At 45.5% G+C, this 115,343-nt stretch carries 90 protein-coding genes, 3 tRNA genes, 3 rRNA genes and 1 pseudogene (2 of these 97 only partly in view); 63 read left to right on the top strand and 34 right to left on the bottom strand.

Going from position 1 to position 115,343, the window contains the following annotated elements; genetic code table 11:
- The 5 genes from HUX74_RS04470 to miaA form a co-directional block, all read right to left on the bottom strand.
- Positions 1–193, bottom strand: partial view of a DUF5687 family protein gene (locus HUX74_RS04470; RefSeq protein WP_174646278.1) — the start only. The gene continues 1,295 nt to the left of window position 1, outside the view; the window shows 193 of its 1,488 coding nt (coding positions 1–193); the start codon lies at positions 191–193; the stop codon falls past the left edge of the window.
- An 80-nt stretch (positions 194–273) separates the two neighbouring features.
- Positions 274–3,102: a pitrilysin family protein gene (locus HUX74_RS04465; RefSeq protein WP_174646277.1), complete on the bottom strand. Its 2,829-nt coding sequence runs from the start codon at positions 3,100–3,102 to the stop codon at positions 274–276.
- A 103-nt stretch (positions 3,103–3,205) separates the two neighbouring features.
- Entirely contained in the window at positions 3,206–4,006 is an 801-nt protein-coding gene (kdsA, locus tag HUX74_RS04460) for a 3-deoxy-8-phosphooctulonate synthase (protein WP_016272640.1), read from the bottom strand.
- A 23-nt stretch (positions 4,007–4,029) separates the two neighbouring features.
- A complete protein-coding gene (locus tag HUX74_RS04455; protein ID WP_005828845.1) occupies positions 4,030–4,956 on the bottom strand; it encodes a diacylglycerol kinase family protein in 927 nt (308 codons plus the stop codon).
- A gap of 65 nt (positions 4,957–5,021) precedes the next feature.
- Positions 5,022–5,939: a tRNA (adenosine(37)-N6)-dimethylallyltransferase MiaA gene (gene miaA / locus HUX74_RS04450; protein WP_119961238.1), complete on the bottom strand. Its 918-nt coding sequence runs from the start codon at positions 5,937–5,939 to the stop codon at positions 5,022–5,024.
- Positions 5,940–6,566: 627 nt separating this feature from the next.
- On the opposite strand from miaA, the gene HUX74_RS04445 reads away from it, so the two are divergent.
- Together HUX74_RS04445 and HUX74_RS04440 are read left to right on the top strand one after the other, a co-directional pair.
- Positions 6,567–7,859 (top strand): MATE family efflux transporter, encoded by a 1,293-nt coding sequence (locus HUX74_RS04445; protein ID WP_138345115.1) that lies wholly within the window; start codon positions 6,567–6,569, stop codon positions 7,857–7,859.
- Between the two features lie 14 nt (positions 7,860–7,873).
- Positions 7,874–8,494, top strand: a complete 621-nt coding sequence (locus HUX74_RS04440; RefSeq protein ID WP_138345117.1) for a CatB-related O-acetyltransferase — start codon at positions 7,874–7,876, stop codon at positions 8,492–8,494.
- 10 nt (positions 8,495–8,504) lie between these two features.
- Here the strand turns inward: HUX74_RS04440 and HUX74_RS04435 are convergent, their stop codons facing one another.
- On the bottom strand, positions 8,505–10,565 hold the full coding sequence (locus tag HUX74_RS04435) for a 3'-5' exonuclease (RefSeq protein ID WP_174646276.1): 2,061 nt from the start codon (positions 10,563–10,565) through the stop codon (positions 8,505–8,507).
- A gap of 126 nt (positions 10,566–10,691) precedes the next feature.
- On the opposite strand from HUX74_RS04435, the gene HUX74_RS04430 reads away from it, so the two are divergent.
- Positions 10,692–11,276 carry a nucleotidyltransferase domain-containing protein gene (locus tag HUX74_RS04430; RefSeq protein ID WP_117601102.1) on the top strand — a complete coding sequence of 195 codons (585 nt, stop codon included), beginning with the start codon at positions 10,692–10,694 and terminating at the stop codon, positions 11,274–11,276.
- Positions 11,277–11,278: 2 nt separating this feature from the next.
- Here HUX74_RS04430 and HUX74_RS04425 read toward each other — a convergent pair whose 3' ends face one another.
- Positions 11,279–12,043, bottom strand: coding sequence for a LuxR C-terminal-related transcriptional regulator (locus HUX74_RS04425; protein ID WP_174646275.1), 765 nt, complete (start codon positions 12,041–12,043; stop codon positions 11,279–11,281).
- A gap of 167 nt (positions 12,044–12,210) precedes the next feature.
- Here HUX74_RS04425 and HUX74_RS04420 point away from each other — a divergent pair, with 167 nt between their 5' ends.
- Positions 12,211–12,675, top strand: coding sequence for a DUF2867 domain-containing protein (locus HUX74_RS04420; protein ID WP_138345122.1), 465 nt, complete (start codon positions 12,211–12,213; stop codon positions 12,673–12,675).
- A 229-nt stretch (positions 12,676–12,904) separates the two neighbouring features.
- Here the strand turns inward: HUX74_RS04420 and HUX74_RS04415 are convergent, their stop codons facing one another.
- The 3 genes from HUX74_RS04415 to HUX74_RS04405 all read right to left on the bottom strand — a co-directional run bounded on the left by HUX74_RS04415 (position 12,905) and on the right by HUX74_RS04405 (position 16,422).
- Positions 12,905–14,134, bottom strand: a complete 1,230-nt coding sequence (locus HUX74_RS04415) for a hypothetical protein (RefSeq protein WP_174646274.1) — start codon at positions 14,132–14,134, stop codon at positions 12,905–12,907.
- Between the two features lie 6 nt (positions 14,135–14,140).
- Positions 14,141–15,505, bottom strand: a complete 1,365-nt coding sequence (locus HUX74_RS04410) for a helix-turn-helix domain-containing protein (protein WP_028727071.1) — start codon at positions 15,503–15,505, stop codon at positions 14,141–14,143.
- Positions 15,506–15,582: 77 nt separating this feature from the next.
- Complete coding sequence (locus HUX74_RS04405; protein ID WP_028727072.1) at positions 15,583–16,422, bottom strand: AraC family transcriptional regulator; 840 nt, start codon at positions 16,420–16,422, stop codon at positions 15,583–15,585.
- A 110-nt stretch (positions 16,423–16,532) separates the two neighbouring features.
- On the opposite strand from HUX74_RS04405, the gene HUX74_RS04400 reads away from it, so the two are divergent.
- The 5 genes from HUX74_RS04400 to HUX74_RS04385 all read left to right on the top strand — a co-directional run bounded on the left by HUX74_RS04400 (position 16,533) and on the right by HUX74_RS04385 (position 18,886).
- The gene (locus HUX74_RS04400) at positions 16,533–17,129 is read left to right on the top strand and encodes a sugar O-acetyltransferase (RefSeq protein ID WP_028727073.1); all 597 of its coding nucleotides are present in this window, start codon (positions 16,533–16,535) and stop codon (positions 17,127–17,129) included.
- A gap of 4 nt (positions 17,130–17,133) precedes the next feature.
- On the top strand, positions 17,134–17,772 hold the full coding sequence (locus HUX74_RS04395) for an HAD family hydrolase (RefSeq protein ID WP_028727074.1): 639 nt from the start codon (positions 17,134–17,136) through the stop codon (positions 17,770–17,772).
- 44 nt (positions 17,773–17,816) lie between these two features.
- Positions 17,817–18,056, top strand: coding sequence for a hypothetical protein (locus HUX74_RS20660; RefSeq protein WP_081693282.1), 240 nt, complete (start codon positions 17,817–17,819; stop codon positions 18,054–18,056).
- A complete protein-coding gene (locus tag HUX74_RS04390; RefSeq protein ID WP_028727075.1) occupies positions 18,010–18,429 on the top strand; it encodes an RteC domain-containing protein in 420 nt (139 codons plus the stop codon). The genes HUX74_RS20660 and HUX74_RS04390 overlap by 47 nt, the downstream gene beginning before the upstream one ends.
- 130 nt (positions 18,430–18,559) lie before the next feature.
- On the top strand, positions 18,560–18,886 hold the full coding sequence (locus tag HUX74_RS04385) for a helix-turn-helix domain-containing protein (protein WP_028727076.1): 327 nt from the start codon (positions 18,560–18,562) through the stop codon (positions 18,884–18,886).
- A gap of 49 nt (positions 18,887–18,935) precedes the next feature.
- On the opposite strand, the gene HUX74_RS04380 is transcribed toward HUX74_RS04385, so the two are convergent.
- The 6 genes from HUX74_RS04380 to HUX74_RS04355 form a co-directional block, all read right to left on the bottom strand.
- Positions 18,936–19,661, bottom strand: coding sequence for a hypothetical protein (locus HUX74_RS04380; protein WP_174646273.1), 726 nt, complete (start codon positions 19,659–19,661; stop codon positions 18,936–18,938).
- Positions 19,662–19,665: 4 nt separating this feature from the next.
- Entirely contained in the window at positions 19,666–20,583 is a 918-nt protein-coding gene (locus HUX74_RS04375) for a relaxase/mobilization nuclease domain-containing protein (RefSeq protein WP_028727078.1), read from the bottom strand.
- Complete coding sequence (locus HUX74_RS04370; RefSeq protein ID WP_010993345.1) at positions 20,549–20,932, bottom strand: MobC family plasmid mobilization relaxosome protein; 384 nt, start codon at positions 20,930–20,932, stop codon at positions 20,549–20,551. Before HUX74_RS04370 ends, HUX74_RS04375 begins: the two co-directional genes overlap by 35 nt.
- Positions 20,933–21,089: 157 nt before the next feature.
- Entirely contained in the window at positions 21,090–22,124 is a 1,035-nt protein-coding gene (locus HUX74_RS04365; RefSeq protein WP_174646272.1) for a toprim domain-containing protein, read from the bottom strand.
- Between the two features lie 334 nt (positions 22,125–22,458).
- Positions 22,459–23,691 carry a VapE domain-containing protein gene (locus HUX74_RS04360; RefSeq protein WP_028727079.1) on the bottom strand — a complete coding sequence of 411 codons (1,233 nt, stop codon included), beginning with the start codon at positions 23,689–23,691 and terminating at the stop codon, positions 22,459–22,461.
- Positions 23,672–23,977 (bottom strand): helix-turn-helix domain-containing protein, encoded by a 306-nt coding sequence (locus tag HUX74_RS04355; protein ID WP_028727080.1) that lies wholly within the window; start codon positions 23,975–23,977, stop codon positions 23,672–23,674. Before HUX74_RS04355 ends, HUX74_RS04360 begins: the two co-directional genes overlap by 20 nt.
- 342 nt (positions 23,978–24,319) lie before the next feature.
- Here HUX74_RS04355 and HUX74_RS04350 point away from each other — a divergent pair, with 342 nt between their 5' ends.
- From HUX74_RS04350 to HUX74_RS04325, 6 genes are all read left to right on the top strand, one after another.
- Positions 24,320–24,607 (top strand): helix-turn-helix domain-containing protein, encoded by a 288-nt coding sequence (locus HUX74_RS04350; protein WP_010993342.1) that lies wholly within the window; start codon positions 24,320–24,322, stop codon positions 24,605–24,607.
- Between the two features lie 5 nt (positions 24,608–24,612).
- The gene (locus HUX74_RS04345) at positions 24,613–24,900 is read left to right on the top strand and encodes a helix-turn-helix domain-containing protein (RefSeq protein ID WP_010993341.1); all 288 of its coding nucleotides are present in this window, start codon (positions 24,613–24,615) and stop codon (positions 24,898–24,900) included.
- 100 nt (positions 24,901–25,000) lie between these two features.
- The gene (locus tag HUX74_RS04340; protein WP_157395710.1) at positions 25,001–26,026 is read left to right on the top strand and encodes a nucleoid-associated protein; all 1,026 of its coding nucleotides are present in this window, start codon (positions 25,001–25,003) and stop codon (positions 26,024–26,026) included.
- Complete coding sequence (locus HUX74_RS04335; protein ID WP_174646271.1) at positions 26,013–26,876, top strand: hypothetical protein; 864 nt, start codon at positions 26,013–26,015, stop codon at positions 26,874–26,876. Before HUX74_RS04340 ends, HUX74_RS04335 begins: the two co-directional genes overlap by 14 nt.
- Positions 26,877–26,942: 66 nt before the next feature.
- Entirely contained in the window at positions 26,943–28,004 is a 1,062-nt protein-coding gene (locus tag HUX74_RS04330) for an IS5-like element IS1169 family transposase (RefSeq protein ID WP_008657074.1), read from the top strand.
- Between the two features lie 392 nt (positions 28,005–28,396).
- Positions 28,397–28,921, top strand: coding sequence for a hypothetical protein (locus HUX74_RS04325; protein ID WP_174646270.1), 525 nt, complete (start codon positions 28,397–28,399; stop codon positions 28,919–28,921).
- 50 nt (positions 28,922–28,971) lie between these two features.
- Here HUX74_RS04325 and HUX74_RS04320 read toward each other — a convergent pair whose 3' ends face one another.
- Entirely contained in the window at positions 28,972–30,189 is a 1,218-nt protein-coding gene (locus HUX74_RS04320) for a site-specific integrase (RefSeq protein ID WP_174646269.1), read from the bottom strand.
- Between the two features lie 557 nt (positions 30,190–30,746).
- Here HUX74_RS04320 and HUX74_RS04315 point away from each other — a divergent pair.
- The 8 genes from HUX74_RS04315 (at position 30,747) to HUX74_RS04280 (ending at position 40,053) form a co-directional block, all read left to right on the top strand.
- Complete coding sequence (locus HUX74_RS04315; RefSeq protein WP_174646268.1) at positions 30,747–32,087, top strand: phage integrase SAM-like domain-containing protein; 1,341 nt, start codon at positions 30,747–30,749, stop codon at positions 32,085–32,087.
- Positions 32,088–32,125: 38 nt separating this feature from the next.
- Positions 32,126–33,133: a virulence protein RhuM/Fic/DOC family protein gene (gene rhuM, locus HUX74_RS04310; protein WP_174646267.1), complete on the top strand. Its 1,008-nt coding sequence runs from the start codon at positions 32,126–32,128 to the stop codon at positions 33,131–33,133.
- A gap of 98 nt (positions 33,134–33,231) precedes the next feature.
- Positions 33,232–34,071: a DUF6043 family protein gene (locus tag HUX74_RS04305; protein WP_174646266.1), complete on the top strand. Its 840-nt coding sequence runs from the start codon at positions 33,232–33,234 to the stop codon at positions 34,069–34,071.
- 182 nt (positions 34,072–34,253) lie between these two features.
- Entirely contained in the window at positions 34,254–34,568 is a 315-nt protein-coding gene (locus HUX74_RS04300; RefSeq protein WP_174646265.1) for a MerR family transcriptional regulator, read from the top strand.
- A 4-nt stretch (positions 34,569–34,572) separates the two neighbouring features.
- A complete protein-coding gene (locus HUX74_RS04295; RefSeq protein WP_174646264.1) occupies positions 34,573–35,883 on the top strand; it encodes a DUF3987 domain-containing protein in 1,311 nt (436 codons plus the stop codon).
- Positions 35,884–36,322: 439 nt separating this feature from the next.
- Complete coding sequence (locus HUX74_RS04290) at positions 36,323–36,547, top strand: hypothetical protein (RefSeq protein ID WP_174646263.1); 225 nt, start codon at positions 36,323–36,325, stop codon at positions 36,545–36,547.
- Positions 36,548–36,613: 66 nt separating this feature from the next.
- Positions 36,614–37,498 carry a GLPGLI family protein gene (locus HUX74_RS04285; RefSeq protein WP_174646262.1) on the top strand — a complete coding sequence of 295 codons (885 nt, stop codon included), beginning with the start codon at positions 36,614–36,616 and terminating at the stop codon, positions 37,496–37,498.
- Positions 37,492–40,053 carry a TonB-dependent receptor gene (locus HUX74_RS04280; protein WP_174646261.1) on the top strand — a complete coding sequence of 854 codons (2,562 nt, stop codon included), beginning with the start codon at positions 37,492–37,494 and terminating at the stop codon, positions 40,051–40,053. The genes HUX74_RS04285 and HUX74_RS04280 overlap by 7 nt, the downstream gene beginning before the upstream one ends.
- A gap of 107 nt (positions 40,054–40,160) precedes the next feature.
- Here the strand turns inward: HUX74_RS04280 and HUX74_RS04275 are convergent, their stop codons facing one another.
- From HUX74_RS04275 to sppA, 7 genes and pseudogenes are all read right to left on the bottom strand, one after another.
- Positions 40,161–42,587, bottom strand: a complete 2,427-nt coding sequence (locus tag HUX74_RS04275) for a hypothetical protein (RefSeq protein WP_174646260.1) — start codon at positions 42,585–42,587, stop codon at positions 40,161–40,163.
- A gap of 108 nt (positions 42,588–42,695) precedes the next feature.
- Positions 42,696–43,508: a GLPGLI family protein gene (locus tag HUX74_RS04270; protein WP_174646259.1), complete on the bottom strand. Its 813-nt coding sequence runs from the start codon at positions 43,506–43,508 to the stop codon at positions 42,696–42,698.
- A 1,865-nt stretch (positions 43,509–45,373) separates the two neighbouring features.
- Positions 45,374–45,446, bottom strand: a tRNA-Phe gene (locus HUX74_RS04265).
- 143 nt (positions 45,447–45,589) lie between these two features.
- Positions 45,590–46,639 (bottom strand): thiamine-phosphate kinase, encoded by a 1,050-nt coding sequence (gene thiL, locus HUX74_RS04260; RefSeq protein ID WP_174646258.1) that lies wholly within the window; start codon positions 46,637–46,639, stop codon positions 45,590–45,592.
- 6 nt (positions 46,640–46,645) lie between these two features.
- Positions 46,646–47,455, bottom strand: coding sequence for a purine-nucleoside phosphorylase (locus HUX74_RS04255; RefSeq protein WP_174646257.1), 810 nt, complete (start codon positions 47,453–47,455; stop codon positions 46,646–46,648).
- Positions 47,394–48,514 (bottom strand): annotated as a pseudogene (gene lpxK / locus HUX74_RS04250) (tetraacyldisaccharide 4'-kinase). The gene HUX74_RS04255 and the pseudogene lpxK overlap by 62 nt, the downstream one beginning before the upstream one ends.
- Entirely contained in the window at positions 48,515–50,284 is a 1,770-nt protein-coding gene (sppA, locus tag HUX74_RS04245; RefSeq protein ID WP_174646256.1) for a signal peptide peptidase SppA, read from the bottom strand.
- Between the two features lie 1,260 nt (positions 50,285–51,544).
- On the opposite strand from sppA, the gene HUX74_RS04240 reads away from it, so the two are divergent.
- From HUX74_RS04240 to HUX74_RS04175, 14 genes are all read left to right on the top strand, one after another.
- A 16S ribosomal RNA gene (locus HUX74_RS04240) occupies positions 51,545–53,071 on the top strand.
- A 135-nt stretch (positions 53,072–53,206) separates the two neighbouring features.
- A tRNA-Ile gene (locus HUX74_RS04235) sits at positions 53,207–53,280 on the top strand.
- Positions 53,281–53,336: 56 nt separating this feature from the next.
- A tRNA-Ala gene (locus tag HUX74_RS04230) sits at positions 53,337–53,410 on the top strand.
- 122 nt (positions 53,411–53,532) lie between these two features.
- Positions 53,533–56,410: ribosomal RNA gene (locus HUX74_RS04225) — 23S ribosomal RNA — on the top strand.
- Between the two features lie 73 nt (positions 56,411–56,483).
- A 5S ribosomal RNA gene (gene rrf, locus HUX74_RS04220) occupies positions 56,484–56,594 on the top strand.
- The 16S, 23S and 5S rRNA genes sit together here with 2 tRNA genes alongside, the layout of an rRNA operon.
- Before the next feature lie 123 nt (positions 56,595–56,717).
- Positions 56,718–56,984, top strand: a complete 267-nt coding sequence (locus HUX74_RS04215) for a hypothetical protein (protein ID WP_117966787.1) — start codon at positions 56,718–56,720, stop codon at positions 56,982–56,984.
- Between the two features lie 364 nt (positions 56,985–57,348).
- Positions 57,349–58,845, top strand: a complete 1,497-nt coding sequence (locus tag HUX74_RS04210) for a 2-isopropylmalate synthase (RefSeq protein WP_005835565.1) — start codon at positions 57,349–57,351, stop codon at positions 58,843–58,845.
- Between the two features lie 42 nt (positions 58,846–58,887).
- On the top strand, positions 58,888–60,282 hold the full coding sequence (gene leuC, locus HUX74_RS04205) for a 3-isopropylmalate dehydratase large subunit (protein WP_117966785.1): 1,395 nt from the start codon (positions 58,888–58,890) through the stop codon (positions 60,280–60,282).
- Positions 60,283–60,391: 109 nt separating this feature from the next.
- Positions 60,392–60,991, top strand: coding sequence for a 3-isopropylmalate dehydratase small subunit (leuD, locus tag HUX74_RS04200; RefSeq protein WP_117601589.1), 600 nt, complete (start codon positions 60,392–60,394; stop codon positions 60,989–60,991).
- Positions 60,981–62,522, top strand: a complete 1,542-nt coding sequence (locus tag HUX74_RS04195; RefSeq protein ID WP_005826194.1) for an alpha-isopropylmalate synthase regulatory domain-containing protein — start codon at positions 60,981–60,983, stop codon at positions 62,520–62,522. The genes leuD and HUX74_RS04195 overlap by 11 nt, the downstream gene beginning before the upstream one ends.
- 12 nt (positions 62,523–62,534) lie before the next feature.
- A complete protein-coding gene (locus HUX74_RS04190) occupies positions 62,535–62,777 on the top strand; it encodes a hypothetical protein (protein WP_025834589.1) in 243 nt (80 codons plus the stop codon).
- A gap of 4 nt (positions 62,778–62,781) precedes the next feature.
- Positions 62,782–63,843, top strand: a complete 1,062-nt coding sequence (leuB, locus tag HUX74_RS04185) for a 3-isopropylmalate dehydrogenase (protein WP_117966782.1) — start codon at positions 62,782–62,784, stop codon at positions 63,841–63,843.
- 298 nt (positions 63,844–64,141) lie between these two features.
- Positions 64,142–65,092, top strand: coding sequence for a cysteine synthase A (gene cysK, locus HUX74_RS04180; protein ID WP_131225911.1), 951 nt, complete (start codon positions 64,142–64,144; stop codon positions 65,090–65,092).
- A 15-nt stretch (positions 65,093–65,107) separates the two neighbouring features.
- Positions 65,108–65,959 carry a lipopolysaccharide assembly protein LapB gene (locus HUX74_RS04175; protein WP_174646255.1) on the top strand — a complete coding sequence of 284 codons (852 nt, stop codon included), beginning with the start codon at positions 65,108–65,110 and terminating at the stop codon, positions 65,957–65,959.
- A gap of 3 nt (positions 65,960–65,962) precedes the next feature.
- Here the strand turns inward: HUX74_RS04175 and recQ are convergent, their stop codons facing one another.
- Positions 65,963–67,774 carry a DNA helicase RecQ gene (recQ, locus tag HUX74_RS04170; RefSeq protein ID WP_174646254.1) on the bottom strand — a complete coding sequence of 604 codons (1,812 nt, stop codon included), beginning with the start codon at positions 67,772–67,774 and terminating at the stop codon, positions 65,963–65,965.
- Between the two features lie 281 nt (positions 67,775–68,055).
- Here recQ and HUX74_RS04165 point away from each other — a divergent pair, with 281 nt between their 5' ends.
- From HUX74_RS04165 to HUX74_RS04120, 10 genes are all read left to right on the top strand, one after another.
- Complete coding sequence (locus HUX74_RS04165; RefSeq protein WP_117601585.1) at positions 68,056–68,529, top strand: AraC family transcriptional regulator; 474 nt, start codon at positions 68,056–68,058, stop codon at positions 68,527–68,529.
- A gap of 101 nt (positions 68,530–68,630) precedes the next feature.
- On the top strand, positions 68,631–70,679 hold the full coding sequence (locus tag HUX74_RS04160; protein ID WP_117601584.1) for a dihydrofolate reductase: 2,049 nt from the start codon (positions 68,631–68,633) through the stop codon (positions 70,677–70,679).
- A gap of 6 nt (positions 70,680–70,685) precedes the next feature.
- Positions 70,686–71,360: a DNA alkylation repair protein gene (locus HUX74_RS04155; RefSeq protein WP_174646253.1), complete on the top strand. Its 675-nt coding sequence runs from the start codon at positions 70,686–70,688 to the stop codon at positions 71,358–71,360.
- A 127-nt stretch (positions 71,361–71,487) separates the two neighbouring features.
- Positions 71,488–71,976, top strand: coding sequence for a Fur family transcriptional regulator (locus tag HUX74_RS04150; RefSeq protein ID WP_005835580.1), 489 nt, complete (start codon positions 71,488–71,490; stop codon positions 71,974–71,976).
- Complete coding sequence (locus tag HUX74_RS04145; RefSeq protein ID WP_174646252.1) at positions 71,973–73,244, top strand: adenylosuccinate synthase; 1,272 nt, start codon at positions 71,973–71,975, stop codon at positions 73,242–73,244. The genes HUX74_RS04150 and HUX74_RS04145 overlap by 4 nt, the downstream gene beginning before the upstream one ends.
- 102 nt (positions 73,245–73,346) lie before the next feature.
- Positions 73,347–74,651, top strand: a complete 1,305-nt coding sequence (locus HUX74_RS04140) for an alpha-L-fucosidase (RefSeq protein WP_174646251.1) — start codon at positions 73,347–73,349, stop codon at positions 74,649–74,651.
- A 141-nt stretch (positions 74,652–74,792) separates the two neighbouring features.
- Positions 74,793–75,488 (top strand): zinc metallopeptidase, encoded by a 696-nt coding sequence (locus HUX74_RS04135; RefSeq protein ID WP_016273159.1) that lies wholly within the window; start codon positions 74,793–74,795, stop codon positions 75,486–75,488.
- A 256-nt stretch (positions 75,489–75,744) separates the two neighbouring features.
- Positions 75,745–77,106: a histidine--tRNA ligase gene (gene hisS, locus HUX74_RS04130; RefSeq protein ID WP_117601592.1), complete on the top strand. Its 1,362-nt coding sequence runs from the start codon at positions 75,745–75,747 to the stop codon at positions 77,104–77,106.
- A gap of 57 nt (positions 77,107–77,163) precedes the next feature.
- Positions 77,164–77,409, top strand: a complete 246-nt coding sequence (locus HUX74_RS04125; RefSeq protein ID WP_174645967.1) for a hypothetical protein — start codon at positions 77,164–77,166, stop codon at positions 77,407–77,409.
- 48 nt (positions 77,410–77,457) lie between these two features.
- Entirely contained in the window at positions 77,458–78,219 is a 762-nt protein-coding gene (locus HUX74_RS04120) for an EFR1 family ferrodoxin (protein WP_117601579.1), read from the top strand.
- Here HUX74_RS04120 and HUX74_RS04115 read toward each other — a convergent pair.
- Positions 78,189–79,043, bottom strand: coding sequence for a bile acid:sodium symporter family protein (locus HUX74_RS04115; protein WP_119961639.1), 855 nt, complete (start codon positions 79,041–79,043; stop codon positions 78,189–78,191). The genes HUX74_RS04120 and HUX74_RS04115 overlap by 31 nt on opposite strands.
- Before the next feature lie 182 nt (positions 79,044–79,225).
- Here HUX74_RS04115 and HUX74_RS04110 point away from each other — a divergent pair, with 182 nt between their 5' ends.
- From HUX74_RS04110 to HUX74_RS04095, 4 genes are all read left to right on the top strand, one after another.
- Positions 79,226–79,498 (top strand): co-chaperone GroES, encoded by a 273-nt coding sequence (locus HUX74_RS04110; RefSeq protein ID WP_004290132.1) that lies wholly within the window; start codon positions 79,226–79,228, stop codon positions 79,496–79,498.
- Between the two features lie 37 nt (positions 79,499–79,535).
- Positions 79,536–81,173 carry a chaperonin GroEL gene (gene groL, locus HUX74_RS04105; RefSeq protein WP_016273163.1) on the top strand — a complete coding sequence of 546 codons (1,638 nt, stop codon included), beginning with the start codon at positions 79,536–79,538 and terminating at the stop codon, positions 81,171–81,173.
- A gap of 253 nt (positions 81,174–81,426) precedes the next feature.
- On the top strand, positions 81,427–81,645 hold the full coding sequence (locus HUX74_RS04100; protein WP_117601577.1) for a winged helix-turn-helix domain-containing protein: 219 nt from the start codon (positions 81,427–81,429) through the stop codon (positions 81,643–81,645).
- A gap of 156 nt (positions 81,646–81,801) precedes the next feature.
- On the top strand, positions 81,802–82,821 hold the full coding sequence (locus HUX74_RS04095; protein WP_138344720.1) for a low specificity L-threonine aldolase: 1,020 nt from the start codon (positions 81,802–81,804) through the stop codon (positions 82,819–82,821).
- A gap of 171 nt (positions 82,822–82,992) precedes the next feature.
- On the opposite strand, the gene HUX74_RS04090 is transcribed toward HUX74_RS04095, so the two are convergent.
- Positions 82,993–85,503: a glycoside hydrolase family 9 protein gene (locus HUX74_RS04090; RefSeq protein ID WP_174646250.1), complete on the bottom strand. Its 2,511-nt coding sequence runs from the start codon at positions 85,501–85,503 to the stop codon at positions 82,993–82,995.
- A gap of 308 nt (positions 85,504–85,811) precedes the next feature.
- Here HUX74_RS04090 and HUX74_RS04085 point away from each other — a divergent pair, with 308 nt between their 5' ends.
- Complete coding sequence (locus tag HUX74_RS04085; protein WP_117601574.1) at positions 85,812–86,780, top strand: DnaJ C-terminal domain-containing protein; 969 nt, start codon at positions 85,812–85,814, stop codon at positions 86,778–86,780.
- 17 nt (positions 86,781–86,797) lie between these two features.
- Positions 86,798–87,091: a chaperone modulator CbpM gene (locus HUX74_RS04080; RefSeq protein ID WP_009036538.1), complete on the top strand. Its 294-nt coding sequence runs from the start codon at positions 86,798–86,800 to the stop codon at positions 87,089–87,091.
- 135 nt (positions 87,092–87,226) lie between these two features.
- Here the strand turns inward: HUX74_RS04080 and HUX74_RS04075 are convergent, their stop codons facing one another.
- From HUX74_RS04075 to HUX74_RS04060, 4 genes are read right to left on the bottom strand one after another with little or no spacing between them, the layout of a single operon-like run.
- Positions 87,227–88,933, bottom strand: coding sequence for an acyl-CoA dehydrogenase family protein (locus HUX74_RS04075; RefSeq protein ID WP_005826256.1), 1,707 nt, complete (start codon positions 88,931–88,933; stop codon positions 87,227–87,229).
- 10 nt (positions 88,934–88,943) lie between these two features.
- The gene (locus HUX74_RS04070) at positions 88,944–89,765 is read right to left on the bottom strand and encodes an energy transducer TonB (RefSeq protein ID WP_117601572.1); all 822 of its coding nucleotides are present in this window, start codon (positions 89,763–89,765) and stop codon (positions 88,944–88,946) included.
- A gap of 14 nt (positions 89,766–89,779) precedes the next feature.
- The gene (locus HUX74_RS04065; protein ID WP_117601571.1) at positions 89,780–90,799 is read right to left on the bottom strand and encodes an electron transfer flavoprotein subunit alpha/FixB family protein; all 1,020 of its coding nucleotides are present in this window, start codon (positions 90,797–90,799) and stop codon (positions 89,780–89,782) included.
- A gap of 4 nt (positions 90,800–90,803) precedes the next feature.
- Positions 90,804–91,697: an electron transfer flavoprotein subunit beta/FixA family protein gene (locus tag HUX74_RS04060; protein WP_117601570.1), complete on the bottom strand. Its 894-nt coding sequence runs from the start codon at positions 91,695–91,697 to the stop codon at positions 90,804–90,806.
- Positions 91,698–92,033: 336 nt separating this feature from the next.
- On the opposite strand from HUX74_RS04060, the gene HUX74_RS04055 reads away from it, so the two are divergent.
- Positions 92,034–93,794, top strand: coding sequence for a 1-deoxy-D-xylulose-5-phosphate synthase (locus tag HUX74_RS04055; protein ID WP_119993020.1), 1,761 nt, complete (start codon positions 92,034–92,036; stop codon positions 93,792–93,794).
- A 44-nt stretch (positions 93,795–93,838) separates the two neighbouring features.
- Here the strand turns inward: HUX74_RS04055 and HUX74_RS04050 are convergent, their stop codons facing one another.
- Positions 93,839–95,038 (bottom strand): aminopeptidase C, encoded by a 1,200-nt coding sequence (locus HUX74_RS04050; protein WP_061411214.1) that lies wholly within the window; start codon positions 95,036–95,038, stop codon positions 93,839–93,841.
- 95 nt (positions 95,039–95,133) lie between these two features.
- Between HUX74_RS04050 and HUX74_RS04045 the strand changes: the two genes are divergently transcribed.
- From HUX74_RS04045 to HUX74_RS04005, 9 genes are all read left to right on the top strand, one after another.
- A complete protein-coding gene (locus HUX74_RS04045) occupies positions 95,134–95,985 on the top strand; it encodes a patatin family protein (RefSeq protein ID WP_061411208.1) in 852 nt (283 codons plus the stop codon).
- Between the two features lie 258 nt (positions 95,986–96,243).
- Positions 96,244–99,315, top strand: a complete 3,072-nt coding sequence (locus HUX74_RS04040) for a TonB-dependent receptor (RefSeq protein ID WP_174646249.1) — start codon at positions 96,244–96,246, stop codon at positions 99,313–99,315.
- A 19-nt stretch (positions 99,316–99,334) separates the two neighbouring features.
- Positions 99,335–101,119: a RagB/SusD family nutrient uptake outer membrane protein gene (locus HUX74_RS04035; RefSeq protein WP_138344726.1), complete on the top strand. Its 1,785-nt coding sequence runs from the start codon at positions 99,335–99,337 to the stop codon at positions 101,117–101,119.
- Between the two features lie 73 nt (positions 101,120–101,192).
- Complete coding sequence (locus HUX74_RS04030) at positions 101,193–103,328, top strand: glycoside hydrolase family 32 protein (protein WP_174646248.1); 2,136 nt, start codon at positions 101,193–101,195, stop codon at positions 103,326–103,328.
- A complete protein-coding gene (locus HUX74_RS04025) occupies positions 103,328–104,812 on the top strand; it encodes a glycoside hydrolase family 32 protein (RefSeq protein ID WP_174646247.1) in 1,485 nt (494 codons plus the stop codon). Before HUX74_RS04030 ends, HUX74_RS04025 begins: the two co-directional genes overlap by 1 nt.
- A 136-nt stretch (positions 104,813–104,948) precedes the next feature.
- Complete coding sequence (locus tag HUX74_RS04020) at positions 104,949–106,763, top strand: GH32 C-terminal domain-containing protein (protein ID WP_174646246.1); 1,815 nt, start codon at positions 104,949–104,951, stop codon at positions 106,761–106,763.
- An 18-nt stretch (positions 106,764–106,781) separates the two neighbouring features.
- Positions 106,782–107,948: an MFS transporter gene (locus tag HUX74_RS04015; RefSeq protein ID WP_174646245.1), complete on the top strand. Its 1,167-nt coding sequence runs from the start codon at positions 106,782–106,784 to the stop codon at positions 107,946–107,948.
- A 234-nt stretch (positions 107,949–108,182) separates the two neighbouring features.
- Positions 108,183–109,070 (top strand): carbohydrate kinase, encoded by an 888-nt coding sequence (locus HUX74_RS04010; protein WP_174646244.1) that lies wholly within the window; start codon positions 108,183–108,185, stop codon positions 109,068–109,070.
- A gap of 71 nt (positions 109,071–109,141) precedes the next feature.
- Positions 109,142–111,901, top strand: a complete 2,760-nt coding sequence (locus HUX74_RS04005) for a substrate-binding domain-containing protein (RefSeq protein ID WP_174646243.1) — start codon at positions 109,142–109,144, stop codon at positions 111,899–111,901.
- A 62-nt stretch (positions 111,902–111,963) separates the two neighbouring features.
- On the opposite strand, the gene HUX74_RS04000 is transcribed toward HUX74_RS04005, so the two are convergent.
- Together HUX74_RS04000 and nifJ are read right to left on the bottom strand one after the other, a co-directional pair.
- On the bottom strand, positions 111,964–112,152 hold the full coding sequence (locus HUX74_RS04000) for a hypothetical protein (RefSeq protein ID WP_117601458.1): 189 nt from the start codon (positions 112,150–112,152) through the stop codon (positions 111,964–111,966).
- 92 nt (positions 112,153–112,244) lie between these two features.
- Positions 112,245–115,343, bottom strand: the 3' portion of a protein-coding gene (gene nifJ, locus HUX74_RS03995) for a pyruvate:ferredoxin (flavodoxin) oxidoreductase (protein WP_117601443.1). Its footprint extends 459 nt past the window's final position; 3,099 of the gene's 3,558 nt are visible here — the last part of the coding sequence; its start codon lies off the right edge, out of view — the gene reads right to left on this strand; its stop codon occupies positions 112,245–112,247.

Below are 115,343 nucleotides of genomic sequence, written 5' to 3'. Positions count from 1 at the left end.
TCATTACGTGATAGGCTTCTGTGGCACCACCGTCAAAGGCGAATGCAAAGGTCGTACCGAAGAATATCAGGTAACCGGCCCAGAAGACGAACATGAAGTACATCCAGAATTTTCCGAATTTACTTTTTTCGTACATCGGATTTCGTTTTTCCGCCAGTTTTCCGTGCTTGCGCAAATCTAAGAAAAGACTCATAGTATTTGTATATATAGAGTTTGTATAAAAAAGGCTGCGCTGCCTTTTAAACAACGCAGCCTTCTGTGTGTATGGCTCTCTTATTCTTTGTCAGGAGTTTCAGGACTGATCATTGATACCTCAATCTCATTCTTCTGCTTGAACAAGTCGTCGGTGAACTTCTGGATGTCCTTCACGGTAATGCTGTTGACTATCTGTTCGTAATCCTTTATCGGATTCATACCGGTGAACAGGTATTCGTCAATACTTCCCAGCCAGTAGCTGTTCTCCTTCAAGTCTTCGGCGTGTTTTTTCAGCATGAACTCTTTCACTTTATTCAGATCTCCTTCCGACGGACCTGCTTTGGCGATGTTGTCGAGTTCTGTAAAGATAATCTGCATCAACTTTTCTCTTTTTGCCGGAGCGGTTTCGAATATAATCTGCAGAAGGGCCTTTTCTTTCGGATATTTGCTTAACTGGCCGCCTACATATACACCGTAAGTGCCACCTTCGTCTTCACGTACCTTGGCTGTATAAACCAAGTCAAGAATCTGGCTGGTCATATCCAGCAGGATGTCATTTTTCAGGTCGTACTTGCAGTCACCGCTCAGCAGGACAAAATTCGACGCTTTAGCAGTTTCCTGCTTCCTTACGAACTCATTCTTGTAAATTCCTTGGCGCATGTCGACTTTATTGTCCTTGAATGTTTCCTTGCGGTTGATGGCAGGCAGTGCACCCAGGTACTCGGCGATGAGCGGTTTCATTTCCTCCACATTCACATTTCCTACAAAGATAAAGGTAAAATCGCTGGCATCTTTGTAGCGGTCTTGATACATAGACAGAATCTTGTTATAATCCATCTTGTCAATCATGTCCGCCTTTATTCTGGCTCTTCTGGGATGGTGCATGTAAATACCGGCCGAGACAGAGTCACTGAACGCCACCTGGGGATTCATTTCCATATTTTGCAAAGCAGCTTTGTTGCGGTTCTTGTAGGATGCAAAGGCATCGTCGTCACGGCGCGGGGCGGTGAACGTCAAGTAAGTGAGCTGCATCATTGTCTCGAAGTCTTTCGGTGAACAGCTGCCATTGACGGTTTCTGTCTTGTCACCGATACCATAGCTGACGGAAGCTTTCTTGCCAGCCAGAACTTTTTCCAGGTCTACGGCACTGAAATTACCCAGACCACCGATACTCACTGCATCCAGTCCGTTGATGTTGATGATTTCCGAGTCGGGGAACAAGGAACTGCCGCCCAGGCTGACTCCCTTCATGCGGATTTCGTCTGCCTTGAAGTCTGTCTTCTTGATAATGACCTTGACTCCGTTGGAGAGTGTCAGCGTTGTAGTGCTGAATATATCATCTGTCTGCTCGGATACAATCTTTCCGCCTTTCGGGGCTTCGGCCATCAAAGGTTCATCCGATACCTTGTCTACGTAGGCAGTCAGTTTTTCAGCTTTAATATCTTTCAGTATCTTCTTGATTGCATCTTCTGTCGGCATTTTCAATCCTTCCTTATCCGGACCGAGAATTGCGACTACCTGGTTACTGTCTGTCACGAGGGCTTGCATCATCTGGTTCAGTGCGGCAACCGGAATGGCGGGAGCTATCTGATTGATGATGGCGTATTCGTTTTCGATGCCTGGAATCGGTTCGTTATCGAGGAAATGACGGACATATTCATCCACGTACTCTTCATTCTTGCGTTTGTCACGCTCGTTATAAGCAGATTCCAGTTGGCGCAGATATTCGGCACGGGCACGGTTGTATTCCGTTTCCGTAAAGCCGAATTGGCGGGCGCGTTCTGTTTCGCGCAGGAGAGTGGCTATTCCATTTTCTATGGCATCTTCCTTGCAGACAACGACACCGGTGAAGGCATCTTTGGTTTTGGCAACAAAGAAATCATCGTCATAAGTGGCGGCATATATATAAGGAGGATTGGCGGTCTGTACCAATTCGTTCAGACGCGCATTCAGCATATTGTTGATGAGCGTGGTTGCATAATTCTGTACCAGATAGCCCATGTCGCCTTTCTGCTCGTCAGGAGTGGCTTCGTGCTTGTTGAAGATGAGGGCTTGTACATTGGACTGTTCCTTGTCCTGATAAACCAATACAATAGGCTCCTTGTTGTCGTTTACCGGATAGTACTCGCGTTTGGCAGCATTGGGCTGGGCGGGAATATCAGAAAATATTTTCTTGATTCGGGCTTCGATGGCGTCCACATCTATATCGCCAACTACCACAATACCCTGAAGGTCCGGACGGTACCACTTTTCATAGTAGTCTCTCAAAGTTTGCGGTTTGAAGTTCATAACGACCTCCATCGTTCCGATAGGGAAACAAGTGGCATACTTCGTTCCTTCGAACATGACTGGAAGCATCTTCTCCTGGAAGCGTTGTATGGCGCTCATACGGGTGCGCCATTCTTCGTTGATGACTCCGCGTTCCTTGTCTATTTCCTTCGGGTCCAGGGTCAAATCGTTACTCCAGTCGTGCAGAATCAGCAGGCAGGAGTCGATGGCTCCCGGAGTAGTGACCGGCACATTGGAAATGTTGTATACGGTTTCGTCTACGGAAGTATAGGCGTTCAAGTTCTCACCGAATTTCACCCCGATACGCTCCAGGTATTGCTTCAGTGCATCACCGGGGAAGTGGGTCGTTCCATTGAAACACATGTGTTCCAGGAAGTGGGCAAGGCCGCGCTGGTCGGCTTCTTCCTGAATGGAGCCTACCTTTTGGGCAATGTAAAAGTCGGCCCGGTTTGCAGGCTGGCTGTTCTTGCGGATATAATAGGTCAATCCGTTGTCCAACTTTCCGATACGGACATTTTTGTCGACCGGGATAGGCGGCATTTGCTGTGCAAATACCTGCTGAAAATTGCAGCAAAGAATTAACGCTACAATCCATAAACCACGTAATAGATGTTTCATATTATTATGAATTTAAATTGTTCTTGAACTATCTGTCGGACAGCCCTTAGATAAATCACAACTTCTGTTGTTTTTTTCGGATTCCATTCCGGATAAATGGAATTTATCTGACTGCTTTCCGGATGCGGACCAATTTGGTCAGCAGGTCTTCCAGCAGGTCGAGTTTCAGCATGTTGGCGCCGTCACTCTTGGCTACGGCGGGATTTTCGTGGGTTTCGATGAACAGTCCGTCTACACCTACGGCAACACCGGCTTTGGCTACGGTCTCGATAAGTTGCGGCATACCTCCCGTGACACCACTGGTCTGGTTGGGCTGTTGCAGGGAGTGGGTTACATCCAGGATGACAGGGAAACCGAAGGTCTGCATTTCGGGGATGCCGCGATAGTCGATGACTAAATCCTGATAACCGAAAGTAGTTCCGCGTTCCGTCAGCATGACGTTCCTATTGCCTGCTTCCACTACTTTATCAGCCGCAAAGCGCATGGCAAGCGGAGAGAGGAACTGCCCTTTCTTGATGTTGATGGTTTTTCCGGTTTTGGCGGCGGCTACAAGCAGGTCTGTCTGCCGGCAGAGGAAGGCGGGAATTTGCAGAATATCCACATATTCGGCAGCCATGGTGGCTTCTTCGGCGGCATGAATATCGGTTACGGTAGGTACTCCGAAAGTGGTGTGCACTTTTTGCAGTATCTTCAGCGCCTTTTCGTCACCGATACCCATAAAGGAATCCAGACGCGAACGGTTGGCTTTACGGTACGACCCTTTGAATACGTATGGGATTTGCAGTTTTTCTGTGATGGTCACGATACGTTCGGCAATGCGCATTGCCATTTCTTCTCCTTCAATGACACAAGGACCTGCCAGTAGGAAGAAGTTTCCGGTAGGATTATTCTTTAATTCAATCATAGGTTGTTACTGATTAAGTATTTTCAATTGGGTATAATCAATGTTATCGCTTCGTGCAGTACGCTGATGTCCAGTGGAAAATGACGGTCGAGAATACGTCCGTCCAAATCGACAGAGGCATTTTGCGCACGCAGCACTTTTACTTTTTGCGTACGGTAGGGCATCACTACCTTATGGTTCAGAATCCGTCCCTGGATAAGCATCCATAGCCCCGACCATAGTTGCAGCAATTCGGGACGGTAAATGACGGAAACATCCAGCCAGCCATTATAGGGCACTGCGCTCGGCGCCTGGCCGTATCCCCACGCACTGCCTATGCAGACAGTCATGATGCGTCCGCGTATATGCTCGCCGTTTATCTTGAGATGCATGCGGTACAACTTACGTTCGAAGATAATGGATAGCAGTGCCATGAAGTAGGAGAGGAATTTCACTCCCCAAAAACGCTTGCACTGGTCGGTGATTTTCACGATACGGGCTCCCAGACCTATGTTGATGGCATTGAGAAAGTAGCGTGTCAGATGCTTTTCACCGTCGTAATAATAGCAGGTACCCACGTCTATTTTCCGGCGGCGGTTGTTGATGATGCAATCCACCGCTTTCTTGTAGTCCGAACTCATTTCCCAATAGTCGGCAAAGTCATTTCCTATACCATTGGGGATGATGCCGATGGCTATATTCTCCTTGTCCGGTGCATTGGAAAGCATGATGCCGTTAATGACGTCATTCAGTGCGCCGTCACCGCCTACTACAACAATGGTGCGGTAGCCGTTGTTGGCAAGGATACCTGCCAGACGCTCTACCGAACCGAATCCTTCGGACTGCACATAGTCGTAAGGCACACCTTTGCTGTCCATGTATTCTTTGATTTCTTTCCACCGTTTCTGCACTTTCCGCGTTCCGGCCTTGGGGTTGTATATTACTCCCAACTTTTCGGGTTCTGCACTCATGATTCTATTTACAATTTGACTATTTACAGTTTACGATTTAAATCACCCGGTTCTTCATCATTTCATCATCCTTCCAACTTCTTCTTTACAAAAGCTATCTTTTCTTCCATCGGCCATCGGGCATTCATCCAATGGATGGTAAATCCACGCCGTTCCATACCGCGGAACCAGGTCATCTGGCGTTTGGCAAACTGGTGGATGGCTGTTTCCAGTTGCGTGAACATCTCTTCATAGGTCAGCTTGCCGATGACATAAAGTGTCAGATACTTGTATTCCAGTCCGTAATAGATGAGGTCATCCGGTTGGATGCCTTGCTCTATCAGACGACGCACTTCGTCTATCATTCCTTCTTCCAGACGCTGGTGCAGGCGGCGGGTGATTTTCTCCCGACGCAGTTCCCGGTTGATGTCCACACCAATGATGAGGCTGTTCAGCTGGGGGAAGGAGCGTTCGTCTACTGGGGTATGGGCATAATACTCTTCGATTTCGATGGCTCGTATGGCACGTTTGGCTGTGTCTACGTCCGTAGTATTGTGCAGGCTTTTGTAACCTTTCAGTATGTCGGTCAGTTCTTCCAGCGATTTGTCTGCCAGACGGGTGCGCAACTCGGGATTCTCGGGTACGGGCAGCAGACGGTAGCCTTTCAGCACTGATTCGAGATACATTCCGGTTCCTCCACATACAACGGGCAGGCAACCTTTTTGTTTAATAGTCTCGTAAGCATTCAAGAAATCACGCTGATACTCGAAAACATTGTACTTATAGCCCGGGTCGGCTATGTCGATGAGGTGATAGGGAATCTGTTTCCCGTCGACGGTATAGTCGGCAAGGTCTTTGCCGGTGCCCAGGTCCATCCCCCGATAGATTTGCCGTGAATCGGCACTGATGATTTCCGTATGGAGTTCGGCGGCCAAGGCGGCTGCAAATGGAGTCTTTCCTGAGGCGGTAGGTCCTAATATGGCGATTAAATCATAGTCTGGCATATATAAGTTCTTGTTAATCTCACTACAAAGATAGTGCAAACCGAATGCAGAATAAAATGAACTCGTTCATTTTTTATGCTGAGGTGCAGCTTATCTTCGTGTTAGTGCAAAGATAATGCAAACTGGGAGTATAATGGAAAGAACTTGCTCATTTTTTTACGTGATGCTATACCTTCTTTTCTACTTTGAAGCAGAAAAAGTGAAAAAGGACGTGAAAACGAGCATTAATCTTATTAAAATGTGTTATGAAACATGCTTTTTTTCTTGGAAAGTTTGTCAATGTCCCAAAAGTCCGTACATTTGCAATGTGTTTTTCATAGTATTAGATTTAAGGTTAACAAAGGTTGGAGTACAGCGGTACTCCTTTTTTTATGCCCTAAACTGAACTTTGGCACTTTTTTTCTATATTTTTGCACTATATATTGAATGAACAAACATATTCACCTCTTATGAAGCTCTGTATATAGCTACGCTCAACGAATAGCCCTGCTTGATAAAGCTATTCAGCTATCTGGCAAACGATGACCCGTTTGCCACAGAGATTGTGTATCCTTTTATTCATGAATTTGCAGGATGGCATGCTGTACTTGTACAGTGTGTTGTTTTGTGCTATTTTATTGTTGAGCAATGCATTATACATATAAACAGATATGGATTATCAACTTTCCGGTAATGATGAGCATTTTGATGGAGCAGCTGATAAATATAACCGATGCTGTTTTCTTAGGTCACGTTGGCGAGGTGGAATTGGGAGCATCTGCCATTGCAGGGATTTATTATTTGGCGGTCTACATGCTTGGGTTTGGGTTTAGTATCGGATTGCAGGTGATGATTGCTCGAAGGAATGGAGAATGTGGCTATGGTAAGGCTGGAAAGATATTCTTTCAAGGTTTCTTCTTTTTATCGGGATTGGCCATTTTGCTTTGTCTGCTGATGCAGGCAAGTTCTCCTTTCATATTGGGAAGGTTGATTTCCTCACCGGAGATTTATCGGGCTGTAATTCAGTATCTGGACTGGCGCAGTTTCGGTTTGCTGTTTTCGTTTCCGTTTTTGGTTATCCGTTCTTTTCTTGTGGGAATAACATGCACTCGGGCATTATCGTGGGCTGCTGCCGTTGCAGTAGTGATTAATATTCCTTTGAATTATATTCTGATATTCGTTGGAGGACTGGGAATATCGGGAGCTGCCATTGCTTCTTCTCTGGCAGAGATGGGTTCTTTGGTGATGCTTCTTTTCTATGTATGGCTGAAAATAGATAAAGGGAAATATGGATTGAAACCGGTATATGACGGAAAGCTGTTGGTGGATGTGCTGAGCTTGTCGGTATGGAGCATGCTTCATGCCTTTATCAGCGTGGCTCCGTGGTTCTTGTTCTTTGTGGCGGTGGAACATTTGGGTAAAACGGAATTAGCCATTTCCAATATTACGCGAAGTGTATCTGCTGTCTTTTTTGTAATAGTCAATTCTTTTGCGGTCACTACGGGTTCGCTGGTCAGTAATGCGATTGGGGCTGGAGAAAGGAGGGCTGTTTTCATTATCTGCCGTAAGATACTGAGGTTGGGCTATTCTGCTGGATTTCCACTGATAGGGGTAGCTGTATGTTATAATCGCTTGATAATAGGAATCTATACAGATAACGAACTGTTAACAGAGCAGGCTTTCATCCCTTTTGTTGTGACGTTGCTGAATTATACCTTTGCCTTGCCAGGCTATGTATATCTCAACGCAGTTGGAGGAACCGGTAAAACCCGGATTACTTTTCTTTTCCAAGTGACTACCACTGTCGTGTATCTGGGGTATCTTTATTGGTTAAGCGCTTGCACTCATGCATCCTTGGCTATTTACTTAACGGCAGAATACCTTTTTGTGATTTTGCTGGCACTGCAATCGGTTTTCTATTTAAGAAGTAAACAATATTAGAAACATATCGAATTATGATGACTAAAATATATCCGCGTACGGGAGATAAGCAAACCGTATATCTTAATGCTGTTGTAAAGGATCCTCGAATAGAGGTTGGTGACTATACTATTTATAATGATTTTGTAGCTGACCCTTTGTTGTTCGAGAAAAACAATGTGCTGTATCATTACCCCATCCATCAGGAGAGGCTGGTTATTGGTAAATTCTGTTCCATTGCTTGCGGTACGAAATTTCTGTTCAACTGTGCCAATCATACGTTGAAATCTCTGTCTACTTATACATTTCCTTTATTTTACGAAGAGTGGGGATTGAAGAAATCGGACATAACGGATGCATGGGATGACAAAGGAGATATTATAATAGGTAATGATGTTTGGATTGGTTATGAAGCGGTGATAATGGCTGGTGTTCATATAGGAGATGGGGCGATTATTGGTGCACGTGCTGTTGTGACTAAAGATGTTCCCCCTTATACAATTGTAGGGGGAACTCCTGCCAAAGAAATCAGGAAACGTTTTGATGAGGATGTGGTGAAGAAATTATTGCGGCTGCAATGGTGGGATTGGTCGATTGATGAGATACGCCGTTACTTGCCGCATCTTGTACAAGGCTGTTGGGATAGATTTCCTTAATAATCCATCATCAGTGAGTTGCCGGTCTTGCCTCGTGAAATGTCAAGGTTAGGCGGTGCATAGCTCTGGTTACAGCTACATAAAGCATACTCTTGTCAATTTCCGAACGGTAATTTCTCTCATCCGTCTGTGGAATAATGACTTCGTCAAACTCAAGCCCTTTTGCCATGTGGGCAGAGGTGATGACGATGCCTTGCACAAATGCGGAGCTTTGACTTGATAGGAAGCTGATATCATTGGCATATGATTTCAGCATGTCTGCCATCTCCTTGGCTTGCTGCTCCGTCTTGCATATGATGCCAAGAGATTTATATCCGGATTTCCGGTAAGTGGAGATTAGTCCCATAATGCCGGACAGTTCTTCTACGGCACTGCCGAACTGCAGGATTTGTGGCTTTTCTCCATGCCGGGCAACCGGTTCCAGCTCTGCGTTGGGATGAATCTTTTGCGCAAAATCCGTAATCTCGAAGGTGGAACGATAACTCTTACACAATTTCATGATTTCACTTGCAGTAAGTGACTTTTGGATAGTTTCTGCTGTGGATGAGCCATAAGGATTCACGGACTGTCCTGCATCGCCCAACACGGTTTTCCGGCATGGAAAGAGTTTCTGTATTACCTTGTACTGTATGGGCGAATAGTCCTGCATCTCATCTATCAACAGATGTTTGACTCTGCATGGCTGGTTCCCGTTTCCCTCCAATGCCAAGTGTAGGTATGCCAGCGGTGCCAAGTCTGAGTATTCGAGTGTATGTCCCTTTCGCATTTTGAACATTCCGGGATTATTTGTCCATTTAAAGAAATCTTTGTAGACTTGAATGTCGTTATTACCTGCAAACATTAGTCTGATTTCTTTCTTCAGAAGGTTTCTTCCGGCGGTGGTTACCGTAAAGGCGTATTGTATTTTCAACATATCCAGCATATAATCAGCCATAGCTTCAAATCGTCGGCGTATGGGGTAACGGTTGAAACGTAGGTACTGTTCTTCGATAAACGGGGCAGGTATGGTGATGTATTTGGTCAGCTTCACATCTGCTGCCTTGAAGTAGGTGTTCTCTATGTGGAGGATAAACTTGTCAAGCTCTGAAATGAAACCGAAAGAGGCTTTATAGGCTATTCTGTCGATGAGGCTTGAGGATGGCTTCTCTAACAGTTCATTCACTAACCCGAAGTATGTTTGGTACTTATATTTGTGTTCCAACACTCCGGAGAGTATTTGTTCCATACTGGTTTCGGGCACGGTTTCTTCCCCAAGTTCGGGGAGGACGTTGGAGATGTAATCGGAAAACACTTTGTTGGGGGAGACAATCAGAATATCTTTTGACGAGATGCTGTCTCTGAAGGTATAGAGCAGGTAGGCTATGCGGTGCAGGGCTATGGATGTTTTTCCAGAGCCGGCCACTCCTTGAATAATAAGCGTGCGGATATCTTTGTTGCGGATAATCTGGTTCTGTTCCCGTTGGATGGTGGCAACGATATTTTTCATCTTGTCATCTACATTGGAACTTAACTCTTTTTGCAGAATGTCGTCATGGACGGTCAGGGCACTTTCAATCATAAATTCCATTTTGCCGCCCCGAATTCTGTATTGGCGTTTTAGGGAAATTTCTCCTTTAATCTCTCCCGATGGAGACCGATAGCCTGCTTCTCCTAATTCATGGTCATAGAACATGCTCGAAACAGGTGCTCGCCAGTCATGGATAAGGGTAGCTCGACTTTCCGGGTCATAGAAGGTATGGATGCCTATATAGATAGGCATCACTTTGCTGTTTTCTTTCTTTTCCAAAAAATCAATTCGTCCGAAGTAAGGAATGGCAAGTATCTTGGTGAGCCGCTTACGCTTGTTGATTACACTTTCCCCCAAGGCAAAATGGTTTAGGATGCTTTCGCGCATGGAGCGTATCTCGTGCGGGTCGATGTCTTTGTTGGACCAGATATAGTCTTTGTATTCTGCCAAGGTGTCGACGTGGTCTTTCACTGATGCGTCGGTATTACCGATAACCTTTTTCAGAAAACTGATTATTTGCTTTAAATATTCTTTCTCTTGTTTCTCTGTTTGATTGAATGCCATAATTAGTTGTTGCTAAAAATAAGACAGTGTGCAAAATTAGTGTATTGTATCGGGAAGGGAAATGGCTATTTATAGCTATATATTGGGGAGTTTTATATCTTTGCACATTCAAAAAAGTGGAGGTAAATGGATATTCATGAGCTTGCAAGGCAGAATCAGCAATCTGCATGGAAAGTATTGGAAGATACCCGTATTATTGAAGCATGGGAGCGCATTGGAGCAACCGTTCATTTGGTGGGCTCACTCCGTACCGGGCTGTTGGCGAAAAGTAGGGATATAGATATCCATATTTATACCGATAGGTTGGATGTAGGAGAGAGTTTTTCGGTCCTCCGGGAACTTGCGGAACGGTTGCCTTTGCAGGAAATACAATATAGGAACCTTATCCATACGGAGGAAGAGTGCATGGAGTGGCATGCTTTATATAAGGATAGAGAACAGAATACTTGGAAGTTTGATATGATTCACATCCGGAAAGGTTCCAGGTATGATGGTGTTGTAGAAAAGGTGACTGCCGCTATTGCGGAGCGCCTTACTCCTGAAATTAGGAAAACGATATTGCAAATCAAATTCGATGTGCCGGATGGTGTAACGATTCCAGGTATAGAGATTTATCATGCTGTCTTTACGGGAGGTGTCCGCACTTATAAGGAGCTTGAAGAGTGGCGCAAAACAAATCAGTTGGCGGACAGTCTCGGTTGGCTTCCGTAATCTTAGAGGTAGATACTAAGATTTTCTACTATATGGATGGCTTCCATTATATTGTTGGCATCTAACTTGCTTAGGATGTTTTTCCGGTGATTGTTCACAGTATAGATGCTCACTCCCAGCTGGTAAGCGATTTCCTTGCTTAGAAAACCTTGTCGGATGAGTCGTAATATTTCTTTCTCCCGGTTGGATAATTGTTTGTCGGGAGAAACAGTGCATGTTGGAAGTATCTCTCCCGTTTTTCTGTTCACCACCGTCCGTTTGATTCTTTCGATAGGGGTCTGGTCGGGAAGTATGTCCATTACTCCCATGATTATCCAGGCTTTACCATTCCGGTCTGTTTCTATGATTTGTTGCCGGCTGCTTACATTGATATACTGTTGCCGTGCATTCAACATACGGAATTGAAATATTTGCCGGTAGTCATTTCTTTCTTCCGGTGGGAGTGAGTAGATGAACTGTCCATGCTCGATTTGGCATTCTGTGAGTTGAATTCTGTCATCAGGGTGTATTCTCTCTTCCAGTAAATCGCCTTGTTGCCTGATTGTCTTTATCCAAGTGGGATTGTATCCGAAAAGATGGGCAAAACTGTCGGATGCAAAATCGTATCTTTCTTTAAATACGTCAACTGTAAAAATACAGTTCTGACTCATTTGTGAGAACGCTTGCACGGATATTCTTTTCTTGTTCCACAAATCATAGTCTACATCGGGACCGCTAATCTGCTGTCTTGCCCATAATTCTTTGGGAGTTGTCTTGTTGGTAGTCATGGAACAAAGATAACTGATAATTTTCTTTTGAGCTTTATCTTTTACGGGATAATATTATTTCTAAGAATATGTTGTAGGGTTGGATTAAGTGGCTACCTTTGTAGGCCGTGTCATTGGGGACGTCGTGAATGAAAAGCAAACGAGTAATAAATTCAATATGTGATAAGATGAAAGATATACCGGCAGACAGCTTAATAAAGAATTATTTTCCTGTAAATTATATAGATTCTTTTTCTAAAGTGATGGTCACTGGGCAGGCATTGACACCGGAAGATTTTCGCAATCTTGCCTTCAGCCGATTTCCTAAATGGATTGGTTGGCTCATGAATTTCAGGAATGCGATTGTAAAGCCATTAGGACTGGATACAGCAACCAGATTTACAGATATGGTCTTGGATAAAAATCTGCATGAAGAAATTCTCGGAATGCTGGATAAGCATCTTGATTTCCATGTGTCCATGTGGTGCGGGGAATATCACGAAGGAAAACAAGAACTTCGGATTACTACTGTTGTGAAGTACAATAATTGGCTGGGAAGGGCATATTTCTTTATTATCAGACCTTTTCATGGGATAATAGTAAAGTCTATCTTAAAGCATGTTGCTGGGGATAGGGGGAGTGGGTGTAAATAAATACTCCCATTGAAATATTATCATTTCAATGGGAGTATTTATTTGAGTGGTGCCACCAGCAACCGAAAACGGGTTGATATGGCACTATCTTTCAGTAAGTTATATCTTTGCTACGATGTAAGTCCCTTGAATAAGGTTTTCACAGCTTTGCACTGTTCAACACAAGTTTGTATCTTGGGTACGATTTCTGAATGCAAAGATAGAGATTTATTCATAAAGTTAAAGGAAATCACATCTTTTGTTGATTGGTATTTGTATATTCATCTATTATCCTATTAAAATTATCATTTTCTTTTTGTAAATAGTCTGCACATTTCTCATTAATCAGATTGAATGCTGATAATTCTTCTGCAAGAAACAATTCATTATGAATTGCAATTACATTCTCGTTTTTAAATTTGAAACGGGAAATAAATCCTCCTTTGTATGGTTGGTTTATATCATGTTCTTTGAAATAATTATCATATATTCCTTCTCCATATGTAATAGATTTATCATCTCCTTTAAAAACAATATTGGATGTAAAGTTAAAAAGACCATTACCAAATATGATATTTGTTATATGTTCTGAGAATGTTATAAATAATACTGCAATTCTTTCTTTAATGTCTAATAGATGAATTTGCTTATAAATATCATCAAGGTTATTTCTATTTATACATTGATAATGAATAAGATAAAATACAGCTTCGTTCTGTTCCTCATACTGATTGAAATATTGGTAATATTCTTTATAGAGAGTTGATTGCTTATATAACTCAAATATATCATTTCCTATATATGTTTCGATAAATTCATCACTATATGGTTCTGTAATCATTTCACGTGTTTTTCGAAAAATAGTCTCATCGTTTAATAATGCAGGCATTGGGTTTATAACAATTCTCCATATAGCAACAGCACCAATACAAGCCTTTAAACAATAGGTGAAAAATTTTATCAATTGTTCTTCTTTATATATTTTACGCCCTTCAAAACTATATCTCATAGTATACATTGTAGAAAATCCCTGTTTATGGATATATTTATTCATTTTTTCCATAATAGAACGTAGTTTCTCAAAATATGGTTTGAGTAATCCTTCTCTTAGTTCCTTGTAATCTTCTAATTGTTCTTTTAAGGATTTAACCATAGTGTGTTGCTCAAACCCACTTTGTTTTTTATTCCATTTATCTATGATAGATTTATTTTCATTCAAATATAAAGAAGTTACTGATATTTCAAAAGACTGGCGTAAACTGTAAAAAGCACAATCAAAATATCCATCACAAAATAAGTTAATAGCGTTAATCAACATTCTTCCTGCTTCTTGAAAGAACATATTTGTTTGTCTTGCATCCAATAGTCCTGTATCTGCATAAAAAATATTGTCAACATCATATATGTATTTTTCTGCGAATGGTAACTTTATTGGATGAACTTTTCTGAAATCAAATTCATTAAATTCAATTTGAGCCATATTTTTTTATACTAAATAATATCCACCTGTTTTCTGTGCCCCCCTAAACTCTATTAATCCTAATTTTACCAAAGAATTTAAGTAGCGTTTAGCAGTCGGAACACTTTTGCCTATTAATCCTGCAATCTTAGACGAATTAAGTCCCGGATATTGCTTGATGATATTTAGTACTTCTTGTTCTTTTGAGTTTACAGTATCATTTACAGTATCATTTACAGTATCATTCTTGATACTGATACCTCTTTTGAATATAACCGTAAACATCCCGTCCGTATGAAATTCAGGCTCAGGAAGATTGGCTTCTTTCATGGCTTCCTGCATACGGGGAATACCGGATGCGACCCTTTCAACCAAATGCATGCGGGTAAATAATCCAAAGATTAACGGGTTACGTGTCATACTCTTGTGTCCGAAATCTTTAGCTACAATAGGCAAAAGCCCTCCGGGATTGGAAACCTCTACCCGGTCATCAAACATTTCTATTGTAATGGTTGCTCCCTGTTCGTAATAATCACGATGTGAGAGAGCGTTAATAATGGCTTCTTTAAACACAGTAAGAGGAATTTCCCAAATTTCTTCTCTTGGTCCTGCTCCCTCAATTTTATAAGCTACTTGCAGTTTACTTTCCAGCCATGCCATAGCCTGCAAATATTGTTGGTATAGTGGACCGCCAAAGGTTTTATCATCAATGATATATACTTTGGTTGTTCCTTTGAAAAGGATACATCTTGTTACTGCGTGTGGAAACTTTCGTTCAGGTTGTTTCCCAAAGAACATGGCTGCTCCATTCTTGGCTACTCCTTTATCCGTAAACAGTTCTAAATTCTCAAATATCTGTTTGTTGGCAGTCGATGGACTTAGCTTTGCTTCCGTGCGGAAGTCTTTTATCGCTTGTTCGTCTGAATCAGTGTAGATGTTGAACCATGAGCAGGGAATAGCATCAAAGAATATCTTGTTGCATTCCTGAAAGAAGCTGCGCATTTCTTCAACAGTACGAAGTTTCTGCGAGTTTGCACCCTCACGCACAAAGATAGAACCGGAAAATATATAAGGTTTATCTTTCCCTGACGGAACATCAATTACCCAAACTGTCTTATCTTCGATATTTACCGCATACATATCACAATGAAGAACCGGAGATATTTCACTGATAGAGCCTTGAATGGCTGAACGTTTGTCATTCTCTAAATCTGTGCCAATAATCTTCCCGTTATCATCTACACCGATGAGTAAATATCCTCCGTCGGCATTAGCAAAAGCGCAAATTTCCTCTGTTAGTTCACGAACCTTTGAAGGAACACGAACTTTGAACTCTACATTATAGCCTTCTCCGCTATCGATGAGTGATTGTATGGTTTCTGTATTTGTCATAGACATCTATAAATATAATGCAAAAATAGTCATTTCTATTGTTTCAATAACTCTAAGAACAAGGATATGTATATGATTTACTTCAATTTGTTCTTTCTGAAATTAGAGGGGCTGCATCCTCTATACTTTTTGAAAAACTTATTAAGATGGCTCTCATCGGTAAACCCCAATTCTTCAACGATTTCACAAATTCTCATTTGACTATGCAATAATCTATTTTCTACTAACTTTAGTTTGTAGTTTAAAATGTATTGCTGCATAGTTTCATTAGTATGTTTTTTGATATATCGTCCTAAATAATTCTCCGAAATGCCAAAATGTTGGCTTATATCTTTTGCTCTGATTTTACCTGTTTTATAGATGTTTGCTTGAATATACTGCAATATGTCAAGCGATTTGTCCTCAGAGCATTCATCCACCTGTTCAGGCAAGAACATTGCGATATTGCGTGCTACCACAATAATAATCGTATTAATTATTTGTGTTATAATCTCCTTGCTGTATAAATTTCGGTTAATATATTCCCTGATAATCGCTTCAATCATGGGTTTCACCAGTAACTTATCTACTTTATTTCTTAGTATACAACCGGGTTGATGATTAGCATGTTGAAGAATAAACTCCAGTCTTTGGATATTTTCAGCACCGAAAACAGAAGAATGTATATATATGTCGTTAAACTTGATGTCGACAAACTTAGTTGTTGTATGGATTTCGAAAGAATGCGTATCTCCGGGAGTAATCATGAACAAATGTCCGTCATGATAAGGAAACATATTGTTGTTAATCCATTGGATGCCTGTTCCTGAAAGAATATATACTAATTCAAAAAAGGTATGTTCATGCTCTTTTAGCAAGGATTCGTCAAGCTCGCTAAAACTAATTTCGAATGGTTGATGTAGGTTTTCTCTTTTCATGCCATAAATATAGCCCTAAAAAACGGATTAATACCAAAATAACGAAAAATAATACCTAAAATTAGCCGAAAAATCGGTATAACTTTGCAGTATATTTAAAATCATAGCTTATGAAAACTGAAATGGAAAAATGTTTGGCTGGTGAATGGTATGATTGCCACGACCCATTTTTTATGAATTTGAAGAGTAAAGCTCATCACTTGTTGATGAAATACAATTCTTTGCCGTATGAACAAAAGACTGAAAAACATGCCGTACTAAAGGAAATGTTTGGAAGCATAGGTGCAAATGTTTCTGTCGGTCATTCGTTTATATGTGATTATGGATGCAATATACACATCGGTGATAATGTCACCGTAAATACCGGTTGTACATTTGTCGATTGCAATAAGATTACCATAGGGAACAATGTGCTGGTAGCACCTAATGTACAAATCTATACGGCAACTCACCCGGTAGAGTTTAATGAACGGCTTGTATTGACAGAAACCCCGGATGGCTGTAAGTATGTCCGTCGAACTTTTGCCCTCCCTGTCATGATAGAGGATGGCTGCTGGATTGGTGGTGGAGTAATTATTTTACCGGGAGTGACAATAGGGCAAAAATGTGTGATTGGTGCAGGAAGTGTTGTAACCAAAGATATTCCGGCAAATAGCTTGGCGGTAGGAAATCCTTGCCGGGTGATACGGAAAATCAATCAAATGTAAGGTTATGATTAAATTAGTAGCCTTTGATTTAGATGGTACAATCGGAGATACAATTCCCATGTGCCTCAAAGCCTTAAAAAAGGCAGTAACTCCCTATGTTACTCTTAATGATATATCCGAAAATGATATTTTAGAAACTTTTGGGTTAAATGAAAAAGGGATGATAAAAAAACTTGTTGGTTATAATTGGGAAAATGCTTTGGATGACTTCTACGTGATATACGAACAAATGCATATAATGTGCCCTCGTCCTTTTGACGGTATAACAGAACTGATTGAGAAGTTAAAAAAGAAATCTATTCTTATTGCTTTGGTTACAGGAAAAGGAGAAAAGAGCTGTGCGATAACATTACGTCAATTTAATATGGACACGTGTTTTGATAAAGTAAAAACTGGAAATCCTTTCAAAAATAATAAAGCAGAGAATTTTAGGGAACTGCTCGCAGATTATAAATTACAACCGGATGAAATGATATATATAGGTGATACAGTTTCAGATATTGTGTCTTGTAGGGAAGTTAGAATACGATGTTTATCTGCTTCATGGGTAACTTCTTGCTTAGATGCACAAAAATTAGAAGCTCACAATGCTGGGAATGTTTTTTATTCAATAGCTTCACTTGAATGCTATTTAATGGGATGACAAATATATGTGCTTAATAAAAAAACATTTAGTATTTCTATTGTATGAACAAAATATCAGATTTGAGTTTCTTTCGATTATTATCGGAATGCTCACAACGTAAAGTTTCCGTATCAGAGTTTACAGAAGCTATTGAAGAATTGGCTATTCATTTGGCTGATTTCAGTATCAGCGAACAGGATAATAGCGTTTTATTACGCTATTTTTCATTCGGATTGCATAGACTTAAATCGTATCATGTACGGTTTGAGCAAGAAAAAAATGCCTTATTTGTATCTTGTTGATGAAGCGATAGGATTACTGAACAATGAAATACGCCTTGTTGAATGGCACATCAAGTACCCGGAACAATTCAAATCACACTTTAACAAACAACCTTTTTCCCCTCTTTATTTGGCAGACAAAACAAACCTGATTGATATAATGGAAATTATCAGCGGTTTATTCCTTTCCAAACGTATCGTCTATAAAAATGGCAAACCTGCTTTCTTGTCCGACTTGTCTAAAGCCTTTGAATGGGTATTTAACATTCAACTGAAAGACTATCACCAAAAGCATGAGGACGTAATAAAGCGCAAGCCGGGAAAAATAACCGGATTTCTTAATGGACTATCTGACCTTATCCGAAACGAACATGATAAAAAAGGATATAGATAATCAATGACTTAGCTTTAATTTATAGGGGATTCCATGTGCTACCCCGTAATTTCTTTGCACTGGTTTTCCGAACTTTGCTTCATCAATCGATTGACAATCATTAATGTATAATCTGAAAAATGAAGCAAATATGTATATAGAAAACTATGATTTCAAGGAATGGATGCAAAAGCTATTTGACAAATTGGATGAGCTTTGCAAGGATGTACGAATATTGCGCAATGCCGATAAAGTGCTGTCCGAAGATGATAACCTACTGGATAATCAAGATTTATGCCTATTGTTCAAAATTAGCATCAGAACTTTGCAACGGCTACGAAGCAAAAACGAGCTTCCCTATATGTTGATTAGCGGAAAAGTCTATTACCGGGCTTCGGATGTCCGGAAGTTCATCAAGGAACGGTTTAATGCGGTCATGCTCTGTAACTTTGAAAAGCAGTTCGGGGAAAAGAAGTAAGACAGATAAGCCGGAGTGGTGGGTATCACTTACTCCGGCTCTTTCTTTTCTATGGTTTTTCTAACTTATCCGCTTCCTTTTTTAACTGTTGGGCTTGCTCGTCCAACAGCCTTGCACGGTCCAACGCTTCCGCTTGCTTACGGCTACGATATTCAAAATCTATAACCGTATCTGTTACGCTTTGAATAAAAGCATTATCCCGTTTCCGGCTGAAATTCATTTCCAGCAAATCTAAACTGTTACCGTCTGTCTTTCCTTTCATCAGGAGATAACGGTATTTTATATCATTGTCCTGTAACTGCTGCATCCGTTCAGCAAAACGGATATTCAGGACTAACGATACAAGGCAAATGAGTATTCCTGCTGAAAAAAGAAAGTATTTAGGTTTTAAGTAGGGAGTAATTCGGTTTAGAAATTTGTCATATAAAGAACTGGGTTCTATCTTTTCCAATTGTTGTGTGTCAGCTGGAAACAATATCTTTACTTTCTCCTTGAAATATCTGTGTGAAGCTACGATAAGCCCCTTTATATCTTCAAGGTCTTGTTTTTGGTTCTCGGACTGTCCTTGCTTAATACTGGCGATTTGACTTAAAATCTCCTGCACTATGTTTTCAGGAATGGCAGGCTTTCCCTGTAATTCCAAAATACGCTGCTCGATAACATCCAGTCGGTTTATCGTTTCCTCCCGACTGGCTGGTGTCACCTGTTGTTCCTGCTTCTCTTTCAGTTCCGTAATTATAGAGAGAAGCCCCTCTAAAATCAAATTTTCTTCCATACGCTTATAACTTTAATTGTCGTTTCTTTTTCTTCTTCTTTCTCAAATCGGGATTGTCAGGCGTTTCATCAACCGGAGAGGACGAAACAGAAAACAGACCGCCTAAACCTGCCAGTAGCGAATTATCACTTTTGTTTATTGCTGGCTCCTGTGTTTGTATGGTAATTGTCTGTTTGTTGCTTCCGGCTGTTGTCAACCCTGCATCCCCGAAATATTTATCCAGTTTGGAAAAACTGAAACTGCGGTCAATCTCCGAGCCTTTGAACGTGTATTCACCTTTGGAAAAGGAAATACCCTGTATCTCATCCGTCTGACCTTTGTGTTTGAACTGAATGCTGATACCTTTTTCCGTTAACTGCTCCTGTAACTGCTGCCAGTTCCTTGATTTTTTGATTTCATTCTTTACAGCCGTGTAAATCTCATATTTCGTTTTGTCCGGCTCTTTTAGACGATGTTGTTTCACCTGTTCTTTCCCTTTGGCAAAATACAGTCCGTGTTTTTCTTTCAGCTTCTTGCAAACTTGCTCGTTCCGGTACATATCGTTACTGTCTGAAATGGTTTTACCGTTATTATCTATCCGGTTGAATACGATATGCACATGCGGATGCTCCCGGTCTTGATGCCGCACGATGATATACTGCGTATCGGTGATTTTCATTTCACGCATGTACTCCTGTGCCAACTGTATCATTTTCTCGTCTGTTAGTTTTGGGGCATCCACTACCGAATAACTTAGCGCAATATGTCCGACTGGCTTCTTCAAACCGGGATTCATTTCTGTTTGCATACAGAAACTACGGATAATGTCCTGCTTGCTTTCGGCTAACACTCCCTCCGCATGAAGCAAAGCTGCCTGTTCCTTGCCGAGTACATAGTTCACACAACCTTTAAATCCGCTTCCCTTTTTTATTTTTCCAATCATCCGATAACTGGTTTATGATTTCAATAATCCTGTTTTTCAGTTTCACAAGCTCCACTGCCACGAGCGCAAAACCTCCTGCATTGGCACGGTGCGCAAGCTGGTTGAGGTTGTTGGCTTCTCCGGCTAACTTGCGGATACTGTCTGCGTCCTGCTTGTTCAGTCGGGGTGTTACCTCTGTCGAAATAATCGCTTGCCGGACGTATTCGCTAATAGGCAGACCGGATTCTCCGGCTCGCTTCTTGATAGCGTAATACTGTAACTCTGTCAGCTTCGTACTGACTACCCGTTTTTGTTTGTCTATCCGGTTCTTTGCCGGTCGACCTCCTGATTTGTTTCTTATCTCTGTCATACGTTTTTGCTTTTTAGGTGGTATCTTAGAAATTGCGACCAACGGGAGAAATTTCCCTTTGCGATGAGCAAAGCAAGGTGTTTCGGTCTACCGAAACATAACCTTGCTCCCCTAAATCATACCGCTTGCCGTTGGTATGCTTTGCCTGTTCTACTAATTACAACCGCCTGCCCCTTTTTCTTTTTTCATCGGGAGTTTGTCTATTTTTATCTTCCTGCTGTTGTTGCTTGGCAGACTGTTTTTGTTTCTCCGACTGCGTTTGTTGGGTTGACTGTTGCATCCTATTCTCTGCTTGGTTGAACTTCTTCCCACACAGGTAATCGTTCAAGTCCTTGTATTCATTGTACAGATGTGATGAATCACGTACATGCCAACAATATTCTTTTTGTATGGCTTGGGTAGCTTTACGCCCTGCATCGTCATTATCCAAAAGGCAGTGGATATGTTCGTATTCGGCTAACGGGTATAAGGCTTTATCTACATTTGTGGTTGAGTTCAGGATAACATAATCCTGCCAGTCAAGACAAGGATAGGTAGGATTTGTTTTCTGCCGGATGGCGATAAAAGAAAGATAGTCCATAACTCCCTCGAAAACAAAACAGTTATCGTTCTTTTTGCCTGACTGCCGTATGTGTGTGATGTCTTTGGGTGATGTACTGCCCTTGAAACGTGGATTGCGAAGCTCGTAACCTCCGGCATCGTTCTTGAAAGCGAGTGCAAAATAAGGTTTGTCGCCGATACGGTAATACATTTCCTGCACATAGTGTACTGCCATTTGAGGTGGAATGTTCCTGCTTCTCAAATAATCTATGAGTGCTGGATTCTGCAACGGCTGGATTTTACGGATTTCTATCGGGCTGGTCGGTTGTTTCCTTTCATGCTGATTCTTTTCTGAAACCTCTTTTCCTTGAAAAGAAAAAGAATTTCCGGATGAATACTGTTCCAGCCGACAGATAGCATCGTAGGCGTTGTACCCGTGCTGCTTCATTACAAGGTCGATGAGCGAGCCACCCTCGCCTGTCCCGAAGTCACACCACAGGTTTACACCGTAATCCACCTTGAAACTGGGCGTATCATCCTGACGGAACGGACTATGGTACATGCCGTAATAATATTTATCCACTGCGGGCAGAATGCCCAATGATTTCAGATAGTCTTTGATACTGATATGATTAGCTTCCTGATAAGTCATAATCTTTATTTTTGAATGTTTGTAAATTGCAGTAATGAAGTAAGAAGCGAGTAAGAAGAAAAATAGTCAACTTTTTGCACCTATCTCTTTTTCTTTCAACGGATTATACTCTATGCAGTAAGATAAGTAAGTTATTCTATACAAAAGAGATAGAAATATTACCTATGTTGTGTTCTGACTTTTCTTTTTTTTAATTTCCTGAAAGTTCAGGGTTTTATCTTACTTCTTTACTGCGTATTGTATAAATGATTGGTATTCAATGAATAAAACACAGTAAGATGTTTTGCGGTAGTTACTACATGGGAGTAACTGTGCCAATTATAAAACGGCTGTGTTAACCGTAATCGTTATCGGTGTAGGGTATGGAAACAGGCTTTATTCTGTACCCATATACTGAATAGTTGCAGTTGCTGATACGCTTTTGTACCCGTTTAAATCCGGCTTTCCGCAATGCTTCCCCCAACCGTTTTTCAGATAACTGCATAGGGCAGACATCCCGTAAACAAGTGAGAATTTGCGCTGTTGTCATAAAGAAAAGGCTTTCTTCTTCCTCTGTGGGCTTCTCAAAATACTGCATCAGCATTTCAAACTCAACCGTTTGCACCTCAAATTCCGCATTTGTCAGGTGCAGTTCTTCAATCTCCGCATCATTAAACCAATAGCGTACACCTTGCCGATACAAGTACATGATTTCGGAGTAGACATTATCCATGTTGATACTTTCTGCTGTCGGTTTATCAATGTGCAGGACTTCAAAAGGCAGAAATCGTCTGTTCCCTGTCGGGTCTGTCAAGAACTCGTTACCGTTCACCGAAGCCATGAAGCTGGCTAAATGCGGATATTCCTCTATGTAAATATCATACGGTCTGCGGTATTTAACTGCCGGGGTGGTTATCAGGTTCTTTAATGCGTTTTCATTCTGCTTGTTGAGTTCCTTTAGCTGGTCGTCGATGTTGATAAACAGATATTCGGCTATCAGTGTCAGAATATCTTTGCTTTGTGGGTCTATCTTCCCGGTAAATAGATAATTTTTTAGCGATGACGGGCAAAGGTTATCCAGCCACCATGTTTTGAACTGTCCCTGATTGTCGCCAGTAAGGACTAAACAAGTATGGTTTTGACAGCCTGTATCATTCATGGCATTAGCTACCACACCGACAAGCCATTTCGTAAAATACTCCTCCCACTTGCCGGGATTGGCTACTTGCACCGTGTTCAACAGTTTTTTGATATATCCATGTCCGGCAGGATTCAACAAGGGTAGGGCAGTAAGGTATTCCCGTATGGGATGCACCTTATTTGCGAAATCGCTTTCCAATATCATACGGATGTTTTCGGCAGAGGTGGTAATACCTGCGGTAACATCCAGTTTGCGCCTGAAAGAGTTCAAAGCAAACTTTGTGACTGGCTGATACAAACCGGAAGTATTTGCAGCCCGGTATTCTGTCCTGCTTTTCACAATATTAAACCGGAAGTCGTACAAGGAATTAAGCTGCCTTTCGATGCGCTCGTTCTTGGATAACCTACCCTCGGTGTGTTCCGCTTCGTTATCCCTTTTCTCTTTCATCGGATAGTTTGCTGGAAGCTGGTACATATTGTTGCTGCATCCACCGCTGCAACTCGTCCACATCGAAACGTAAGGAGCGTCCACGTTTGACACATGGTATCGCTCCGCTGCTGGCTAAGTGGTAGAGGTAATTAACTGAATATCCGGTTATCCGGCTGGCTACGGATATTTTGACTAAAACGGATTGCTTGCTGTCCGGTTCTTTGGATGAAGAACTGACTATGGGGGAAATCATCTTTTCGATGTTTTCCAGCTGCTTGAAAATTTCTTCAAAAGGATTGTTCATGGTGCTTTGTTTTTTGAATTAGCACCACAAATAAAATAAGAAAAAATGGTAAAAAACAAAGCGTCAGGCATTTGGAATTGCTTTGCTCGGCTCTGCTTCAAAATACTATCAGACTGTGAAAGTTCGCTTGTGTTCTTTACCTTATTATAATAGGGAATGAAATGTGAACGAAGTTCTTTATATCGCTTACCTTTTTGGGTTTTTCTTATACTTTTCTCTATGCAAGTGGGACAAATGAGGACATATAAGGACATCTGCGGACAGTCTGAAACAAGCTATTATTCAAGGCTATATATTTGCATCAAACAAGAAAAAAGAAGTAATATCAAAACATAATGAAATATGGAAATAGTAACCATTGAAAAGAAAACATTCGAGCTTTGGCAGGAAAAATTTAACCACTTTATCAATCGTATGGATGCCCTGTGTATTCCTTTGCGGAGAAAACAGGATAAGTGGTTGGATAACTGCGAAACCTGCCGTTTGCTGAACGTGTCTGCCCGGACGATGCAAACCTATCGTGATACGGGTAAATTACCTTATTCGCAAATCAATAACAAGATTTATTATAAGGTTTCGGATGTGGAAACCTTTATGCAAAATCACGTGAAGAATAACTCTAAAAAATAGAACCTATGGATTTGATAACGAAAGATTCCAATATAACACAAGTCTTGTTTTCATCCCTTGACCGGATGTTGGAGAATGTGGAATACATGGTAACGAATTATCATCCGGTACTGGGTGGCGAACATTACCTGACAGGTGAGGAAGTCTGTCAAAAGCTGTGTATCAGCAAGCGAACTTTGCAGGATTACAGAGATACAGGACTGTTGGGATATGTACAGCTTCCAGGAAAGATAATTTATAAAGAATCAGAAATTTGTGTCCTTTTAGAAAATCATTATCGAAGAAGTTATTAACACATTTCTTTTATGATCGTATAAAATAGGCTAAAGAGTTTGATTATTATGTGCAGAAAAAGAGCTACATTTGTCTTATGTTACTTAAATATAAATGCTTATGAACATTAGAAAGGCTTTTCTGCACCATATTGAACAAAGTTTGAATACAATCGATGCTGTAGATCTAACAGAACATTATAGTGATATTGAGCCAATAGTGCAATCAATTCTAAATGAGATATTCTCAGGTAAGAATAAGAGAGCTTGTTTGATTCCTCCTGATAATAGACTCTTGAGTGCTATTGTTGAAGGAATTGAGAATGATATTGTAGAAATACAAAATTCATCTGTTACCATTAGTGCCGAAAGATTGCTTCGTAAAGAAAAAGATGCTCAAGAACTATATGGCTCTATTACACAAATACCTAAAGGTAGTTTATTTCATTTGTTGGTAGAGGACGATGGTAAGACTTATTTCATAATAACTAAAACTGACCATGATAAATTTCTCGATGAGAGAGAGCTGTTGACTAGAAGAGGCATTCCATTGAATAAGAAAACGTATAAATCATTCTTTTGTGAGATAGTTGATAATCAGTTAATCAATGCTTTTATCTATGATCCTTCAGGACGCTCGGCTAGATATTGGTGGGAAGGATATTTGGATGTACAGCTTTGTAATTCTGATGCAAAGAATACTGAGAAAGTATTGACGCATTTGATCGATAAGATTATCTTTTCGGTGAAAGTGAAAAGTCCAGATGATTATAGAGTACTACGGGACAATACAATTTATTATTTTAGAAGTCATGAGGAGTTTAATTTATCTGAATATCTGCAACATGTTTGGGAGCATTATACTCCAATTCTTGAAGGGCTCTCTCTTGACAGGTGTAAGGACAAGGTAAACAAAATGTCTGAAAATAAAAATTTCGATACATCTTTTTCTATTATACCTGCAAGTATAAATCGTAGAGTTAAAAGAAATATTCCATTAAGTCCAAAGTTGAAATTGCAAATAGATGATATGAGTTTTCAAGAAGAGAAAAGTCTTATTATTCCATTAAAGAATGAAGATGGAAAATGGATTCAGATAAAAACAGATTCTGGATATGATTATTTTAAACGCAATGAAACTGATTAATCTTATTTCGACAACATTTGGGATTGGTGTACAAGATCTCTTATTGAAAGAATCATTTAATGAAGTTGAGGTATGCTTTCGATTACCTCGTCCATTTTGTGTGATAGCTGATGATATAAACTTATTTTATGCGCAAATACTGGATGATTGTCAGTTTGATTTTTTGTATTGTGGCAATTCTGAAATAACCATTAATTCTTTGCATAGTATAACTGATGTAGAAAACTTTGTAAGTCATATTAGTGATAAACTTGCAAGTTTAGATTTAAATGATCCTGATGATATAGAAGTTGTAAACTCTTTCTCTATTCTAGTAAAAATTAGAAAAGAAATTAGAGAAAGGGTATTGAATATTTATGATTTTATAGCTTTATGTAATTATTGGAATGACTTGACATGGGAAAACCGATTATTTGTTTTATCAAAAGAAGAGTTGAAGAGGGGGATAGTCTTTTATCTTTTGGAGGATGATATATGTTCTTTTAAAACAGAGGGGTTCTATTTCTCCCACAACAGGGAAGAAAAGCCTCATATAGTAAATTGTTTAGAGGATATTAGAGAAAATGTGTATTGGGGAAATCTTGATGTATACAAATTGACCCCTCTATATTTTCATATAACTCAAAGAAGTAATGTGGAAAATATATTTCAAGAAACATTTGATGTTCTATCGGCTGTTTTTTCATTGTGCTCTATTTTAGATATAGTATCATTGAATGCAAAGGATGGAAAACTGGTTTACAAACTTTGTGGTTATAAGAATATTAATGGAGAGTTGAATATTGATAATTCATTTTCATTACTAAAAAATACCGAAAACGAGTATTTTAAGAGGAGTTCTATAAATTAAAATATTGTAGTACAGTTGTTTATATGGTTCCAAGAGCGTAAATTTGCAGAAAATAAGAATTTTATAATGAACAAGTTATCCCGATACCGTAAGCTTCGTTATAATCAACTATTTGAGTCAGAGAATCGTGAATTGCGTTTGAATGAAATGGGCAATCCTCTTGAAGTGTTGTCTCAGTATGTTGATTTTGAGATCTTTCGTCCTACTCTTGAATCAGCCCTTTTTACCGGAGAGCGCAAAAGTAATGCCGGTCGTCCGCCGATAGACTGTGTGCTGATGTTCAAGGTCTTGTTTCTTCAGCGTTATTATGGTTTGAGTGACCATCAGATAGAGTATCAGATAGTTGACCGTACGAGTTTCCGCAAGTTTCTTGGTATTGAATGTGTTGACGATGTTCCTGACGAGAAGACGGTGTGGAAGTATCGCGAACTCCTGACAAATACAGGCGTTTATGACAAGCTTTTTTCGGAATTTCATAGTTTCATGGAAAGTAAGGGTCTGCAATTCAATGAGGGTCGCATCATTGATGCCAGTTTTGTTATTGCCCCTCGCCAACGTAACACCCGTGATGAAAATGAGCAGATAAAACAGGGAGCGGGTAATAAGTTGTGGAATGACAATCCCCACAAGAAGTGCCACAAGGATGTAGATGCCCGCTGGACAAAGAAGCGTGATGAGACTTTTTACGGCTACAAGCAGCATACTAAAGTTGAGAAACGCAATAAGATCATACTTTCTTATGATACCACGTCGGCAGAAGTGCATGATTCCAAAGGCTTTGAAGGACTGCTGGATGAAAAAGACGAAGGCAAGGACTTGTATTTGGACGCCGGTTATGTCGGACAAGAGGAGATTGTAAAACAGCATAAGATGAATCCGATAATTTGCGAAAAGGGCTACCGTAACCGTCCGCTTACCAAGGAGCAGAAATCAGACAATAGGAAAAAATCCAAGACACGTTGCCTTGTCGAGCATGTATTCGGGTTTGAGGAACAAACCATGCGTGGACTTGTGGTGCGTACAGTAGGGCTTATTCGTGCTAAAGCCAATGTAGCACTCACCAGTCTTGTGTATAACATCAGTCGTTACACGCAAATAATCAGGCTGAAACCTGAGTTGTTGGGGTGAATTATGCCTGCACATCCAATTTTTACAACAAACACAAGTTAATTATTGTAAAAATTGGGGGGGGTAGAAAATATTCGCTAAATTTGAAAGACTAAAGCTCACAAATTGGGCAGTTAAAGAGTTCTGCTGTCTGATACAAGAGGATAAATTGAATTGATAGAACTCACCTTAAAATATTTAGATGGATTTATATTGGAGAAGGTAATAAAACAGATAAGATCGGTATTGCAAGAAATGTATTAAGCCTTTTTATTGCAAATGATAATATTGCTATTGAAGATAATGTTTTTATTTCTATTCAGTCTTCATTTAAGACCTATTTAAAAGAAAATCTAGATAAATATGTTGCTATTAGAAATCAGATTTATCAAGAACTTGATGCTATAATCTCTTTGTCTTCTGCTGTTAAAAAAGATTTTTTAGAAGGGTTTAAACACAATCTTCTTGCCTGTATTACGTTCTTTTTTAGTACTATCGTTTTAGAAGTATTAGGTGGTAATTCTAAGTCTTATTTTTTATTTACAAAGGAAGTTTGCATATTGTGTTATGCCGTCTTTTTTATTTCATTTTTATATTTACTTTGGATGCGAGGTGATATTGAAGTAGAGAAGAAAAACATAAGCAATCGATATGTTGTTTTAAAAAAACGATATTCAGATTTACTGATCCCTAAAGAGATTGATATAATATTAAGAAATGGAGAAGAACTAAAAGAACAAATGGGATATATTGATTTGGTAAAGAAAAAATATACAGCTTTATGGATTTGTTCTTTGTTGACTTTATGTGTTATCGTAACAGTTCTGTCTCCTATTGGAAATATGTTTGCTGGAATGATATTTGCTTTTAAATCAATAATAGTAATATTCGGACTATTGATTTTTTTACTTGTGAGATTGGGTTCGTTTATTTTGTAATTATTGCTATACTGTAGGGAGAAGATGAACTTCATCTTCTCCCTAATATGTTACAGTAGTAATAGATTTTCAACATTTTGCATATCTTTCAAAATACTTAGGTCTAATACCTTTGCGTAATGCTGTGTCATTCTCGTAGAAGAATGTCCCAACATTTTAGACACATTTGGAAGTGATACATTGTTAGCCAGTGCAATGACGCTTGCGAAGCTGTGTCGGGCGGTGTGCGTGGTTAGATTTTTTCTAATTCCGCACAGGTCGGCAATTTCTTTCAAATAACTGTTCATCTTTTGATTACAGGGAACTGGCAACATAACGCCTTTGTCAAGGCAATACGGATTGTCCTTGTATTTGTCAAGTATCTGTTTCGGAATACTCAGAAGTGGAATATTACAAAGATTGTTTGTCTTTTCACGAGCTTTTACTATCCACAAGTTGCCGTTGCTATCCTCTGAAATATGTTCGGGACGTAAATTATATACGTCTATAAACGCCAGTCCCGTGTACACACAGAAGATAAATACATCCCGTACCAGTTCCAGCCGTTCTATTTTGAACTCTTTCTGCCATATCTTATTTATTTCGGCTTGGCTAAGGAACTGTTTGTTTACTTCTATCTCGTGAAACTTGATTCCGGCAAATGGATTTTTTGTTATCCATTCATTTGCAATGGCAAGGTTTATCACTTTCTTGAAACACTTCATATAACGGATAACAGTATTTTGTGCGCAATGCTTTTCCGTTTTCAGGTATAAATCAAAGTTACGCACCAATTCCCCGTTTACTTCACGTAGTAGAATATCATCTACCTTATAATCTCGTTTCACCAGTTCCATAAGATATTTAAGGCAATTATCGTAACGTCTTACGGTAATGTCGGCATAATCCGTTCCGATTAGCTTCCGGCAGTTGTCGTTATGCTCCTTGAATACATTATATAATGTCTTGAAAGTTTCGTCCTTTCCCTGATAGCGGTTTACTATGGCACGGGCAGAAATAATCTTTCCCTCCAGTTCTAAATCTTGATAGATTTGATAGAATTTCACACGTAAGGCATCAATGTAATGGTTTAGTTCTATGGAATTGCGGTCTTTGCCTATTGATTTCTCTTTGTCCTGCGACCAAAGTGGGACTTTTACGCTTCGTTTTAGTTGAAGTTCCACATACAAGCGGTCATAAGTAACACGCACACGCACGGGAGCTTCCCCGTTTTTTAACAGTTTGCTTCTCTTGATGAAGAACAAAACACTGAATCTTTTTCTTTCCATACAGCTCAATTTTTAATGATACAAAGTTAGGAAATCGAACCGAGGACTCTGTTGTGTAAAAAAGCGCAGCGTGCTGTAAAAGAATGAAGTAGCTATTGTGCAGTGGAACATTCAAGGCTTTCTAAAACTGTCCCCCGAATAAGGACGTATAGTCTGCTTCAATCCCACTTATTTTACCTATTCTTGGAAATGAGAAATCCCTGAACTTCTTTGAAATTCAGGGATTTACATCGTTTTTCTTTCTTAAAAAGTGGTGCCACCAGTAATATTAAAGTTAAATCACAATCCATCCGATTAAATCGCACTTTATTTAAAGGTGCTGATTATCAATCGTTCTGAATTGGATTAAATATAGATGATTGTAACCGAATTGTTATTTTATAGTGACTATTGTAGTGACTATTCAAATAAAATTGCTATCTTTGTATTGTCGGATTCATAAAGGAATTGACCCCACAATTATGGCAAAATCACTTTCAAGATTTTATATTCGTAAGCAGGATGAACGGAACGAAACGGCAACTTTGTTCTTTCGCGTTCAAAATAAAAAGCATAAGGTGGATACATTGTTCTCCTCGCAAATCCGTGTGAATGTAGCTGAATGGAAAAACGCTTTGTCCAGTGCAGAAAACTGGATGCGTCACCAGCGAAACAACTTTACCCTGCATGATATATTGAACAGAATAGAGTTTGTTGTAAAGTCAGAGGTGGAAGGGATGGTCTTTGACAAGGCGCATGTGGAAGCGGAAATTTTGGCTATTGCTAAACCGAAAAAGGCGGAGGCTTTACTGAAAGCACAGAAGGATGAGGAAATGCGTCTGCAGGAAGAACAACGCATCAAGGAGGAGCAACAACAACTGATACAGGAAGGGATAGATAGGGAGCGTGCCAATATCTGGAATTTCCTGAACAGGTTTTGTGATGAAATCAAGACTGGTGAACGGCTGAATGGCAATAACTGTTATGCTAAAGGCACGGTGAAGGCATGGGGAAGTTTCCGTAAGCTGTATGACCTCTTTGACAGAAAGCACCGCTATACCTGGAACGATGTTGACCGTAGTTTTGTAACGAAATTCCTTGCTTTTATGGAAAAGGGAGACTACATGGTTTCTGCTCAAAACAAGTATCTTGTCGACCTTCGTGCTCTTGTCAATTATGCCTATTTGGATGGCTTGCATCACAACGACCGTGCCATGCAGTATTTCTCCAAAAAGAAAGTCGAAGAAAAGGATAAGGCCGCAGAGATTTACCTGACGGAAGCGGAATTGAAAGCCTTGTACGAAATGCCCCTGACCGGGAAACAGGATGAGGTGCGTGATATTTTTCTCATAGGTTGTTATACTTGTCAGCGAGTGAGCGACTACAATCATATCAGTAAGGACTGCTTTACGACTACGGCTAAAGGAACTCCAGTAATCCGGTTGGTTCAGAAGAAGACCCGTAATGAAGTCAAAATACCCATTATGAACCCTAACCTGAAGGCCATCTGTGAAAAGTACAATTATAACCTACCTTCTGTGGTCGATGTCATTCTCAACCGTTATATCAAGGAAATCCTAAAGGAGTTGTCTGAAACGGTTCCCTCTTTGGCTGCAAAGGTTCACACCAAATTGACCATGAAGCAGAAGAAACAGGAAATGGAAGGGCAGATTGTGGTGGAACGTAACAGTGAAGGGGAAGTGATGATGCCCCGTTACAACTGTGTCACTACGCATACAGCCCGTCGTAGCGGTATCACCAATATGTACCTGACGCACAAATACACCATCTTGCAGATGATGCACGTAAGTGGACATAAGACGCAGAAGACTTTCATGGATTACATCAAGCTCTCTTCCGATGAGATTGCGGATGAGATTGATGCTATTGCCAATGGCGCGAAAGCTGATGTGTTTTAAATAAGATTATAAATACAATAAACTGAAAATCATATATTATGGATAATTTGAACCAAACAGATAGCATCGTTATATACCAAACGACAGATGGTGAGACCTGTATAGATGTTAAGTTTCAAGATGAAACCGTTTGGCTATCTCAAGCGCAAATGGCGGAGTTGTTTCAGAAGGACAGAACAGTCATCGGACGTCATATCAATAATATATTCAAGGAGGGAGAACTTGAAGAAAGCTTGGTATGTGCAAAATTTGCACATACCAAGGATTATGGTCGTAGAGAAGGGTTTACCCAGCGTACAGAAACCACCCTTTATAATTTGGATGTAATCATTTCTGTGGGTTATCGCGTCAAGTCAAAACGAGGTACCCAATTCCGCATTTGGGCAAACAAAATCCTGAAACAATACCTGCTTCAAGGTTATGCCATCAATGAGCGCATAGCCAGTCAGAAGTTCGATGAACTCAGCCAGTTGGTCAAGGTGCTGGGACGTACTATCCAGAATCAAGAGAGGTTGACCGAGGACAGCCGTTCGCTGCTCAATGTCGTGGTGGACTATACTTATGCGCTCGATACGCTCGACCGTTACGACTATCAGGAGTTGACGATAGAAAAGACCACACCCCGGGCAGCCTTTCATGCCACTTACGAAAATGCCATGGAGGTGATTCGCCAGCTTCATGAGAAGTTCGGAGGCAGTCCGCTTTTCGGCAATGAGAAAGACGACTCGTTCAAAAGCTCCATCGGGCAGATATACCAGACCTTTGGAGGCGAGGATCTTTATCCCTCGGTTGAAGAGAAGGCAGCCATGTTGCTTTACCTTGTCACCAAGAACCATTCCTTCAGCGATGGCAACAAACGTATCGCCGCCACGCTGTTTCTGTGGTTTCTCAATGGCAATGGCATCCTTTACAATGAAGACGGCACCAAGCGCATCGCAGACAATACCCTGGTGGCGCTCACCCTGATGATAGCGGAAAGCCGTACTGAGGAGAAGGACACCATGCTGAAAGTGATTGTCAACCTGATCAACCAGAACAACAGATAGGGAAAATGAAGTCTGTTGAGTAGATTTATGTTGTGCATTTCTTTTTTGACAGGCAAGGCACTTATCTTTGCCTTTTTCAACCCTAAAAAAGATTTGCCATGAAAAGAGAAGAAGAAGCTCCGGCCAAAGGAGCGGACACGGTAAAGGAGTGGATGGAAGCCCATCCGCAGGAATATGCCCAGTTTGCAGCCAAAATGAAAACGGAAGGAATAGGAGGCGTCCTGAAATTGGGTGAGGATGCTTTCCGGCTCTCTCCGGATTTCCAGCAGGAGGTGGAACGGATGGTCACCACCGGGCGGTTTGACGTTTCCTTCTTGTTGGAACACCTGACATTGTCGGACTTTGCTGAAAACTACCTGAGGGAAAAGAATGAGGACCACATGGCCATGGCAGCCTGGGTGAAGTACGGAGAGTCAGCCCCGGAACAGGTGGCCGACGAACTGGATAAGGCAGTCGTGGCACAGGACAAACGCACATACAGGGAGATGCTCTCCAGTCTGTTCAAGCTGTTTTGGGGAAAGTTCTTTCAGCGGGTCGAGCTGCACCGCAGATGCCGGGAAGCAGAAGGAAAGGAAGCATTTACGGCAGAAAGTTTCCAGCACATGCTTGTCTCGCAGGATGAGAACCGGGTAAAGCATATCGGAGCATGGCTGGGCTATGGCCGCAGCGGCATGGATATAGCCCATCTGTATTTCGCACTGGCAGAAACGGCGGAAATCAGCTCCAAGGTGGCCGTAACCGACTTTGTTGCAGCCTTGAAGGCAGCCTACCCCCAACATTCAATTGTAGGACACCGCCAGGTACAGAAAAGCGTCAATTACCTGAAGAACCCTTCCCCCAACCGGAAGCAATACGGCAAGGATGAACCCGAGCATCGCTTTGCCATCGACATCATCAAGACCGAAGTACTGCTCCTTGCCACTGAAACAGCCGACTGAAATCAATTCATTTCAATTCGTTCAGTTCGTTTTCGGGTCAGCGAACTGAACGAACTCTTATTTCTTTTAAATTCAGCTGATTTCCAGTTACTTTTGCGCCATCGTCCTATATCGGAACGGTGGCGCTTCTGTTTTCAATCCGTCCGCAGAAGCCGTCGGAACCCGGACGGAAACCAGTATGTATGGAAGATTTATTCAACATCCTCAGTGAGGGTAAAGCCCATGTGAGAGTGGAAATGGATGCCGCAGACCTCAAGGCATTTTCCGATGAACTAATCCGCCGTGCCAAGGATGAACTCGGCTCGATGGTGGAAGCCGCCCGTAAGGAGCGCATGCTATCCAAGACAGAAGTAAAGGAACTGTTCGGTGTATGTGATGCCACCCTGTGGCATTGGGACAAGAAAGGCATCCTCAAGCCCATCAAGACCGGCAACAAGGTGCTTTATCCCGAGTACGAAGTGCGCAAGGCGCTTGGACAACGCAACCAAATCCTATGAGCTTATGGAAAAAAACATTCTTTTCCCTCTGGGTATATTTCCAGCGCCCGTAAGGCATATCGTGGAATCCCTGCAGAAGTATGAGCATTATCAGGTCGACTTTACGGCTGTTTCTTTTTTCACTGCATTTGCAGCCGCTATGGGCAATACCTGGTCAGCCCGTTTCATGACCGGGTGGGTCAGCCGTCCCATTCTCTATGTGGTACTGGTTGGCCCGCCCAGCTGCGGCAAGACTCCTCCGTTGCGTCAGGCGGTAGCCCCGCTGCTCAAACTGGATGAAGCCTCAGACCGTATCTATGCACAGGAAATCAGACAGTATCGCAAATGGGAGAGGCTGACCGCCAAACAGCGCAAGCAGCAGTCATTGCCTGAAGAAATGGAATTGCCGCAGCGCAAGTGTCACGTGGTGGTCAACTCTACCATCGAGGCTCTTGTGTCTGCTTTGCGCGACAATCCCCGGGGCGTACTCATCTACAATGACGAAATAGACAGCCTGCTCTCCAACTTCAACCGCTACAACGGTTCGGACGAAAGCTACTTTCTCAGCCTGTTCAGTGGTACTCCCTTCAAATACACCCGCAAGTCGAACAACGAGTACATCTTTTTGCCCAATCCTTACTGCTCCATTATCGGCTCCACCCAACCCGGCATGCTCTCCTCGCTGTTTGGCGGGAAACGCTCGCAGAACGGCTTTTCCTCACGTTTCCTGAAAGTCTATCCGGATATAGCAGCCATGCCATCCTGGAACGAGGCTTCCATGCCGGAAGAAGTTCTGGATGAATGGGAACGCATCATCCGTCAGGTGGATGCCGTTCAGCCTCCGGCAGGACAGGAGGGGAAGACAAATTCCCTTGAACTTTTCTTTTCACCGGCAGCCAAACAGCATTTAATCAGGTGGAAAAATGGGGTGAACAGCCGTATCTATGTGGAGTCGGAAAGCGAGGCGGAGAAAGCCCTTTGCGGCAAACTGGAAACCTACCTCATCCGCTTCTGTCTTGTCATTCAAGTCATGCGCGGCATCTGCGGAGAAGCCGACATGAACGAGATTGACGAGGAAAGCGCCGACCGTGCCATCCGGCTGACGGAATACTTCCGTGCCATGGAGAGCCGTATAGCGCCGGAAATGGAAGTCGGGGTGCTGGACCAGCGGCACACCGAACTGCTATCCCTCCTGCCTTCCTCATTTACCACCTCCGAAGCGTTAGGTATCGGCAAGCGGATTGGCCTTTCGGAATCCACTGTCAAGCGTTTCCTGCGGGAGGGTGCCCGTGAATTCATCCAGAAAGAGGCGCACGGCCATTATTGCAAAATCTAAAAAGGTCAATGACACTTTGACCTTTTTGACACGATGACATTATTATAAGACTGCGATAATGATTTAGTAAGATCTTTTCGTTATATTTTTTATGAATCAATAATACTAATCAGATTTAAAAACCTAATTGAAAGGAAATCTTTGTATGATTACTTATGGCTTTCGATTATAAAAACCGTTTATAGTGGTTTAATTTTCTCTATTTATGTTCATAATCTCATATTTTTGTAATTTAAAATAGGAAACTATACGTGTTTCGAAAATAAAAATATAATTTTGTCGCAGTTGCTTGTAGGTATGTTTGATGGGTAGGACTCAACTACAAATCCGCTTACGGTGATTATGCAGTTTATACTTTATGGTACAAACTTCCCAACTGCATCAATAAACAAAATCACAACCTTTGAGAAGTCGGTTGTATTCCTAAATCTCCTTATCTATGAAAAAGGTTAGATTTCTCTCTCTTGCAGCAATTCTAGCACTTGGTAGTTTTGTTGCTCCGCAATCTGTATCTGCTTACACTTATCACGTTTCTCTGCCAGATGGAAGTCATGAAACATTTGAAGCTGAAAACAGCGCGGAAGCAGTTCACTATTTTCGTGAACATTATAAAGATGGCGTGTTAATGAAGCGCTCTAATGGTGGTTTGTTGGATTTCCAATAAACTTTGATAGCTGTGGTATCGGCTATACGGCCATTTTATGAATTTAATCAGGTAAGGAGGATTGGAATGAGACTATTGATGTTTATTGTAGCTGTATTGTATTTGCATTCAGTCGAAGCGCAAAGGCTTTATAGTGAAATTGGTGATATTTATGAAAAGTCAAAGAAGAATGTTGTTGACAACGCTAAACTTGGAGCTTTCTATGAATTAAAGTTTCGCAAAGATTCTACGAAATTGAACGATTATACCGAAGCGCAAACGGTGCTGATGATTTCAGATAATTACTTGCTGTTTGGTGATTACAATCGGTTGGCCTTTGATTCCATAAACGACTACCTGGCAGCAAGCAAACGGAATGCCCGCAATGGTCGGGCACGTGATGAATGGATGGAGGCTATCAAGAAGTGGACTTATTTTTTTGTTACCTTGACCGACCTGACCAAGCAGCAAACTACGGTACAGACCTATGACGTGCTCCGGAGCTACGAATATACCTATCCTACGCCCCACATGGATTGGCAGTTGATACCGGGCGATACGCTCATTCAGAACCGCCCCTGCAAGAAAGCTACCTGCACATTCGCCGGACGGAATTACGTAGCCTGGTACACCGAGTCTATTCCGCTTTCTTACGGACCTTATCTGTTTGGTGGATTGCCCGGTTTGATTATGGAGATTCATGACACCAAACGCAATTGGATATTTACCAACAACGGTTTTGGCAAAATTTCGAAATACTCCTCCATGTATCTCTACAAGAAGAAGTATATAAAAGATTTGATAGTAACTACGCGCGAGAAAGCCTTGACCGGGTATCGCAATGACATTGAAGACTACGACAACCTGAGCCTTGAAATATTTAAGGTAAAGGTAGAGCGAAACGGTAAGATGGTTACGCCCGAAGCCAATAAGCCGAAGCGTCCGAGTAATATGCTGGAACTACAATGGTAAAGATCATACACATATTATGCTTTCTGCTTCTGTTTCCTATGTCCGTATGGGCGCAGGAAACAGAAATTGTTTTTAAGGGTGCAGTAACGGATGTCAACGGCAAAGGCATAGCCAATGTGTTGTGTAAGGCATTGAATGCCAAGGATTCGTTGCTGGCATACAGCATCAGCCGGAGTGATGGACAATATACCTTAAAGTACAAGAAGCAGGCTACCAAGCTATCCTTTGCCAAAATGGGTTTTGCCACGCAGTGCATTCCAGTAGTAAAGGATAAGTTGCGCTATGACGTGCAACTCATCGAAAAGTCCTACGCCATAGACGAAGTGGTGGTCAAGGCCGACCCCATCACCCGCAAGAAAGATACGCTCAATTACCATGTGGAGTCGTTCCGCCAAAAGGAAGACTACAGCATCGAGGACGTGCTCAAGCACATGCCTGGCATCGAAGTGCTGCCCTCCGGACAGATTATGTATCAAGGCAACAGTATCAATAAGGTGAATATTGAGGGGTTGGACTTGATGGGCGACCAGTACAACCAAGCTACGCAGAATATGCCGGCCGAAGCCGTATCGACCATTCAGGTGATGGAGAACAACCAACCTATCCGCGCCTTGGAAGGAAAGGTGCATAGCAATCGTGCTACGCTGAACATCAAACTGAAAAAGAACTACAAGATGCGCCCCTTCGGCGATGCGGAAGTCGGTGTAGGCGGAACGCCCGTGGTGTGGGACGGCAGTTTAACCGGCATACAAGTGAGCAAGAAAAACCAGCTGCTCTTTACCGGTGCCTTGAACAACCGCGGTGCCTCGCTGCGCAGTTTGCAAAGCGGCATGTCGAACTTTACGGGCATCTACACCCAGGAACCCCTGCCAGTCCCGTTCCTCTATTCTGCCACCAACCGCCGTCCGCCCATATCCCCCTTGTACTACCTGGACAACCGCTCATACTTTGCCGGTGTGAATTACCTGCACGCCTTCACCCCTTATTCCACCCTGCGCTTCAACCTGCTCTACAACCACGAAGGCGAAAACCGCGAGGATAGCACCCGCAACGAGTATTACGCTGCCGACACCGTGAGCGTGTTCGACAACAACCGGCTGCAGGCCCGCGAAGACGTGGTGAAAGGACAGGTGCGCTACGAGCTGAACGGAAAGAAGGTGTATGTAGAGAATATCCTGTCGGGACAATGGCAGGACATGCGCTCCAACAACCGCAACGTAACCAACGTAGGTTCGGTGGTAGAAGATATAGACCGAAAGCCCTATTATCTCCAGAATGTGGCCAACGTCAACCTGACGACCCCGGCCCGCATTTACACCCTGGCCTCCATTGTGCGTACCTATCAGACCCGCGAACACCTTGCCGACGTTTGGACGGTCGATAACGCACACGAACGGCAGGACTACCGGCTGAACCATTGGTTCATGCGCCACCGCCTTTCCACAGCTTTCGACGTGGCAGGCTATCCCCTGACGCTGGGTTACATCGTGGAATACAAACACAACCGCCTGCACGATACGCAGCATACTGCTACATCGTCGTACTGGCTGCACACGCTCGAACCCTCGTATCAAATAGAGTGGAGCGGCGGAAACATCGAACTGCTCCTGCCGGTGGAATACATCCGCACCCGTTGCGGCTGGCGGACGAAGAACGACCGTAAAGTGCTGTTCTCGCCCTCGCTCGATGTCAGCCAACGCTTCGGCTACCTGCTGCGTCTGGATGCCTCGGTAGCTTACAATCAGAATGCCTCGAACACCGACCCGTGGTTCAACGGCACGATGATGAATAATTACCGCACCTTTACGGTCGGCAAAGACAGCCTTTCGGTGCAGCGCACCACGCTGGCCAACCTCCGCCTGTCGTATCTGAACACCGTAACGCTCTTTTCCTGGAATTTGTATGCAGGTTGGACGCGCAGCACCTCCGACCATTATTTTGAAAGCCTCTACCTGCCCGACTATACCTTGATAGCCCCCGTGTGGGACGACCGCACGAAAACCACCTGGAGTGTGGCCCTGTCGTGCCGCAAGAACTTCCGCGAGGCGCACCTCAGTCTGAACGGACAAACCGATTATTCCTACAACAAGGAATATGTGGCACAAAACGAACGGGCCGATTACCTGCGCTACCATGCCCTGCACGCTACGCTTTCCACCCAGTGGAGCGGACTCTCGTGGTTTCAGCCCAAACTCACGCTGGCCGGCAATCTCAGCTGGAAGAAGCCCGATGCCTTTTCGGCGACCGACAACCTGCTGAAGAATGCCTACTACTCCCTGACGATGGACTTTTACCCCATCAGCAAACTGCGCTTGTATGCCGACTTCTCGCAATCGGTCTTCGAGATAGCCCACAGTCATTACTCTGTAAACAGTTTTCTGAATGCCGGACTGCGCTACGACTTCCATCCGCGCTGGACGGTGAGTGCCGACCTCAGCAACTTGCTCAACCGCAAGGATTACGAAGTATCGCTTTATCAGGGAGCCAACTTCCAGTATTACCATGTGCCCCTGCGTGGCCGCGAGTTCCTCGTGTCGCTGCGGTTCAAATACTGAACATGCTACACTGAGTATAAAGATCTGACAAACGCAAACACCCTTCAACGATTGCCGTAACAAGTAGATGTTGAAGGGGGTGTTTGCATAAAGTGATATAGATGAAGCTACAAAGCAAAGGAATATTTGAGGATGAACTCACGCGGACGCAGGCGGTGCACGGTATGGGTAATGAACTCTGACCGGACGATGCGGCGCTCGTAGGTGTTGTTACCCATCAGGTTGTTCAGACTAAGGGATATTTCACTGTCCTTGAACTGATAAGACACAGATAAGTCTGAGAAGAAGTTGAATGAGGCCGAATGGTCGTTGCTGTGGTAAAACTCATTCTTCCATTGTACCACCCACTTCTTGGGAGTAATGAAGAAGTTCAGTTCGTGGTTAAAGGTATTCGTCCGTTGCACAGAAGCCGCATTCTCGCCGGTCTGTTTCCGTTTGTTTTCCGTGTGGAAGAGGAACGATTTTTCTTCCACCGAGAACCAGGGACAAGGTCTGTAAGACAGGGAAACCGAAGTATGGACGTTCCGGAAACGGTTAGGTACCGGAGTCTCTTTCCACAAGCTGTAGGAGTGGCTTTGACTGAAATAGGCATTCAGTCCGACAGAGAACCGGGAACCGAAGTCCTTGGTGAGTTTGCCGTTTACATGAAATGCCCGGCTGCTCCGTCGGTGTGCGGTGGCCTGCGACTGGTAGATGATGCCGTCTAACTGGTGGGCATATAGCGTGCCGTCCGGACGATAGGTATAACCGGTCTGCAACGAGGCAAACAAACCGTAACGGATGTTCTTATAAGCTGCATACAGACTGGCCAGGTGCATTTTCAGAGGATCGAATCGGCCATTCCCGATGCGCTGCATCAGATAGTCGGTGAACAACGGTGTCTGGCACAATTCCAGTCCGTCTTTGGGGTATTCCGAATAGGAATAGGCAGTAGTGAAGTTCCAGTGGGCATTGGGTTTATAGGTCACCGACAGTTGGGGTTCCAGTTGCACACTTTGATGCTTACGCCCGGCCAGGGACTGCGCCAGCAAGGCAATGGGCAGACGGATGTTCCAACTCAACCTTTCGTGCTGGTCGTAGAGTCCGACTGCAGCCCGCGTGGTGTGTTGCACATAGTTTAAAGCCCATTGTTGAGCGACTTCCTCCATGCGTTGAGTCAAGCCTTCGTTGCCCAGACTGTATTGCGCATTGATTTTGCCCAAAGGATGGTTGAAGGTGGTGGTGGCTCCCCAGAAGACAATCTGCTGGTTGAGTTCCTGCATCGCCCCTTGGGCGGTCTGCAATTTGCTCGGCAAATAATTGTAGGACACATAAGCCCGGGTATTCAAGTGCCTTCCGTTTTTCAACCGGTTAACCATCTCCAGTTCGTCTGAAACGATGCGGCGGTGCGGCTTGACATACTGGTTTTGCTGCTGTCCGTTGACGAGCACCGTACCCGTTCCCCGGTCAAATGACAGGTGGGTACTCAGGTTATTGGTCAGGTAAAGCCGGTCGCTGTTGATGCGGTAAAGCAGTTCGCCATTGGCAAAGTTGCTGTGACTCCGGGCTTGGGAATATTCTGCAATGCGGTTGTCAGTGGCTATATCGGTGTATTCCGTCACTACCTCTTCTTCCACTTGGGTTTCCTCAAAGACTCCGCTCAACTGGAAGCGCAGGTCGGCATCCTGGCCCGTCTTGAATAGCCAGTTGGAAGAGAGCAGGTGCGTCTGGTTCATCCGGGTGCGCGAAGGGGAAAGGTCGGGAACATTCAGCGTAATAGGGTTCACCGCATTTGAAGCCTCCGGCATTCCGTAGCCGAAGAATTTTCTCAGATTGATACCTTCTTTCAGTTCACCCCCGCAGTTATTGAACTTATACAGCGAAAAGGTCTGCATCTTCCGCGAAAAGAGCATGGAGTTGAAACGGCTGTCGCACAGTAAGTCGGCATCTTGCTGCAAACTGCTTCCTGCTCCCAAGTCGACCACTCCTTGCCAGATGTTCTGTGCATCGTCGCGAAGCACAATGTTCAGTGCTGCCTGCTCGGAGAAACTCAGACCACGCAGCATCTTGACCTGCTGATGGTTTTCATATACCTGCACGGATTTGACCTTGTCGGCCGAGAGATTCTCTGAAATCTGGGCATATTTGGCTCCCAGCATATCCAGCCCCTCAATGTAGAACTTGTTGATGCGCCGTCCCTGATACTCAATGCTGCCGTCATCGTTGACCAGCAGACCGGGCATCTTGGCAATGACATCGGCAATGCTTCGGTCTTGCTGCTGTTTGAACACACTTACCGGATAGGTCAGTGTATCGCCCCGTTGTGCAATGCGGGGCGCCTTAATCTGCACTTCTTTGATTTGGTAAGACTGTTCCTTCAGTACAACCATCTGTCCGGAACGGAAATGCTGTATATCGATGGAGTCCTTGGCATAGCCGAGGAGGGTAAATATCAGTGTGCCGGATCGTTTGGCCGGACATGACAAGGTAAATTGCCCGTCGGCATCTGTGCGGGTAAAGGCCAGCGGCTTTCGGGTCGCTTTCTCAAACAGCACGACCGACACCACTTCGAGGGGGCACGATTCGTATCGACCACCCGCCCGGTGAGCGACTGGGCCACTGCTGCGGTAGAGAGCAGCAGCAAAACGAGAAAGACAATGCTCTTATTCATACACATCCATTAAGCAGGCATTAAAACTCCGTTGCGCCTTGGGCGGTTCGCTATAGCCGCTGCCCTGCAGACGGTTAGTGGTGTTCCATTGGTCTTTCCAGTAGTCTTGCAGCAGTCGTTGAAACTGTTTTGCTGTCAACCGCTCGTAGCGTTTCGGCCGGAAAACAAGGGTCGTTGTTTGTCGCAGCTGCTCGATGCCGGTGGCCACAAACGAAAACTCCTGCTGGCTTTCAGAAGCCGCTAAAATCAGTCCGGGCAGGCCGCCCAACTTCCAGGGCCCGTTGTCAAAAGGCAAATCGAGCGTGTACCAGGCCGTCCAGGTGCGTCCGCGAAAATGACAGACGGCCTTATGGCAGGGATAGCCGATGATAAGGGTGTCGCCTTCGGCCAGTTCCCACGCAAAGGTAGGAATGGCTTCCTCATAACAAAAGAAAAAGTCGTTGTGTAGGGCATCGGTATAAGTAAGTGTACCTTTTTGCGGAATGTGTTTGTACACTTCATATTCGCGCCCCTTCTTGGAACCGTACATGCCTGCCAAGAATTGCAGTTTGTTCATCGGATCTTGGGTGGTACATTCTACCGAATCACGCAACTGCAGAAACTGCTCGAACCTCTGGCTGTAAAACCGCGAGGCGTGTTTGCCTATATCCAGCAGGTTCGTGTCATCAAAAGTTTCTTTTTGTTCCTGCGTATGTTTGTATGTGGCACGATACTGTACGCGCACTTGTACGGTGTCTATAATCTCTTGCGCTTGAGTGCAGAGGGAAACCAGACAGCATGCTATTGTGAATACGAAAGACTTCATAGGCTAACTGAATAATATCGCAAAGGGTACTGGATTTTCAGTACTCGTAATCCATGTACTTATTGCATTTGAAACTGAACGTAAAAGTAATGTTTAATTGCGATATTTCCTATTTATATATCCAAAAACTTGCGCCGAAGGTTATGTGGTTATGTGGTTTTGGTTTCTATGAATTGATGGTGATAGCGTTGTGCAGTCATTATATATCTATGAACACTTGAACAAAGCATTAAGCATTTAATAGCTTTAGATAGCATTGTTTGAGGGATAAATGAATTGAAGTAACTGAAAACAATCAACCAGACAACCGAGATGCTTTGTGATAAGTATGCTTGTAACTATAGTTGCCTTTGGTAGGTTCGTTTCCCTTTAAACGTCCTCTTTCGCAAAGCGAAACAGCGATTTATCGCTCCGCTGCGGTAGCAGACGGCAAGTTACTTTTGAGTGGGCAAAACGAATTTTGTGCCCACAAAAGTACAACTTGCTTAACAAATCCTGCAAGCCTAAATTGACTAAAAAAGGATAGTTTTCCGGCCTGTCTTTCAAATTCTTACCAAGGTGTGATAGACTAAGATACTTTATTCCCTCTTGTTGTTGGTATCTTTGCTTGCTGATTTCATGGTCGTGGTAACTTTACGCATTGGGATGTTCAGTCTATCATGGCGAGCGCTCAATATACAAGAGTACCATGCACTTTGTGTTCGAGTTATGTAAGTCTTAGGATAGTCTTGTATATGGGTTCGGCGTTCTGAAGGCTGACGGTTATCAAGATAAGGATTTTTTGCGTGCAGTTCTTGGGTACATGGGAAACACAAGCCTTGTGTACAAAGGAACGGAAATCTATGATACTTGGTGTTTATGGTAAATTGAATTTTGAATCATCGGATTACTGTAAGGCCTGAAAAGTAGACAATCTGGGAAAATCCCGAAAAGTGGTCGACAGCTATACGGGGAGGCGATAGCCTATTTTGCAGACAGAGCCAAGCAAGTTGTACCCTTGTCATTACAAAACGAGTTTGTCCTCACAAGGGTAACTTGCCGATTGCTGCGCAACGGAGCGAATAAATTCGCTGTTTCGCTTCGCGAAAGAGGGAGAATCAATGAATGTTGAATCTGTAAACTTAACTCTTTGGGGACTTTGGTCCTACGATGCAATGAACGGATAAAAGACTGCTTGATAAACCGGATGTCATCCGTTCAAAGTTCTGCCTATATTTGTTTCAGCAGACAATGATTCAAGTTCTTTTATGTTAGATGGAACATATTTCGGGCAGATGAACCGGTATTGGCTGTATTGAACGTAGAGCATAAGCTGATCAATTGAGGTTATGGCAGACAAGACAAGGAAATGGAACAATTAGGAAATGTCTGGATATGGAATGGGAATATCATGATGACAGGAAGCTATGGTTCATACTCTATTAGAATAATGAACTGAAATATTCCGGTCGGTGGTTTGTTTGTTCAGAGGAAGTGAATACAAGCGTCATTGGAAAGGGTCAAAAGGTCAAAAAGTTCAATAAGGTCAAAGTATCATCGTGTCATTGGGATTTTTGAAAAGTCATAGGATGGGGGAAGGAAGAAGGCAAAGCGAGTTGAGAAACTTAAGGGAAGGTGTGAGATAGTGACTATCTAACTAAAGGAAAAGTAGTCACTATGTTTTATTGTGCATCAAAGCTGTCTATTGCTATTGTACTTTGATTGGGGTTAAGATTAAAAGAAGACTTTAAATAGCCTTTAATCAAAGCGATTTAAGCAGGTTTACTGGGATTTAAATAGTGACTTTTATAGTGACTATTGGGTGTAGTGACTAAAACGAAAAACTCCGAAACGCTTGATAATAAAGCATTTCGGAGTTTTACAGGTGGTGCCACCAGGAATCGAACCGGGGACACAAGGATTTTCAGTCCTTTGCTCTACCAACTGAGCTATGGCACCATGTTTATCTCTTTTGCGGTTGCAAAGGTAGTGAAACTTTTGGACTATGCAATAGCTTCCATAATAAAAAACGCTGATAATTGGCTATGTGGTTAATTATCAGCGTTTATGATTTGAGAAAAAATACTGAAAAAGTTTTATAGTTATGCTTTTTCCGCTTCTTCTTCCTTCAAAGGATTCCATCCTTGTGCTTTGAGTTCAAACTCTTGACCGTCACGGGTAATTAGGGCGCAGCCTAATTCCGGTTTGGTGATATGGCCAATCAGCTTGACGCCTTCCATTTCGGCAACCTTTTCATGGTCGGCAATGGGGACGGTGAACAATAACTCATAATCCTCGCCTCCGTTCAGTGCACAAGTGCTCAGGTTCATATTGAATTCTTCTGCCATTACAGCCGTCTGATAGTCGATAGGAATATGTTCTTCGTAGACGCGGCAACCCACTTTGCTTTGGGTACAGATATGCAGTAATTCCGAAGAAAGGCCGTCCGATATATCCATCATGGAGGTGGGTTGTATACCTTCTTCTGCCAGTTTCTGAATGATGTCACGGCGTGCTTCGGGCTTCAGTTGACGTTCCAGAAGATACTCCTTCCCCGAGAAGTCCGGTTGCAAGTCTTTGTCACCTTCTTTGAGCACCGCCTTTTCGCGTTCCAAAAGCTGTAGTCCCATGTAGGCGGCACCCAAGTCGCCGCTGACGCAAATCAAGTCGGTTTCGCGGGCACCATTGCGGTAGACCACTTTTCCTTTCTCACCCTCGCCTATGCAGGTGATGCTGATGGTAAGCCCGGTATAGGAAGCGGAGGTGTCTCCTCCCACGATGTCAACATCATATTCTTCGCAAGCCAAACGGATGCCGGCATAGAGTTCCTCCATGTCTTCTATACTGAAACGCTTGGATATGCCCAAGGAAACGGTAATCTGCTTCGGTGTGCCGTTCATGGCATAGATATCGGAGAAATTGACTACGGCCGATTTATACCCCAAATGCTTGAGCGGTACATACACAAGGTCGAAATGGACACCTTCCATCAGCAAGTCTGTAGTAACGAGCACTTCCTTTTCGGCCGGGTAGGAGAGGACGGCAGCATCATCTCCGACACCATATCGGCTCGACTCATTCTTTAGTTCAATGCCTTCGGTGAGGTGACGGATGAGGCCGAATTCACCGAGGGTAGCTATTTCTGTTCTCATGCTTTCTTATGCTCTATTAATCAATTCACGCATAATCTCTGTCATTCTCGGTTGTGCCTCGTCTGCAGCTTTCTGCACTTCTTCGTGAGAAACTTCTACGATTTTACCTTCTACCCCCAAGTCTGTAATGACAGATACGCCGAACACTTTGATTCCGCAATGATTTGCCACGATGACTTCCGGCACGGTGGACATGCCCACTGCATCGGCACCCAGAATATGGAACATCTTGTATTCCGCAGGTGTTTCGAATGTGGGACCTTGCGTACCGATATAGACACCGTGCTGAACCTTGATGCCCTTTTCTGCTGCAATGGCGTCGGCCTTACGAATCAGCTCTTTGTCATAGGCCTCGCTCATATCCGGGAAACGAGGGCCGTAAGGTATGTTTTTGCCACGCAATGGATGTTCGGGGAAGTAGTTTATATGGTCGGTGATAATCATCAGGTCGCCGGTCGCAAAATCCGGATTTGTGCCTCCACTGGCATTGGAAACGAACAAGGTCTTGATACCCAGTTCGCGCATTACACGTACCGGGAAGGTTACTTCCTTCATGGAATAGCCCTCGTAAAAATGGAAACGTCCCTGCATCGCCATGATGTCTTTATGGCCCAGTTTGCCGAAGATAAGTTTTCCGCTGTGTCCCTCTACGGTAGAGACGGGGAAGTTGGGGATTTCTTCGTACCTTATCTCATACTTTTCAGTGATTTCACCGGCAAGACTGCCGAGTCCGGTACCGAGGATGATTGCTGTCTCAGGCTGGGTGTGCATCTTTCCCTTCAGAAAGGCTGCTGTTTCTTGAATGCGCTCTAACATAGCCAATAATGTTTTGGTTAAATATATATTGTTGATTTTGTAAAATTTCTATTTCTATCGGCAGCACGTAGATGTACGGCTTTAGTGTTTCGTCCAGTGCGGGATGGAGTTTCAGCCTTGCCGCATCTTTCTCCGTGGTGATTATCAGTCTTTTCCACTCTTCCAGGTGCAGGAATTGTTCCTTTATTTGCAATAAATCCTTGGGAGTAAAGTCATGATGGTCATCAAATGACAGCAATTTGACGTGCGGCGTGTAAGATTCCACTTCTTTTCTGCGGGGCGGGGAGGCGATGCCGCACCAGCAGTACTTGCTCGTCTCCGTGGGGGAGAGAGCACTTCCCAGCTGTTCGTTTTCGGAAATAGCGGGGTCAACATTCCATAGCGGAATCTGGAGAAATACAGTTGTTGGTATGGATAGAGGTGGAGCCGTTTGGCTATGATGTTGAAGTCTATCGGCTTGATGTCATCCGGACATTTGGTGACGATGACCATCTGTGCCCGGTTTTTACCGCTTGAAGGTTCGCGGAGTCTTCCGGCAGGGAGCAAGGCATCATCGCATAGTAACCGGTGAAAATCGGTTAGTAGAATGTTCAGTCCGGCTTTTACATGGCGATGTTGGAAGGCGTCGTCCAGGATGATGGCTTCTACAGTGGGATTTTCCAGTTTCAGCAGTTGCTCAATGCCGTGACAACGGTTTTCGTCTACCGCTACCCGTGCATTGGGGAATTTATTTTTAATTTGATACGGCTCGTCACCTATTTGCCGTACATTGCTCTTGTCATCGGCCAGTACATAGCCTCGGCTTTTACGCTTGTAACCCCGACTGAGGGTGGCTACATTCACTCCGTTTTTTTGTAATAGCTTTATCAGATATTCGGTATGTGGCGTCTTGCCAGTTCCGCCCACAGCAAGGTTGCCCACGCATATTACTGGAACGTCAAAACTCTTTGACCGGAGCCAGCCCCAGTCAAAGAGTTTATTTCGCAAGCATACCCCTATTCCATAAAGCCATGATAGGGGATATAGCCAATGATATATCTTGATAAAGTTTTCTTCCATTTATTGAATATTCAGTTCAAAGGGTACACGTGCTTGTATACGGTCACATTTGTCAAAATTCTCCAGGACGCTGAACTGCTGGTATATCTCGCCCATTGTGCCTTTCAGCATGCGTGCTTTGACGTAGTTACCCGGATTGGTGTTCATCAGGCTTTCAAAGAAACTTTCCTTTTTCGGATAGCTCATCACGGTATAGGCATCTACTCCGGCCTTTGCAATGGCAATGTCCAAAGCTTTGTCCAAACCACCCAATTCGTCGACCAGTCCTAGTTCCTTGGCCTTGCTTCCGGTCCATACACGACCTTGGGCAATTTTATCCAGGTCTTCCTTGCTGATGCCTCGGCCATCGGAGCAGCGGGTGAGGAAGAGGTCATATCCGTTGTTCACATACATTTGCATCAGCCCTTTTTCACCGTCATTCATCGGGCGTGTCAGCATGCCGAAGTCTGCGTATTTATTGGTTTTCACTACATCAAAATTTACCCCGATTTTATCAGTCAGCCCCTTTGCGTTGGGGAACATGCCGAAGATGCCGATAGAACCCGTCAGTGTGGTAGGCTCGGCCACGATGGTGTCTGCATTACAAGAAATGTAGTAACCTCCTGAAGCTGCATAGTCACCCATGGAAACAATGACCGGTTTCTCTTTCTTCAATTCGCTGACGGCATACCATATCTGTTCTGAACCATAGGCACTTCCGCCCGGTGAGTTTACGCGTAATACTACCGCTTTTACATCTTCGTCATCTTTCAGCTTGCGCAGGTCTTTAATCACCTTTTTAGAGTCGATGCCTTCTTCGCTGGAGGCAGAAGATGAACCACCGTCAATTTCTCCATAGGCATAGTATACGGCAATCACATTTCCACTTTTGTCTTTGGGAACGTTCTTCTTTACGTTAATCATGTCCTGCAAACCAAGTACGGGCATGCGGTCGTCTTTGTCGATGCCTACCATCGCTTTCAGGTAGTTGCGCACATCATTCTTATATATTAATGTATCGACCAGTCCGCATTGCACACTTTCTTCTGCGGGATAGAACATCAACATGCGGTCGGCAATGGCGTTCAGTGAGTCTACAGATATTTTGCGTGATTCTGCAACATCATTGGTCACTTGTCTCCAGATGGAGGTCAGGTAAGCGTCGATTTGTTCACGGTTGGCAGGGCTCATTTCGGTAGAGATGAAAGGCTCTACAGCCGATTTGTAGGTACCTACTTTGAATATCTGCATTTCCACTCCGATTTTGGCCAGCAAATCCTTGAAGAACATGGGGGTAGCGGCCAAGCCCCTCCACTCGACCATACCTTGCGGGTTCAGCAACACCTTGTCGGCTACACTTGACAGATAATAAAGACCTTGGGAATAGCTGTCACCATAAGCTACGATGAATTTTCCCGATTCCTTGAAATCCTTCAATGCATTGCGTATTTCTTCGCGTGAAGCAAATCCTGCACCCAGCGAAGTTGCTTCTATATAGATACCTTTAATGTTGTCATTCTCTTTTGCTTTTTTGATAGAGGAGAGGACATCATCCAGGCCATAGGTCTTATAATTGTCTCCCATAAGGGCATCGAACGGATTGTCTTGGCTGCGTTCAGCCAGTGCGCCATTCAAATCCAGCATCATAATGGAGTTCTTGCGTACTTGCGTTTCCGACTCCGAAGATGATACCATGCTGAAAACCACCAGAATACTGATGAAAACTAAAACAACGACTGATACGATGATGCCGGTAATGGTGGCAAACGTAAACTTCAGAAAATCTTTCATTGTACTTTATTGTTTTTAGTATGCTAACTTTTAAAAGCTAACAAAGATAAATAATTAGGTTGATATTTACCCTATCTGTCGCTGAGTTTTTCGGTTTGTCACAGTATTATGGGAGATTTCATTCTCTTTTCTTTTATCTTTGAAGTATGTCATTTCGTTCTTTATGGATAGTTAGTTTGTAAAATGCCAGAGTATAATTGCTGTCTCCTTACTTTCTGAATCTATTTCTCCTAAGAACTAATCTTTCCACACCCGTATTTCTTTCTTACCACAGCTGTGGTAAGAAAGAAATACGGGTGTGGAAAGAAAGCAACATATCTGTGGTGAGAAAAGTTGTTCATTAGTTCCCGTTTAGTTTCCGTGCTTTCCGGATGTAGCCTTTCGCAGGTTTATTGTCAGTTCTCTTTGTGATTCGCAAGCGCGGTGCCGGCCGTTCAGTGGTCTATGTCAAGGTATGAATTGGAGCTTGTATTGCGCGCGCGTATATATATAATGTGTCCCTTCCTTTCCTTATTCCAGTTTCCTTTAAAAAACATGCTTTAAAACATATCTATCAATCAGTGAGTTATGAAAAAGTTCATGGAATCTCTCAAAAAAACCGTGTATAAATTTTGCAGATGTCCATAAAAGGCCTACTTTTGCATCCGCTTTCGGGAACGAAGGCGGCGATGTTTTTGACATTCTGACAGTAAAACGGAGCGGTAAGCTTCCATTTTTCTCTTCTTTGCCATCGGTTTCTTCCGGAACTTCGGTCTTAGAAAAGAAAAATGAAAAAAAAGTTCCGAAAATAGTTGGAAGTTATGCTTTAAAGTTCTTACCTTTGCACCCGCTTTTGAAAATGAAAGCAGCGCGAGTTGACATTCTTTTAAAAGAAACGGTGCCTGGTTCTTCTTCCTTTTTCTTTTTGCCTCCCTTTCGACAAGAGAGACGACGAGGAAAGAGAAAAGAGAGAAGAAAAAAGAAAAAAAACTTCCGAAAATATTTGGAGGATATACTTAAAAGTTCTTACCTTTGCATCCGCTTTCTGAAAAGAACAGCAATCGTGAAACGAGCGATCTTTGAACAGATTTACATAAACAATACAAGTAGTACAAGAGCAAGGCTTTTCCTTATCAATGGGGAATTGCCTTGGGTAAAACAAGAGAACCGTCAATACTTATTTTATATAGGTAAAGATAAACTTTTGAATTCGAGCGTCCTGAACAGATAATAAGCTGTCGCACATTAATTTTTTTTAATTTGCGCAGTCACGATACTTTTACAATGAAGAGTTTGATCCTGGCTCAGGATGAACGCTAGCTACAGGCTTAACACATGCAAGTCGAGGGGCATCAGGAAGAAAGCTTGCTTTCTTTGCTGGCGACCGGCGCACGGGTGAGTAACACGTATCCAACCTGCCGATGACTCGGGGATAGCCTTTCGAAAGAAAGATTAATACCCGATGGTATATCTGAAAGGCATCTTTCAGCTATTAAAGAATTTCGGTCATTGATGGGGATGCGTTCCATTAGGTTGTTGGCGGGGTAACGGCCCACCAAGCCATCGATGGATAGGGGTTCTGAGAGGAAGGTCCCCCACATTGGAACTGAGACACGGTCCAAACTCCTACGGGAGGCAGCAGTGAGGAATATTGGTCAATGGACGAGAGTCTGAACCAGCCAAGTAGCGTGAAGGATGACTGCCCTATGGGTTGTAAACTTCTTTTATACGGGAATAAAGTTGGGCACGTGTGCCTTTTTGTATGTACCGTATGAATAAGGATCGGCTAACTCCGTGCCAGCAGCCGCGGTAATACGGAGGATCCGAGCGTTATCCGGATTTATTGGGTTTAAAGGGAGCGTAGGCGGATGCTTAAGTCAGTTGTGAAAGTTTGCGGCTCAACCGTAAAATTGCAGTTGATACTGGGTGTCTTGAGTACAGTAGAGGCAGGCGGAATTCGTGGTGTAGCGGTGAAATGCTTAGATATCACGAAGAACTCCGATTGCGAAGGCAGCTTGCTGGACTGTAACTGACGCTGATGCTCGAAAGTGTGGGTATCAAACAGGATTAGATACCCTGGTAGTCCACACAGTAAACGATGAATACTCGCTGTTTGCGATATACAGTAAGCGGCCAAGCGAAAGCGTTAAGTATTCCACCTGGGGAGTACGCCGGCAACGGTGAAACTCAAAGGAATTGACGGGGGCCCGCACAAGCGGAGGAACATGTGGTTTAATTCGATGATACGCGAGGAACCTTACCCGGGCTTAAATTGCAAATGAATGTTCTGGAAACAGATCAGCCGCAAGGCATTTGTGAAGGTGCTGCATGGTTGTCGTCAGCTCGTGCCGTGAGGTGTCGGCTTAAGTGCCATAACGAGCGCAACCCTTATCGATAGTTACCATCAGGTTATGCTGGGGACTCTGTCGAGACTGCCGTCGTAAGATGTGAGGAAGGTGGGGATGACGTCAAATCAGCACGGCCCTTACGTCCGGGGCTACACACGTGTTACAATGGGGGGTACAGAAGGCAGCTACACGGTGACGTGATGCTAATCCCTAAAACCTCTCTCAGTTCGGATTGGAGTCTGCAACCCGACTCCATGAAGCTGGATTCGCTAGTAATCGCGCATCAGCCACGGCGCGGTGAATACGTTCCCGGGCCTTGTACACACCGCCCGTCAAGCCATGAAAGCCGGGGGTACCTGAAGTGCGTAACCGCGAGGAGCGCCCTAGGGTAAAACTGGTGATTGGGGCTAAGTCGTAACAAGGTAGCCGTACCGGAAGGTGCGGCTGGAACACCTCCTTTCTGGAGTGACGTCTCGACTCGATCGTTGGTTCTTGAAGTTATGCTTCCATAGGAACCTCTTGTACTGCGCGTACTTGTTTATTAAAATATACGAGAAAAGTAGAAGCCGAGCCGTAAGGCGAGGGTTTGACTGACAGTCCTATAGCTCAGTTGGTTAGAGCGCTACACTGATAATGTAGAGGTCGGCAGTTCAACTCTGCCTGGGACTACTTCTCAGTTGGTGACCGACCGGTTACGATTTAGCGGGTCTTTCATCAATGGTGAAGGGGGATTAGCTCAGCTGGCTAGAGCACCTGCTTTGCACGCAGGGGGTCAACGGTTCGAATCCGTTATTCTCCACTTCTCAAGATTAGGAATTATCTTTAATCCTTAATCCTTGACAACGATCTTTGACATGATGTGACCAAAAAAAGTAAAGTTGAAAGCTGAAAGTATATATCGACCATACGTGATCGGTAAGACAAAAAGTAAGTAAGGGCACATGGCGGATGCCTTGGCTCTCGGAGGCGATGAAGGACGTGATAAGCTGCGATAAGCCGCGGGTAGGTGCAAATGACCTTTGATCCGCGGATTTCCGAATGGGACAACCCGATATCCTGAAGGGATATCATCCCGCAATGCGGGAGGCTAACGCAGGGAACTGAAACATCTTAGTACCTGCAGGAAAAGAAAATAAATAATGATTCCCCCAGTAGTGGCGAGCGAACGGGGAACAGCCCAAACCATCCATGTTACGGCATGTGTGGGGTTGTAGGACCACGTTGTGGCAAGAAAGTTGGTGAGCAGAATGTTCTGGAAAGTACAGCCATAGAGCATGATAGCTGCGTATGCGAAGCCAACCGAAGCCTAGTGGTATCCTGAGTAGCGCGGAGCACGAGGAATTCTGCGTGAATCTGCCGGGACCATCCGGTAAGGCTAAATACTCCCGAGAGACCGATAGTGAACCAGTACTGTGAAGGAAAGGTGAAAAGCACTTCGAACAGAAGAGTGAAATAGTTCCTGAAACCATGTGCCTACAAGCGGTCGGAGCACTTTTAGTGTGACGGCGTGCCTTTTGCATAATGAACCTACGAGTTACTTTTTCCGGCGAGGTTAAGGATCTCAGATCCGCAGCCGAAGCGAAAGCGAGTCTGAACAGGGCGTATAGTCGGAAGGAGTAGACGCGAAACCAAGTGATCTACCCTTGGGCAGGTTGAAGGATGGGTAACACCATCTGGAGGACCGAACCAATAAGCGTTGAAAAGCTTCTGGATGACCTGAGGGTGGGGGTGAAAGGCTAATCAAACTTGGAGATAGCTCGTACTCCCCGAAATGCATTTAGGTGCAGCCTTGACTTATACTGACATGAGGTAGAGCGACTGATAAGATGCGAGGGCTTCACCGCCTATCAAGTCTTGACAAACTCCGAATGCGTGTCAGTTCTATGTCAGGAGTGAGGGCATGGGTGCTAAGGTCCATGTCCTAAAGGAGAACAATCCGGACCAACAGCTAAGGTCCCGAAATGAATACTAAGTTGAACTAACGAAGTCAGATTGCTAAGACAGCTAGGATGTTGGCTTGGAAGCAGCCATTCATTTAAAGAGTGCGTAACAGCTCACTAGTCGAGGAGTTTGGCGTGGATAATAATCGGGCATAAGTATTCTACCGAAGCTTTGGGATGAGAAATCATCGGTAGGGGAGCATTCCACTCTGCGTCGAAGGTAAGGCGTGAGCCTTGCTGGAGCGTGTGGAAAAGCAAATGTAGGTATAAGTAACGATAAAGGGGGTGAGAAACCCCCTCGCCGAAAGACTAAGGTTTCCTGATCAACGCTAATCGGATCAGGGTAAGTCGGGTCCTAAGGCTCAGCCGAACGGCGAGGCCGATGGCAGAACCGGTTAATATTCCGGTACTACCTTAAGGAGTGACGTGGAGACGGAGTCGTGACAGCGCCGCGGACTGACGGAATAGTCCGTTGAAGGGTGTAGATGTTGATTGTTCCAGGCAAATCCGGAACGAGAGTCGAACCTGACAGTATGGAGCGTCCTTCTGGACAATCCAATAGTGCGTGTAATCATACTTCCAAGAAAATCCGCTAAACTTAATCCTTACGGTACCCGTACCGCAAACGGACACACGTAGTCGGGTTGAATATACTAAGGCGCTTGAGTGATTCACGGTTAAGGAACTAGGCAAACTGACCCTGTAACTTCGGGATAAAGGGTCCTCAAGCAATTGAGGCGCAGAGAATAGGTCCAGGCAACTGTTTAACAAAAACACAGGGCTGTGCAAAATTGAAAGATGAAGTATACAGCCTGACACCTGCCCGGTGCTGGAAGGTTAAGAGGAGACGTCATCGCAAGAGAAGCGTTGAATTGAAGCCCCAGTAAACGGCGGCCGTAACTATAACGGTCCTAAGGTAGCGAAATTCCTTGTCGGGTGAGTTCCGACCTGCACGAATGGTGTAATGATCTGGACGCTGTCTCAACCGTGAGTTCCGAGAAATTGTAGTATCGGTGAAGATGCCCATAACCCGCGATGGGACGAAAAGAACACGTGAACCTTTACTATGGCTTAACATTGAATTTGGGCAATTGCTGTGTAGGTTAGGACGGAGGCTTTGAAGATGGGACGCCTGTGTTCGTGGAGCCGCTGTTGAAATACGGCCCTTTGATTATTTGAGTTCTAACCCGCTGTTGCGGGGACACTGTTTGGTGGGTAGTTTGACTGGGGTGGTCGCCTCCAAAAGCGTAACGGAGGCTTCTAAAGGTGCCCTCACGACGATTGGTAACCGTCGGCAGAGTGTAATGGCATAAGGGCGCTTGACTGGGAGACTCACAAGTCGATCAGGTAGGAAACTAGAGCATAGTGATCCGGTGTTTCTGTATGGAAAGGACATCGCTCAAAGGATAAAAGGTACTCCGGGGATAACAGGCTGATCCCTCCCAAGAGCTCATATCGACGGAGGGGTTTGGCACCTCGATGTCGGCTCGTCACATCCTGGGGCTGGAGAAGGTCCCAAGGGTTGGGCTGTTCGCCCATTAAAGTGGCACGCGAGCTGGGTTCAGAACGTCGTGAGACAGTTCGGTCTCTATCTATCGTGGGCGCATGAAATTTGCGTGGCTCTGACACTAGTACGAGAGGACCGTGTTGGACTGACCTCTGGTTTACCGGTTGTGCCGCCAGGTGCATTGCCGGGTATCTAAGTCGGGATTGGATAAGTGCTGAAAGCATCTAAGTACGAAGCCAGCCACAAGATTAGATTTCTCAGGGTCGTTGTAGACTACAACGTTGATAGGACGCAGGTGTACAGGCAGCGATGTCATAGCCGAGCGTTACTAATTGCCCGTTCACTTTTTGCCTTGCCTTGTATGGAGGTATATACGTTCAGCCATAAATGAATGCTTTGCTTTTTTCGCATCATGTCTACCTTATTCAGGTGACTACAGCACCGGGGTTCCACCTCTTCCCATTCCGAACAGAGAAGTTAAGCTCGGTCACGCCGATGGTACTGCGTAACAGTGGGAGAGTAGGTAGTCGCCGTTTTTCAGAAGAAGCCTCCGTGTCTGATAAGGATACGGAGGCTTCGTTCGTTTTGGCGGTCTCATAAACTTTTCGTATATTTGCGTCGAACTAATTTTATATCAACGTTTAAAGCAAATTGAAAGTATGAAGACTAAAGTTTTATTGGCTGCCGTTGCGGTAGCGTTTTCTTTCGCAGTGACATCTTGTGGCAACAAAAAGGCTGCAGATTCTAATGTAACTGAGGTGGATTCTTGCTGCGCAGCAAAAACAGAACAAGTGTGTGACTCTGCTAAGGCTTGCTGTGAGGGTGCTGACTCTGCTGCTTGTGACAGTGCGAAATGTGAGAAGGCTTGTGATAAAGCTGCTTGTGATAAGAAAGAAGATTGCAAGAAAGCTTGTGATAAAAAGTAATTCAAGACTTGTATTAAATTGTGCAATAGGAAAAGGCATACTGTAAAGTATGCCTTTTTTGTGATATATTTAAGTAATAGGTGAATGCTAACTTATAAAATGAAACTGTTTCTTTGAAAAAAGTAATGAATTTGTTTGTGTGATACGAAATAATATCTACCTTTGCAACGTCAAAACAAAAAAGAAGATGATTCAGAACTTTACATATATTCTACTGTGTGGTATTATTATTCTACTGGCAAAGTTTAGTGGAAGTGAGTGCTGTGCGTGAATATATATGTAAGATGCAATGATATATGAAGCCTTTCTCACTTCCAAGTGCGAAAGGCTTTTTTATGGGACATAAATTAAATACAATAAAGCAATGAGTGACAAATTATTTATTTTCGACACAACGCTCCGCGATGGCGAGCAGGTTCCGGGATGCCAATTGAATACAGTGGAAAAGATTCAGGTAGCCAGACAACTGGAAGCCCTGGGGGTGGACGTGATTGAAGCCGGATTTCCGATTTCAAGTCCGGGAGATTTCAATTCGGTCATTGAGATATCAAAGGCTGTGACATGGCCCACCATCTGCGCCTTGACACGTGCCGTACAGAAAGATATTGATGTGGCAGCAGAGGCTTTGCAATTTGCCAAGCATAAACGTATCCATACTGGCATCGGTACATCTGACTCGCACATTAAATATAAATTCAATTCCAATCGCGAGGAAATAATAGAGCGTGCAGTGGCTGCCGTAAAGTATGCACGTAAGTATGTGGATGATGTAGAGTTCTATGCCGAAGATGCAGGCCGAACGGATAATGAATATTTGGCACGGGTGGTAGAAGCTGTTATCAAGGCAGGTGCTACTGTGGTGAATATTCCCGATACAACGGGGTATTGCTTGCCTGATGAGTATGGCGCGAAGATAAGATATCTGATGGAACATGTCAACGGTATTCATAATGCCATTATTTCTACTCATTGCCACAATGACTTGGGCATGGCTACTGCCAATACAATGGCTGGCGTGCTGAATGGTGCCCGCCAGGTGGAGGTAACCATCAATGGTATTGGTGAACGTGCCGGCAATACTTCTCTTGAGGAAGTGGCGATGATTATCAAATGTCACAAGGACATAGAAATCGAGACCAACATCAATACACAGAAGATTTATCCAACCAGCCGTATGGTGTCCAGCCTGATGAACATGCCGGTGCAGCCCAACAAGGCTATTGTAGGTCGCAATGCTTTTGCCCATTCGTCGGGTATTCACCAGGACGGTGTATTGAAGAATGTGCAGACGTACGAAATCATTGACCCGCATGATGTGGGTATTGATGATAATTCCATCGTATTGACAGCCCGTAGCGGACGTGCAGCCTTGAAGAATCGTTTGTCGATATTGGGAGTACAGCTGGATCAGGAGAAGCTGGACAAAGTGTATGAAGAGTTCTTGAAACTTGCCGATAAGAAGAAAGATATCAATGATGACGACATTCTGGTATTGGCAGGGGCAAATCGTACGCAGAACCACCGTATCAAACTGGAATATCTCCAGGTGACCAGTGGGGTGGGGGTTCGTTCGGTTGCCAGTTTGGGATTGAACATCTCCGGTGAGAAGTTTGAAGCCGCTGCCAGTGGAAACGGTCCGGTAGATGCCGCTATCAAGGCTTTGAAGAAGATTATCGACCGCCATATGACATTGAAGGAATTCACCATCCAGGCTATCAGCAAGGGTAGCGACGATATGGGTAAGGTACATATGCAGGTGGAATACGATAATCATATTTATTATGGGTTCGGTGCCAATACGGATATTATCGCGGCATCAGTGGAAGCGTACATCGACTGTATCAATAAGTTTAAGATGTGATTTTAATCGTAAATTGTAAATAGCTAAATTGTACATAAAGAGATGAATACATTATTTGATAAAATCTGGGATGCCCATGTGGTACAGAAAGTGGAAGACGGTCCCACACAGCTTTATATTGATCGGCTTTATTGTCATGAAGTAACCAGCCCGCAAGCCTTTTCAGGATTGCGCGAACGTGGAATCAAGTGTTTCCGTCCGGAAAAGATCTTCTGTATGCCCGACCATAACACGCCGACGCATGACCAGGACAAGCCGATTGAAGACCCGATTTCAAAGACTCAGGTAGATACACTGGCCAAGAATGCGGAAGAGTTTGGATTGGCCCATTTCGGTATGATGGACAAGAAGAACGGAATTATCCATGTAGTAGGTCCGGAACGCGGGCTGACCCTGCCTGGCATGACCATTGTCTGCGGTGACTCGCATACTTCCACCCACGGGGCGATGGGAGCAGTGGCTTTCGGTATCGGTACGAGTGAGGTGGAAATGGTAATGGCCTCGCAATGTATCCTTCAGACCCGTCCTAAGACAATGCGTATCACTGTCGACGGCAAACTTGGCAAGGGAGTGACGGCAAAAGATGTAGCATTGTATATGATGTCGAAGATGACGACCAGCGGCGCTACGGGATATTTCGTGGAATATGCCGGAGAAGCTGTGCGCAGTCTGACTATGGAAGGGCGTCTGACCTTGTGCAATCTGAGTATAGAGATGGGTGCCCGCGGCGGTATGGTTGCTCCGGATGAAACCACTTTCGAGTATATTAAAGGACGCGAATATGCTCCGAAGGGTGAGGCATGGGACAAGGCATTGGCATACTGGAAAACGTTGAGGAGTGATGAAAATGCCGTGTTCGACAAGGAAGTCCGTTTTGCAGCCGAAGATATTGAACCGATGATTACATACGGTACCAATCCGGGTATGGGCATGGGTATCACACAACATATTCCTACTACCGAAGGAATGGGAGAGGCTGCCCGCACCTCTTTCATGAAGTCCATGGGCTATATGGGTTTTCAACCGGGAGAGCCTTTGCTGGGTAAGAAGATTGATTATGTATTTCTAGGCGCCTGCACCAATGGACGTATTGAGGATTTCCGTGCATTTGCCTCCATTGTGAAAGGCCGTCGGAAAGCCGAGGATGTAGTGGCATGGCTGGTTCCGGGCTCCTGGATGGTAGATGCCCAGATTCGTGAAGAGGGACTGGACAAGATTCTGGAAGAGGCCGGTTTTGCCATTCGCCAACCGGGTTGCTCCGCTTGTCTGGCAATGAACGACGATAAAGTGCCTGCCGGAAAGTATGCAGTGTCTACCAGTAACCGTAATTTTGAAGGACGCCAGGGACCGGGTTCCCGAACACTGCTTGCCAGCCCGCTTGTAGCTGCAGCAGCGGCAGTGACTGGAGTTATTACTGACCCGAGAACGCTGATTTGATGTACGATTGGACGATTTACGATTAAAATTACTTCGTAAATCAAACATCGTTCAACAAAGGTAAATCAAGAGTATTTTCAATCGTAAATTGTAAATCGTAAATACAAAGATGAAGACAAAATTTGATATAATAACCAGTACTTGTGTGCCTCTTCCATTAGAGAATGTGGATACAGACCAGATAATCCCTGCACGTTTTCTGAAAGCTACTACCCGTGAGGAAAAGTTCTTCGGAGATAATTTATTCCGCGATTGGCGTTATCATCCGGATGGTTCTCTGAACAAGGACTTTGTTTTGAACAATCCCACTTACGGTGGACAGATTCTGGTGGCGGGAAAGAACTTCGGTTCCGGTTCCAGCCGTGAGCATGCTGCATGGGCCATTGCCGGTTACGGGTTCCGCGTGGTGGTATCGAGCTTCTTTGCCGATATACACAAGAACAATGAACTGAACAACTTTGTGCTTCCGGTGGTGGTAAGTGAGCCGTTCCTGAAAGAGTTGTTCGACTCTATCTCTGCCAATCCGAAGATGGAAGTAGAAGTGAATCTGCCCGAACAGACCATCACCAACAAGGCTACGGGCAAGAGCGAACATTTTGAAATCAATGCCTACAAGAAACATTGCCTGATGAATGGTTTGGATGACATCGATTTTCTGGTTGAGAATAAAGATAAGATAGAAGCTTGGGAGAATAAAAATGAAGCATAATCATCCGAAGATAGAAATCATGGACACTACGCTCCGCGACGGTGAACAGACCAGCGGAGTCTCCTTTGTGCCCCATGAGAAGCTGATGATTGCCCGTTTGTTACTGGAGGAATTGAAAGTAGACCGGGTAGAGGTGGCTTCTGCGCGGGTATCCGAAGGAGAGTTTGATGCCGTAAAAATGATTTGTGACTGGGCGGCACGCCGTAATCTGTTGCCAAGAGTAGAAGTGCTTGGCTTTGTAGATGGCCACACGTCGGTGGACTGGATACATGCGACCGGTTGCCGTGTCATCAATCTGCTGTGCAAAGGCTCGCTGAAGCATTGCACCTACCAGTTGAAGAAGACTCCTGAAGAGCATATCGAGGATATTCTGTCCGTAGTGGATTACGCCAACGAGCAGGATATGGTAGTGAATGTCTATCTGGAAGACTGGAGTAACGGCATGAAAGATTCTCCGGAATATGTGTTCCGTCTGATGGACGCATTGGAACAGACCAATATCCGCCGTTACATGTTACCTGACACATTGGGCGTATTGAACCCGCTACAAGTCATCGAGTTCATGCGCAAGATGGTGAAACGCTATCCGCATGCCCATTTCGACTTCCATGCCCACAATGACTATGACCTTGCTGTGAGCAATGTGCTTGCCGCCGTACTTAGCGGTTGCAAGGGACTGCATACTACCATCAACGGCCTGGGCGAACGTGCCGGCAATGCTCCGCTTGCCAGTGTGCAGGCTATCCTGAAAGACCACTTCAATGCCATTACCAACATTGACGAAAGCCGCCTGAACGATGTAAGCCGTGTGGTGGAGTCCTACTCGGGTATCGTAATCCCTGCCAATAAACCGATTGTGGGCGAGAATGTATTTACCCAAGTGGCAGGCGTCCATGCCGACGGTGACAATAAAAGTAACCTCTACTGCAACGACCTTCTGCCCGAACGCTTTGGCCGCAAGCGAGAGTATGCCCTGGGCAAGAACAGCGGTAAAGCCAATATCCGGAAGAATTTGGAGGACTTGGGATTACAACTGGATGAAGATGCCATGCGCAAAGTGACCGAACGCATCATTGAGCTGGGCGACAAGAAGGAACTGGTGACGCAAGAAGACCTGCCCTATATTGTTTCGGACGTACTGAAGCACGGAATGGCAGAAGAACGCGTCAGCCTTAAGAGCTATATTGTGAATCTGGCGTATGGATTGAAGCCGATGGCTACGTTGAAGATAGAAATCAACGGAAAGGAATATGAGGAAAGTTCCAGTGGAGATGGCCAGTATGATGCTTTTGTGCGCGCCTTGCGCAAGATATATAAAGTGACACTGGGTCGTAAGTTCCCGATGCTGACGAACTATGCCGTGACCATTCCTCCCGGCGGGCGTACCGATGCCTTTGTGCAGACGGTTATTACCTGGAGTTTTGAAGATACGATATTCCGTACACGCGGATTGGACGCAGACCAGACGGAAGCGGCCATCAAGGCGACGGTGAAGATGTTGAATATCATAGAAGACGAATACGAATCATAAAAAATGGATCTTATGGAGAAAAAGAAATCGTTTTTTGAGAGGCGTCCTTATGTATGCTATGCGTTGTATGCAGGCTTGCTTTTTGCTTTCAACCTCTTTCTGCGTTGGTGGAGCGGCGAGTTGGATGCGGACGAGTATCTTATGTCAGCCATCAATACCCTTATATTGACAGCTGGTTTTGTGTGGGGTGACCGGTATCGCCGCAAGAATCTTGCAAACAAAAAGAAGATAGATGAACTTTTAAATAATAAATAAAACAATGGATTTTAAAATTGCAGTGTTGGCCGGTGACGGTATCGGCCCCGAAATCTCTACCGTAGGCGTGGATGTGATGACTGCCGTGTGTGAGAAGTTCGGACATAAAGTGAACTATGAATATGCCATCTGCGGTGCAGACGCGATAGACAAGGTGGGTGACCCGTTTCCCGAAGCCACTTATGAGGCTTGTAAAAATGCGGATGCTGTATTGTTCTCTGCCGTAGGTGACCCGAAATTCGACAATGACCCTACTGCCAAAGTGCGTCCCGAGCAGGGCTTGCTGGCTATGCGCAAGAAACTGGGACTGTTTGCCAACATCCGTCCCGTACAGACCTTCAAATGTCTGCTCCATAAGTCTCCCCTTCGTGCGGAGCTGGTGGATGGTGCCGATTTCCTTTGCATCCGCGAACTGACCGGTGGCATGTACTTCGGTGAGAAATACCAGGACAATGACAAGGCGTATGATACGAACATGTATACCCGTCCTGAGATTGAACGTATCCTGAAAGTCGGATTTGAATATGCCATGAAACGTAACAAACATCTTACGGTGGTGGATAAAGCCAACGTGCTTGCCTCTTCCCGCCTTTGGAGACAGATTGCCCAGGAAATGGCACCGCAATATCCCGAAGTGACAACCGACTATATGTTTGTGGACAACGCCGCTATGAAGATGATTCAAGAGCCGAAGTTCTTTGACGTAATGGTTACGGAAAATACGTTTGGCGATATTTTGACGGACGAGGGTTCCTGCATCAGTGGCTCTATGGGATTGCTGCCTTCCGCTTCTACGGGAGAGAGCACGCCGGTATTCGAGCCTATTCATGGCTCCTGGCCGCAAGCGAAAGGTTTGAATATAGCCAATCCGCTGGCGCAAATTTTGTCTGTAGCCATGCTTTTCGAATACTTCGACCTGAAAGAGGAAGGGGCGTTGATTCGCAAGGCAGTGGATGCTTCACTCGATGCGAATGTACGTACACCGGAGATTCAAGTAGAAGGTGGAGACAAATACGGTACCAAGGAAGTGGGCGCTTGGATTGTAGACTATCTTAAGAAGTCTTGATGCCAGTATCCCATTACTGTTCTGTCCATCAGTAACTTCCCACTGTAAAGTTCTGCAAAAAGCATGCACCATCTTTGCAGTGGGAAGTCGCTGATTGTCAGATATGGTTCTTCCTTCCCATTTTTCCTTCTTCAATCGTTTCATATCCTTTCATCCTCTTTATTCGTGTTAAGCTTTGGTAGATGGCAGCATAATCTTTCCTTTCCCGCACGGTTTATTTCTTGGAATTTGCATATCTTTGTCAGCATATCCATGCACCGCAAGTATGTGCGGGAAGAATGTATTAGACAATAAGATTATGGCGAAAATTGCAAAGAACCTGACGGAGTTGATTGGGCATACTCCTTTGATGGAATTGGCTGAATACAGCCGTAAATACGGATTGAAAAGAAACGTAGTGGCAAAACTGGAATCTTTTAATCCGGCGGGAAGCGTGAAGGACCGTGTGGCATTTGCCATGATTGAGGATGCCGAGGCACGTGGGGCTTTGAAACCCGGAGCTACGATTATTGAACCTACCAGTGGCAATACCGGCGTGGGACTGGCGATGGTGGCAACCATCAAGGGATACCATTTGATATTGACCATGCCGGAGACCATGAGTGTGGAACGCCGTAATCTGTTGAAAGCCTTGGGCGCGGAGATTGTACTGACCGACGGGCTGGCAGGTATGTCCGGCTCCATTGCCAAAGCGAAAGAACTGCGGGATGCGATACCCGGTGCGGTTATTCTGCAACAGTTTGAGAATCCCTCCAATGCCAAGGCTCATGAACATACTACGGGGGAAGAAATCTGGACGGACACGGATGGCAAAGTTACTGTTTTTGTTGCCGGTGTGGGCACGGGCGGCACGGTCTGTGGAGTGGCGCGTGCCTTGAAGAAACACAATCCGGATGTCTATGTTGTGGCTGTAGAACCTGCCTCCTCTCCGGTCCTGGAAGGAGGGGAAGACGCACCGCACCGCATCCAGGGGATTGGAGCCAATTTTATTCCTTCCATTTATGATGCTTCTGTAGTAGACGAGGTTATTCCGGTACCCGATGACGAGGCCATTCGTGGAGGACGGGAGCTGGCTTCTACGGAAGGCTTGCTGGCCGGCATCTCATCCGGTGCAGCGGTATATGCGGCACGGTTGCTGGCCGAACGCCCTGAATTTGCGGATAAAATGATTGTTGCCCTACTGCCCGATACGGGGGAACGCTATTTGTCAACAGAACTGTTTGCTTTCGATACCTATCCTTTGGAATAAATACTGAACGATTATATGAAGAAATTTATTTTTTCTTTCCTTTTGTGTGGAGCCACGATGTTTTCTGCCTTTTCACAAACCTATCAAGAACTGAGCGAACGTGCGGTTGCAGCCACGGAGCAGGATAGCTTGTCATTGGCCGAAAAATACATTGAACAAGCTTTGAAAATGGAGCCTGCCAACCCTCATAACGCTTTGCTGTTCTCCAACTTGGGAACGATACAGCGTCGGCAACACCGGTATGAGCAGGCCCTTGACTCGTATACTCTGGCATTGAACATTGCTCCGCGTGCCATACCTGCCCTGATGAACCGTGCCGCTCTTTATCTTGAGTTGGGGAAGGATGATTTGGCCCGGATAGACTATTCTTTGGTGCTGGATATAGAGAGCGATAATCAGGAAGCCTTGCTAATGCGCGCCTATATCTATATGCGGCAGCGCAACTATAATTTTGCAAAGTCTGATTATGAACGTCTGCTGAAACTTGCCCCCCGGAGTTACAATGGCCGTCTGGGATTGGCTACACTGGAGCAGAAGGAGGGCAAATATGAAGCGGCGCTTTCGATATTGAATGCCATGATTGCAGAAAAAGGAGGAGAATCTATCCGGCTGACTACCCAGCAATATGCCGTGCTTTACGTGGCACGTGCGGGTGTGGAGCAGGATATGAAACATGTAGACCTGGCCATGATGGACTTGGAAGAAGCTATTAAGCTGGATCCTTCACAGACGGAAGCCTACTTGATACGGGGACAAATTTATCTTTCCCAAAAGAAAAAGGAGTTGGCAAAACGTGACTTCGAAAAAGCCATTTCGCTTGGCGTACCGCAAGGTGACCTCAGGGAATTGTTGTTGCAGTGTAAATAATATTCAACTATATTTCCGTATCAGCTCCACAAACTCTTTTCCGTATTTCTTCTTCTTATATTCACCGATACCGCTGATATTACCAAAATCTTCTATGGTGGTGGGGCGGGAGGTGCTGAGCAGGTGGAGTACTTTGTCAGACAGTACGATATAGGCAGGGAGTGCTTCCTGGTCGGCAAGGCGTTTGCGGAGAGTGCGGAGAGCCTCGAAAAGTTCCCCATTTTCTGTATTGGGCAATCCCAATGGCAATTCTTTGGTTGGAACTGTAGCCTTGCGTTTACGGCCTCTTGTAGTTTGTACAGCTTCCTCGCGGCGGATGGTGACAAGCAGGGCGCGTGCTCTGCCAAACAAGATATCTGTTCCGCTTTGAGTAATTTTCAGATGGTTGTTTTCATTGTAGGCTATTTCGAAATAGCCGAGTTGCAACATTTGCAGCAGGTAGTCATGCCAATCTCTGGCGGGTACTTCACGCCCGACTCCAAAGGTCTTAAGACGATGGTATCCTCTTTCTGTAACTTCAGAACTCATGTTTCCTCTGAGGATGTCCACTAAAATACCAGTCCCTATCTGTTGTTCGGAACGCGCGATTGCACTAAGTGCTTTTTGTACGATTATTGTACCATCGAAACGTTCAGGGGGATTTTTGCATACATCACAGTTTCCACAGTCGCAGGTCGTATTTTCACCGAAATAGCTTAACAGAATGCGGCGGCGGCAGATATCTGCTTCCGCATATTGCTGCATGCGTTGCAGTTTTTCCAGGTTGATGCTTTGCTGTCCACTGTCCGTTGCGAATTTAGTGAGCAGAATGAGGTCGGCCAGTGAATAGAACAAAAGGGTGTCACTGGGCATTCCGTCCCGTCCGGCACGTCCTATTTCCTGATAGAAACTTTCAATGCTTTTGGGCAAATTGTAATGAATTACCCAGCGTACATTGCTTTTGTCAATTCCCATTCCAAAGGCGATGGTGGCGCATACCACTTGCACGCGGTCATTGATGAAGTCGTCTTGCGCTTCATCTCTTCGTGCCGGTGACAGTCCTGCATGATAGACCGCTGATTTTATCCCTTGTTTTTGAAGCATTTGTGCCACTGTTTCAGTCTTGCTGCGGCTCATGCAATAAATAATGCCGCTCTCTCCCGGATGGCGGGCAATGAAGTCGAGGATGGCTTTGCTTTTTTCCTTCTGCTGGTAACCTCTTTTTACGGTGAGGCTCAGGTTGGGACGGTCGAAAGATGAAATGAAAACCCTGGGTTGGTTGAGGTGTAGCTGTTTAATAATATCTTCACGGGTTATTTTGTCGGCTGTGGCAGTAAGTGCAATGATGGGAACCTGGGGAAACTGTTGGTGAAGGATGCCCATCTGTGTATATTCCGGACGGAAATCGTGTCCCCATTGTGAGATGCAGTGAGCTTCATCAATGGCGAAAAGGGAAATATGCATATCTCTTAACAGATAGTTGGCTTCCGTCAATAATTTTTCAGGAGAAATATATAGTAGTTTCAGCTTGCCTTCCATGCATGCACGTCGTAGGGAAGCATTCTCTGTTTCATCATTATTGCTGTTCAGTGCACCGGCCGCGATGCCGTTTGCACAGAGCGTTTCCACTTGGTCCTTCATCAAGGAAATGAGCGGAGAAACCACTACCGCCGTGCCTTCACTCAATAAGGCGGGAAGTTGATAGCAGATGGATTTTCCGCCTCCCGTCGGCATCAGTACCAATGCGTCTTTACGGTCCATCAGATGGCGTATGATGTCTTCTTGTAAGGGGCGGAAACTGTCGTAACCGAAATATGTCTTGAGCGTTTGTAGCATAATCTGGCAGTATGGATTTCTTCCGACAAAGGTACACTAATTATTGCATATACTACAAATGGAAAGTCATCAAGATTTAGTATCATATGAGTTTCCGCAAAAGGTTAAAGTTTCTTATTAATGGCTGAATTGAGCTACTTTTCAACCTTTTTCGTTGTTTATTTATCAAAAATATATACGGGAAAAGTTGTGTATTAAAAAAAAATGTCTGACTTTTGTAAAGTCTAAAGGGCTAACCCTTTGGCTTTTCCGATTTTAAACAACCCTAACCAGTTAATTCAATGAGTGATTTAGAAAACAATGCCCAGGAAAAAGGAACGAAGAAACGTCCTTACAACCTGCGCGAAAAGAAAGAAAAGAATGCTGCCTACCGTTCTTTGATAAGGCCGGAATTGGCAGATGAGTTGTATGACAAGATATTGAATATCGTTGTTGTACAAAAGAAGTATAGAGATGCTGATTATTCCGCTAAGGATTTGGCGAAAGAATTGCAGACCAATACCCGCTATTTATCTGCAGTGGTGAATTCACGCTTCGGCATGAACTACTCTTGCCTGCTGAATGAATATAGAGTAAAAGAAGCGCAGCATTTGTTGACAGACAAAAGATATGCTGACAAGAATGTAGAGGAAATCAGTACGATGGTAGGCTTTGCAAACCGTCAGTCTTTTTATGCTGCTTTTTATAAAAATGTAGGTGAGACTCCTAATGGATATCGTAAAAGACACGCTGAAAAAGAGGCTAAGAAGAAATAATTCTGTATGATTGAATGAATAAAAAGGAAATATTTCGGAACAGTTGTTTCGGGATACTTCCTTTTCTTCTTTTTTAATACCAATCCATATATTCCCGACACATGAAGAAACAACTGATTTCTATGGTGACTGCCCTTTCTCTATTGACGGCTTGTGGCGGAAATCCGAAAACAACTGCTGAGGCAGAAAAATTTGACTATACAGTGGAACAATTTGCAGATTTACAGATTTTACGTTACCGTGTACCAGGTTTTGAGGATTTGTCCCTCAAACAAAAAGAATTGGTTTATTATTTGACGGAAGCGGCTTTGCAGGGTAGAGACATTCTTTTCGATCAGAATGGCAAGTACAACCTGACGATTCGCCGGATGTTGGAGGCTGTCTATACCGGCTATAATGGAGATAAGAACACTCCTGATTTCAAGGCTATGGAAGTGTACCTCAAGCGGGTATGGTTCTCCAATGGCATTCATCATCACTATGGCAGCGAAAAGTTCGTTCCGGGATTTACTCCCGAATTCTTCAGGCAGGCTGTACAGAGTGTGGATGCAGCTACGTTGCCGCTTGCCGAAGGACAGACTGTGGAACAACTATGCGAGGAAGTATTCCCCGTTATTTTTGACCCTAAAGTGATGCCCAAGCGGGTGAATCAAGCTGCCGGTGAAGATTTGGTATTGACTTCCGCATGCAATTATTATGATGGCGTGACGCAGCAAGAAGCCGAAGACTTTTATAATGCCTTGAAGAATCCGCAGGATGAAACTCCCGTTTCCTATGGTTTGAACAGCCGTTTGGTGAAAGAGGATGGCAAGATTCAGGAGAAAGTATGGAAAGTGGGTGGTTTGTATGGACAGGCACTTGAAAAGATTGTCTATTGGCTGAAGAAGGCGGAAGGAGTTGCCGAGACTCCCGAGCAGAAGGCGGTGATAGCCAAACTGATGGATTTCTATGAAACCGGCGATTTGAAGACATTCGATGAATATGCCATTTTGTGGGTGAAGGATTTGAACTCACGCATTGACTTTGTGAACGGTTTTACCGAAAGTTATGGTGACCCGCTCGGCATGAAGGCAAGCTGGGAATCTCTGGTGAATTTTAAAGATTTGGAAGCTACCCGGCGTACAGAGTTGATAAGCGGCAATGCACAGTGGTTTGAGGACCATTCACCGGTAGACGGACAATTCAAGAAGGAAAAAGTGAAAGGGGTGTCTGCCAAGGTAATCACGGCGGCTATTCTGGCCGGTGACTTGTATCCTGCAACAGCTATCGGCATCAACCTGCCCAATGCGAACTGGATACGTAGCCAGCATGGTTCGAAATCCGTTACAATCGGTAACATTACAGATGCTTATAACAAGGCTGCTCATGGCAACGGATTCAATGAGGAGTTTGTGTACAGTGATGCAGAGCTTCAACTGATTGATAAGTACGCAGATGTGACAGATGAACTGCATACTGACCTGCATGAATGTTTGGGACATGGTTCCGGCAAATTGCTTCCGGGTGTGGACCCGGATGCGTTGAAGGCGTATGGCTCTACTATTGAAGAGGCACGCGCCGACTTGTTCGGACTCTACTACGTGGCCGATCCGAAGCTGGTGGAACTGGGGCTTACTCCAAGTGCGGATGCTTATAAGGCTCAATACTACACCTATCTGATGAATGGTTTGATGACACAGCTTGTACGTATCGAACCGGGCAACAATGTAGAAGAAGCCCATATGCGTAACCGCCAGCTCATAGCGCGCTGGGTGTATGAAAATGGTGCGGCGGAGAAGGTTGTGGAATTGGTAAAGAAGGATGGGAAGACGTACGTCGTGATAAACGATTATGAGAAAGTGCGTGACTTGTTTGGCCGGTTGCTTGCCGAGATACAGCGTATCAAGTCCACCGGTGACTATGCCGGTGCCCATGATTTGGTGGAAGCCTATGCCGTGAAAGTCGATCCCGCTTTGCATGCCGAAGTGCTGGAACGCTACAAGAAGCTGAATCTTGCGCCGTATAAGGGTTTCGTCAATCCGAAATATGAGGCGGTGACGGATGCCAACGGTACTATAACAGATGTGACAGTGACTTATGATGAAGGTTATGCGGAACAGATGTTGCGTTATAGCAAAGACTATTCTACATTGCCTTCTGTCAATAAATGATGAACTATGATAGATACTAAAGAGCAGCTGCATCAGCGGCTGAAAGATATAAAGACACAGCTCCGTCTCTCAATGAACGGGGCTGTGTCCCAAAGTATGCGTGAAAAAGGGCTGGTATATAAGCTGAACTTTGGCGTGGAGCTGCCCCGTATCAAGGGTATTGCTGCCGGTTACGAGAAGGACCACTCTCTGGCTCAGGCTTTGTGGAAAGAAGATATCAGAGAGTGCAAAATATTGGCGGGACTTTTACAGCCAGTAGAGAGTTTCCTGCCCGAGATAGCCGATATCTGGGTGGAAGATATCCGTAATATCGAGATTGCAGAACTTACTAGTATGAATTTATTCCAACATCTTCCTTATGCGCCTGCCAAGTCCTTCCATTGGATTGCAAGCGAGGACGAATACACGCAGGTTTGCGGCTTCCTCACCATAGCCCGTCTATTGATGAAGAAAGGGGATATGAGTGAACGGGTTGAAAATGAGTTCCTCGACCAGGCAATAACGGCTTTTTTGTCGGGCTCCTATCATGTGCGCAATGCAGCCATGACCGCTATCCGCTGCTTTATGCAGCAAAATGAGGAAAATTCTTTTCAAGTTTGCCGCAGGGTGGAGGGTATGGACAATTCTTCTTCTGATGTAGAACAATTACTATACAATCTTGTAAAAGAGGAGGTTTGTTAGATTAGTTTTATGGTTATAGAGACTGATGCGGTAAGGGAATATTTCCCTTATCGCAATTTTTATCTCTTTCTCGTTTGCTTTCCACAAAAAAGGATTAACTTTGTTGGCTGTAAAACTGCGCCGTCAAATGGAAAGTCAGAATGTGAAAGATACAGTTAGGCAGATATTCACTGAATATCTGAATGCGAACGGGCATCGGAAGACTCCCGAACGTTATGCCATACTTGACACCATTTACTCCATAGACGGTCATTTTGATATCGACACGCTCTATTCACTGATGGCCGACCAGGAGAATTTCCGCGTCAGCCGTGCAACGCTTTACAATACCATCATTTTGCTTATAAATGCTCGTCTGGTCATCAAGCATCAGTTCGGCAACTCTTCCCAATACGAAAAATCTTATAATCGCGATACACACCATCACCAGATATGCACCCAGTGCGGAAAGGTAACTGAGTTTCAGAACGAGGAGTTGCAGCATGCCATTGAGAATACCAAGCTGAGCCGTTTTAATCTTACGCACTATTCCTTATATATGTATGGGTTGTGCAGCAAGTGTGACCGGGCCAATAAACGGAAGAAAAAGAATAATAACCATAAAAAAGAAAAATGAAAGTAGACGTATTATTAGGATTACAATGGGGCGACGAAGGCAAAGGCAAAGTCGTTGATGTGTTAACTCCGAGATACGATGTCGTAGCTCGTTTCCAGGGCGGACCGAATGCCGGACATACACTCGAGTTTGAAGGGCAGAAGTATGTGCTCCGTTCCATTCCGTCTGGAATATTCCAGGGGGACAAGGTGAATATCATTGGTAACGGTGTAGTGCTTGACCCGGCTCTCTTCAAAGCGGAAGCCGAATCTTTGGAAGCGTCTGGCCATAACTTGAAGGAACGCTTGCACATTTCCAAGAAAGCACACCTCATTCTGCCGACTCACCGCATACTGGATGCTGCATACGAAGCAGCCAAAGGCGATGCAAAGGTAGGAACGACCGGAAAAGGCATCGGACCGACTTATACGGATAAAATCAGCCGTAACGGTGTGCGCGTAGGCGACATTCTGCATGACTTTGACAAGAAGTATGCAGCGGCCAAGGCCCGTCATGAACAGATATTGAAGAGCCTGAACTATGAGTATGATCTTGCAGAAATGGAGAAGGCATGGTTCGAAGGTATCGAATACTTGAAACAATTCCAGTTGGTGGACAGTGAACACGAGATGAACAATCTGTTGGCTGTCGGCAAGTCTGTATTGTGCGAAGGCGCACAGGGGACAATGCTGGACATTGATTTCGGTTCTTATCCGTTTGTCACTTCTTCCAATACGGTCTGTGCGGGTGCTTGTACCGGTCTGGGTATTGCTCCCAACAAGATTGGTGAGGTATATGGTATTTTCAAGGCCTATTGTACGCGCGTAGGTGCCGGTCCGTTCCCGACGGAATTATTCGACAAGACCGGTGACCAGATTTGCACGCTGGGGCATGAGTTCGGGTCTGTGACTGGACGTAAGCGCCGTTGTGGTTGGATTGACTTGGTGGCATTGAAATACGCCATTATGGTAGACGGGGTTACCAAACTGATTATGATGAAGAGCGATGTGCTCGATTCTTTTGAAACCATTAAGGCTTGTGTAGCTTACAAGATGGATGGGGAAGAGATTGATTACTTCCCGTTCGATATCAACGAGACTATTGAACCGGTTTATGTAGAGCTACCCGGTTGGCAGACGGATATGACCAAGATGCAGAGTGAAGATGAGTTCCCGGAAGAATTCAATGCATATTTGTCATTCCTGGAAGAACAGCTTGGTGTGCCCATCAAGATTGTTTCCTTGGGACCGGACCGTGAGCAGACCATCGAACGATATACAGAGGAATAATAAAACAAACAGATAACCTTAGGCACGGATTACACGGATTTCGCGGCTTCATCTGAAGAACCGTGGGTGTCCGGATAATCCGTGCCTTTTTTATTTATTGCCATGAAAACACGTCTTTTGTCTTTTTTACTGCTATTGCTCCTTGTGCCCTCCGCACAGTCGCAGACTTATCAGCCGACGGAGGAAAATCTGAAATCCCGTCAGGAGTTTCGTGACAACCGATTCGGTATCTTCCTGCATTGGGGGATATACAGCATGCTGGCTACTGGAGAATGGACCATGACGAACAAGAACCTTAATTATAAGGAGTATGCCAAACTGGCGGGAGGCTTCTATCCTGCCAAGTTCGATGCCGCCAGATGGGTGTCAGCCATCAAAGCGTCCGGGGCAAAGTATATCTGCTTCACGTCCCGGCATCACGATGGCTTTTCCATGTTCCACACACGCTTTTCCGATTACAATATTGTGGATGCCACCCCTTTTAAGCGGGATATTCTGAAAGAATTGGCAGACGAGTGCCACAAGCAAGGTATCCGTCTGCATCTCTACTATTCGCACATTGACTGGTATCGCGAAGATGCTCCGTGGGGACGCACCGGACGTGGAACGGGACGGCCGAATCCGAAGGGCGACTGGAACAGCTACTATAAATTCATGAACAACCAGCTGACCGAGTTGCTCACTAATTATGGAAAAATAGGTGCCATCTGGTTTGATGGCTGGTGGGACCAGGACCAGAATCCGGATTTCGATTGGCAACTGCCCGGGCAATATGCCATGATACACCGCCTGCAATCGGCTTGCCTGGTTGGGAACAACCATCATCAAGCACCGTTTGTCGGCGAGGACATCCAGATATTCGAGCGCGATCTGCCGGGAGAGAACCGTGCCGGCCTTTCCGGGCAGGATATCAGCGCCTTGCCCCTTGAAACCTGCGAGACGATGAATGGAATGTGGGGATATAAGATTACGGACCAGGATTATAAATCCACCAAAACGCTGATACATTACCTGGTGAAGGCTGCGGGTAAAGATGCCAATCTGCTGATGAATATCGGTCCTCAGCCGGACGGTGAGCTGCCTGCTGTTGCATTGGAGCGTCTGGCAGAAGTAGGGGAATGGATGAAGGTATACGGTGAAACCATCTACGGAACCCGTGGCGGCTGCATTGCTCCGCATCCTTGGGGAGTCACTACACAAAGAGAAAATAAATTATACGTGCATATTCTCGAATTGCAGGATAAGGCTCTCTTCCTGCCGTTGGAAGGCAAGAAAGTGAGGAAGGCAGTGGGGTATGCCGACCGTCTTCCAGTGAAGTTCCGTAAGTGTGAAGGAGGGGTGATGCTTTACTTGCCGGAGGTTCCGACGGATATCGATAAAGTGATAGAGGTGGAGATTGAAAAATAAATTATAAATCAGAAATCTTTAATTCTTCCTAAAAGATAAAGGAAACGCTGGCATTGCTCACCGTTTCCTTTTATTTTTGGCAGACTATTTGTTATACAATAAGAAACGACTGATTTATTCACAATTTAAAGAAAGAAAATTATGGGAACAGGAATGATAGGAATGCAATGGATTATTTTTATCGGTATTGCCGTCGTCAGCTGGCTGGTACAGATGAATCTTCAGAACAAATTCAAGAAGTACTCTAAAATCCCTACCGGCAACGGAATGACGGGAGCAGACGTGGCCTTGAAGATGCTGCACGACAATGGCATCTACGATGTGACTGTGACGCATACTCCTGGACATCTGACCGACCATTATAATCCTGCCAATAAGACAGTAAACCTGAGTGAGAGTGTTTATAGCAGTAACAGCATCATGGCTGCTGCCGTTGCAGCCCACGAATGTGGCCACGCTGTGCAGCATGCGCGTGCATACGCTCCGTTGACAATGCGCAGCAAACTGGTGCCGGTAGTCTCTTTCGCCTCACAGTGGATGACGTGGCTGCTGCTGGCAGGTATTTTGATGCTGAACTCTTTCCCGCAACTGTTACTGGCGGGTATTATACTGTTTGCGTTGACTACTTTGTTCAGCTTCATCACCTTGCCGGTGGAAATCAATGCAAGTAAGCGTGCGCTGGTATGGCTTAGCAATTCCGGCATTACAAATTCATATAATCATGCACAAGCGGAAGATGCACTGCGTTCGGCTGCCTATACGTATGTAGTGGCTGCTCTCGGTTCGCTTGCTACCTTGATTTATTATATCATGATATTCTTGGGACGCAGAGATTAAGTATATGATGCAGACATAAAAACAGACCATCTGTTCCATACGGACAGATGGTCTGTTTGCTTTAGATGGATAGTCTGTTTATATCAAACAGCTCATCTGTTGTGTATTATTCAACCTTTTCTGTAAAGGTGTAAGTTCAAAGCTTGTTTTTGTCACTTTTATACTGCAGTAATGGCATAAAGATAAACATTCTCTTTTCTCAATCAATAAAATACTGTAACTTTGTCGTCCGATTTTTAAAATGATTGAACTGATTATGGCAGCAAAACCAAGTATTCCGAAAGGAACCCGTGACTTCTCGCCCGTAGAAATGGCGAAGCGTAACTATATATTCAATACGATTCGTGAAGTGTATCACCTCTATGGCTTCCAGCAGATAGAAACGCCCTCAATGGAAATGCTTTCTACTTTGATGGGGAAGTATGGTGAGGAAGGTGACAAGCTCTTGTTCAAAATACAGAATTCTGGTGATTATTTCTCCGGACTTACGGACGAAGAACTGTTGAGCCGTAATGCAGTGAAGCTTGCCAGTAAGTTCTGCGAGAAAGGTTTGCGCTATGACCTCACAGTACCTTTTGCCCGTTACGTGGTGATGCACCGCGATGAAATAACTTTCCCTTTCAAACGTTATCAGATACAACCCGTGTGGCGTGCCGACCGTCCGCAGAAAGGGCGTTATCGTGAATTCTATCAATGCGATGCCGACGTGGTAGGCAGCGATTCCTTGCTGAGCGAAGTGGAACTGATGCAGATTGTAGATACGGTATTTACTCGCTTCGGCATCCGTGTTTGTATCAAGATTAACAACCGCAAGATATTGAGTGGCATTGCCGAAATCATCGGTGAGTCTGACAAGATTGTGGATATTACTGTGGCCATCGATAAGTTGGATAAGATAGGTCTGGATAATGTCAATGCCGAGTTGAAAGAGAAAGGCATCAGTGACGAGGCTATCGCTAAACTGCAACCTATCATTTTGTTGAGCGGAAGTAATGAAGAGAAACTCGCAACTCTGAAGGAGGTCCTTGCTGCCAGCGAGACTGGACTGAAAGGTGTGGAGGAAAGTGAATTTATCCTTTCCACTTTGAAGAATCTCGGCTTAAAGAATGAAATCGAGTTGGACTTGACATTGGCTCGTGGCTTGAATTACTATACCGGCGCCATCTTCGAAGTAAAGGCGCTTGATGTGCAAATCGGCAGTATCACCGGTGGAGGACGTTACGACAATTTGACGGGTGTATTCGGCATGTCCGGTGTCAGTGGTGTAGGCATCTCGTTCGGTGCAGACCGCATCTTTGATGTGCTGAATCAGCTCGACCTTTATCCGAAAGAAGCAGTGAATGGTACTCAGCTGTTGTTTATCAACTTTGGTGAGAAAGAAGCTGCATTCTCCATGAATGTACTTGCCGGGGTTCGTGCGGCAGGTATTCGTGCCGAGATTTTTCCCGATGCAAGCAAGATGAAGAAGCAGATGGGGTATGCGAACTCTAAAGCCATTCCGTTTGTGGCTTTGGTAGGGGAGAATGAGATGAATGAGGGTAAGGTGACATTGAAAAACATGGAGACCGGTGAGCAGAAAATGGTCACTCCCCAAGAGTTGGTTAGCGAACTGAAATAATAAAAACTGAAATACATTTAAAAAGGAGCATAAAGTTGCTCCTTTTTTTGTATATTTATGGCACGAATAAGTATTTGTAATAGTGGCGTAGGAGAAATGAAACATCCTGCATTTATCTTTGTACTGACAAAAAAGGAGGTTCTTATGGTTTCTGTTGAGCTTAAGCAAGAAAAACACAATGCCCTCGTCAGTTTCCTGATGATTGTCATAGCGGTATTGTTCCTGCTCTATATGGGCAGTTCATTAGTGCATTCTACAAAAGCGTTCTGGGAAAATTATTCCATAGAAGAGCTGCTGGAATAGAAGGAATTCAAGTCAAATCACTACCTTTGTCGGCAAAACATACTGCCGATGATACTTTATTTTACCGCAACCGGAAACTCACACTGGATTGCAGAATTGCTTGCAGAGGCTACGCATGATACTGCCGTCAGCATTGTTGATTGCCTTAAGCAAGGCCTGATACCCGCAGAGCTGTCAAAAGCTGACAGAGTGGGTATTGTTTTTCCGGTGCACTCATGGTATGCCCCCCGTGTCTTGATTGATTTTTTGTCGCAGCTCCGGTTGCCGGATTGCCGTTATCGTTATGCCGTGTGTACATGCGGGGACGATGTGGGAAAGGGAATGAACCGTCTGGCGGAGCATTTTCCGTTGGATGCTGCTTGGTCTGTTGCAATGCCTAATACCTACGTACCGATGTTCGACTTGGACGATGAGGCGCTTTGTCGTAAGAAGATAGAGAATGCACGGCTTGCCATTACTTCAATTGTGGAGGATGTCATTGCACGGAAGAAGGCTTGGAACGTGCATGAAGGCGGTGCTGCCTGGCTGAAAACGTATGTAGTGAATCCTTTGTTTGTACGTTTCATCATTGGTAGCAAGGGATTTCATGTAGATGAAGGCTGTATCTCTTGCGGAATATGCAGTAAATCTTGTCCGGTAGGTAATATCCGGTTGGTGGATGGGCGTCCGGTGTGGGGAAAGCACTGCATTCATTGTATGGCTTGTTTGCATTTTTGCCCCCGGAAAGTGATACAGTATGGAAAAGCGACACAGAAGAAGGGAAGATACCGGTTGGGAGATTATCTTTGTCGCTTTACCACTCCCACATAAATCAGCAGAATAACATTCATTACCAGTGCGTAGATAATGGCAGGTATTGCAATAATGTCATTGTTGAATACAAACGGGCTACTGGCAACGGCAATTGCCTGTGCGGCATTTTGCATACCGATTTCTATAATGAGTGTACGTTGTTCTTTTCGGTTGAGGTACATGGACTTCGATAGCAGTACGCCGCCTCCTATAGCCAGCAGGATAAGAACGGAGATGCAGATTCCTAGTTTGCCGAATTGGTCGGTGATGGTGGAATGGTGCTGTATGAAGAAGATAGTCGCCAGCAGGATAAGTGCGGGAAAAGCTATCTTCGACAATGTCTTATGAATCCTTTCTGCCATTTGCGGACGGTAACGCTTTGTGAGTATACCGGCTACAATGGGAAGGAGCATCAGGGCCAGGTTCTGTATGATGAGGCTGCCTATAGGGAGATGGACGTCTATGTTCAGATTGTTGTCTACATAGTGTGTGGCGAATTCCATAATCATGGGGATGGTGAATAGTGTGATAATACTGCTGCATGCCGTCAGTGACACGGACAATGCTACGTCTCCTTCAGCTATCATGGAGAAGATGTTGGATGAACTGCCACCTGGCGAGCAGGCTATGAGCATGATGCCGATAAAAAACAAAGGTTCGAGCTGGAAGACATGTCCTAAAGCAAATGCCAGCGTCGGCAGTAGGATAATTTGACCTGCCAGTCCGGCAATGATGGGGCGGGGGCGTTTGCGGAACAGTTTAAAGTCTTCGGTTTGTAATGTCAGTCCCAGTTCAAACATCAATAAGGTAAGAATGGGGAGGACTATCCATATTGCATTCATAAGTCAAATCATTTTGGAGGCTGCAAAGATAGCAAATCTTGTTTATACTTTGTCATTTTGTCAGTCTTTGTCTGCCAAACAAACAGCTTGTCGGTTTGGCACGGTTTTCGTAAGTTGTTTATTGCTTGTTTAAAGCGAAATTACTATTATAATAAATGTATAACATATAAAACAAAAAGACTATGAACATTAAACCATTAGCAGACAGAGTGCTGATACTCCCTGCACCTGCAGAAGAAAAGACAATTGGCGGTATCATTATTCCTGATACAGCGAAAGAGAAACCTTTGAAAGGTGAAGTTATTGCAGTAGGCAACGGAACAAAAGACGAAGAAATGGTGTTGAAGGTTGGTGACACAGTGTTGTATGGCAAGTATGCTGGTACTGAACTGGAAGTTGAAGGAACCAAGTACCTCATCATGCGTCAAAGCGATGTGCTCGCTGTTTTGGGATAATTTTTAATTAGTAAACCGTTAAATAGTAAATAAAATTATGGCAAAAGAAATATTATTCAATATCGATGCCCGCGACCAATTGAAGAAAGGTATCGACACACTGGCAAATGCAGTGAAAGTAACCCTCGGCCCTAAAGGTCGTAACGTTATCATCGAAAAGAAATTCGGTGCTCCCCACATCACGAAAGATGGTGTAACGGTAGCTAAAGAAGTTGAGTTGGCAGACGCATATCAGAATACCGGCGCACAGCTGGTAAAGGAAGTTGCTTCCAAGACCGGTGATGATGCAGGTGATGGTACTACAACCGCTACTGTTTTGGCTCAGGCCATCGTCGCCGAAGGCTTGAAGAACGTGACTGCCGGTGCCAGCCCGATGGATATCAAACGCGGTATCGACAAGGCTGTTGCCAAAGTGGTTGATTCTATCAAAGGACAGGCAGAGAAAGTGGGTGACAATTATGACAAGATTGAACAAGTTGCTTCTGTTTCTGCCAACAATGACCCCGTTATCGGTAAGCTGATTGCAGACGCTATGCGCAAAGTTTCCAAAGACGGTGTCATCACTATCGAAGAGGCCAAGGGTACTGATACTACTATCGGTGTGGTTGAAGGTATGCAGTTCGACCGTGGCTACCTCTCTGCTTACTTCGTTACCAACACGGAGAAGATGGAGTGCGAAATGGAGAAACCGTACATCCTGATTTATGATAAAAAGATTTCCAACTTGAAAGACTTCCTGCCTATTCTTGAACCGGCAGTACAGACCGGTCGTCCTTTGCTGGTTATTGCAGAAGATGTGGATAGCGAAGCGCTGACAACTTTGGTTGTAAACCGTCTGCGTTCTCAGTTGAAGATTTGTGCAGTGAAGGCTCCGGGCTTCGGTGACCGTCGCAAGGAAATGTTGGAAGATATTGCAGTGCTGACCGGTGGTGTTGTCATCAGCGAGGAAAAAGGTCTGAAGCTGGAACAAGCTACTATCGAAATGTTGGGTACTGCCGACAAGGTAACTGTTTCCAAGGATAATACAACTATTGTAAACGGTGCCGGTGATAAAGAAAACATCAAGGAACGTTGCGAGCAAATCAAGGCTCAGATTGTATCTACGAAATCTGATTATGACAAGGAAAAACTGCAGGAACGTCTGGCCAAGTTGTCTGGCGGTGTAGCTGTTCTTTATGTAGGTGCTGCTTCTGAGGTTGAAATGAAGGAAAAGAAAGACCGTGTAGACGATGCGCTTCGTGCTACCCGTGCCGCTATCGAAGAAGGTATTGTTCCTGGTGGTGGTGTAGCCTATATCCGTGCATTGGATGCTCTGGAAGGCTTTAAGGGTGACAATGTAGATGAAACAACCGGTATTGACATCATCAAACGTGCTATTGAAGAACCGTTGCGCCAGATTGTTGCCAACGCTGGTAAAGAAGGTGCTGTTGTTGTACAGAAAGTGCGTGAAGGCAAGGCAGACTTTGGTTACAATGCCCGTACAGATGTTTATGAAAACCTGCATGCAGCTGGTGTGGTAGATCCTGCCAAGGTTACTCGTGTGGCTCTTGAGAATGCCGCTTCTATTGCAGGCATGTTCTTGACTACAGAATGTGTAATCGTAGAGAAGAAAGAGGATAAGCCCGAAATGCCGATGGGTGCTCCCGGAATGGGCGGCATGGGTGGAATGATGTAAGACTTTTCCCCTGATTGCTTAATCAAATAGAAGAACCGCAGTGTCTTTTTGATAGATACTGCGGTTTTTTGTTTCATTTTCCTTCTTGATTATCAATAAAAAGTGTGTAATATTACAAAAGTGTTGCAAAAACGGTTCATTTTTATATCTTTTGTTCGTTTTTGTTGTTAGTTAAATAAAAAATCATATCTTTACCCTTTGTAAAGATAACCTAATCAACAAGAGCTATTAACCTTTTTAATTAAAGAGAAAAATGAACAAAAGCGAAATTGGACTAAATGCTGGGAAAGTTTGGCAGTTGCTTAGCGATTATACCAGATGGAGCTACGATTCTTTAAAGAGGAAGTCCAGACTGAAGGACAAGGAATTGGGAGCCGCATTGGGGTGGCTTGCCCGTGAGGACAAGATTGAAATTCATCAGGAAGAAGATGAACTTTATGTTTCACTAGGGGTAAATGTTTATATCGGATAAAGGGAACCGAGTGAATGGATTGATTGAGGGGCACAGATTTCATAGTGCGGAAGCATTTTCTGCCGGGGGGATGAAATCTGTGCTCCTTTGTTTTTTCATGTTGCAGAATATTCTTTCCTTTGCACATTCTTTTCAATGAACAAAAACAGAATGACTATGAGAAGTTTTGCTTCAGACAATAATTCAGGCGTACATCCGCTGGTAATGGAGGCGCTGAACCGGGCCAACCGTGACCATGCTATTGGTTATGGGGATGATCCTTGGACAGAGGAGGCTGTCCGTAAAATAAGGGAAGCGTTTACGCCGGATTGCGAACCGTTGTTCGTATTCAACGGTACGGGCAGTAATGCGGTGGCTTTGCAGCTGTGTACCCGCCCTTATAATTCCATTATTTGTGCAGAGACTGCACATATCTATGTCGATGAATGCGGTGCGCCTGCCCGCATGACAGGTTGTCAGATTCGTCCTATAGCTACCCCTGACGGCAAGCTGACGCCCGATTTAGTCCGTCCTTATTTGTGCCATTTCGGCGAACAGCATCATTCGCAGCCCGGAGCCATCTATATTTCGCAATGTTCGGAGCTGGGCACTGTCTATAAGCCGGACGAGTTGCGGGCTTTGACGGATTTGGCCCATCGGCATGGCATGTATGTCCATATGGACGGAGCCCGTCTGGCAAATGCTTGTGCAGCCTTGAATCTTGGCTTTAGGGAACTGACAGTGGATTGCGGGATAGATATCCTCAGTTTCGGTGGTACGAAAAATGGACTGATGTTGGGAGAAAGCGTGGTTGTCTTTAACCCAGCCTTAAAGAAGGAAGCTTATTTTGTGCGCAAGCAGTCGGCACAGCTCGCATCCAAGCTCCGCTATCTGTCCTGCCAGTTCACTGCTTACCTGACGGACAGCCTTTGGCTGAAAAATGCCGCGCATGCCAATCGTATGGCAAAGATTCTTTACGACGGATTGAAGGAGTTGCCAGGTGTGCATTTTACGCAGAAGGTGGAAAGTAACCAGCTTTTCCTTACGATGCCCCGTCCGGTGATTGACGAGCTGTTGAAGGAGTATTTCTTCTACTTCTGGGATGAGGCCATCCACGAAATCCGTTTTGTAACCTCTTTTGATACTACGGAAGAAGATATCGAGCAATTGCTGCAATCGGTAAAAAGGCTTCTCTGAAATATATAAAAGCTCCTAACCTTCACAGGCTGGGAGCTTACTTCGAAACTTTCCCCTCTTGGGGGTAGGGGAAGGTTTACTGAAAACAAACCGATTGAATATTTACCTTAAATACCTTTGCACGATAACTTTTTTAACTAACCTTTTCAATAAATCCTTGTTAGAGTATGCTTATATACCGATAGCCTCGCGGACCGGTACAAAAGTATAGCCTTTTCGTTTCAGCGTCTTAATCATCTTGTCCAGATAGCCATTATAGAACTTGTCTGTGCGGCGGTCGTCCGTTCCGAAGTGTATCAGCATTAGGTGTCCGTTCAGACCTTCTTTCTTTTCCACCTCCATAATCTTGTCGTAGATGAATTTGCTGCTCCGGTACTTCTGTCCCATGTCCGGAGTGGTGTAGTCGGCATTGCTCATGGTACCAGGGGTATAGTTGATGACTTGAATACCCATATTCTTTGCCCAGGCGGATATTTCCTTGTTATAGTATTCGTAAGGAGGAATATAGACGGGAGCGTCTTTGTATTCGATACTTGCCTTGCGGAGGGTCTCGTAGCTTTTCATCATATCGTTCTCAAACTCTTCGCGGGTGACCAGCAGAGAATCACGGTTTTCCCAAGGCATGTACAACAGATGTCCGTAACTGTGGCTGCCTACAAAATGCCCTTCGTCGAGCAGGCGTTTCACTACATCGGGATAGAGTTCATAGAACTCTCCGGTAAAGAAGAAGCCACCTTTGATGCCATGCTTCTTCAAGGTGCTGATGATGGCATCGGCACCGTCTGCTTTGTCGGCGGCAGTGAATACGAGAGTGATTTGCTTTTTTGAGGGATCGGTGCGGATAATGCCTCCGTCCACATATACATTCTTGTCATTTGGGATACCGGCTTGCTTCATTCCATCCTTCTGCATGGCAGAGAGGTAGTACGTGAGGCAGGCGGTTCCGTCCATGGTAGGCTCATTGGTGGAATAGTCGTGGATGGCGTCGTGATATACCATCAGGTCTGGCTGGAAGCGTTCGTAGTCTTGTCCGGGAGTTCCGGGAATTCCCGTCATGTTGACACCGCGCAGGCTTTCGAAGATGGTACGATAGACAGGACCGTCCACCAGTCCGCCGGTAGTATTGCCCACGCCTGCATTCAGCAGTGAGGAGTGGGGTTGCGAGGGATAGTCTCCGTAAAGGGGAAGTTCCACAATCATGCTGGTTCCCCAAGGGTTACAGCCGAACAGCCAGTCGCGCAGGGAGGCTTCCATTTCGGCGTATGTGTCATCGCCGGTGGTTTCGCGGTACAGCCGGCATTGGGTCAGCATGGCGGTAGTCAGATTGTTGGAACACCAGATGTAGGGTATACCGTGCAGGAAGGGGCTTTCTACCGCTTTCTCGTACGTGCGTTCAATGCCCGTACGCATGTTGCGGATGAATTCCTTGCTGATGCGGCTGTTGTCCACTTTGGCAAGATGGTAGTGCCCCATGTTCATGAACGGATACCATTGGTAGTGGCGTGCACTGTCGGCGCCCATCCAGGGAGTCACCGGTTCGCGACGTCCGTATTCAAGGGCTTGGACCAGGTATTTGTTGTCACCGGTGGCTTTGTACAGCTCCATGGCTCCCAGTTCCATATCGTCCACCCAGTTGTCCTCTTCGTAAATGTAGGGAGACAAGACAGAGGCAGTCTGGCATACTCCCGGTTTCTTGACGCCTTCCTGATAGGCGGCATCGGCCTTGGCTTCGATTTCTGCTGCAAATTCAGGATAGTAGTCTTTCAATATCTTGGCGCCTAAAGCGAAGCAGGAGGCAAACTTGCCGGCAGTGCTTGCCACTCCGGTCGTTGCGTTCTTGAACTCTCCACGTACTTGCGGTTCGCCACTGCAAAAGTAAACGGGGCGTCCTTTACCCGGTCCGTAGCCGTAATCCACCAGGTCTTTGTTAGGTAGGCGCATTCCGGCATGGTCACGGTCATCGGCTATCTGGTTGTACAGCTCGCCCGGAGCAGGATTCATCCTGTTCAGCCAGTCCAGTCCCCACTTGATTTCATCCACGATGTCGGGAATGCCGTTGGCTCCCGGATTTCCAGCTGTATCATAGGCGTCGCCGAATGATTCCGGATTTTCCTGATAGGCAAACATCATCTGGTAGATGGCATTGGCGGAAGTGGTGGTGTATTGCAGATAGTCCGTAGCATCGTGCCAGCCTCCGCGGACGTCTATATGTTGTCCGGTTTTGGTGGGGTGATAGACGATGTAGCCGTCGTCCACGTGGCAGCTGTCTTTCAGGAACGGATTATAGCCGCAGCGTTGCTGCCGCATGTAGTGCAGCAGGTAGTCTGCGGTACCGTTGTAGACTTGTGCATTGATGGGGAAACGGGGGGAGACCGCTTTGCCTGCTTTCAGATAATACGTGCCCGGTTCTGTGAAATCACTGAAGTTCAACCGGTAGGTACTCTTCATGCCTCCCATCTTGCCGGTGGCCTTGGCTGTGTTGAAGGTACGCACCACCTTTCCGGTGAAAGCGTCAATCAATGAATAATTTTCTACGTTTGTTCCTTCCTCGCTCATGAATACAGCGACTTTGACGGATTGCGGCAAATAGCCGAGTTGGTTGATTCTGATCCATTCGCCTGCTTTGCCCGGCAGGGCTACGAGAGCGAATATTACCGTTAGGAGCCAATAATTACTTTTCATAATGGGGGTTTTTAATCTAAGGTTGGGGATTATATATAAAACAAATTTTCCTTATTACAAATAAAGCATTTTCTGTCAATTTTAGGAAGATTTAGGATGAATAATTAGACGATATTAGGTGTCGTTTACACTATTTTGGTGTTTTATAGACGTGAAATAAGTGTTTGGTTGAAACTAAATGTTTGTTTATCACGTAATTATTATGCTTGATGATGCTTTTTAATTTTTGTTTACCTATTTTAGTAATGCGTAAAACAAATTGGCGTGTTATTTGTTTTATGGTATTTAGACAATAAAACTAATAGACTATGGCTTATATTGATTACTATCAGGTCCTTGGAGTGGACAAAAAGGCATCTCAGGATGACATCAAGAAAGCGTTCCGCAAGTTGGCGCGCAAGTACCATCCTGACTTGAATCCGAACGATGCTACGGCCAAGGATAAGTTTCAGGCTATTAACGAGGCGAATGAGGTGCTGAGTGATCCTGAAAAGAGAAAGAAATATGATGAATATGGTGAACACTGGAAACATGCCGACGAGTTTGAGGCGCAGAAGCGGGCACAGCAGCAAGCCGGGGGCTTCGGGGGATTTGGCGGTTCCGGTTTTGGAGGTTCCGGTGCGGGATTTGGTACGGACGGAGGCGGTACGTATTGGTATTCTTCCGACGGTCAGGAATTTTCGGGCAGTAATGCCGGTGGTTTCTCAGACTTCTTCGAACAGATGTTCGGTCATCGTACGCGCGGCGGAGGCGGTGCCAATGCCGGTTTCCGCGGGCAGGATTATCATGCGGATTTGAACCTATCGCTTCGTGAGGCTGCGAAGACCCATAAACAGATATTGACGGTGAATGGTAAGCAAGTGCGTATTACCATTCCGGCCGGTGTGGCCAACGGACAGGTCATCAAACTGAAAGGCTATGGTGGCGAGGGTATCAACGGAGGTCCTGCTGGTGACTTGTACATCACGTTTGTGATTCCGGATGACTCGGTATTCAAGCGTTTGGGAGATGATTTGTATGTAGATGTGACCGTTGACCTTTATACAGCCCTGCTGGGTGGCGACCAGTTAGTGGATACTTTGGATGGTCAGGTGAAGCTGAAGGTGAAACCCGAAACCCAGAACGGGACTAAGGTACGTCTGAAGGGCAAGGGCTTTCCCGTATATAAGAAGGAGGGACAGTTTGGCGATCTCATCGTGACTTATTCCGTGAAGTTGCCGACGAATCTGACGGAACAGCAGAAAGAGATGTTCCGTAAAATTAAGGGTATGAACTAATGAAAGGAGAACGGAGTATGCAGAACGAATGGATTGTCATCAGCGAATATTGTGACAAGTGTCATATAGAGCCCACTTTTATTGATATGTTGTGCGAAAGTGGGCTGATAGATGTGGAGCAGGAAGGTGGAGAACGTTATCTTCCTTTCTCCGAGTTGCCGGATGTGGAACGGTACAGCCGTATGTACTACGACCTTTCTATCAATATGGAAGGGATTGATGCCATCCATCATCTGCTGGCAAGGATGGAAGAGATGCAGCGGGAGATACACTCGCTGCGCGGCAGGCTGAGGCTGCACGGAGAGTATTAATTTTCCTTTCGTCTCTTTGAGAGCTTTTGTCCCTTTAAGAAGGAGCAAGCAGGAAATTTTTCAGAAAAAACAAGCGGGCATCGGAGAGTTTAGCTACTCCGGTGCCCGCTATATTTGTCTTGTCAAGCAATGCGTTTATTTGCGGTAGCTTTCCAGCTCTTCTGCTTTGAACTTACGGATGAAGTTAAAGTGTTTTTCCACTTCGGCTTCTGCATAGTTCACATACACCAGAGCCGATTTGCCGAACAGTTCGGGAGCCTTTGTCGCATCCTGGATGATGAGATGCGACATGATACATACCGCAGCCATCTCATAGAGGCGACGTGCCACGAAGTCCAGCAATTCCTGATTCTGTGCCTCTTTCACCGCATTGGTGCAGGCTTCGAACTTGTTGGTCATCTCTTTGATGCGGTCCATCAACGGTTGCATTTCTTCGCTGCACGGCACTTGCTCGTAGTCGCGCAAGGTGGCAGAGTATGAGCCGTTTGTTACATAGCGGATAGCAGCTACGGTCTGCAACTGAGTAGTACCTTCGTAGATAGAAGTAATACGTGCATCACGATAGATACGTTGGCAAGCATACTCCAGCATGAAGCCCGAACCGCCGTGAATCTGAATACTGTCGTAAGCATTCTGATTGGCATATTCAGAGTTCATACCTTTGGCCAGCGGAGTGAAGGCGTCGGCAAGTTTGGCATACTTCTTTTGTTCCTGGCGTTCTTCCGGAGTCAGTTTACGTTCGCGGGCGATGTCGTCCAGCGCTTTGTAGATGTCCACGTAGCGGGAAGTCTGGTACAGCAAGGAACGTCCTGCATCCAACTTAGCTTTCATAATAGCCAGCATGTCATATACAGCAGGGAATTCGATGATGGCCTTGCCGAACTGCTTGCGGTCTTTGGCATAAGCCAGACCTTCGTTGTAGGCAGCTTGTGAAAGACCTACTGACTGTGCGGCAATACCCAGACGGGCACCGTTCATCAAAGCCATAACGTATTTAATCAAACCAAGCTTGCGGTCGCCGCAGAGCTCTGCCTTTGCATTCTTGTAAACCAGTTCGCAGGTGGGAGAGCCGTGGATACCCAGCTTGTTCTCGATGCGGCGCACGTCTACACCGCCTTCATTCTTGTCGTAGATGAACATGGACAAGCCACGTCCGTCTTTCGTTCCTTCTTCTGAACGTGCCAGTACGAGGTGGAGATTGGCATCACCGTTAGTGATGAAACGCTTCACACCGTTCAGGCGCCAGCAGTTGTTGGCCTCGTCATAGGTCGCTTTCAGCATTACGCTCTGTAAGTCGGAACCGGCATCCGGTTCTGTCAGGTCCATAGACATGGTTTCTCCGGCACAGACACGTGGTATAAAACGGCTGTGCTGGTCTTCGTTACCGAATTCGTAGAGCGTTTCGATGCAGTCTTGCAGTGACCAGATGTTACCGAAACCGGCATCGGCGGCGGCAACGATTTCCGCACACATGGTGTACGGAGTAATCGGGAAGTTCAAGCCACCGAAACGGCGCGGCATGGTCATACCGTTCAAGCCAGCTTTTACCATGGCGTCGAGGTTCTGCTTAGTGCCGCTGGCATATTCCACGCGGCCGTTGGCACAGTGGGGACCTTCTTCGTCCACGCCTTCGGCATTGGGAGCAATAATCTCTCCGGTAATCTCTCCGGTGATTTCAAGTACCTTGTCAAAAGAGTCCATAGCGTCCGCATAGTCCTGCGGAGCATAGTCATACTTGTCTTTGTCTTGGTAACCGCGTTCTTTCAGTTCGCAGATACGTTCCATCATCGAGTTGTTCAGATGATACTTCAATTCGGGAACTTCGGTATAAAAATTTGCCATAATTTCTTGGTTATTTAGGTATTCTGAAGTATAGGGGCATTGTGAATTTCACTCGCTTGGCCTCTCCGTCCTGATAGCCGGGCGACCAACGGTAGACGTCGGCAATGGCCTTGAAAGCACGTATGGCTTCTTTATCGATGTCATAGCGCACGGACTGGAGGATTTTTGGATAGGTCATCTTGCCTTCTTCGTCTACAACAAACTGCAGGATTACCCTTCCTTCTGCCTTTTGCTTCCAGGCGTCTTCCGGATATTTGGTAACATTGGCCACCAGTTTCATGAGGTTCTCTATTCCTCCGGGGAAGGATGGAAATACGAAATACGGCTGATGTGCCATTTCAGTTCCGTGCTTGTCGAACATCTTTCCATCGGTGCACTGATTCTCTGAATAGTGTTCCTTTCTACGAAGTTTTCCATCGGGATAGTATTGCAGGAGTGTTCCGTCAAGTTTCCCATCACTGTAGCTCCGGGCCAGATGTATGGCACCGTCGGGATAATACACCATGGTTTGCCCCTCCAAGCGATTGTCTCTATATACTTCTGTCAGGCTGTCCTTGCCGTTTGCATAGAATGATGTATGCAAGCCTTCCCTTATCCTTTTGCGGGGATTGCTTTTGTATTCGGAGAAATGCCAGACATCCTTCTTTTGTCCTTCCAAAGCATACTCTTCCACCTTGATGCACTTTTTGTTTATCTTGGAAACAAGAGCATACCTGACTGCTTGGATGGAGTCGTCCGTCCATTGGTAATTCTTGTCCAACCAGAGTTTCTCTTGAGCGATAGCGGAAGATATACCTGAAAGAAGAACAAATATAAGAATCAGCCCTTTCATGATTACCTTTATTGTTATTTACTGTGTGATTTATAATATTTTATCATCTTCGGGATAACCTCTTCCACCGTACCGTTGATGACGTAGTCGGCAATCGTATTGATGGGAGCGTTCTCGTCATTGTTGATGGAGATGATAATACCACTTTCCTGCATACCGGCAATGTGCTGGATTTGTCCGCTGATGCCGCAAGCAATATACAGTTTGGGGCGGACAGTGACACCGGTCTGGCCAATCTGGCGGTCATGGTCGGCATAACCGGCATCGACGGCAGCACGGCTGGCGCCTACCTCAGCATGGAGTTCTTTGGCAAGCTCGAACAACATGTCAAAACCTTCCTTGCTTCCCATGCCGTAGCCTCCGGCAATCACGATGGGAGCGCCTTTCAGGTTATGTTTTGCCTTTTCTACGTGGCGGTCGATGACTTTTACCACATAGTCCGTCTCGGGCACGTACTTGGCAACGTCGTGGTTGATGACTTCGCCCTTATAGTCAGCGTCCAGTATCTCTTTCTTCATCACACCTTCGCGAACGGTTGCCATCTGCGGGCGGTGTTCGGGATTCACAATCGTGGCAACGATGTTACCGCCGAATGCGGGACGGATTTGATACAGTAGGTTCTCGTAGGTCTTACCTTCCTTCTTGTCTTCGTGGTTGCCGATTTCCAGTGAGGTACAGTCGGCGGTCAGTCCGCTGGTCAAAGCGGAAGAAACGCGCGGACCGAGGTCGCGACCGATAACGGTGGCGCCCATCAGACAGATTTGCGGCTTTTCTTCTTTGAACAAGTTGATGAGGACAGAGGAGTGGGGAAGGGAAGTATAGGGGAACAAGCCCGGAGCGTCGAATACGTGGAGTTTGTCTACTCCGTAGGGTAATACTTGCTTTTCAATGCCTGCCAGATTGCTTCCGGCAGCAACTGCCTCCAGTTGGCAGCCCAACTGATTGGCTAATTTACGACCTTTGGTCAAGAGTTCGAGACTGACGTCGGCAACTGTTGTGCCTTCTATCTCTAAATATACAAATACATTATTCATAATCTTATCCTATCGTATGGTTGGCTAACAGTTCAACAATCAAATCTTCCACATCCTTGTCGCTGCCCGTCAGCGTTTTGCTTTCTTTGGCTTGGAATGAGATGTTCTGAATGGTCTTCACCTTGGTAGGAGAGCCGCTCAGACCGCATTGTGCAAGGTCGCCGTTCACGTCGGCAACGCTCCATTCCGTGATGTTCAGATAGGGATATTTCTCGTAGAGGTCGGCGTAGGCAAGCTCAGCGCCTTCCTTGGTGATGGCAGCTTTTTCCTGGGCACCGAGGGCGCGTTTGTACTTCTGCACCAGTTTGGCATTGCGTGGGCGGCAGGGGGCGGCACTTCCGTTTACGGTGATGACGATGGGCAGGGGAGCCTCAACGGTTTCCACACCACCGTCGATATGACGTTTCACGGTAATCTTCTTGGCAGCTTTGTCCACGTTCAGAATCTCTTCTGCGTAGGTCACTTGCGTCAGTCCCAGTTTTTCGGCAACTTGCGGACCTACTTGGGCGGTATCACCGTCGATGGCCTGGCGTCCGCCGATGATGACGTCATAGTCGCCTATCTTCTTGATGGCTGTGGCAAGGGCATACGAAGTGGCAAGTGTATCGGCACCTGCAAAAGCGCGGTCAGTCAGCAGATAGCCGTTGTCGGCACCACGGTAAAGTCCTTCACGAATAACTTCGGCTGCACGTCCCGGTCCCATGGTCAGGATGGTAACGGTGGAGCCCGGATGTTCATCTTTCAGTCGGAGAGCCTGTTCAAGAGCGTTCAGATCCTCGGGGTTGAAGATGGCAGGGAGTGCCGCGCGGTTGATGGTTCCGTCGGCTTTCATGGCATCTTTCCCAACGTTGCGTGTGTCGGGAACTTGTTTTGCCAATACAACAATTTTCAAACTCATGCTATTAATTATTAGTATTAGTATTTCTTTGTATGTCAGTGCCGGGAATAGGAGTAGTAGAATCCTGCTACTGAAATTGGCCGGTTAACTCATTATCAGCCTGCAAATTTACGGAAAGAGTTGGGTTTGACAAGAAAATGGGGTGAAAAATGCACAAGTTGAGGGATTTTGCGCAAATATCAGTAGGCTCTATATCTGTAAAAAAGGTAATAAAACCGGTAATTTATCTACCTTTCCGTTCCCGTTTCCTCTGTACTTTTGCAGCGTCCGGATGAGGCCTGCACGACGGGCGGCATCGGATAAACAAGTATCGCTACTTAAATGCTATTATAGAATATGTATATTGAAAAAGTAAATTCCCCTGCTGACGTGAAAAAGTTATCAGTCAGCGAAATGAACGGATTGGGTGGAGAAATCCGCCAGGTGTTGTTAAACAAGTTGAGCTCCCACGGAGGACACGTAGGTCCCAACCTGGGAATGGTAGAAGCCACCATAGCCCTGCATTACGTGTTCGATTCACCAACGGACAAGATAGTTTATGACGTGTCCCATCAAAGTTATACCCATAAGATATTGACAGGCCGCCGGGCAGCGTTTATGAATGCGGACGAGTATGACGAAGTCTCCGGATATTCCGAACCGTCGGAAAGCGAGCACGACTTCTTCGTCATCGGGCATACCTCTACCTCCGTCAGTCTGGCAAGCGGGCTTGCCAAGGCGCGTGACTTGAAGGGGGAGACGGGTAATGTGATTGCCGTCATCGGCGATGGCTCGCTAAGTGGTGGCGAAGCCTTCGAAGGATTGAATGTAGGTGCCGAACTGGGCACGAACTTCATCGTCATTGTCAACGACAACCAGATGTCCATTGCCGAGAATCATGGCGGGCTATACCGCAATCTGCAACAGTTGCGCGAAACGGAGGGTCAGGCTCCCTGCAACTATTTTAAGGCAATGGGATATGATTATCTCTATGTGAAGGATGGCAATGACGTGGAGCAATTGATAGAGGCTTTCCGTGAAGTGAAGGACAAGAAGCATCCGGTTGTGGTACATATCAATACCTTGAAAGGTAAGGGATACAAATTGGCGGAAGAGCAGAAAGAACGTTTCCATTACAGTGTTCCGTTCGACCTTGAGACCGGCAATCTGACCGGTGAGCCTGGGAAGGGTGAAGACTATGCCGACCTTACCGCCGGTTATCTGTTGCAGGAGATGAAGAAAGACCCGACTGTGGTGGGTATCACCGCAGGTACACCTACGGTATTTGGCTTTACACCGGAGCGCCGCAAAGAGGCAGGGCGGCAGTTCATTGATGTGGGCATTGCCGAAGAGCAGGCTGTTGCCATGGCTTCTGCCATTGCTGCCGGAGGTGGAAAACCGGTATTCGGGGTTTACAGCACCTTTATCCAGCGCGCCTACGACCAGTTGTCCCAGGATCTTTGCATCAACAATAATCCTGCACTGATTCTTGTCTTCTGGGGAAGCTTGTCGAGTATGAATGACGTTACCCATCTTTGTCTTTTCGATATTCCGGTTATCGGCAATATTCCGAATATGGTTTATCTGGCACCTACTTGCCGTGAGGAGTATATGGCAATGCTGGAGTGGGGCATCCGTCAGACGGAACATCCGGTTGCCATTCGCGTGCCGGCCAATGGGGTTGTTCGCAGGAATGTAGAACCAGAGAAGGATTACGGCAAGACGCTGAACCGTTATGAGGTGTCCCATCGTGGAGAGAAGGTCGCCATATTGGGACTGGGCTCTTTCTATCAGTTGGGCGAAGCTGTGGCTGCCCGGTTGAAGGAAGAGAAAGGAATGGATGCCACGCTTGTCAATCCCCGCTACATCACGGGTGTGGACGAGGCTTTGCTCGATGACCTGAAGCTCGACCATACACTGGTCATTACTCTTGAGGACGGAGTGCTGGACGGTGGCTTTGGCGAGAAGATTGCCCGTTACTACGGTCCGTCGGATATGAAGGTACTGAACTATGGTGTGAAGAAAGAGTTTATCGACCGTTACGATGTGGAGGAACAGTTGAAGAAGAACCGGTTGACGGTTCCGCAGATTGTGGAAGATATCTGTAGGATTTGTTAAGAATTGAAAAAGGAGATGCAGTTTGATGCATCTCCTTCTTTTATTTATTTAATACCCAGTTTCTTGGCAATATCCTTAGGCAGTGCATCCTTGTGCACAATGATGTTCATTGTTTTATAGCGCACGAAAGCTTTGGAAGCATACCACAAACCTTTGTACTTTCCGGCTTCACCCCAAGAGTTCTTTACCATATAGTATTCGTTGCCTTCCTGGTCTTTGGCTATACCGTAAATCAGCATACCGTGGTCGTCAGTAGTTTCCCAGTTGTCGTATGCCAGCTGGCGCTCTTCTTGTGTGCACCACTTCTGCGGTTGAGGCTTGCTGTTCAGTTTCTTTTCTTCGGGTTTCATTTTCAGCCAGTGTGCCATGTCAGAACCGCTCAGTTCTTGCACCTTTTCTGCATCGGGCATTACGGCTATACCGTCGCGTGTGAAGCCTTGTTCGCTTACGTCACTACCCCATGCAATGGTGTAACCCTTATTGATAGCGTTGTCAAACACTTCCATCAACTCGTCGATAGGCAAGTTGTAGGAAGAAGCCCAACGCCAGTTGTCTTGTATTTCTAGGACGAACGGCTGGTAGAAGGGATGGTGGGTATAGGAAGTCAGTGAGATATAGTCATCTGCATTCAGTCCGGTAGATTCATAGAAAGACTTCGGAGTATATTCCTTGCCTTTGTAGGTGAACTTCTCGGGACGTTCGCCCAGATAAATATCGTGGATAGCGGTAATGGCTTTCTTCCAGAGCGGGTTCTTGTCTTGGTCTGTTTGCAGGCTGCGGTGTTTTCCCTTGGCAATGGCTGCCACTACGGCATCAGATACGGCTGTCAATTCGGTGTGGTTGCTCAGCGTGTCGCCATACATAACGCCCGGACGCATTTCCTCTTCGGGCACCAGACCGAAAGTTTTCATACCATAAATTACATCGTAGAACGAACCGCCTTGTGAGAACGAAACGTCACCATGTGTACGCACTGCCTTGTCGGCACGGTCCAGATAGGTGTTGTGTACGATAAACATTTCAGAAAAGTCGTATTCGCCTTTGCCCATGCGGAGCAGTTCGGATTCGATGAATGCCAATCCGGAATAGCACCAGCATGTACCGGCGCGGTTCTGGTTCTTAACAGAAGTGATCGGATTTTCTTTTACGGTCGTAAAGATGAAACCTTCCTCTTTCAGAGTGTCTTGTGCTATTGTGTTTAAACTTAATAAACCCAATGCAGCCATCAGTATTGATTTCTTCATCATAATTAAAATGTTATAGATTTATTGTTGCAACTGCAAATATAGGTAGAATATCGTAAACAAAAGCTATCTTTGAAGCGTTAATTCCGACACTTATGGAGAAAATAATACATATTGATGACCGTAGCGGTCTTGTTTTGGAGGGTGGCGGTATGCGCGGCGTCTTCACTTGCGGTGTGCTCGACAACTTTATGGATCGTGGCATTCGCTTTCCCTATACCATCGGCGTCAGTGCCGGAGCCTGCAACGGACTTTCCTATATGTCCGGTCAGCGCGGGCGTGCCAAGTACAGCAATATCGACTTGTTGGAAAAATACAATTACATCGGATTGAAGTATCTGTTGAAGAAGCGGAATATCATGGATTTCGACTTGTTGTTCCAGGAGTTTCCGGAACACATACTTCCCTACGACTACGAGGCATACTTTCATTGCCCCGAACGCTATGTGATGGTAACTACCAATTGCGAGACGGGCGAAGCGAACTATTTTGAGGAGAAGCGGAGTAAAGAGCGCGTCATTGATATTGTGCGTGCTTCGAGCAGTCTGCCGTTTGTCTGTCCCGTTACCTATGTGGACAACACCCCGATGCTGGATGGAGGTATTGTGGACAGTATCCCTTTGATGCGTGCCCGTCAGGATGGATTTACCAATAATGTGGTAGTATTGACGCGCAATCATGGATACCGTAAGGAAATTCAGGGAACGAAGGTTCCACCTTTTATATATAAGAAATATCCGCTATTGCGTGAAGCTATCAATCGCCGCAGCATTGTCTATAATCAACAGTTGGAGCAGGTGGAACGGATGGAAGCCGCCGGGGAAATTATTGTTATCCGTCCACAGAAGCCGGTAGTGGTAGACCGCATCGAGCGTGACATCAAGAAGCTGACAGAGCTTTATGAAGAAGGATACCGGTGTGCGGAACAGTTTGTTTTTCGTTTTTGATTCTGAGAGAGTATACTATGAGAGCTGGTACAATTAGCATCTGCTCCCATATTGTTTTCATTCTTTTCTATTAATTTGCTGCTAAAGCTAAAGTTTATTTAGCAAAAAACACGCGTAGAATACCTTTAGAAAGGGGATGTATCAAAAATACCACCTTTCGTAACATTTGTTATAGGTGCAAATTCTGGTTTCGCTTAATTTTGCTGACACAAAACTCAATTGCAGAATTGGTTTATTATTAACTTTAAATTGATAGATATGTTGAAAAGCATTAGTCTCAGGCTTTGCACACTAATTGTGCTTCTCTTTGCGGGCATCTCTTCCTTTGCCCAGCAAGTCCAGGTAAAAGGTACTGTCGTTGAAAAATCGAGTGGTGAATCCATTATCGGTGCTTCTGTCATGGAAGTAGGTTCCAACAGTAATGGAACAATTACGGATATTGACGGAAATTTCACTCTGTCTGTAGCTTCCGGTGCCACATTGTCTGTATCCTATATAGGATATAAAACCGTTACAGTAAAGGCACAGCCCATTTTACGCATTGAGTTGACGGAAGATTCCCAGTTGATTGATGAAGTAGTAGTGACCGGCTATATGTCCGAGAAGAAGGCCAGTTTGACTGGTTCGGTAGCTGTGGTCAAGATGAAGGATGTAGCAGATATTCCTACGGGAAATGTGTTGTCGAGCTTGCAGGGACGTGTTGCCGGTATGAACATTACGACTGACGGCACACCGGGCGGTGGAAATACTTCTACATTGGTCCGTGGTAAGTCATCTTTCCGAAATGATGCCAATTCCCCGCTTTATGTCATTGACGGTGTGATGACCCGTGAGAACATCTCGTCTATCCTTTCTTCCAATGATGTAGAATCCATTCAGGTATTGAAGGATGCCGCTTCCGCTTCTATTTATGGTGCACAGGCTGCCAATGGTGTGATTATCATTACTACCAAACGTGCCAAGAAAGGGGAGACCCGTGTGGATTTTGATATGTCGTTGACTTTGCAGACCTATCAATGTGGCTTTGATATGTTGAATGCAGATGAGTGGGGCCAGGTTTATTGGTCGGCTTATAAGTATGCCAATAATGGAGCTACGCCAAGCAGCGAAATATATGGTAATGGTGCAACTCCCCAACTTCAAGACTATATCGGCCTGAATGGAGCTAAAGTACATGCCGTTGATACGGATTGGCGCGATGTGGTTTATCGCACTGCCTTGATGCAGAATTATAGTGCGACACTTTCAAAGGGCTCTGACAATGGTGCCTTCTCGTTAGCGTTGAACTATCTCGACCATGACGGTCTGGTAGAGAATACGAATTTCCAGCGTATCAATACCCGCATCAGTTCTAACTATCATTATCTTGACAATCGCTTGCGCATCGGCGAGAACGTTGCCATCAATCGTTGGACACAAACCCTCAGTCCGGCCGGTGTAGATGAGAATGCCATCAAACAGCATCCTGCCAAGACGGTTTATGATGAGAATGGCAATTATAACGATGCCATCAATGATGTTTTGGGTGATGCCCCCAATATGGCACGTTTGTTGGAGAATGAAAAACAGAACAAACATGATTACTGGCGTATCTTTGGTAATGCATTCCTTGAAATTGAACCGATTAAGAACCTGGTGCTGAAAACCAATTTCGGTATGAATTATTATGATGAAACCAACAAAACTTTTGAGCCGGCATGGGCACGTGATGAGGTCAATAAGCTGACTCAATCATCCAACAAAAGACTGGATTGGGTATGGACCAATACCGTGACTTATAGCAAAGCTTTTGGAAAGAACAATCTGACTGCACTTCTTGGTACAGAAGCCAAGAAGAACCATTCGGAATCCATGTTCGGTTATGGTACGGGACTGGCTGTAGAAGATGAAGATTATATTTATCTCGACGGTGTGACTGCCGGTAAGAATGTAGGTGCCGGTGCTTCCAATTATGGCATGGTGTCTTACTTTGGTAAAGTGAACTATGATTATGAAGGACGGTATTTGGCCTCTGTTACGGTGCGCCGTGATGCTTCTTCCCGCTTGGCAAAGGGTAATAATGTGGATTACTTCCCTTCAGTGTCGGCAGGCTGGCGCATTTCAAGTGAGAAGTTTATGGAAGCGACCAAGAATTGGTTGGCAGATTTGAAACTACGTGCTTCATGGGGTATCAATGGTAACGATATTATTGATAATGAGGCCCCCTATACTAAATACTTGATTAGTCTGAAGGATGCAAGCTACAACATGAACGGTGATGGAACGACTTTGGCCCCCGGTGGCTACAAAGTGAGGTCTACCAATCCTGATTTGAAGTGGGAGAGTACAAGACAACTCAATATCGGTGTGGACGCCGCTTTCTTGAACGGATGCCTGAGCGCTTCTCTCGATTATTTTGATAAGAAGACAAGTGATATGCTTGTGGAGAAACCGTATATTGCTGTCATTGGCGAGGGTGGTTACTGCTGGTATAATGGTGGTACGATGAACAATAAAGGTTTCGAGATGGCACTGACCTGGAATGATAAGGTAAAAGATTTCCAGTATAATGTAGCATTCAACCTTTCATATTACAAAAATGAAGTGACAGAGCTGACGGAAGAAATTTACTATACTTATGGTGGCGGTAATGGGGTTGACAAGACTTTGGTTGGCCAACCGTTCGGTTCATGGATGGGCTTCAAGACAGATGGAGTGTTCCGTACCCAGCAGGAGGTGGATGAGTATAAATCCAAATATAATGTACAGTTTGGCGCTCCCGGAGTAGGACGTATCAAATACGTGGATGCTGACGGTAACGGTACGATTGATACGAACGACCGTGTATGGTTGGGTTCTGACAATCCGAAAGTGATTGCAGGTCTGAATCTTGGGGCATCTTGGAAAGGCTTTGACCTCAGCATGTTCTTCAACGGTATGATTCGTGATGCCTATAACAACTCCAAATATTATACGGATTTATTCCAATGCTGGACCGGTAATCACTCTACCCGCCTGCTCGATGCCATGCATGCTTACGAGAACTTTGAAAAGACGGGTGTTTACAATAGCAGTGTACCTGCTTTGACCACTCTTAACAGCAACAATGAGCACGAAGTATCTGAGTTCTATATTGAAAATGGTTCGTATATCAAGCTGAAAAGTCTGACATTGGGTTACACGCTTCCTAAAGCAGTTCTCGACAAGATGAAGATGCGTCATGCGCGCATTTATTTCCAGGCTCAGAATTTGTTTACGATTACCGGTTATACAGGTGCCGACCCTGAAGGTCTGGGTTATCCTTATCCGTTGCCCCGTACGTTCTCTTTGGGATTATCATTTGGTTTCTAAACTTTAAAACTATACTATCATGAAATTGAAACATTTATATATGCTTGGCGTAGTAGCGCTGATGACTGCAAGCTGTAATGAAGACCGTTTCCTGGATTTGAAGCCCCAGGGTAGCTTGAATGAAGATATTATGACTTCTACAGAAGGTGCCGACCTTTTGGTGAATGCCGCGTATGCAGCTTTGGGTGGTCCCGAAGGACAGAGCTGGAGTGTATGGTGTCATCCTACTTCCAATTGGACCTATGGTGAGGTACGTTCGGATAATGCCTATAAAGGCGGTGGTGGTGTTGGTGACCTTAATGAAGTGCACCGTATGGAGACATTTGATATGGATGCAACCAATGGATTTCTGGACAGCAAGTGGTACCATCTATATTGCAGTGTACAGCGTTGTAACTCTGCATTGCGCGTTCTGAATGCTGCAACAGATGAGCAGGTGAACGGACGTGTATCCCGTATTGCGGAGATGAAAGTGCTTCGTGCCCATTATTACTTTGAATTGAGCCGCCTTTTCAACAAGATACCTTATTTTGATGAGAACGTTGAGATTTCCCAATATCCGGATATTCCGAACAATGAGTTTACCCGTGACGAGATTCTGAGTATGCTGGCCAAGGAGATGCTTGATGCCGCCGAACTGCTTCCTGCATCACAGTCGGAGGTAGGGCGTATTCATAAATATATAGCACTGGCCTATGCGGCTAAAATCAAGCTGTACCAAGCGTATCAGCAAGATGAGACTACGCATGCCGTAACTTCCATCAATAAAGAGCTGCTGAGGGAAGTCGTTTCGCTTTGCGACCAAGTGACTGCCAGCAACCGTTACGGTTTGCTTGACGATTTCCAGGGATTGGATTTAGTAGCTAATGAAAACGGTAAAGAGTCTGTTTTTGCCATTCAATATTCCATGAATGACGGTACCGAAAGTGCCGGCCGCATCAATTGGAGCAATCTGTTGAATTCTCCGGGTGGAGGCAGCCCTTACGGAGGTGACGGTTTCTTCCTGCCCAGCCAAGACCTGATTAATGCTTATCAGACAGATGCAAACGGTCTGCCCGATTTTAATTATCAGTCAAAGTCTGATTATAGTTGGGCGGTATTGAACAATGGGGTTTATACTTTACAAAACACGACTCCCAATGTAGACCCGCGTCTCGATTTTGTTGTGGGCCGTCCTACTATAACTTGGAAAACTTACCCGGACAAACCATGTGAAGGATGGGTGCGTGATAAGGAAACTTATGGCTATAATTGCGCGAAGCGCTTCTGGGTTTCTCCGGAAAGTAGTGATATGTTTAATGGCTGGCCTTGGGGGGCTTCACAGTTGAACTGGCAGATTATACGTTACGCGGATATTCTTCTTTGGAAAGCTGAGGCTCTTATTGAACTCAATGAAGGCAATGGACTCGAAACTGCCCGTGATTTGATTAATCAGATACGCAATCGTGCCCGGAACAGCGCCTATGTAAAGGATTTCAACGACCATTCCAACTATGCGGCCAACTACCTTGTCAATCCTTATCCTGCTGATGTCTGGAATCAGGATTATGCCCGTCAGGCCCTCCGTTGGGAAACACGTCTGGAGAAGGCTTTGGAAGGTGAACGTTTCTTCGACCTGGTCCGTTGGGGCATAGTGGAAACAACCATGAACAAGTACATCGCTGCGGAGTCAGACAATCGCATTTATTATGCCAATGCGCACTTTACGGGTGGAAAGGATGAGTATTATCCGGTTCCGAACAATCAATACGGATTTTCTGGAGGCAAGTATGTACAGAATCCCGGTTATGCTCCGTTCAACTAATTATATTTTGAAATAAAAACGGAAGGGAGGGGAAACAAACGTTTCCCCCTCTTCCTTTAAACAATCTTTTATTATGAAACACTTTGCCTATTCTATATTGGGCTGTCTATTGCTTTCTTTGAATGCAGCTTTTGCTCAAAAAACATGGTCGTTTGATGGGCAGGACCCCTTACTCTCCAGTGACGGCAAGTCATTGTTGAATTTGTACACTATAAAGGAAATACCGGAATTTGTTACCGGAGTCGAAGGTAAAGCCCTTCGTACAGACGGGTATTCCACTTGGATGGATACAACCACGGAAGGAGATGTTTCGTCGTTGTCCGGATGGTTTGCTCTGGAATCTTATCCGACGGATACTGCTGCCTTTATGGGAATCAGAGACATGGCAGGAACATCTGTAGCGGTATGTGTAGACCGTTATGGTGAGCTGCTGTTGGGAATGGGGCAGAATGGCTCATACTCTTACTGTTCATTAAAGACAAAAGTCGACCGTTTCAAGTGGCTGCATGTAGTCCTTGATTTGAATAATGAATCGGTTTGCCTGAATGGGCAGAGGATGAGTGTAGAGGTATGGCCCCGGAACTTGCAAGATGGTGAAATGATGCTTCGGGTAGGTAAGGATTTCAGGGAAAAGAAGGTTTGGATGTACGATGTTACGGCTATAAACGGGTTGATTGACGGGATAAGCCTCACTCCCTTTTCCGATGATTCGTCTGCATGGAGAGACGAGATTGCCTTAGGATTGAAGAAGACTCCGGTTTTGGCTATTCCGGAAACCCGTTTTGCGAAGGACTTCAACCGTCCCCGCTATCATCTGTTACCGGCTGCCAACTGGACGAATGAGACGCATGGTTTACTTCTTTATAAAGGTAAATATCATATATTCAATCAGAAGAATGCTTCTGCAATCTTCCTGGGACAGATAAATTGGGGACATTTCAGCAGTCCCGATATGCTTCATTGGACGGAGGAAAAGCCGGCTTTGACTCCTGATGCTGCTTATGACAAGAATGGAATATGGTCCGGGCATGCTGTTATCAATGATGACGGTATCCCCCAGCTGATATACACAGCCGGTGGAGACAAGATGGGAGTGGGTATTGCTTTTCCAAAAGATACTGCGTTGATAGAATGGGAGAAATATGCGGGTAATCCGGTTATTGCCGAGAAGCCTGCCGGATATACCCGTACGGACATGCGTGACCAGTATGTCTGGAAAGAGGGTGATGTCTGGTATATGATTATCGGTTTCGGCATTGAGCAGACCGATACACCCCACGGGGCTTTGCTGCTTTATAAATCGGCGGACTTGAAGAGATGGGATTTTGTACATTTGCTGTTTGAGGGCAATCCGGAAGTGGATGACTCCGGTATTTTCTGGGAAATGCCGGTCTTTAAGAAGATGGGCGGCAAGTATGTTCTTTTGGTGAATAGGGTTCCTCATAAAGGCATACCTGCGCGTTGCCAGTATTGGATAGGAGATTTCAAGAATGAAAAGTTTATACCGGACAACCCAGTCCCTCAAAATCTGGAGGTCATCAACCGCTTGCTGTCCCCCTCTGTTGTTGAGACTCCGGAAGGGGATGTTGCTGCCATTGCCATTATACCCGATGAAATAGGAGGGGAGGCCACTTATGAACAAGGATGGGCACATCTCTACAGTATGCCCAGAAGATGGCAGCTGAAAGATGGGAAACTATGCCAAATACCCCATCCCGTGATGAAACAATTGCGTGAACAATCCACGGTTTATTCCAGAAAGGCATTGACTGCTGCGAAACCGCGCATTGTGAGCAGAAGGGAACATCAGCTTGAAGTCAAGGCGACTTTTTATCCCGGTGACGCAAAACGGTTTGGATTTACATTGTGTAAGAATCCGGATAATAGCGAATATAGCCTGATTTATTATGATGTGGAAAAGGAGGAACTTATTGTGGACCAGACGCATTCTTCCTTGCGTGCACACATTCCTTTGAAGCTCCGCAGGGATCGGTATCGGTTGGATACAACCAAGCCGGTGGAGATTCGTCTGTTTATAGACGGTTCTGTGGTGGAAGGATTTATTAATGATGAGGATGCATTCACCACAAGAATCTTTCCTCTGAAAGAAAACAGTACGCTATTGGAACTATTCTCTGACGGAAATACAACGGAAGTTGCTGCCGAAGTTTGGAGACTGAAAGATGCAAGGGTAAAGATGAACTTTTAATGAAAATACAGAAAATGAAGATACCGACTATATTGGGTGCACTTTTAGTGGCAGGAACATTGTCTGCCGGTGCACAAATGAATTCAGACAGTTTATACAAAGAGCCTTATCGTCCTCAGTATCATTTCAGTCCGGAGAAGGGATGGATTGGTGACCCCTCGGGATTCATGTACTATCAGGGTAAATATCATATGTACTGGTGGGGCAAAGTCGAATCTACAGATTTGGTACATTACCAACAGATAACCCCTTATGCCATGACCGGAGCGGATGACAATATCAGTTACTTCACCGGTTCTGCAGTCGTAGACAAGAACAACACTGCCGGTTTCGGCAAAGGTGCTTATGTGGCGGCTTACACCGTTTTTGAGAAGGACTCCAAGAAACAAGCGCAGGGCATCTCTTTCAGTCATGACGGAAAGACATTTCATTATTACGAAGGTAACCCGGTTCTGGACCTTTGGAGTACGGAATTTAGGGACCCTACCGTCTTCTGGCACGAGCCGACTCAAAAATGGGTGATGGTTGTAGCCAAGGCCCTGGAGAAGAAAATCAAGTTTTATACCTCTCCTGATTTGAAAAACTGGACTTGGACCAGTGATTTCGGCCCTGCCGGTGACAGTGAAAAGTCTTGGGAGTGCCCGGATTTATTCCAGTTGTCGGTTGACGGGGATTCTGACAAGAAAAAGTGGGTGATGGTCGTATCTGTAAACTGGGCGCAAGAACAATACTTTATAGGAGACTTCGACGGCACTTCTTTTAAGCTGATGGATAACCATCCTGCAGAGCCTCTATATGTGGACAAAGGGCTGGACTTTTATGCATCCCGTACATTTCAGGATTTTGACGGAACGTTGGATTCCAAAATTTCGATGGGCTGGGTTGCAACCTGGGACTATGCACCGGTAGCTCCATCGAAGTATGGGAAGGGCTTTTGGTCCATTCCCCGCAACCTGGAACTGAAGACATACAAGGAAGGCGTGAGGCTGGTGCAGAAGCCGGTGGAACAGTTGCAAACACTTCGCCATAAGCCTGCATCGGTGAAACGTGCTTTATCGGTGGGGACACAGAGGTTACCCGGCTTTGTTCCCGATGAGAATGTCTACGAACTCGATGCTTCGTTTTCTACTGACGTATCCAACACCTTTGGCTTGAATTTGTGTGTGGGTGAAGGGCGCAAAGTGGTGGTCAGCTATGATACGGATTCACATAATCTGGTGATTGACCGTACCCATTGCTCCGATGTGCAGATTCCTAAATTCAGCCGTATGGCATATGCCAGGGTGGAACCGGTAGATAATAAGATACATTTGCATATATTTGTAGACAAATCGAGTATTGAAATCTTTGCCAATGACGGGAAGGATGTATTCACATTATTAACCTATCCGGGCGAGGCTCAAACCGGTATCGAACTTTTTGCGCAGAAGAAGGGGACGAAAATGGAGTTGGATGCCTGGATGCTTAAATCAATATGGAGATGAGGAATTTAATTTGTGTTATTTTAGACTGAATGTAACATTTGTAGTATGCTTTGAAACAAAAAAGATAGTCTCCTGCTGCTTGGTGGCGTATCTTTGCATGGTAGAAAAACATAATTAATTTAATACCAACAGAAACATGATTCATTTAAAAGACTTTTGGCGGACAATCAGAAGAACGCTTACCGTATTTATATTAGGAACTACCGTGGCTGTCTTCACATGCCAGGCTATAAATCCTCCTTTCGTGATTAAACATCTGGGTGACGGACAGAGTATCGTCCAAATTGACGAGCAGAAGAAGTTTTTGCTGCTGCCGGTGGAAGAGGCTTCTCCGGAGGCAAAATTGTATATGATAGCAGACAATGATGTTGTACGCAGTATGAACGTGCGATTGGCAGTCAATAAGGTTGACTATTTTGTTCCGGTCGATTTGACTGGCTTCGATAATAAACATCTCTCTTTCAACTTCCAGCTTATTCCGGATTCGGCCTTATGCTGGGAAGAAATGAAACTGTCGGATGAATTCGATGTTTCGAACCGGGAGAAGTTCCGTCCGGTGTATCATTTCAGCCCGGCTTACGGTTGGATGAATGATCCTAACGGAATGTTCTACAAAGACGGGGTTTACCATTTGTTCTACCAGCATAATCCCTACGGCTCCATGTGGGGGAACATGCATTGGGGACATGCCACCAGTACGGACCTCGTCACTTGGGAGCATCACGGAGATGCCATTTCGCCCGATGCGCTGGGAACAATATTCAGTGGCTCTTGTGTTGTCGACAAGGATAATACGGCCGGGTTCGGTGCCGGTGCCGTCATTGCCTTCTATACATCGGCAAGCGACCGTCAAGTGCAGAGCATGGCCTATAGCCTTGACAACGGAAAAACCTTCAAGAAGTATGCGCGAAATCCCATCCTGACTTCCACGCAGCGCGACTTCCGTGACCCTAAAGTCATCTGGCACGAAGATACCAAGAAATGGATTATGGTTCTTGCCGTAGGGCAGGAAATGGAGATATACTCTTCTGCCGACCTGAAGAACTGGACGCTGGAGAGCAAATTCGGTGAAGGACAAGGTGCTCACGGCGGAGTCTGGGAGTGTCCCGACCTGCTTGAACTGCCGGTTGAAGGTACGGAACTGAAGAAGTGGGTACTCGTCTGTAACCTCAATCCGGGCGGACCGTTCGGTGGCTCTGCCACACAATATTTCGTAGGGACATTTGACGGTAAGAAATTCGTGAACGAGTCTCCCGCAGTGACGAAATGGATGGACTGGGGAAAAGACCATTATGCAACTGTCACTTGGAGCAATGCCCCTGCAGGACGTGCCATTGCATTGGCATGGATGAGCAACTGGCAATATGCCAATGATGTGCCCACCCGTCAATACCGTAGTGCCAACTCCGTGCCGCGTGACCTTTCGCTCTATACCTCGGAGGGTGAAACCTATGTAAAGGTAACCCCGTCTCCCGAATTGCTGAAACTGAGGGATAAAGGCAGCAAGAAGCGTGCTTTCAAGGTAGACCGCACGTATAATCTGGACAAACTGCTGAATGACAATTCCGGAACGTATGAAATCGAAATGACTATTAAGAACAAGGATGCGGATGTGATAGGATTCCAGCTCTTTAACTCGAAAGGCGAGGAGGTGGAGATGTACTACAACTTGGCGGAAAAGACGTTCACCATGGATCGTACCAAGAGTGGCGAGGTGACATTTAGCAAGGACTTTCCTGCAGTGACCGTGGCTCCTGTCGAGGGTGGCAATGAAATGAAACTCCGCTTGTTCGTAGACAAGTCGAGCATTGAAGCGTTTGGCAACGACGGACGTTTTGCCATGACAAATCTTGTATTCCCGTCGGAACCTTACAACCGCATCAGTTTCTATGCTAAAGGTGGAAGCTGCAATGTCACCTCGTTTACTGTGTACAAACTCGGATTAAAATAACAGATAATAATCTTCAGCATGGAAAATACTAAGAATTCTTCTTTGGCAAAGCTCTTTCCGGTCATGCTTTGCTTCTTCGCCATGGGCTTTGTGGATTTGGTGGGCATCGCCTCCAACTACGTGAAGGCCGACTTGAACCTGACCGACTCGCAAGCCAACATATTCCCGTCTCTGGTGTTCTTCTGGTTCCTCATCTTCTCCGTACCTACGGGTATGCTGATGAACCGCATCGGACGCAAGAAGACGGTGCTTCTCAGCCTGGTCATCACGTTTGCCTCTTTACTTCTCCCGGTTTTCGGAGACGGCTACGTGCTAATGCTGCTTTCGTTCTCATTGCTGGGCATCGGTAATGCGCTGATGCAAACGTCGCTCAACCCGCTGCTTTCCAACATCGTAAGCGGCGAGCGGCTGGCAAGTTCGCTCACCTTCGGACAGTTTGTAAAAGCCATTGCTTCGTTTCTGGCTCCATACATTGCCATGTGGGGAGCTACGCAGGCCATTCCGTCTCTGGGCATGGGTTGGAGAGTACTGTTTCCGGTCTATATGGTCATTGCGGTGATTGCCATTCTCTGGCTGGGCGGTACTTCCATCCGCGAGGAAAAGGAAGAGGGGCGTCCTTCCACCTTCGGGGAGTGCCTCGCCCTGCTGGGCAAGCCGTTTATCTTTCTCTGCTTCTTGGGCATCATGTGCCATGTGGGCATTGATGTAGGTACGAATACCACAGCGCCCAAAATTCTGATGGAGCGTCTGGGCATGACGCTGGCCGATGCTGGCTTTGCCACCAGCCTTTACTTCATCTTCCGCACGGCGGGTTGCTTTCTCGGAGCCTTCATTCTTCAGAAGATGACTCCCCGAACCTTCTTCGGCATCAGCGTGTTATGTATGTTGGCGGCGATGGTAGGGTTGTTCGTTTTCCATGAAAAGACAATGATATACATTTGCATTGCCCTTATCGGTTTCGGCAATTCGAACATCTTTCCGGTTATCTTCTCCCAAGCGTTGCTTGCTATGCCACAAAAGAAGAACGAGGTTTCCGGCTTGATGATTATGGGGCTCTTCGGCGGTACGGTATTTCCGATAGCAATGGGCTTGGCAAGTGATGCTGTAGGACAAAGCGGTGCCGTGGCTGTGATGACGGTAGGGGTAGTGTACTTGTTCTTCTATATGCTGCGTATGAAGCGGTAATCTTTGTTCGCAGGCTGCGGATACATATCCCAAGGCTGCGGATATCTGTCCCAAGGTTGCGGATGTCTATCCCAAGCCTTGGGATAGAGATAATCCTTAGTTCTTAGAAACTTTTTAATAGATAATTGGCAACTTTTCATTCTATAGTTAGGAACTTTTTTATTAGGTTTGCAGCGGGTAGGACATTGAGTTTGCCGTGAATAAAATATATCATTCATTAAACAATATAATATTATGAATAAGATAATAGTAGGTATGGGCGAGGCTTTGTGGGACTGCCTCCCCGAAGGAAAGAAGATAGGCGGTGCTCCGGCAAACTTTGCTTACCATGCATCGCAGTTTGGTTTCGACAGCCGTGTGGTCAGTGCCGTAGGTGCCGATGCGGATGGGGACGAGATTCTGGATGTGTTCGCCCGGAAGAGGCTGCGCACCCAGATAGAGCGCGTGCCTTACCCCACGGGAACGGTGCAGGTGACGCTCGATGCCGTGGGCGTGCCGTGCTATGAGATAAAGGAAGGCGTGGCCTGGGACAACATCCCCTTTACCGACGAACTGAAGCGTCTGGCACTGAACACGCGTGCCGTATGTTTCGGCTCTTTGGCGCAACGCAGCGAAACAAGCCGCATCACCATCAACCGCTTTCTCGACACGATGCCCGATGCGGAGGGACAACTGAAGATATTCGACATCAATCTCCGCCAGGGTTTCTATACCAAAGAGATACTCTGCGAATCCATGCGCCGCTGCAACATCCTCAAGATAAACGATGAGGAACTGGTGACCATCAGCCGTATTTTCGGCTACCCGGGCATCGACTTGCAGGACAAATGCTGGATTCTGCTGGCCAAGTATAATCTGAAGATGCTTATCTTGACTTGTGGAACGAACGGCAGCTATGTGTTCACTCCGGGAGTGGTTTCTTTCCAGGAGACGCCCAAGGTACCGGTGGCGGATACCGTTGGAGCCGGTGACTCGTTCACGGCAGCCTTCACCGCTGCCATTCTCAGCGGGAAGCAGGTGCCCGATGCCCATAAACTGGCGGTGGAAGTCTCTGCCTATGTATGTACCCAGAGCGGTGCCATGCCGGAATTGCCGGACGCCTTGAAAGAAAGGCTGGCATAGATTTTTCTTATTCTTTTCACATTTTTCGCTATCTTTGCTCATCTGCAATCTTAAATCAGAGGAAAGTGAAGATGAGACAACATAACCTTCGGATTTTATTCTTTTTGCTCGTGCTTTGGGGAGTGGCGGTTGCCTGCTCCCGGCGCGAGGCACGTTTCCGTATCGGCGTTTCCCAATGTAGCGAGGATGAATGGCGGCACCAGATGAACAGTGAGATACTCCGTGAAGCCCATTTCTACGAAGATGTGGAGGTGGACATCCGTACTGCCGTCGACGATAATGACCGTCAGGCAAAAGACATTCGTGAACTGATAGCCGAAGGGGTAGACCTGCTGATTGTGGCCCCTAATGAAGCCACTCCGATAACTCCGGTTGTGGAGGAGGCATACAACCGGGGCATTCCGGTGATTGTAGTGGACCGTAAAATCCTTTCGGACAAATATACGGCCTACGTCGGTGCAGACAACTACGAGATAGGGAAAGCTGTGGGAGAGTATGTGGCCAATGTGCTGCACGGGCAGGGAGATGTGGTGGAAATCTCCGGTTTGGTGGGTTCCACACCTGCCGTAGACCGTCATCAGGGATTTGTGAAGGCTATATCCGCTTATCCCGGTATCCGGTTGCTGGCCACTGAAGACGGTGCCTGGTTGCAACTCAAGGCCGGAGAGAAAATGGATACTCTGCTGAGCCGCTTTCCGCATATCGACCTGGTGTATGCGCAGAATGACCGTATGGCGGCCGGAGCCTATGCTGCCGCTGCCCGCAAGGGGCGGGAGAAGGAAATGCGGTTCATCGGCATAGACGCCCTGCCCGGCAAAGACTATGGAGTGGAGAAAGTGCTTGCCGGCGAACTGGATGCCACGTTTATATATCCTACCGATGGCGATCGCGTGATGCAGATTGCCATGGATATTCTGAACAAGCGTGATTTCCCCCGTGAAACTATCCTGGGCACTTCCGTCGTCGACCGCGACAATGCTCTCATCATGAAGATGCAGACCGCCCACATCGGCACCCTGGATGGAAAGATAGAAACCCTGAACGGAAAGATAAACCAGTATTTGGCCAGTTATGCCACGCAGCAGGTTGTCTTGTACGGCAGTCTGTCTGCCCTATTGTTGCTGGTCGGCTTGTTGGTGGCTGTCTACCTCTCCTTGCGTGCCAAGAACCGGTTGAACCGTGAGCTGTCCATGCAGAAAAAGAAATTGGAGGAACAGAAAACCCAGTTGATACAGCAGAAGGAACTGTTGGAAGTACAGAAGTCGCAGTTGGAACAGCTTTCCCATGAACTGGAGGAGGCTACGCATGCCAAGCTGGTGTTCTTCACGAATATTTCGCACGATTTCCGTACTCCGCTGACGCTGATAGCCGATCCCATAGAGCAGCTTCTTGCCAACCGCACCCTCGACGGACAGCCGCGCCAGCTCCTCGAGCTGATGAAAAAGAATGTGCATATCCTGCTTCGCCTGGTTAACCAGATACTTGATTTCCGGAAGGTGGAGAACGGGCGCATGGAGCTCCATCTCGAACCTTTTGATTTGCTTGACAGCTTCCGGGGCTGGAACGACTCTTTCCGCATGGCGTTGCTGAAGAAACATATTGCTTTCAGCTTTGAGGCATCTCCCGATACGGACTTCCGGATGATGGCGGATGCGGAGAAGATGGAACGCATTTACTTCAATCTCTTCTCCAATGCCGTGAAGTATACGCCGGAGAATGGGAAAATCACCGTACGGTTGTTAAAGTCGGAACAGAACTACAGTCTGTCCGTCTTCAATTCCGGCAGTTACATTTCTTCGACCGATGTGGAAGCCATCTTCGAGCGCTTCTATCAAGTGGACGGGCATCAGGCAGGTACCGGTATCGGACTGGCGCTGGTACGTGCCTTTGTAGAGATGCATGGCGGTAACATTACGGCACGCAGTGACGAGAAAGGCACTACTTTCACCGTCACTTTCCCGCAGCAGGATGTTTCGCAGTACCATCCCACCATAGTGACGTTGCCTGCCGAAGAGCAGGACGTGTCGTCCACCTTGATAGATACGGAAGTGAAAGCAGGCGAAGAGGTGGTTGAGGCCGATTGTCCTACTGTGCTGGTAATTGACGATAATGCGGATATCCGCAGCTATGTGAAGTCGCTGTTATCGAACGAATTCCGTGTATTGGATGCGGCGGACGGGGCAGAGGGTATCAGGCTGGCCATGAGGTATGTGCCGGATGTGATTATCTCGGATGTAATGATGCCCGGTATGGATGGTGTGGAATGTTGCCGCCGTTTGAAGAGCGAGTTGCAGACATGCCATATCCCGGTGATTCTGCTGACGGCCTGCTCGCTGGACGAACAGCGTATCCAGGGCTATGATGGCGGTGCCGATTCTTATATTTCCAAACCATTCAATTCGCAGTTGCTCTTGTCTCGTGTCCGCAATCTCATTGCAAACCGCCGTCAGTTGAGGCAGTTCTTCGGAGATAACCAGACTATTGAGAAGGAAACCATCAGTGATTTGGATAAGGGTTTCGTCTCCCGCTTCAAATCGCTTGTCGAGGAGAGGATGAAAGATGCGGAACTCAATGTGGAGGATTTGGGACGGAATATGGGTATGAGCCGTGTGCAGCTTTACCGTAAGCTGAAATCGCTGACCAACTATTCGCCGAATGAGCTGCTGCGCCAGATGAGGTTGAAAAAGGCTGCCTCACTGCTTGCCTCCTCTGATATGACAGTAGCGGAGATTGCTTATGAAGTGGGCTTTTCGTCACCTTCCTATTTCACAAAATGCTATAAGGAACAGTTTGGGGAGAGTCCTACCGAGTTTCTGAAAAGAAGGGGATAACTATTGCCTATCCCCTTGTTCTTAATACACGTTTGTTTACTTCTGTTTGATGATACCGGAACTTATTTCAGTATTTGGGGCAGGTTTTCTCTTCCCCAGAAGTAGTAAACACAGATTCCAATCCAGCTTGTGAGCAGGATGATGATTGCGACCAAGAGCTTCTTTACTCCGTCTACCGGCCATCTCATGATTTCGAGTACAGCCTTGACTGCAAGGACCACCCCAATAACCCAAATAATAAATCCGATCATAACTTTTTGATATTTAATGTTTTTATTTAAAACAAATAGAGGCTGCATCCAGTTCGGGAACAGCCTCTATTTTCTATTTAGTAATTAAGGAATTACTCTGTAACTTCAGCGCCCCAGTTTTCTTTGGAAAGACGCTTGTAGCTGTTGTAGCGCCATTTAGCGTTTTCTTCGGCGGCCTTGAACAGCTCTTCGGCTTCCTGCGGATATTGCTTCATTACGGATGCGTAACGAACTTCACCCTTCAGGAAGTCTTGGAATCCGCTCCAATCCGGTTCCTTGCTATCCAGCGTGAACGGATTCTTGCCTTCGGCTTCCAAAGCCGGGTTGTAACGCCACAAGTGCCAGTAACCGCACTTAACGGCCTTTTCCTCTTCTGCCTGGCTCTTGCCCATGCCTGCCTTCAGACCGTGATTGATACACGGAGCGTAAGCGATGATGAGTGACGGGCCGGGATATGCTTCTGCCTCGCGGATAGCCTTCAAGGTTTGAGCCTGGTCGGCACCCATAGCGATTTGAGCAACATATACATAACCGTAAGTAGTAGCCATCAGACCGAGGTCTTTCTTACGTACGCGTTTACCGGCAGCGGCAAACTTGGCGATGGCGCCTACCGGAGTAGCCTTGGAAGACTGACCACCTGTATTGGAGTAAACCTCAGTATCCAGTACGAGGATGTTGACGTCCTTACCGCTTGCAATTACATGGTCGAGACCACCGTAACCGATGTCGTAAGAGGCACCGTCACCACCGATAATCCACTGGCTGCGTTTAACCAGGTATTGAGACAGACCGGCGATAGTCTTGCAGCTGTCGCATTTGTCTTTGGCTGCTTCTACCATCGGGATGATCTTTTCGGCCAGTTCCTTGGTCTTGTCTGCATCGTACATGTTTTCAATCCAAGCCTGGAATACTTCTTTGTATTCAGCCGGAGTTCCTTCTGCTGCGATGGCATCTTCCATAGCCTTCACGATACGTGCGCGCATCTTTTCGTTGGCAAGCTCCATACCCAAACCGAATTCGCAGAAGTCCTCGAACAATGAGTTTGCCCAAGCAGGACCGTGACCCTTTTCGTTCTTAGTATAAGGAGTAGAAGGTACTGAACCGGAGTAGATGGAAGAACATCCTGTTGCGTTGGCTACCATTTCGCGGTCACCGAACAACTGGGAAATCAGTTTAACGTACGGAGTTTCACCACAACCGGAGCAAGCGCCTGAGAACTCGAACAACGGAGTAGCGAACTGGGAGTTCTTCACGTTGGCCTTGATGTCAACCAAGTGTTGTTTGCTTTTCACGTTTTCAGCACAGTAGGTCCAGTTAGCAGCTTCCGGCAATTGGCTTTCGAGGTGTTTCATAGTCAGAGCCTTGCCACCCTTCTTCGGGTTGCCCGGACAAACATCGGCACAGTTGCCGCAACCCAGACAGTCGAGAACGTCTACTTGAATACGGAATGTCATACCGTCGAATGCTTTACCTACAGCCTTCAGTTGAGTGAAGTTGGCACCCTTCTGCTCTTCAGCATCGAGTACGAACGGACGGATGGAAGCGTGAGGACAAACGTATGCACACTTGTTACACTGGATACAGTTTTCAGCGTTCCATTCGGGAACGAATGCAGCTACACCACGTTTCTCATATTTGGCAGTACCTTGTTCCCAAGTACCGTCTTCAATACCCTTGAATGCAGATACCGGCAATAAGTCACCGTCTTGTGCGTTGATAGGACGAACCACTTCGTTGATGAATGCAGGATCGTTGTTTTCAGCCTTGGCGTCGTCTGCCAAATTGGCCCAAGCCGGGTCAACGGTCAGTTGCTTGTATTCGCCGCCACGGTCAACTGCTGCGTAGTTCTTGTTGACAACGTCTTCACCCTTCTTGCCGTAAGACTTAACGATGAACTTCTTCATCTGTTCTACAGCCAGGTCAACCGGAATAACGCCGGTGATACGGAAGAATGCGGATTGCAGGATGGTGTTGGTACGGTTGCCCAAACCGATTTCTTGTGCAATCTGAGTAGCGTTGATATAGTAAACAGTGATATTGTTCTGTGCAAAGTACTTCTTCACCTTGTTAGGCAGGTTCTTGGCCAGCTCTTCGCCTTCCCAGATGGTGTTCAGCAAGAAAGAACCGTTCTTACGCAAGCCGCGGGTTACGTCGTACATGTGCAGGTAAGCCTGAACGTGGCAAGCCACGAAGTTAGGCGTGTTTACCAGGTATGTAGAGCGGATAGGAGTATCACCGAAACGCAGGTGTGAGCAGGTGAAACCGCCTGATTTCTTGGAGTCGTAAGAGAAATAAGCCTGGCAGTGCTTGTCGGTATTGTCACCGATAATCTTCACAGAGTTCTTGTTGGCACCTACTGTACCGTCAGCGCCCAAACCGTAGAATTTGGCTTCGAACATGCCTTCGCCGCCCAATGCGATTTCTTCTTCCTGGGGCAGAGAAGTGAAGGTAACGTCATCTACGATACCGATAGTGAAGTGGTTCTTCGGCATCGGCATAGCCAGGTTCTTGTAAACGGCGAGGATTTGCGCGGGAGTAGTGTCCTTGGATCCCAAACCGTAACGGCCGCCTACGATAACCGGAGCATTCTCTGCACCGTAGAAGCAGTCTTTTACGTCGAGGTACAACGGTTCGCCGTTAGCACCCGGTTCTTTCGTACGGTCCAGTACGGCAATCTTCTTGGCTGTCTTGGGAACGGCGGCAAGGAAGTGCTTGGCAGAGAACGGACGATACAAGTGGACGGCAACCAAACCTACCTTTTCGCCATTGGCAACGAGGTGGTCGATAGCTTCGCGGGCAGCTTCTGTTACAGAACCCATGGCGATGATAACGCGTTCTGCATCTTCTGCACCATAGTAATCGAACAAACCGTACTTGCGGCCTGTGATTTTGGAAATCTCGTTCATGTATTCCTCAACGATAGCCGGAACTGCTTCATAGTAGTTGTTGCAAGATTCACGGTGTTGGAAGAAGTGGTCAGGATTTTCGGCCATACCACGGGCAACCGGGTTCATCGGGTTCAATGCACGTGCGCGGAATTCAGCCAAAGCTTCCTGGTCGATAAGCGGAGCGAGGTCTTCGTTCTCCAGCATTTCAATCTTCTGGATTTCGTGAGAAGTACGGAAACCGTCGAAGAAGTTGACAAACGGAACACGGCTCTTGATAGTAGCCAAGTGAGCTACACCGGCCAA

Origin of the sequence: Bacteroides sp. Marseille-P8574 (assembly GCF_902825465.1) — a bacterium.
GTDB lineage: Bacteria > Bacteroidota > Bacteroidia > Bacteroidales > Bacteroidaceae > Bacteroides > Bacteroides uniformis.
The sequence above is the reverse complement of the archived record's forward strand: the minus strand, read 5'-3'. Positions and strand labels throughout refer to the sequence as shown.

What these genes read in the sequence shown, in the direction of transcription:
- HUX74_RS04465 (WP_174646277.1), bottom strand. Translation starts at nt 3,102, where the DNA reads ATGAAACATCTATTACGTGGTTTATGGATTGTAGCGTTAATTCTTTGC.
- recQ (WP_174646254.1), bottom strand. Translation starts at nt 67,774, where the DNA reads ATGCTACAAACGCTCAAGACATATTTCGGTTACGACAGTTTCCGCCCC.
- HUX74_RS04020 (WP_174646246.1), top strand. Translation starts at nt 104,949, where the DNA reads ATGATTCATTTAAAAGACTTTTGGCGGACAATCAGAAGAACGCTTACC.
- HUX74_RS04425 (WP_174646275.1), bottom strand. Translation starts at nt 12,043, where the DNA reads ATGACTACCAACAAGACAACTCCCAAAGAATTATGGGCAAGACAGCAG.
- kdsA (WP_016272640.1), bottom strand. Translation starts at nt 4,006, where the DNA reads ATGATTGAATTAAAGAATAATCCTACCGGAAACTTCTTCCTACTGGCA.
- leuC (WP_117966785.1), top strand. Translation starts at nt 58,888, where the DNA reads ATGAATACATTATTTGATAAAATCTGGGATGCCCATGTGGTACAGAAA.
- HUX74_RS04175 (WP_174646255.1), top strand. Translation starts at nt 65,108, where the DNA reads ATGAAGAAATTTATTTTTTCTTTCCTTTTGTGTGGAGCCACGATGTTT.
- HUX74_RS04355 (WP_028727080.1), bottom strand. Translation starts at nt 23,977, where the DNA reads ATGAACAATCCTTTTGAAGAAATTTTCAAGCAGCTGGAAAACATCGAA.
- HUX74_RS04320 (WP_174646269.1), bottom strand. Translation starts at nt 30,189, where the DNA reads ATGGAAAGAAAAAGATTCAGTGTTTTGTTCTTCATCAAGAGAAGCAAA.
- HUX74_RS04025 (WP_174646247.1), top strand. Translation starts at nt 103,328, where the DNA reads ATGAAAATACAGAAAATGAAGATACCGACTATATTGGGTGCACTTTTA.
- HUX74_RS04285 (WP_174646262.1), top strand. Translation starts at nt 36,614, where the DNA reads ATGAGACTATTGATGTTTATTGTAGCTGTATTGTATTTGCATTCAGTC.
- HUX74_RS04210 (WP_005835565.1), top strand. Translation starts at nt 57,349, where the DNA reads ATGAGTGACAAATTATTTATTTTCGACACAACGCTCCGCGATGGCGAG.
- cysK (WP_131225911.1), top strand. Translation starts at nt 64,142, where the DNA reads ATGGCGAAAATTGCAAAGAACCTGACGGAGTTGATTGGGCATACTCCT.
- HUX74_RS04165 (WP_117601585.1), top strand. Translation starts at nt 68,056, where the DNA reads ATGAGTGATTTAGAAAACAATGCCCAGGAAAAAGGAACGAAGAAACGT.
- sppA (WP_174646256.1), bottom strand. Translation starts at nt 50,284, where the DNA reads ATGAAAGATTTTCTGAAGTTTACGTTTGCCACCATTACCGGCATCATC.
- HUX74_RS04080 (WP_009036538.1), top strand. Translation starts at nt 86,798, where the DNA reads ATGCAGAACGAATGGATTGTCATCAGCGAATATTGTGACAAGTGTCAT.
- HUX74_RS04005 (WP_174646243.1), top strand. Translation starts at nt 109,142, where the DNA reads ATGAGACAACATAACCTTCGGATTTTATTCTTTTTGCTCGTGCTTTGG.
- HUX74_RS04330 (WP_008657074.1), top strand. Translation starts at nt 26,943, where the DNA reads ATGAACAAGTTATCCCGATACCGTAAGCTTCGTTATAATCAACTATTT.
- HUX74_RS04340 (WP_157395710.1), top strand. Translation starts at nt 25,001, where the DNA reads ATGAACATTAGAAAGGCTTTTCTGCACCATATTGAACAAAGTTTGAAT.
- HUX74_RS04015 (WP_174646245.1), top strand. Translation starts at nt 106,782, where the DNA reads ATGGAAAATACTAAGAATTCTTCTTTGGCAAAGCTCTTTCCGGTCATG.
- HUX74_RS04410 (WP_028727071.1), bottom strand. Translation starts at nt 15,505, where the DNA reads ATGACAAATACAGAAACCATACAATCACTCATCGATAGCGGAGAAGGC.
- HUX74_RS04055 (WP_119993020.1), top strand. Translation starts at nt 92,034, where the DNA reads ATGTATATTGAAAAAGTAAATTCCCCTGCTGACGTGAAAAAGTTATCA.
- HUX74_RS04365 (WP_174646272.1), bottom strand. Translation starts at nt 22,124, where the DNA reads ATGACTTATCAGGAAGCTAATCATATCAGTATCAAAGACTATCTGAAA.
- HUX74_RS04420 (WP_138345122.1), top strand. Translation starts at nt 12,211, where the DNA reads ATGAAAGATATACCGGCAGACAGCTTAATAAAGAATTATTTTCCTGTA.
- HUX74_RS04030 (WP_174646248.1), top strand. Translation starts at nt 101,193, where the DNA reads ATGAAACACTTTGCCTATTCTATATTGGGCTGTCTATTGCTTTCTTTG.
- HUX74_RS04440 (WP_138345117.1), top strand. Translation starts at nt 7,874, where the DNA reads ATGATGACTAAAATATATCCGCGTACGGGAGATAAGCAAACCGTATAT.
- HUX74_RS04000 (WP_117601458.1), bottom strand. Translation starts at nt 112,152, where the DNA reads ATGATCGGATTTATTATTTGGGTTATTGGGGTGGTCCTTGCAGTCAAG.
- HUX74_RS04070 (WP_117601572.1), bottom strand. Translation starts at nt 89,765, where the DNA reads ATGAAAGGGCTGATTCTTATATTTGTTCTTCTTTCAGGTATATCTTCC.
- HUX74_RS04415 (WP_174646274.1), bottom strand. Translation starts at nt 14,134, where the DNA reads ATGGCTCAAATTGAATTTAATGAATTTGATTTCAGAAAAGTTCATCCA.
- HUX74_RS04090 (WP_174646250.1), bottom strand. Translation starts at nt 85,503, where the DNA reads ATGAAAAGTAATTATTGGCTCCTAACGGTAATATTCGCTCTCGTAGCC.
- HUX74_RS04455 (WP_005828845.1), bottom strand. Translation starts at nt 4,956, where the DNA reads ATGAGTGCAGAACCCGAAAAGTTGGGAGTAATATACAACCCCAAGGCC.
- HUX74_RS04385 (WP_028727076.1), top strand. Translation starts at nt 18,560, where the DNA reads ATGTATATAGAAAACTATGATTTCAAGGAATGGATGCAAAAGCTATTT.
- HUX74_RS04345 (WP_010993341.1), top strand. Translation starts at nt 24,613, where the DNA reads ATGGATTTGATAACGAAAGATTCCAATATAACACAAGTCTTGTTTTCA.
- HUX74_RS04445 (WP_138345115.1), top strand. Translation starts at nt 6,567, where the DNA reads ATGCATTATACATATAAACAGATATGGATTATCAACTTTCCGGTAATG.
- leuD (WP_117601589.1), top strand. Translation starts at nt 60,392, where the DNA reads ATGAAGACAAAATTTGATATAATAACCAGTACTTGTGTGCCTCTTCCA.
- HUX74_RS04255 (WP_174646257.1), bottom strand. Translation starts at nt 47,455, where the DNA reads ATGTTAGAGCGCATTCAAGAAACAGCAGCCTTTCTGAAGGGAAAGATG.
- HUX74_RS04305 (WP_174646266.1), top strand. Translation starts at nt 33,232, where the DNA reads ATGAAAAGAGAAGAAGAAGCTCCGGCCAAAGGAGCGGACACGGTAAAG.
- miaA (WP_119961238.1), bottom strand. Translation starts at nt 5,939, where the DNA reads ATGCCAGACTATGATTTAATCGCCATATTAGGACCTACCGCCTCAGGA.
- HUX74_RS04140 (WP_174646251.1), top strand. Translation starts at nt 73,347, where the DNA reads ATGAAAACACGTCTTTTGTCTTTTTTACTGCTATTGCTCCTTGTGCCC.
- HUX74_RS04335 (WP_174646271.1), top strand. Translation starts at nt 26,013, where the DNA reads ATGAAACTGATTAATCTTATTTCGACAACATTTGGGATTGGTGTACAA.
- HUX74_RS04075 (WP_005826256.1), bottom strand. Translation starts at nt 88,933, where the DNA reads ATGGCAAATTTTTATACCGAAGTTCCCGAATTGAAGTATCATCTGAAC.
- HUX74_RS04160 (WP_117601584.1), top strand. Translation starts at nt 68,631, where the DNA reads ATGAAGAAACAACTGATTTCTATGGTGACTGCCCTTTCTCTATTGACG.
- HUX74_RS04045 (WP_061411208.1), top strand. Translation starts at nt 95,134, where the DNA reads ATGGAGAAAATAATACATATTGATGACCGTAGCGGTCTTGTTTTGGAG.
- HUX74_RS04145 (WP_174646252.1), top strand. Translation starts at nt 71,973, where the DNA reads ATGAAAGTAGACGTATTATTAGGATTACAATGGGGCGACGAAGGCAAA.
- HUX74_RS04060 (WP_117601570.1), bottom strand. Translation starts at nt 91,697, where the DNA reads ATGAGTTTGAAAATTGTTGTATTGGCAAAACAAGTTCCCGACACACGC.
- HUX74_RS04215 (WP_117966787.1), top strand. Translation starts at nt 56,718, where the DNA reads ATGAAGACTAAAGTTTTATTGGCTGCCGTTGCGGTAGCGTTTTCTTTC.
- HUX74_RS04135 (WP_016273159.1), top strand. Translation starts at nt 74,793, where the DNA reads ATGGGAACAGGAATGATAGGAATGCAATGGATTATTTTTATCGGTATT.
- HUX74_RS04010 (WP_174646244.1), top strand. Translation starts at nt 108,183, where the DNA reads ATGAATAAGATAATAGTAGGTATGGGCGAGGCTTTGTGGGACTGCCTC.
- HUX74_RS04370 (WP_010993345.1), bottom strand. Translation starts at nt 20,932, where the DNA reads ATGACAGAGATAAGAAACAAATCAGGAGGTCGACCGGCAAAGAACCGG.
- HUX74_RS04375 (WP_028727078.1), bottom strand. Translation starts at nt 20,583, where the DNA reads ATGATTGGAAAAATAAAAAAGGGAAGCGGATTTAAAGGTTGTGTGAAC.
- rhuM (WP_174646267.1), top strand. Translation starts at nt 32,126, where the DNA reads ATGGATAATTTGAACCAAACAGATAGCATCGTTATATACCAAACGACA.
- HUX74_RS04095 (WP_138344720.1), top strand. Translation starts at nt 81,802, where the DNA reads ATGAGAAGTTTTGCTTCAGACAATAATTCAGGCGTACATCCGCTGGTA.
- HUX74_RS04300 (WP_174646265.1), top strand. Translation starts at nt 34,254, where the DNA reads ATGGAAGATTTATTCAACATCCTCAGTGAGGGTAAAGCCCATGTGAGA.
- HUX74_RS04380 (WP_174646273.1), bottom strand. Translation starts at nt 19,661, where the DNA reads ATGGAAGAAAATTTGATTTTAGAGGGGCTTCTCTCTATAATTACGGAA.
- HUX74_RS04390 (WP_028727075.1), top strand. Translation starts at nt 18,010, where the DNA reads ATGTACGGTTTGAGCAAGAAAAAAATGCCTTATTTGTATCTTGTTGAT.
- HUX74_RS04115 (WP_119961639.1), bottom strand. Translation starts at nt 79,043, where the DNA reads ATGAATGCAATATGGATAGTCCTCCCCATTCTTACCTTATTGATGTTT.
- HUX74_RS04430 (WP_117601102.1), top strand. Translation starts at nt 10,692, where the DNA reads ATGGATATTCATGAGCTTGCAAGGCAGAATCAGCAATCTGCATGGAAA.
- HUX74_RS04155 (WP_174646253.1), top strand. Translation starts at nt 70,686, where the DNA reads ATGATAGATACTAAAGAGCAGCTGCATCAGCGGCTGAAAGATATAAAG.
- HUX74_RS04270 (WP_174646259.1), bottom strand. Translation starts at nt 43,508, where the DNA reads ATGAAGTCTTTCGTATTCACAATAGCATGCTGTCTGGTTTCCCTCTGC.
- groL (WP_016273163.1), top strand. Translation starts at nt 79,536, where the DNA reads ATGGCAAAAGAAATATTATTCAATATCGATGCCCGCGACCAATTGAAG.
- HUX74_RS04280 (WP_174646261.1), top strand. Translation starts at nt 37,492, where the DNA reads ATGGTAAAGATCATACACATATTATGCTTTCTGCTTCTGTTTCCTATG.
- HUX74_RS04050 (WP_061411214.1), bottom strand. Translation starts at nt 95,038, where the DNA reads ATGAAGAAATCAATACTGATGGCTGCATTGGGTTTATTAAGTTTAAAC.
- thiL (WP_174646258.1), bottom strand. Translation starts at nt 46,639, where the DNA reads ATGAGAACAGAAATAGCTACCCTCGGTGAATTCGGCCTCATCCGTCAC.
- HUX74_RS04100 (WP_117601577.1), top strand. Translation starts at nt 81,427, where the DNA reads ATGAACAAAAGCGAAATTGGACTAAATGCTGGGAAAGTTTGGCAGTTG.
- HUX74_RS04395 (WP_028727074.1), top strand. Translation starts at nt 17,134, where the DNA reads ATGATTAAATTAGTAGCCTTTGATTTAGATGGTACAATCGGAGATACA.
- HUX74_RS04190 (WP_025834589.1), top strand. Translation starts at nt 62,535, where the DNA reads ATGGAGAAAAAGAAATCGTTTTTTGAGAGGCGTCCTTATGTATGCTAT.
- HUX74_RS04125 (WP_174645967.1), top strand. Translation starts at nt 77,164, where the DNA reads ATGGCACGAATAAGTATTTGTAATAGTGGCGTAGGAGAAATGAAACAT.
- HUX74_RS04085 (WP_117601574.1), top strand. Translation starts at nt 85,812, where the DNA reads ATGGCTTATATTGATTACTATCAGGTCCTTGGAGTGGACAAAAAGGCA.
- HUX74_RS04035 (WP_138344726.1), top strand. Translation starts at nt 99,335, where the DNA reads ATGAAATTGAAACATTTATATATGCTTGGCGTAGTAGCGCTGATGACT.
- HUX74_RS04290 (WP_174646263.1), top strand. Translation starts at nt 36,323, where the DNA reads ATGAAAAAGGTTAGATTTCTCTCTCTTGCAGCAATTCTAGCACTTGGT.
- HUX74_RS04040 (WP_174646249.1), top strand. Translation starts at nt 96,244, where the DNA reads ATGTTGAAAAGCATTAGTCTCAGGCTTTGCACACTAATTGTGCTTCTC.
- HUX74_RS04350 (WP_010993342.1), top strand. Translation starts at nt 24,320, where the DNA reads ATGGAAATAGTAACCATTGAAAAGAAAACATTCGAGCTTTGGCAGGAA.
- HUX74_RS20660 (WP_081693282.1), top strand. Translation starts at nt 17,817, where the DNA reads ATGAACAAAATATCAGATTTGAGTTTCTTTCGATTATTATCGGAATGC.
- HUX74_RS04195 (WP_005826194.1), top strand. Translation starts at nt 60,981, where the DNA reads ATGAAGCATAATCATCCGAAGATAGAAATCATGGACACTACGCTCCGC.
- leuB (WP_117966782.1), top strand. Translation starts at nt 62,782, where the DNA reads ATGGATTTTAAAATTGCAGTGTTGGCCGGTGACGGTATCGGCCCCGAA.
- HUX74_RS04120 (WP_117601579.1), top strand. Translation starts at nt 77,458, where the DNA reads ATGATACTTTATTTTACCGCAACCGGAAACTCACACTGGATTGCAGAA.
- HUX74_RS04405 (WP_028727072.1), bottom strand. Translation starts at nt 16,422, where the DNA reads ATGAAAAGAGAAAACCTACATCAACCATTCGAAATTAGTTTTAGCGAG.
- HUX74_RS04435 (WP_174646276.1), bottom strand. Translation starts at nt 10,565, where the DNA reads ATGGCATTCAATCAAACAGAGAAACAAGAGAAAGAATATTTAAAGCAA.
- HUX74_RS04110 (WP_004290132.1), top strand. Translation starts at nt 79,226, where the DNA reads ATGAACATTAAACCATTAGCAGACAGAGTGCTGATACTCCCTGCACCT.
- HUX74_RS04150 (WP_005835580.1), top strand. Translation starts at nt 71,488, where the DNA reads ATGGAAAGTCAGAATGTGAAAGATACAGTTAGGCAGATATTCACTGAA.
- HUX74_RS04295 (WP_174646264.1), top strand. Translation starts at nt 34,573, where the DNA reads ATGGAAAAAAACATTCTTTTCCCTCTGGGTATATTTCCAGCGCCCGTA.
- HUX74_RS04065 (WP_117601571.1), bottom strand. Translation starts at nt 90,799, where the DNA reads ATGAATAATGTATTTGTATATTTAGAGATAGAAGGCACAACAGTTGCC.
- hisS (WP_117601592.1), top strand. Translation starts at nt 75,745, where the DNA reads ATGGCAGCAAAACCAAGTATTCCGAAAGGAACCCGTGACTTCTCGCCC.
- HUX74_RS04360 (WP_028727079.1), bottom strand. Translation starts at nt 23,691, where the DNA reads ATGAAAGAGAAAAGGGATAACGAAGCGGAACACACCGAGGGTAGGTTA.
- HUX74_RS04400 (WP_028727073.1), top strand. Translation starts at nt 16,533, where the DNA reads ATGAAAACTGAAATGGAAAAATGTTTGGCTGGTGAATGGTATGATTGC.